Genomic DNA, 115,343 nt, shown 5'->3' on the forward strand with positions numbered 1-115,343 from the left:
CGCCACGGCTCTCTGGCCCGGGTGCGGCTTGGCGGCGAAGATGCGGTCGTCGAAGTGAGCGGGGTTGCCGCCGAGCACGTCGCTGCCCATCGCCGTCAGCGCCGCGCACAGGCGCGCCAGCCGCTGCGCGCGCGCGACCGCCAGGCAACCGAGCCCGACCATGACGCTGGTCCCGTTCATCAGCGCCAGGCTCTCCTTGGGCTGCAGCACCAGCGGCGGGATCCCGGCCTCGCGCAGCGCCTCGGCCGCGGGCGCGACCTGTCCCTTGAACCAGACCTCGCGCTCGCCGACCAGCGCCGCCACCACGTACGACAGCGGCGTCAGATCGCCGCTGGCCCCGACCGAGCCCTCGGCGGGGATCCGCGGCAGCAGACGGTGCCGCAGCAGATCGCACAGGCGCTCGAGCACCTCGACGCGCACCCCCGACCAGCCGCGCGCCAGCGCCACCAGCCGCACCGCCACCACCGCGGCGGCCTCGACCTCGTCGAGGATCCGCCCGGTGCCGCAGCCGTGGAAGCGCATCAGGTTGATCGGCATCGCCGCCACGTGCTCGTCGGGCACGCTCGTCTCGCACGAGTCGCCGAACCCGGTCGTGACCCCGTAGACGACCTCGCCCGCGGCCAGCCGGCGCGCCAGGTGGTCGGCGCCGCGGCCCAGCAGCACCCGGTACTCCGGGGCGTCGTCGAGCGCCGGGAAAGCTGTCCCTTCGGCCAGCTGAACCACGTCGTCGAGGCCGATCCCGCCGGGCCCCACGATGAGGACGCGCGCGCTACTCACTCTGCCCTCCAGAACTCGTAGAAGTTGAACCAGTTGAGCGGCGCGAGGCGGCAGTAGTGCTCGAGGCGTTCGGCGTAGCGCTGGACATGGGCGGCGGTGGCGGCCTCGCGGCGGCCTCTGGGGAGTTCTAATTGTTCGGCGAAGGGCTCGCAATAAAGATCGTAGCGGTCAGGCCCGTGGTAGAGCCCGAAAGTCAAATAGATCGGGCACTTTAGCAGCGCCGCCAGGGTGTAGGGCCCGGTCGGGAAGCGCGCCGGAGCGCCCAGGAACTCGGCCGTGCAGGTCTTCTCGTTGACCCCGACCCGGTCGCCGAGCACCGCCACCAGCTCGCCGCGCTCGATCGCCTCCTTGGCGGCCAGGATGTAGCTGGTGTCGCGCGGGTCGATCGGGATCACGCGCACGTCGAAGTCGGCCCCCACCGTGCGCAAGAAGTCGTTGATCATCTTCGCGTTCTGCCAGTACGCGAGGATGTGGATCGGCAGCCGCTTGTCGACGCTGCTGGCCCGCATCGCCTCGAACGAGCCGAGGTGGGCCCCGAGCAGCAGCGCCCCCTTGCCCTGCTGCTGCAGCGCCCGCAGGTGCTCGATGCCCGTGTGCGTGATGCGGAACCGCGACGTCTCGCCGCGGACCAGGAACACGCGGTCGAGGGCGCAGCGGGCGAACGTGTAGATGTGGCGCCAGCTGGCCCAAAAGCCGTGCGGCTGGCCGATCCGCCGCAGGTAGTCCTGCGAGGCCCGCCGCGCCGCCCCGGCGAACAGCGCGTAGTAGAAGGTGATCACCGCCAGCAGCACCCCCGCCCCGCGGCGGCCGAACACCCGGCAGAACAGCAGCGTCGCCTTGATCCCGAGCACCGTCCCGCGCTCGGGCCGGGTCATCCACGCCCGGTCGCCCTCGCCCGCGACGACGGCCGGAACGCCGCCCCCCGCGGACCCGTTCTGGTTGTCCTCCAGGACATGTCCCTTCGTACCTGCCTGCTCCGCCATGGCCGATCGAACCTGTCCTCTCGCGCAGCCCGATCAGCGGCCGGCCGGCAGCGCCGGGCGGCGCAGGCGGCGGTAGAGGTTGACCCACGGGCGCACCATCACCCGCTGGAACGACAGCCGGGTGTGCAGCCACGAGATCTTGACGTTGTCGCCGAACACGCGGAAGTGCGACACCCCGCCCTCGTCGCGGCCGATGTAACGGACCTTCGTCGGCAGATTGATCACCGGCACCCCGGCCCACACCAGGCGGACCGCGATCTCGATGTCGAAGTCCATGCGATCGCCGGTGCGCCCGAGCGCCAGCGCGGGCACCAGCGGGTACACACGGAAGCCGCACATCGGGTCGGTGATGACCCCGCGCCCGGCCTCGAAGTTGGTCCAGAACAGCGTGATCTTGCGGGCGATGAGCCGCCCCTTCGGCGCCGACGCGTCGTACACCGGCGCCCCGAGGATCAGCGCGTCCGGCCGCTCGTGCGCGGTGGCGAGGAATTGCGGGATGTCCCCCAGGTCATGTTGCCCGTCGGCGTCGACCTGCAGCGCGTGGGTGTAGCCGAGCTCGTGGGCGAACTGGAACCCGGTCTTGACCGCCGCCCCCTTGCCGCCGTTGTGCGGCCGTCGCCGCACGTGCGCCAGCCCCTCCGCCCCGATCGCCTCGACCGCGGCGCGGCCCTCCGGCCCCGAGCCGTCGTCGATGACGACCACGTCGGGCAGGTGCGCCTTGACCCGCAGCACCACGTCCCGCACCGTCCGCGGATTGTCGAAGGTCGGGATCAGCGCGCACGGCCGGAACGCCGCGGCCCCGGCTTCGCCTGTCCCCAGGGACACGTCCTGGCCCCCGTCCGCGCTCATGCCCGCCTCCCGGCGCGAGGCGCACCCAGCCCGCCGACCGTCGGCGACCGCTCTGTCCTCCCGGACATCTGGCAACGACCTGCGCCTTCGGCCATACGCACCGCCTCAGCCTCCGCGCGCCTCGTACTCGAGCGCCCCCGCCGTGACCACCTCGCCGGCCCGCGCCAGGGAGAAGCGGACGCTCGTCCCGCGGACCTCGAGCCGCAGCACCAGCGCGTCGCCCGGCGCGATCGGCCGGGTGAACTTCAGCCGCGTCGCCCGCCGCAGCGGCCCCAGCTCCGGCCGCAGCGCCGCCACCTGCGGCACCACCAGCGCGGTCAGCTGCGCCACCCCCGGCAGCACCGGCAGGGCGTCGAAGTGCCCGCGGAAGAACGCCAGGTCGACCGGCACCCCCACCTCGACCTCGTGCACCGACGACCCGCCCTCTTCGCGCAGCGTATGCCCGCGCAGCGCGAACGCCGACGCCCCCGGGCCACCTGTCCCCGCGGACATGTCCCGTGAGCCACTCAGCCCCGATCCCGCGCTCGGTGCGTCCGTCGCCGAACTTACGGACATGTCCCTCGGGCCACCCGCCGCGACTTCCTCTTCGCCCGCGAGCCCGAGCAGCGCGTGCAGCTTGCGCCGCGTCAGCTTGCCGCTCGGCTCGCGCGGCAGCGCCGGCACCACCTTGATCCGCCGCGGCACCACCACCTGGTCGAACCACGGCAACAGCGCCCGGCGCAGCTCGGCCACCAGCTCGCCGGCGTCGCGCCCGCCCTCGCGCGCGACCACGGCGGCCACCAGCTCGTGCCCGCGGGCGCCCGGCGACTCGACCGCCACCACCGCGGCGTCGGCCACCGCGGGCAGCGCCAGCAGCCGCTGCTCGACCTCGGCCACCGCCACTCGCTTGCCGGCGATCTTCACCACCCCGTCGAGCCGCCCGCGCAGGTGGAACCCGCCGCGCGCGTCGACCTCGACGCGATCCTCGCACGGGTACGGCACCGGCGCGTCCGGCGCCAAGAACGGCGAGCGCAGCAGCAGCCGGCCCTCGGCCGCCACCTCGACAGTCACTCCCGGCAGCGGCGTCCAGGCTGGCTCCGGGGACATGTCCCTTAAAACATCCTCGTGCCGCCGCCAGCCGATCCCGCCGGTCTCCGACGAGCCGTACACCTCGGTCACCTGCAGGCCCAGCTTCGTCAGCAGCTCGTCGGCGGTCGCCCGTGGCAACGGCGCGCCCGACGAGAACACCCGCGACAGCGGCGGCAGGTCGCCGCGCGTCAGCACCGTCAGGCCGCGCAGGTGCGCCGGCGTGCTGACCAGCACCGTCGCCGCCACCTGCCGCGCCGCCCGGGCCACCGTCTCGGCGTGCAGCGGCGTCTCGCGGGCGAACGCCGCCCCCGCGGCCAGCGGCGCCAGGATCCCGAACAGCAGCCCGTAGAGGTGGTACGGCGGCACCGTCGCCAGCGCCACCTCCCCGGCCCGCAGGGCGAACGTGGCCGCCAGCGCCTGCGCCTCGCCGAGCAGCTGCGCGGCCGTCTTGGCGCACGGCTGGTGGTCGCCGGTGCTGCCCGAGGTGTACACGACCGCCAGCCGGCGATCGGCCGCCAGCGCTTCGGGCCATGTCGGATCGGCCATGTCCCCTGAAACATGTTCCGAGAGCCACTCGCGGACGTCCTGCGCGTCGGCCAGGTCGGAGTCGTGCAGCAGCGCGACCACCGACGGCCGCCCGGCCAGCTCGCGCACGGCCGCCGGCTGGGCGTTGGGCGGCAGCGCGACCGCGTGGCCGCGCAGCCACGCCGCCAGGGTCGTCACCGCCAGGTGATAGCGGTCGCCGCACACCACCAGCACCTCGCTGCCCGGCGCCGGCGCCGGCAGCCGCGCCGCGATGCCCCTCGCGTCGCGCATGAGCTCGCCGGCCGTGCGCGCGCCGGCCTCGCCGACGGCGACGGGCGCCACGGGATCGGTGTGGACGAGCGGGACGAACGACTTCATGCGCGGAGCAGTCGGCGGAGCAGGCGGTCGGGCAGCGCGTCGCCGAAGCGACGGAAGGTCGCCTTGCGGACGACGTACTCGACGGTGAACATTACCCCGATCAGCAGGTAGGCCAAAAGTCCGGTGTAGAGCGTCCACCAGGCCACCGGGGCCCACAGCGCCAGGCCGGCGCTGACGAGCGCGTTGGCGACGAAGAAGCCGCACCAGATCCGGGTCCACGTCCGGCAGTACTCCGGCCCGCCGGGCGGCAGGTCGGGCTCCTGCAGGCGCGCGAACCGTTCGACCAGCGACACCGGCCCGCGCAGGCTGGCCGCGAAGTTGGCCAACAATCCCAGGTTGACCAGCACCGGCAGGGCCATGAACAGCCGCTGCTCGCCCGACAGCGCCGCCACCGCGAACAGCCCGAACAGCGACAGCGGCACCCGCAGCACCGGCCACAGGTCCTCGCGCCGGGCCTCGCGCAGGCGCAGCAGCAGCCCCGGCAGCAGCGCCGCCGCCAGCACCAGCGCCAACGTGCGCGGGCTCCAGCGCGTCATGCCGAGGTACACGACCAGCGGGTAGCCGCCGATCACCATCGACCGCAGCACCGCGGGCACCCACCTCGGGACCCCCGCGGCTCGCCGCGGCTCGCCGTTCGGGTCCGCCATGTCGGGCCTCAGCTCGCCGCCGGCGCGCGCTGTTCAGCGACGAAGCGGGCCAGGTTGGTCACGCTGGCGAAGATGTGCCGGTTCTGGGCGTCGTCGGCGCGGGTCTTGACGCCGTACTTCTTGCCGATGGCCATCGCCAGCTCGAGCACGTCGATCGAGTCGAGGCCCAGCCCCTCGACCAGCAGCGGCGCCTCTGGGTCGATGTCCTCGGGGGTCATGTCCTGCAGCATCAGGGCCTCGATGATGAGCTCCTTGATCTCGCGGACCAGGGCGTCGGGCGGGGCGGCATCTGTCATGGGGTCGGCGCATCCTACGGGGATCGCCCTGGAGACGACAAGCGGCGCCCATCATCCTCCGTGGACGCCCGAGCTGCGCGCTGCGGTCACCGACACCGCGCAAGCTCACATCTCCCCCTGGCTCTTGGTGCAGGCGACCTCGGCGGCCCTCGGTACGCTCGCCGCCGCATGACAAGCACCCAGCAACCGCGGATCGCCATCGTCACCGGCGGCGGCAACGGCATCGGCCGCGCCACCGCTCTCAAGTTCGCCGAGGCCGGCTACGGCGTGGCCGTGTGGGACCTGGCCGAACAGGCAGCCGAGGAGGTCGTGTCCGCGATCACCGCCGCCGGCGGCGTCGCCATCGCCCGCAAGGTCGACGTCAGCAAGCCCGAGGACTGCGTCGCCGGGGTCGCCGCCGTGCTCGAGCGGTTCGGCCGGATCGACGTCCTCATCAACAACGCCGGCGTCGTCCGCGACGGCCAGTTGGTCAAGGTCAAGGACGGTCAGGTGGTCGGACAGATGAGCGCCGACCAGTTCCAGTTCGTCCTCGATGTCTGCCTCAAGGGCGTGTTCAACTGCACCCAGGCGGTCGTGCCGACCATGATCGCCCAGAAGTACGGGCGAATCGTCAGCACCAGCTCGGTGGTCGCATTGTACGGCAACTTCGGCCAGACCAACTACGTCGCCGCCAAGGCCGGCGTCGTCGGCATGACGCGCGTATGGGCGCGCGAGCTCGGCCGCTACGGCATCACGGCGAACGCCGTCGCCCCGGGCTTCATCGCCACCGACATGGTCAAGAGCATCCCGGAGAAGGTTTATAACGCGCTGATCGAGCACACCCCGGTCGGCCGCGCCGGACAGCCCGACGACATCGCTCGCGCCTATCTCTTCCTGGCCGACGACAAGTCGAGCTTCATCAACGGCGCCATCTTGAGCGTCGACGGCGGCTCCGTCGTCGGCACCTGAACCGCTGCACGCGGTTCTGATCGGGCCTCACGGGCGGCGAACGGCGTCCGTGACGGCGCGCGCGGCGCTGAACAGCATCCGCCACGGCAGGCCCTCACCCTGCCCGCGCGGACCTCGGGCCGCGCGCGGCATTTTGCCCCTTCGTTGCAGCAGCAGCGCGAAAAGACTAGCGTAACGGGCGATGCACGACGACGGCGCGCGCTGGCTACCCAAGTTTCTCGCGGACAGCGGCTACCGCCACGCGATGTATACCCATCAGTGGACCGAGGTGTTGATCTGGCGCGACACGGAGCGGTGGCTCGGCCGCGGACCCGACCGCGACAGCGCCCTCGAAGATGCGCTGACGCAGATGTTCCCGTCAGCTGCCGCGCGTCAGCTCTTCGATCGCTTCCGCGACGGCCTCCAGGAGCCAGCCCGTCCGCAGGCGGCGCCACCCAGCGCCGCAGTATCCGCCGAAGTTATCCCCGCCCCGCCCGCACCGCCCGCCCCGCCCGAACCCGAGCTACCGCGCAGCCCGATCGTCGGCCGGATCCAGCTACCGACTTATCCCGCTGCTGCGGTCGCCGAGGCGCGCGAGACCCTGGAAGAGATCCTCAAGGACATCCAGGACATGCGACCCGACTTCGCGCTGATGTCGCCGCGCTATCAGAAGGTCTACATGCTGGCGTGGATCTCACGCGCGCGCAGCTTCGACGAGCAGTTCCAGGGCGAGCACAAGATCACCGTACTGGTGCGACGGATCGCCCACGAGCTGACGAACCTCAGCAAGACCTTGTGGCCCGGCTCGGTGCAGGCGCTGCAGATGAACGCGGTGCCCGCATGTGTGGTGACCGAGCTCGGGCTCAAGACGCTGCACGCGCCGAAGACCTGGGCCGAGGCGCACGAGTTCGTGCAGAACCATCGCGAGCGCGCGATGACCAGCGAGGTCCCGGTCGACGACTACGGCTGGGCCGACCGCCCGCGCAAGGCCCCGCCGGGCCAGCCCCGCGCCCTCCTGCGCGAGGCCCAGCGCGCCGTCGAAGCCATCGCCGGCAACGTCACCGATCCGCCGCCGCGCCACCTCACCACGCCGCCGGAGGAGCTGCCGAACGAGCAGCTCGACGCGCTCGTCAAGCACGCCCAGGCGCTGCGCGACATCCGTCGCTTCATCGCCGCCGAGGACCCCGAGACCTGGGGCGCCGTCATGGGCCGCCTGCGCTGGCTCGCGGGGCGCCTCGGCGAGCGCCTGCCGCAGCTGCGTCGCTGGCTCGACCCCGAGTTCATCCCGCCGCCCGAGCGCGCCAAGACCGGGCCCTCGGCCGATCAGGTGCGCCAGCAGCAAGCGACGGTGCGAGCCGAACGCGACGCCCTGGTCGCCGCTGACAGCTTCGACGACGAGGCCCTGCTCGCCTTCCTCGGCCGGGCCTTCGACGCCCACAACACGCCCGAGGTCGCCTCGCTGGTCCAGCCGATCCGCCCGCGCATCGACGCCCTGCGCCCCGACCTGTTCGAGGACCGCCGCATGCGTCGCCGCCTCACCGGCCTGCAGGACGTGATCAAGCGCGGAGAGCTCGGCGTGCTGCCGTCCGACAGCGACAGCGACCTCGAGGAAGAGACCGAAGACGTCGACGATCCGGGCGCGCACCTGGTCGCCCAGGTCCGGCCCAAGGTCGAGGGCAAGCGGGTCCTGTTCGTCAGCAACCGCGAAGACCCCGACCTCAAGTCGAAGCTCGAGGAGTCGCTCGGCCTCGACATCACCTGGTGCGACGGCAACGCCCGCAAGGTCCAGGCCCAGTGCGAGAGCATCTCGCGCCACAGCTACGACTACGTGCTGATCGCCACCGGCTTCCAGGCCCACAACATCGACGGCATCCTCGCCCGCGCCGCCCGGGCCAGCGCCATCCCGTACGTCCGCGTGTTCAAGGGCCGCCCCCTCGCGGTCGCCCGCGCCCTCGCCCGCAGCCTCGGCGTCGCCTCCGCCGCCTGAGCCGCTGGCTCCGAGGACATGTCCTCACGAACATGTCCTCGCGTACATGTCCTCGCAGACACGCGAGGCCGACGGTCGCGCCTCACGGCGCGCGTCCCATTGTCCAGGAGCTCATCCCAGCGCGAACGACCCGCCCGCGGTGCGACCCGGCCCGGCTGGGCCCGCTCGCGACCTGGAGCAGATCCGTGTGGTCCTCGCCACAAAGCTCCGGCGCCCGCGCGTCCTCGCGCATCGCTCCCGATCGACGCCAGCGCCTGCAGGCCAGGCGTTCCGCCACGTTCTCCGCCGCCATGTCAAGCTAGCTTGACATGACCGTCGTGTCGCGTATCTTTGACATCATGTCAAGCCGAGCTGTCACCGGGGAGGCGCGCCTGAGCACCTCGTTCGCGGAGAAGAGCGTCTGGATCCAGCTGATCGGCGTGGCCGTCGCGCTGGGCCTCTATTTCGTCGTCGCCGGCTGGATGCTGGCCCGCGGAATCACCATCCTGCCCGCCTTCGCCGGCGTGTTCGTGGTCGCCGTCGTTCTGCTGGTGACGATCCTCGTGGGCGGCCACCTCGTCGCCGCGCTCGTCGGCCGCCCCGAGCCGACCGACGTGCGCGACCGCGAGATCGAGGGTCGCGCAGAGAGCCGCACCGGCTGGATCCTCGCCACCGGCGTGATCGGGGCCATCGGCGCCCTCGTCGTCGCAGTCGAGCCGGTGTGGGTCGCGCACCTGTTGCTGCTGTCGCTGTACCTGGCGGAGCTCGCCCGCCTCGCGCTGCAGCTCGTCTACTACCGGCGCGGGATGTAGCCGTGGAGCCCGCACGCGGCAGCGTGAAGAACCGGATCCGCCAGCTCCGCTTCGAGCACGGCGAGATGACGCAGCAGGAGCTGGCCGAGCGGATCGGCGTCAGCCGCCAGACCGTCAACGCGATCGAGGGCGGCAAGTACGCCCCGTCGCTCGAGGTCGCCTTCCGGATCGCCCTCGTCTTCACAGTCCCGCTCGAGACCGTATTTCAGTTCGACCCCGACGCGAAGTGAGGGTCCCGCGCAACTGTCCCTTCGGACAGGCGCATCACTGGACCACGATCGTCACCTCGAACGGCGAGGCCTTGCGCGTGCCCGCGACCGTCCAGCGGTCGAGCGTGCGCAGCTGCGAGTACGCGCGCAGCAACGCCTCCATGTCGCCCACCTCTTGCCCGGCCACGGTGCGCACCAGGTCGCCATTTTTAAAACCCAGCAGCGCCAGCGGCGACTGGGAGCGGATCGCGAACAGCTTGAAGCCGACAGCCTTGCCGTCCTCGGTCACCGGCATGAGGCGCACCAGGCGGGCCATGTGTTCGGGCGCCGCCATGAGGGCATCGATCTCGCTGCGCTTCACCACGCAGGTCCCGTCGGCGCACGTCGGCGTCAGCGTCGCCTCGCCTGCGGGCGCGGCCTCGGGCGCTGCGTCGGTCGGCGGCGCCGGCGGGGCGCCGCCGGCCTCCAGCGGCGGAGACCGGCTGACCTCGCACAGCACCCGGTCGGCCCGCGCCTTCGCCAGCTCGGCGGTCAGCGACTCGATCCGCTGCCCCTGCTCCTTGACCAGCGCCGCAGTCGCCGCCAGCTCCTCCCGCATTGCCGCCAGCTCCCTCTCCTTCGCGGGGTCGCACCCGCCCAGCAGCAGCCCCAGCAGCATCCACGCCTCGATCCGTCGCCCCGGCATCGACGCCACTTCAACACGTCCGCCCCGGCCGCGACAAGCGCTACAGTCCCTGCGCGTGACCTTGCCCGCCGAGCCCCGCGAGCCGCTGCTCCTGGCCCTCCGCCGCGCCGACCCGCTCGCCTTCCGCCGCGAGGTGCGGGCGGTCCTGGCAGCCCAGTGCAGCGTGAGCGCCGGCGCCCGGGCCCTCGGCGTGCGCGAGGCGACCCTGCGCGACCTGCTGGCCGACGACGCCGAGCTGGCCCGCGGCCTCGACCTCGACGACTGGCCCTGAGGACAGGCTCAAATGAACATGACCGTAGAGGCATGTTCCATCGAGCATGTCCATGACACCATGTCGCACACGTGACATCGCCCCCGCCGCGTGCCAGACTCGCCGCGTGCTGCAGCCCGTCGTCATCAGCGAAGCCGAGCTCGACCGCCGCCACGGCACCTTCGCCCGGCTCGCCTCGGGCGGCCGCTACGGCTGCGCCTGCGCCGTCTACGACGGCGACGTCACGATCGACGGCGACGGCTGGCTGGACGACGAGCACTGGTCGCAGCTGCAGCTCGCCGCCGCCCCCGACGACATCGGCACCATCGTCGTCACCGGCAGCCTGACGGTGCGGGGCGACCTCTGCGTGTCCGACCGGCTGATGTGCGCCGTCGTCCTCGGCGACCTGGTCGCCCGCGAGCTCGCCATCTTCGAGACCGAGTTCTACGTCGGCGGCGACCTGCGGGTCGAACGCCTGCGCGACCGCGACGAGTACCTCACGGTCGCCGGCGCGCGCTCGGTCGCCCACCCCGACGTCGATCCCGACGAATGAACCTGTCCCGAGTGACATGTCCCCCAGGACATGTCACTCGCCGCCTGTCCCGCAGGACAGCCCCCGGCTCAGCCCTTGCGCCGGCGCGCCCGGACCACGCAGCGTGCCGCGCGCTGCGGGCGGAACAGCGTCCTCGCCAGCGCCCACACCCCCTCGGCGGTCACCGCCGCCACTCGCTGCGGGTACGCGAACGCCCGCGCGCGCGGCAGCCCGTAGACCTCGGACAGCGCCAGCAGCGACGCCATCCGGCTGCGGCGCTGCTGACCGAGCTCGAACTGACCGACCAGCCACGCCTTGGCGCGCTCGACCTCCGCCGCCGACGGCGGCTCTCGCACCGCGCGCTCGACCTCCGCCGCGATCGCGGCCATCGCCTTCGGCAGCTTGTCCTGGCTCGTCGACGCGTGGATCGCCACGTGGCCGGCGTCGACGCCCTCCACGCTGCTCATCGACACCTCGTACACCAGCCCCTGGACCTCGCGCAGCGCCGTGAACAGGCGCCCGGTCTGGCCGCCGAGCACCGCGCTGAGCACGTCGAGGGTCGGCTCGCGCTCGTCGCCGACGGCGATGCCCGGCCAGCCGAGGGCGATGTGGGCCTGCTCGCGGTCCTGGAAGATCTCGCGCTCGCGCGGCCCGGTCGGCGCCGCGAACTTCTTCGGCGCACCTGGCCCTTCAGACAGCCTGTCTCCGAGGCCAGCCTCGCGCAGCGCCGCCTCGACCTGGGCTGCCGCCGCCGCCACGTCGATGTCGCCGGCCAGGGCCAGCACCGCCTGCCCGATCGGGTAGTCGCGGCGCCACACCCCGCGCAGCTTGGCCGGCGTCAGCGCCCGCAGCCCGGCCGGCGTACCGCGGCCCGGGCGGCTGAACGGGTGCTCGCCGTACAGCAGCGCGTTCAGCCCGCGGCTGGCCACCGCGCCCGGATCGTCGACCTCGGCCGCCAGGTCCTGCAGCGCCACCCGCCGCTCCTCCTCGAGCTCGTCGGCCGCGAACTTCGGCGTGGTCGCGCAGTCGAGCGCGTGCCCGAGCACCGCCGGGAAGTGCCGGCTCAGGCACTCGAAGTGCAGGCCCAGGCTGTTGCGGCCGGCGAACCCGTCGAGCCCCGCGGCCATCCCGTCGATCGCCCGGCTCAGCGCCTCGCCGCCGGTGCGGGCGTTGCCGCGGGTGAGCAGCGCCGCGATCAGCGAGTTCGCGCCGGCCAGCGCCGCCGGCTCGCGCCGCAGCCCGCCCGGCCAGATCAGCCAGCCCGCCGCCACCGGCACCGCCGGCTCGACCCGCGCCAGCAGGCGCAGGCCGCACGCCAGCGTCACCGTCTCGATCCCGTCGCTGGCGCAGCGCGGCCTCACCCCGGCGCGCCCCGGCGTCGGCGCCGGCTTCAGCGCCTCGGCCACCGCGGCCTTGAGCGACCTGGCCGTTTGGACATCCACCTCCGCGCGCGGCAGCTCGAGGCTGACGCTCGCGCGCGCCGGGTCGAGCCAGCGCGCGCAGGCCGAGCGGACCGCCTCGGGCGTCAGCGCCGCCAGGGCCGCGTAGTACTCGCGCTCGCGGGCGAGGTCGCCGAACAGCGTCGCGCAGGCCCCGAGCGCGTGGGCCTGGCCCTGCACCGTCTCGCGCCGGTACACCAGGTCGCTCTCGAGGATCGCCTTGGCCCGCGCCAGCTCCTCGGCCGACACCGGCGCGTCCGCCAGCCGCCGCACCTGGGCCACCACCGCCGCCACCGCCGCCGCCGTCTGGTTCGCGGTCGTGCGCGCCGACACCATCACCGTCCCGCCGTGCCGCAGCGTGTCGCAGTGGGCCTGGATGTCCGAAACGACCTGTTCTTTGCGACGTGTCTCGGCGACCAGGCGCGACGACTCGCCGTTGCCGAGCACCACCGACGCCGCGTCGATCGCCGCCGCCTCGGCCGCGCCGGCCGCCGGCGCCGGCCAGGCCAGCAGCGCGTAGGTCTCCTGGACCTCGGCGCGGCGCAGCGTCACCCCCGGCTTCGGCGCCGGCTCGCCCGTCGACGCGCGCCCCTTGGCCGCCGGCAGCGCGCCGACGATCGCCCGTGCCACCTTGCGCAGCGCGGCCACGTCGACCGCGCCGACCGCCACCAGAGTCAGCCGCTCGCCGGCGTAGGCTCGTCGGTGGTACCCGCGCAGCCGCGCCGCCGAGTGCCCCGCGACCTCTTCCGCCAGGCCGAGCACCGGCCGCGCGTACGCGTGCGCCCCGTACACCCGCGACAGCGCCGCCTGCGTCACCCGCTGGCCCGGGTCGTCGTCGTACTGCTTGATCTCCTCGATCACCACCTCGCGCTCCTGCCCCAGAGTGGCCGGGTCGAGCGTCGGGAACAGCGTCGCGGTGGCCACCAGCGCCGCCGCCTCGGCCGCGCGGGCCGCCGGCGTCGTCACGTGGACCACCGTCTCGTCGTGGCTGGTGAACGCGTTGATGTCGCCGCCGAGCGCCTCGATCGCGCCCGCGAGATCGAACGCCTCCTCCGTCCGCCGCACCCCGGCCGCCGCCAGGCGCGCGCGGTTGCTCTTCGGGCCATGTCCCAAAGCACATGGCTTGAAGAGCATGTGCTCGAGCAGGTGGGCGCAGCCGTGCTCGTCCTCCCGCTCGGCCGCGGTGCCCGAGCCGACCCACAGCTGCACCGCCGCCGGCCCGGCCCCGGCCGGTCGCCCCGGCAGGATCAGCAGGCGGGCGCCGTTGGCCAGCCGCTCGTCGACGAGCGGCGCGAATTGAGTGGCGGCGCCGGGGAGATCGAGGCCGCGGGGCGAAGGGGGCGAGACGGGCAGATCGGGCACGGTAAAAGCTCGCCGCCCGCCGGTCGCGCGCGGCGCCTCCTCATACCGCGAGTCGCCGCCCCGCGCATCCTCGCCCGCGCCCGGCGCCGCCCCGCCACCGATTCGCGGCCCCGGGCCGCCAACGCTCGCGGAGCGCCGCCTCCGGGCCGCGGCCATGAACCGCGTCCCGCCCCGTCCTCCGCTCGCGGACCGCCGTCACCGCCCCTCCCTGTCGATCTCGTCACGCACCCCGCCGCGATCTCGACCGCGCTCGGCACCGTCGCACCACCGACGAGCCCGCTCGGCGATCTCGCCGCCGACGCCGGCTGTCGTCATTCCCGGCCGCTCCCTCCGCCTGCGCGCCCACGCCCGCGCCCGCAGGCCGGTGCGCCGCCCGTGTTCTGCGGTATGGTCCCGCCGTGCTCTCTCCGACGCTCGCGTTGCGCTGCCCGCATTGCCAGCACGCCCTCTCGCTCGCCGACCTCCGCGACGCCGCCGACTGCCCTGCGTGCCGCCAGTCCCACGGCTTGCCTCCGGCCGTCGCCGACGCCCTGGCCCTCTACGAGCGGGCGATCCAGCAAGCAGTCAGCGACCTGGTCCACAGCGCACCTGTCCCGAAGGTCAGCCCCGAACCCGAGGCCGAGGCCCCGCCGCCGAGCCCGCGGCTCCACGCGCGCCACCAGCCCGGCCCCTCGGCCCGGCTGCTCGCCGCTCCCGTCCCGCCGACCACCCTGCTCTCGATCGGCCCGGCCCCGCCGCCCGCAGTCCCGGCCCCCGTGCGACCTGTCCTGAGGGACAGCGCTGCTCCGCTCGACGCTCCCGAGCCCGGCGACACCTTGCAAGGCCCCCGCCCCGGTCGCTGGGCGGAAGCCCGACCCGGCACCCTGCCGGCCGAGCTGGCCGCGGGCCTGGGCGTCCACGGCCACGACGCCGCGCCGGAGCCGGCCCAGCTGTCCCTGCCCGTCGAAGCAACTGTCTCCGCGGACACGCGATTCCAACCTGTCCCCACGGACAGCCGGAACATCGACCCCAAGGACACGCGATCTCAACCTGTCCCCACGGACAGCCAGCACTTATCTGCCCCTTCGGACAGCCACATCACCGCCCGCCACACCTCCCCGCCACCTGTCCCTGCAGACAGCTCACCCGCCGCCCCGGCCCCGCTCACCGCGGTCGCTCCCGGCTTCGACCCCGCCGCGCTGTCCGGCCCCTTGCCCGCCCCGCGCGAGCAGGCACCTGGCCTCGGGGCCAGCCTCGCCCGCGACCCGGCCGCGCGGACGACCGCCAGCGACACCCTCCCCGGCGCCGCGTTGAACCCGTCGAACTCCTCGCTCCTGGCGATCCTCTCCAACCGCTCCGGCGCCAGCCTCAGCACGCCCTCCTCGACGGCGGGGCTCGCGGCTCCGCCCGGCGGTCTGGCCGAGGCGCCGCTGGTGGTCGCCGCGGTGCGCGAGCCCGCCGACCGCCCGCCGTCCCCCGCGACCCAGGAGCTGATCGCCGCAGTCCGCTCCTTCCTCCCCGATCGCCGCGACGTCGCCGGCCCCGAGCCCGAGGGGCGGATCCCCGCCAGCGCCCTCGCGGTCGCCCGCCGCGCCCTCCTGGCCCGCCACGCCGACGAGCGGCGCCAGCAGCAAGTCCACGACGGCGGCCTCGGTCTCCTGTTCGCCGCCATCGTCTGCGGCGGCCTGCTCCTGTTCGGCCTGTGGTACGTCGCCGCCCCGATCGCCGTCCTCGCCGTCCTCCTGCGTCTGCGCCGCGAGGAGCGCGGCGAGCGGTTCGGCGCCGAGGTCCAGCGCCTCGGCGACGCGCTCGGCGGCCAGCGCCTCCCCAGCTACGACGCCATCGCCGCGTGGTTCGATCGTCTGTGGCCCGCGCCCGTCAGCCCCGAGGCGATGTGGACCAGCCACCTGCACGGGGCGGTCCGCTGCGACGTGCACGGCTTCCCCGCGCTGGTCGACGTCCACCTGAACGAAAAGACAGCCGGCGGCGTCGTCTACCCGCCGCGGATCACCGCCTACCTCGCCGCCCTCTGGCCCAGCCGCGTGCCCTCTCTGCGCATCACCGCCACCGACCTCACCCCCGCCGCCCAGGCCCGGCTCGCGCGCCTGCGCAAGGCCGGCTACACCGTCGTCGCCGACGCCCACGGCGGCCTCATCATGCGCGCCAGCGAGTCGATCGCCCAGGCCGCGCGGGCGGACATCACCCGTCTGCCCGCGCTGCAGGTCCCGATCGGCGAGCTCGCCGACCTCGCCCGCGACCTCGGGGCCGAGCCCGTCCCCGCGCCCTAGCGCCGTGTCCGTCACGCGTGAACACGCGACCACGTCCGCCCGGTGTCCCCAGTGTGGGACCGGCGTGACCGTGCATCACACCGTCGCCCGCCGCGACGACGGGGTCCGTTGGTCCACCGCGATCCGCTGCCTCGCCTGCGGCCTCTCGCTCGAGTCGGACAGCAACGCCGGCGACTCGGCCGCGCGAGCCGCCGTGCTGGCCACCAACGGCTCGTGGATCGTCCGCCTCACCAGCCTCGGCCCGCGACCGATCCGCGTCCTGCGGGCCCTCCGCGACACTCTCGGCCTCTCGCCCGCCGTCGCCCGCACGCGCCTCGCCGCCCTCGCCCAGGGCACCCGCGTCGAGATGGAGGCGCTGCTGGCCAAGTTCGTCCGCGAGGGCGCCGAGGGCACCTGCGTCCGCGTCGAGCCGACCTCCGGCCCGCGCTGACCGACGACCCCGACCCTCCTCGCGCAGCGCCGCCGATGCATGGCCCATCCATCGCATCGAGGACCTCGCCCCCGTCCTCGCGTCGCGCGTGGAGACCTCCGCGCCTCGCTCCGCCGCGAGCGTTGCCGCGCCGCCGAATCGACGGCGCCTTTGGTTATGCTCGCAGCATGGGTTCGTTGCGAGACAAGGTCGCGCTGATCGTCGGCGGCAACTCGGGCATCGGCAAGGCGACCGCCTTCGCCTTCGCCGACGCCGGGGCCAGGATCGTGGTCGCCGCCCGTCGCCGGGCCGAGGGGCTCGACGTCGTCGAGCAGCTGCGCGCCCGCGGCACCCCTGCGATCTTCGTCCCCCTCGACGTCACCGTCGAGGACGACATCGTCGCCGGCGTCGCCGCCACCGTCGCCGAGTTCGGCCGCCTCGACTGCGCGGTCAACTCCGCCGGCATCTGCGAGGACTTCGGCCCCGTCACCGACGTCGACGGCGCCGCCTTCGATCGCATGATGGCCGTCAACGTCCGCGGCACCCTCCTCGGCATGAAGCACCAGCTGAAGCAGATGGTCGCGCAGGGCGGCGGCGGCAGCATCGTCAACGTCGCCTCGATCCTCTCCCACGTCGGCACGCCCACCGGTTCGGCCTACGTCGCCACCAAGCACGCCGTCCTCGGCATCACCCGCTCGGCCGCCCTCGGCCACGCCAAGCAGGGCATCCGCGTCAACTGCGTCGCCCCGACCGCCATCACCGGCACGCCGATGGTCGACAACGCCCTGGCGAACTTCCCCGCGGTCATGGAGCCCGTCATCTCCGCCATCCCGATGGGCCGCCCCGGCCGCGCCGACGAGGTCGGCCGCGCGATCGCCTGGCTCAGCAGCGACGACGCCGCCTTCATCTCCGGCCACTCCCTGGCGATCGACGGCGCCCAGCTCGCCATGTGAGCGCTGCGCATTATCTGTCCATTTGGGCATGTCCATTCAGACATGGCTCAAAAGACAGCAACGAACGTGAGGCCGGTTACGTGAGCATCGCGCGGGCGTTCGACTCTGTCTCTTCAAGAATGTCCTCCAGGACATGTCCTCTCGGGCATGTCCTCGACCCATCACCCCGGCCGCGCCTCACTTCGGCTGCAGCTCGCGGAGCCGCTCCTCCAGCTCCGCCTTCAGCTCCGGGTCCGTCGCCTTGGCGATCTGCTGCTCGATCAGCTTGACCTGGACCACCCGCAGCGCGTCCTCGGCCGGCACCGCGATGTCGGGTTGCACGCCCACCCCCTCCCAGTTCGTCTTCGAGACTGGGTTTATCGCCCGGCCCGTCGGCACGAACGCCCGGAAGTGGTCGCCGAGGCGGACCATGTCGCCCGGGTTCGCCCCGCCCCACGTCACCTCGCCGACGATCGTCGCCCGCTTCAGGTTCTTCAGGTTGTACGCGAACTCCTCCGCCGCCGACCCCGTGCGCGGGCTCGTCAGCACGTAGACCTCGCGGCCCACGTAGGACTCGCCCGGCACCGGCGACGTCCAGAACTGGCGCGTCTCGTTGGCTGGCCGGAAGTACAGGTCGTTCAGGTGGACCGGCTCGTCGAACAGATAGCTGCACAGGTACGCCACCATCTCCGGCGATCCGCCCCCGTTGCGGCGCAGGTCGACGATCAGCGCGTCGGTCTCCGCCAAAAACGCCATCGCCGCCGACGCCGCCTCGAACCCGCGGCCGGGGAACGCGAACCCGCGCACTTCCAGGTAGCCGATGTTGCCGGGCAGCCGCTCGACCTTCTCGAACCCCCCGTTCATGCGGCGCGAGAAGTCCTCGAAGCGAGCCAGCTCCTCGGCCGACGGCTTCCCCTCGGTCTGCTGCGGCGGCAGCGTCTCCTTGCTGAAGCGGACGTGGAAGTGCGCGTCGCGCAGCACCTCGTTGATGTCGTTCGTCAGCGTCGTCGCCAGCGCGTGGCCCGTCGTGATCTTGTCGTACTCGCCGCGCTTGCGGCGGGCGCGGATCACCTTGGCCACCTCGTTGGCCTTGGCCGGGAACACGTACTTCGCCGTCAGTTCGCGCGCCAGCGCCTCGACCGCCTCCTCGCGCTCCGCCGCGGTGATCGGCCCGTCCGGCCCTCTCGGCGGCGGCGCCTTCGGCACTGCCATCTGCGGCCCGCCGGAGCTCGGCGGCGTCGCGGCCGGACTGGCGACCGCCGCCTTCGCGCAGCCGATCGTGTGCAACGTGGATAGCGCCAACCAACCGAGGATCACTGTCGACAATCGCATCTTCGCCTCACCTCTTCGACTTCACTTCGCGCCGCGCGTCCGCGCCCGTGCCGGCGCCGGCTTGCCCCGCGCCGGCTTGCCCCGCGTCGGCTTCGCCCGTGCCGACCGCTTCGCCGCGCGTCGAGCCTCCGCCGCCGGCGCGACCACGCTCTTCAGCAGCAGCGCCGCCATGCGCCGGACCTCGACCTCGACCTTCGCCCGCTCGCCGAGCTCGGCGACGCTCAGGCTGAACGGCAGGAACGCATTGGTCGCCTTCACCAGAGTCGACGCAGTCGCCGCCGCGTCCTCGACCTCGAACCGCCCGCACGCCACGCCGGCCGCCAGCACCCCGGCCACCAGCGCCACCTCGCGCTCCATGTGAGCTGTCCTTCGGGCCATGTACCCCGGCCGCACCGCCTCGAACAGCTCGTCGAGGCTCTGGCGGTACGCGCTGACGCTGTCGAACCGCCGCAGCACCCGCTCGATCAGCACCGCGCGCAGCACCTCGGCCGGATCGCCGCCCCCGCTCGCCAGCGCCACCAGCCGCGCGTACGTCTGCGCCACCACCCGGTCGATCGACGACAGCCCGACCTCTTCCTTGCTCGGGAAGTACCATTTAGTTCGTAAACGTACGTTTAGACCGCATCTGGACCACGTTGCCAAGCTTTGCCTGACCTTTGCCAAGTCGAGAGGACCGGGCCTCCAGCGCGGCGATGGCTTGCTTGGCAAGCGCGAGCTTGTTCACATGGACATAATACAGCAGGGTCGTCTGAAGATCCGAGTGACGGGCAAGAGCCTGAAGCGCGTACGGGCTCTCGCCGGCCTCGGCCAGGTGGGTGAGCACGGAGTGACGGATCCGGTGCGGCCCGCGGACCTCCACACCGGCCCGGACCTGGATCTTGTTCACGATCCACGCCAGCGCTTGATCCGTGGTGTGAGCGCGCCGTCCCCTCTTGGGCAGGAAGACGAACTTCACGTCGGGCCGCGTCGCCAGAAGCTCCCGGAGAGCTTCCTTCAGACGGGACGTCAGCGGGATCGTCCCGACCTCGCCCTTAGGGCTGTCCTGGAAGACACAATGGGAGACGTTCCGCTGGATCGTCATGCCCACGTCCCAGTTGATGTCCGACCACTGGAGGCCGGCGCATTCACCAATGCGCATGGCGCCGTCCACCAGCAGCAACATCAGGACTCGCTCTTCCAGGTCCTCGGCCGCATCGATCTGCTGCTCAAGCTCCGCCTCGGTGTAAACGTCCACCTTCTTTTTCTCGGCCTTGGGCCACTTGAGCGACGGAATCGCATGCATGGCTGGGAGCTTCCCCCGCTCCTTCGCCCAGTTAAGGCAAGCGGTAAGTTTCTGCTCCGCCAGCTCGATTGAACTTCGGACGCATCCACGCTCCATCATCCGCGAGCGAAGGTTCGCAAGATGCTCTTTCGCGATTTGGTCCGCACGGACCTTGCCCAGCAACGGGCCGAGGTCTTTGCGGTAAATGCTACGGTATCCGGATTGAGTGGAAGCTTTCTGATGGCGAATGTGCTCGTTGTCGAAGTCGATCCACAATTCGGCCAGCTTGGGGACTCTTTTCTCAGGTTCTTTCTTGTCCTCCTTCTTCTTCTCCGTCGCGTCTGCCTTGGGCGCGCCTTTGCACGCTTCCAAGAACATCTCCATCCCACGTTCCTCCGGACCTTACTGTACTGCTGCATCATCTCGTCGGTCAGCCGTCGCTGGCATTCCAGGTGCTCGGCGAACATCATCGAGCCGAGTTTCAGGATGGCCGCCATGGGCGCGAGCACCGGCTCGGCGGGGCGGACATCGGGGCCGCCGGCGGGCGACGGACCAGCGCTGGACACGTTTTCGCCACCGAGCTGCCCGATCGTGCCATCGATCCAGAGCCGCTTGCCCGGATAGAGTCGAAGGAACAGCTCTACCGACTCCTGCAACTTGTCCTTTGGAACATGCACTTCAAGACACGCGCGATCCTGAGCGTCGAGCAACCTCACCCCATGCACGGCAGCAACCTCCGCCCGAACACTGGCACTCGCGAACGGGTGCGCAAGTGCCTAATTTCGACCACCAACGCCAGTTGGGTGTCGCTTGAGCATCTTCGAGCGGGACCGTGGAGACGCGGTTCATCGCAATTTTGTGTACGCATTCCTGTGTCGATCGATGGACAGCGCTGCGCCGATTGCTGCACGCATTGCTCCAGCAGAGCTGTACGCGTTGCTTGGCGCATCGCCGCTGGACGCTGTATACGTTGCAGTGCACAGTCACCTCGCGCGTGCTAGCCTGAGCCGTCGATGAGGGCGATGGCGTTTGACGAGCAAGGGGGGATGCGGGACGTGCTCGACATGTTCAAGCACTGGCACGAGTTCTGTCGTGCCACGGCCAAGGGCTTGGCGAGCACCCCGGATGACGAGCTCTTCGTAGTCCGGCAGCTCGGGCTCCCGAGCAGCCGGGTGCTCGCCGTCGTCGATCCCGAAACCCGGCACAGCCCGTCCCCTCGATCGCCCCCCTCACCACCGCCACCCTGGGCGGCATGTTGATAACCTTGCTCGTCTCCCTGTTCGCCCGGGCTTCCTGCGACTTCCAGCTCGCCGGCCCGGTCAGCGAGGCCAGCGAGGCCCCGAGGCTCGTGCAGGCCGCGCGCAGCGCTCCGTGATCATCGCCGGGCGCCTCGGCTCCCCAGGTCCGAAGCGGGCCACGAGCGCGGGGCGCCTCGCGTGCCAGGTCGGCGGTACATCGACCAGTGTGATGCGCGAGCGAGGTATGGACCTCGTCGTGATTACCCGGCGAGCGGCGCTTCCGACAGACTGCCGAAGCCCCGCTTCGCCGAGCTCGACGCCGAAAGTTCGGCCAGCGGGGCGCACGCCGGTGCGCGTGTCCTGGAAGCCAACCAGCCGACTGGAGCACATCCGTCACGTCCGCCCGCGGGCAGGAACTCCAGCGACGGGCAGTTCGCTCCGGTGGCCCCGGGGCGCCACGACCCCGGAACGGCGCCACGCGCGAGACAGCCAATCATGGGCCTCGCATCTCGGTGCGCAAGTACCACCGCCGCCACCGCCACGCATCGGCTGCAGCGGCACCAACGGCTCCCGCCCGTTTCCAGCGGCCCAATCGTGCGCAGGCGGGTTCACCGTCGACGAGGGGCCTCGACGTTGTACGCCCGCGGTCAGCGGCGCCGGCGCCGGCGCAGGCCCAGCAGCGCCAGCCACGGTAACGCCTGGGCCAGCGGGGCCGGGCCGTCCTCACCGACGACGCAACCACACCCGGCCGAGACGTTGGCCCCGGGCCCGGTGTCCGAGGCTTCGCCGGCCGACGTGCTGCCCTCGGTGGGGTCGGTCGAGGCGCCGGTGGTCGGCGCCTCTCCGCTCTCGTCCCCGTCGGTGGGGTCCTCGGAGGGGACGCACGAGCCGGCGTCGGGGATCCAGCGCGGAAACGGCGAGTTGGTGAGACCTGAGATCGAGATGTCGTCGATGTCCCAGCCGGGTGCGCTGTAGGCTCCGTTGGTGCCGACGCGGAAGCGAAGGCGCATCGTCAGCCCCGCGAGCTTCTTGCCGAGGTTCACGCTCCAAGGCTTGCGCGTCGGGTAGCCATAGCTCTCGCCGACGAAGGCGGGACGTCCGGTCAGCACATTGCCGTTGGCGCTGATCTCGCCGTTATAGCCGGCCTCTGGGAGGACCAGGTTGAGATCGTGCCAGTTCTCGCCGTCGTCGCTCGAAAGCTCGATCACGCCGCCGTCCCACGGATGATCGTTGATGAAGTCGAAGCTGAACGCATGCTCGAAGCTGAGCACGAAGTCCTCGTCCTTCGACACGACCAGCGGCGGCGAGACCAGGCTGACGTCGCTGTTCGTCGGGATGTCGGCGGCATGCCAGACGTGGCCGGGGCCGTTCCCCATGCGCGACCAGACCAGCTCGCCGAGCTCGCCCTCGACGGTCCACGGCGTCTCGTCGACCTCGACGTCGTCGCTCGTCGAGCTCGCCATCTGGCGGTCGGCATGGCCTTGACCGCGCAGCAGCAGTTGGCCGGGCGCCTCGCACCCCTCCGCCCCGTTGACCCGCAGCCGGAGCGCGATGGGCTGCGGCGCGGTCACCGTATCGGCGAGCGCGACCGTGATCTTCACCGTGGTCTTCTCCAGCGGCGCGAGCTCCGGCAACGCCACCGCGAGCCCGTCGGGAAACACCAGCGCCGGATCGAACTCCGCCACCTCGAGCTTCGATCCGGGCGGGAGCGGCACCATGCCGGCGTTGAACACCTCGACCTCGACCTGCCCGACCTCGCCGACGTCGAGCACGCCGTCGTGGTCGCACGACGCGAGGTCGTCGCTCAGCTTCGCGGTGAGCGGGACGCCCCGCCCCCGCACCTCGAAGTCCTCCTTCACGCCCTGGAAGGTCTCCGAGTAGCGCGGCGGCGAGACGGCGCAACTGCCCGCCCCGCGGCGCGCGAACGCGGCGGCGAACCTCGTCGCGTCCGCCGCGCTGGTCGCCGCGACGGCCATCAGCAGGGCGTCCCGCTGCTCGGTATGGGTCGCGTCCGGCGGCGCCAGCATCATCGCGGCGACCACGTAGTCGGACATCCGCCGCCGGACCTCGTCGAACGTGAGGTCGCCCTTGTGGGCCTCGTGCAGCGCGACGTAAGCCTCCCACAACATCGACGCCCACACCTCGCCGGCGTTGTGCTGCTGGCTGTTCGGGCTCGGCGACTTCTTGACCGGGTGGTCGTCCGGCAGCGGCTCGCCGTCGGCGATGTGGCGGAAGCTCAGGGCGTTTCGCGTCGGGTCGACCGAGTACGGCACGCGCCGAAAGCCGAAGTAGCCGGTCGAGTCGAGATTGGCGTACTGACCGATGACGAAGGCCCGGTCGAGGTCGTCGCCCTCGCGCAGGCTCATCAGCAGCGCGTTGAAGTCGCCCCACCCCTCGCTCTGGGCCCGGCCCGCCGCGCTGCCGGTGAAGGCGAGGCGGTAGTGGAGGAAGTGCCCCCACTCGTGCGCGACCAGCAAGTTGTCAAGGGCGCCGTCTCGATCCGGGCTCGGAGCGCCGGCGATGTGCACGGTCTGCTGGCCGAGTTGCAACGCCGCCTCGATCGCGTCACCCGCGGCCTTGCTCGTGCCGACGGCGGGGATCGACGGATCGACGATGTCCTCCGAGTCTTGGAGCTCGGGCGGGTTGAGGTCGTTGCTGGCGCTGACGAGGACGACTCCGACCGCCCCGGCGGCCTCGGCGGCGGCGACCTTGAACTCGTCGTCGCAGCCGCCGCGTTTGATCAGCGCGATCTGACCGCTCACGTCGTTCAGCGGCGGATCGCAGCCGTCGCCAGGGTTCACACCGCCGGCGTCGACGACCTGCACCATCGTCGCCGTCACGTCGAAGTTCTCCGGGCCGAAGCTCGCCGCCCGCGCATTGAACTGCTGGTTCAGCGGCGTCAGCTCGAGGTCCGCCAGCGCCGCCGGATCGAACAGCAAGATCTCCATCCGCGGCGAGGCGCCGTCGACCGGGGTCCCCATCCAGCCGTTGTTGCGCAGCCCGCTGAAGGTGCCCTCCTGCGCCTCGACGAGCATCGGGTCGCCCTCGGTCCCACCGCGCCCGAAGTTGTCGGCCTGCGCGTTGCCGGTCGCCTCGGTGAACCCGGACTCGTACCACCAGTCGTGCTGCCAATTGGCGACGTAGAACAGGTTGACGGCGACCGCCTTCCACTGCGTCTCATTCGCACGCGGGCCGAGGGCGGGGTCGTACACGTGATCGAACACGCCGGGCGAGGTCGCCGTGGCGCGGAGCCGATCCCCGGGCTCGGGATTGTCGCGGCTCGGATCGACGTAGGCGTCGACGTTGTTGCCCCGGGTCTCGGTCGCGGCCGGCGGCAGCCACGGGTCGGGCTCGCCGTCGGGGTTGGTGTTGAAGCCCTCCATCGTGATGAGCGCGGGCTCCGTGAACTTCGTCGGGCCCTTGCCCGGGACGCCCGTCGGGTGCGGGTTGTAGTCGATCGTCGGGCCGTCGAGCGGCCGCCCGTCTTTTCCGGGCTCGGCCCACGCCCGGTATTGATGGGAGTGGGCGGTCGCGTCGCGGCGGTATAGGAGCTGGCCGTCGTCGGCGGCGACGATGTATTGATAGAGGTCTTCCTGCCCGTCGAGCGAGGTCTGCAGCTCGACGAAGTGCCCCGGCACCAGCCTGTCGCCGAGCGGGAAGTAGACCGGCCGCACGCGCGCGGGCTCGCGGAATCGTAGCCGCCCGCCGGACGTGAGCGCGTAGTGACGCCATTCGGCCCGCGTCTCCCTCGCCGCGAGCGCGACCTCCCCGATGTCGCCGTGGAGGTCGCGCAGGGCGATGCCGATCGCACGCTCGGCGGACAGCGCGAAGGCCGGCGCCCGCCCGGGCAGCGCCGCCGGGTGTGGGGTCCCCGAGATCGCCACCAACCGGCGCGTGCGATCGAGCAGGAGCTTGATGTCGGCCTGGAACACGTCGACGCCGTCCACGGTCTGCCGCAGCGCGACGATGATCCCGCCGCGCCCGGTGTCGTGGGTGTACAGGTGACGCGCCGCCGCGAGAGCCGCCCGCGTGACGCCGTAGCTCGGCGCATGGCGCTCGAGATGCGACCGCGCGGCCGCCTCGAGCGACATCGACTGCGGCGATGGCTCGGCGAGCGGGGTCCACAACAGCGAGGGCGCGCCGCGCCCCGGCTCCCGCGCCACCGCGACCCCCGCGGCGACTGGCGCGGGTGGGGCCGGAGGGACAGACATCGCCGCATGGAGGTTCGGCAGATCGCGCGCTCGCGCGTCAGCGGAGAGGACGTAGAGGCAAGTCAGGGAAAGAGCAGGAAATAATAAGCGAATGGCCACCCAAACAAAGAGATGAGTAACGGCGTATTGGTTGATACACCCGCAGCGAGCTGCCGGTGATTTGTCGCACGCCCAATGCAACTACATCCCGGAGCGCTGGCAGTCCGGATACGCGGGGATGTAGGCCGGGCAATTTTGTTTCGTCGATTGCAGCGAGCGGAGCCCGACTCCTCACGTCGATGGCGGTGGCGCTCGCAACAGCGCACATCGCCGGCGGGCGACCGATGATACCGACGCGCGGCGAAGGCGGCACGCCGGCCGCGAGGTCCGCGAGTACGACCACAGGACCAGAACCGCGGTGATGAGCCCGAGCAGGCCGCGCATCAGACGAACCGTCGCCCACGCCGACGTGTCGCTCGTCGCGTCGGCCATGTCGCCGACGCTGACCATGAACGCGCTGAGACCCAGCGGGAGCGCGACCAGCCGCGCGCGCGGCCACGGCAGCGTCACCAGGAGACCGACCCACGCCACCATACGGATGCCCGACCCACGTGTTGAGCTGTTCAAGACCTCGCGAGACCCTCAGGCGGACAGGAGCAGGGGCGGGCGGTACGGGCGACAACGTGGGAACGAGCGCGGCCGGTCTCTCGGCAAGCGACGCACCGGCGGTGCTCAGGGCGCGGCGGTCGAGCCCCGCGCGCTCGCAGACGTAGACAGGCCCAGCGGCGCACGCCTACGATGCGCCCGATGAATCTCGACGTATCCGATGTATTGCAGCAGGCGCCCTTCGTCGTGCTCCGGATCGACGCCGACGCGCGCATTCTCGACTGGAACGACGAGGCCGGCGCGCTGCTCGGCCTCGACCCCGCGCGTGACCGCGGCCGGACGCTCGCTGAGCGGGTCCCCGTCGAGGGCGGCGACGTGGCGTGGCGCGGGCTGCTCGGCGCGGCGCGCGGCGCCCGGCGCACCTGGACCACCCGCCGCGACGATCGCACCTTCACGTGTACCTGGCTCGTGCAGCCGCTGCGCGACCCGACCGGCGCGCCCGCCGGCGCGATGCTCTACGGTCGTGACGTAAACGTCGAGACCGAGACCGAGCGGCGCATCCACCTCGAGCGTACCGCTCTGCGGGCGATTCTCGACAACCTCGCGCTCTCCGTCTGGATCATCGACCCGAAGGGCGACTACCTGTTCGCCGAAGGCAAGGGCCTCGCGCACTTCGGGCTCACGCCGGACATGCTCGCCGGCGGCAACATCCTCACGGCCTTCCCCGACAACCCGGCGACCGAGACGATCCGCGCCGGGCTCTCCGGACAGCACGCGCACTACCCCTCGGTCGAGGCGGGCTACGACTTCGAGAACTGGCAGATCCCCGTGCGCGCGCGCGGTGGCGAGGTCACCGCGCTCGTCGGCGTCACCCTCGACGTCACCGAGATGCGACGCAACGAGCGGGAGCTGCAGACCCGCCTCGAGCAGATCGAGCGTCAGCAACAGGCGATCCGCGAGCTCTCGACGCCGATCATCCAGGTCTGGGACCACGTCCTCACCCTGCCGATCATCGGTCTCGTCGACAGCGTGCGCACCGCAGAGATCATGGACAGTCTGCTGCAGGCGGTCGCGCGCTCCCGGGCGCGCTTCGCAATCCTCGACCTGACCGGGGTCGACGTCGTTGACACCGGCACCGCGAGCCACCTGCTCGGCCTGATCCGCGCGATCCGCCTGCTCGGCGCCGAGGGGATTCTGACGGGCATCCACCCGAACATTGCCCAGACCATCGTCGCGCTCGGCTTCGACCTCTCCGGCTTGGTCGTCCGCTCGACGCTGAGCGAGGCGCTCCGGTTCTGCATCGCGCAGATGCAACCGGGCCGCTGAGCGTCTGTTCCCCGCCCCATGTCCTGCGGCTCGGTGCATACGAAGATCCGCACCGACGCCGGGATCATCGTCGCCCCTTTAGCACGTCGAGCACGCGCCCGAGCACGTCGGCTTCGACATGGCCGCGGATCCGCAGCAACACGCGCCCCACCTCGATCTCGAGCACGCCGGCCTCGTTCGTCATCGAGGCGGCGACCTCCTGCGTCACCTCGACGAAGCCGGTGTCGCCCGAGCCCCGGCCGCGTGCATCGGTCTGTGCCGCGTGCAGAGACCATCGTCGCAGGGCACGAGGCACGGACACCGGGAGCGATGACGGTGAGGGTGGCGAGACGGGCGGCGAGGTCGGTGAAGCTGTTGGAGCGGCTGAAGTCGCGGCCTCGGGTGGAGCTGCAGCGGAAAGCGGAGGGGATGGACTACGTCTGCGGCTCGCATGCCGACACCGTGTTCCAAGTGCGACCGGACCCGCGCGGTTTACGGCGCTGCGGTCGACCCTTGGTGACTCGACGACGGGCTCAGGCGCCGACAAAAGCCCGGAGCGCCTACCTGGACGGCGTCGCCAGACCGCCGGCGAAGACGGCGGCGGCGAGGAAGAAGCACCCGAAGCTGGTCCACATCATGGGCTCGACGCGCAGGACGATTCCGCCGGCCATGGAGATCGGGCCACCTCCCACCAGGGCTACGAGGGTCCCGGACGCCCCGAGCAGCGCGCCGAGAACCACCAGGGCAATCCCGGCGAGGAAGTATGGTCTGGTGCGTTTCATGGCCGCCTCGTGGGGAGCAGGCGGAGACTACGCCTACCTCGCCCGCACCGCCAGACGAGGCTCGCTGACGGAGCCCGCCACGCCCGCATAGCTCGCCAGGAGCGGGTCTCCCTCCGCCCGCCGCCGCATGCGCGCGCGAACGTGCGGCCGCCGGTGTTGCTCGGCGCGAATGATCGCCGACACCTGCGCGACCGCCCAGCCGGGCCCCGCGCTCGGCATGCCGGTCGGTCCGCTGACGCTGTCCAGCCTCGCCGACGTCGACTGGTTCGTGCTCCCGGCCGACGCCAACGCCGTCGGCAAGTCCGTGCACGTGGTGACGGCTCCGGGCGACTCGGACACCGATACCCTGGTCGAGGTGTTCGGAGGCACCTCCCCAGGCGTCCGCACGGACGCCGGGTTCAAATCGCCCCTGGCCATTCGTCTTGGCCGGAGCCTCGGCGGCTCGGACCTCGCCGGCGGCGAATCGAAGGACTATGACCTTCGACGGGAGCCGGCATTCGACCCGGATGAGCCACCATTCACGAGGGTGGGATCACTTCGTCTCGAGGTCCTGCGCGCCGTCGCCGGTCTCGACGACGTCGCACGGGCTCGGCTCCGCCGCGTCGCTCTCGTAGCAAAGGCCCAGGACCTCGTCGTACACCATCTCGCTGACGGCGGTGGTCTCGTCGCCCGCGCAGGGGGTGCACCAGTTGCAGGCGTTGGGCGGCTCCTCCTGCAGGCAGATGGGGTCGCAGCACCTGGGCGCGGCGGACGCCGTGCCGACCCCGATCGCACCGAAAGACAGGACGAATGCCATCACCGCGAAAACATGAGCAGAACGCATGAGATACCTCCAGTGTTTGCGCCGAGTGCCCCGAACAATTCGAGGCATGCGACATGAATGACTTTCTCAGAACCCGAGCGAAAGTCAAGCTGCGATGAATCCCGTCGGCTGCAAATTGGTCGTCGCGAATCAGCCGGGACCGACCGGGCGAAAGGACGTTGTGGGCTCGGGAAACGGCGAGAGTTCGACCGCTCGCTGCTTTCTCCGCTGGAATCCACGGCCCGCGGAGAACATCCCGCCGTCGGCGTATTCGCCGAGACGATGGGCCTCGGCCGAATAGGCCGTCGGCCCGCTCGACCGCTCGCTGCTTTCTCCGCTGGAATTGGTGACTCCTGGAGAACAGGCGGTCCGCCGCCCACACAGTCCGCGCGGCGCCGGTGGGTCGTGCCGCCCTCGGCATTCACGCTGGGGAGGTCGAGGCGGCCGCGACGCGCTTCCGCGAGCCCGATGCACGGGTCATGTTCGCCTTTGCGCCGCGACGCCGCCGAGGACGACACTGCCTTCATTCAGGAGCGGGGCGGGCCCCCCGGCGGGGCAGCGGTCCTCGTCGGTGAGCGGACCGCGTTCCTGGACGCATTCCGCGATGATCGCCCGCGCGGGCGCCGGCGCGCTCACGGCCTGCGCAGCATCGCGATCGTCCAGCGGCCGGGGTACGCGTCGGCGCACAGATTCCCCTCGGTCGCGACCTCGATCGCCGTGGGCACCCACACTTGGTACTCGCCGACGTCGGCGTGCGAGCCGTCGTGCAGCACGACCGGCTCGCCGCCCGGAGTCGCGGCCGAGAACATGTAGCGCGCGAACTCGTACCCGCAGTCGTCGCTCTCGCTCGGGTCGCAGAACGCCTCGTCGCTGAATTGCAGCGGCGACCAGTCGTCCGCGTGCAGACTGCCATGACCTGTCCTGGCGAACAGGAGCACGCCGCCGTCGGCGCTGACGCGGATGCGATCGAGATCCGGCGGGCTCTGCTGATAGCTCTCGAGCATGACGACGAGCCCCGGGGTGAATGCGCCGAGGTCGGGCGCAGGGCCGGCGGACAGCGTGCCAGCCGTGGAAGCGGTGCCCGGGCTCTGGCCGACCGGATAATCCAACACGCAGGCCAGGAGGCAGCCGGCGGCGAGGAGAGCGGCGAGATTGATGGCAGGGCGGTTCTCCGCGGAGAGCGTCACGGGGTTACCCCTCTGTGGTATAGTTCTCCGAAGCTGCGCCCTTCCGTCACGAGCCAGGATCGCGGGTCGGCCCAATCAGAGCGGTGGCGTCACGAGTTATCGCGCGCACACGTAGTGCTCGAACTGCTGTACCAGCGCCGAGGTCGGGAACTCCACGACCAGGCGCTGCGCGACGGCCTCGGCCTCGGCTGCGCGGTTCAGCTGGCACAGCGCATCGACCCGCGCCGCCTCACGGGCGTCGACCAGGGCGCCGCGCGGGAATTCGCGGGCATGCGCGACCAGCAAGGCCAGCGCGACCGCAGCCGCGCCTTCGTCCAGGCGCCCGCGAGCCTGGTCGAGCAGCGACACCTCGGCGGACAGGCGATCGGGCTTCGCCGGCGGCGACGCTGCCGTCGCCCGCGGCACCGGCGGCGGTGGGTCTGCGCTCGGCTCGCTCCGGGCTGCGATTGCGCCTGTCTTCGGGGACAGGACCGTCTCGCCTCGCTCGGCCCCCCGCGCCGGTGGTGGAGGTCGTGGCCCGGCCCCGCGTTCGGTCGCGTGCATGGTCGCGCCCCCCGCGACGATCAGCGTCGCCGCCACCGCCGTCCGGGTCGTGGCCAGCGCTCCGAGGGTCCCCACCGCGCCGGTCTTGCCGAGCACCGGCCCCAGCAACACCCACGTGCGCTGCGCCCGTCCGGGCGGCGCAGCGTCCCGGCGGCGCATCTGTTCGGCCGACGCCGCCAGCTCCGCCTCACCCAGCCGCGCCTGCAGCTGCCCCCGCGCCAGCCGCAGCCGCGAGTAAACGGTGTTGACCGGCAACGCCAGCTCCGAGGCGACTTCCGGCCCGCTCATCCCCAGCAGCTCGGTCATCTCCCACACCGCGCGGAGCTCTCCGGCGAGCTGAGCCAGCGACTGCTCGAGCTGTTGGGCCGTGTCGAGCCGCTGGTGCGGGGCGTCGTGTGCCGCCGGCAACACCTCGGCGAGCGCCGCGACCCGTCGAGCTTGCCGGGCCGCGCCCCGCCGGTAGCGCCAGGCGATCCGCCGCGTGACCGCGAACAGCCACGCCCGCGGCGAGACCTCGTACCGCAGCTCGTCGAGCCGGCGATACGCCGTGATGAACACCTCCTGCACCACGTCATCCAGGACCACCGGCGGCACCCCGAAGCGGCGCGCCGCCGCCCATACGAAGTCGAACTCGCGCCGATAGAGCGCGTAAAACCGCGCGCGGCGCGGGTCGTCGTCGCGCCCAGGTTCGTGGTCGGTCGCCGGGACGTGCATGGCCTATTGCTCGATTCTCCGGGTTTCTCGGGTTCCGTCACCGCGGATCGCGAAAGCGTAGCTCCACGCCGACGAGCAACCGGCCGGAGATCAGGGACGAGTCGAACAGGGACACCCGCGATCCGGGGGCGACCACTACGAAGCCAGGCACGAAGATTCCAGCGACCCCCTCCAGCGCTACCCCGAGCCGAACCCGCGGGTGCACCACCACCGCCACCCCGGCCGAGGCCACGACCGCCAGCCACAGCCCGGTCATCCCCCGGGCTCCCGCCACATCCTGCGCGACTCCGCGGACCCCTCCCAGCTCCAGGCCGCCGCACAGCGGGATCTCGACCCGCTTCGTGCCCGGGCGTCCGCACCCGAGCACCGCGCCCATGGCCCCGAACGCCCGCAACGAGCCCTCTGGGCGATCTGTCCTGCGCGGCGCGAGGAACATGCCCCGGAATTCCAGCCGCGCGCGTCGCCACAGCAGGCCACCGACCAGCGCGACCGCGGCGGTCACGCCCGGGACCGCCCCGAGTTCAGGCCCTCCCTGGATCCTCATCAGCCCGCCCGGGCGCCTCCGCATGCGGCCGCTCGTCGTCGCCGACTGCCCGGAATCGTCCGCGGGGGCAGGCCCGGGCACGCGCATCTCGACTTCACCGTCGAGCCCCGGCGTCGCGGCCGGCGGCGGATCCGGCGTCGGGGGCGTCTCGCGGCTCGATTGCACCGATTCGCGACGGAGCGGCTCCGCGGCGTCGACGGGAGACGCTTCCGTCGTCGGCTCCGCGGGCGACACCGCCGTCGTTTCCCCCATTTCCACCTCGCCCTCGTCGATTTGCGGATCTGCGGGCGGCGCCGCGCCGCTCCCCTTCGCCTCGCGACGGGTGGCGGCCGTCGCCACCAGCAGCGCCGTCGCGTCGACGAGCGCCGCGCAGCGCTGAGACGTCAGCGTCCGCACCTGGCCGCGGCCCTGCGCCGAGATCTGGAGCGCGAGGCGAAAGCGCGGGGCTTCGGCGTGCGCCGTGACGCGGGCGTCGACCCGAACCTCGTCGACGAACCTCCGCCCGAGCCGGCGATCGATCGCCGCCAGCAACGCCTCGCGTCCCGGGCAGTCCCTCGGAGCTTCCCACACCAGCCGGCTCGGTGGCTCGGGGACCTGCGCGGCGAGAAACCCGGCAAGAACGAAGGAAACTGGCATCGTCGAGGAACGGAGAGCCTAACACTACCGGCACCCGCCGTCGGATGAGCGGCCCGCCCCGCGCAGCCGAGCCGACGCGCGCGCGAAGTTCCTGTCTTTTCTTTCACGCTCGCGCCGTGACGGACGAGCCTCGACGTGGAGAACAGGACAGGTGAAGGAGTGACCGGTGAGCCACCTCCGATCACACAGCCCGCCCCTCTGTCTGCTCGTCCTCGCCGCGGCCCTGCCGTCCGCGTGCGTCCTCGACTACCCGGTCGGAAACACCCCCCAATCCACGGCGACCGGCGAGACGGAGCCGACGAGCACGCCGACGACGGGCGGCACCGACACGGCCACGAATCCGACCCAGATGCCGACCGGCGGGCCGCTGATGTGCGCCGATTTCCTGTCCGACCAGGACTTCAACGAGATGGTGTCGATCACGATCACCAACGCCGGCGACACGCCGGTCTGGCTCGAGTCGGTCGGGTGCGCCAAGCTGCCGGCGCTGCAGATCACCGACGCGAAGGGGCTTGACCACTATTTCGTCGAGGGCGACTGCGCCGCGCCACTATGCGATGAGCTGCTGCAGGGTGTGTGCGAGCGCGGGTGCGAGGACTGCGGAGGGCTACCGAAACTGCGGCTCGATCCCGGCGCCCGCTTCGCGCTGAACTGGGCAGGGGCCGACGCGGAGGTCATGCAAATGCCCGCCGAATGCGCGCCGGGAGAGGGATGCGCGGGAGAGTGCGTGGCGGCGCGGACGCGGCCGGCGGGCGTCTACGACATCACCGTGACGGCGTTCCATGGCTGTCTCGGCGCCTGCGAGTGCGAGCCGCCGAGTCCCGGGAGCCACTGCAAGCTGACGGACGCGGTCGTGCTGAGCGAGCCGCAGACGCGGAGCGAGCCGCTGTCGTTCCCGGATACCGTGGACATCGAGATCTTGATCGGCGGTTGAAGGGGCGGGTTTGGAGAGGATGTCCAAATGGACAGGTCCGTATCCGGTCGCGCCGGGCCGCAGGAGCCGCGGCGCGATGTCTTGTCACTTCGCGGCTCGCCGCCGTGACGAACGAGCCTCCGGGTGGAGAAGAATCCAGTGAAGGAGCAACCCATGAGCCAAATTCGATCGCACAGCCCGCCCGCCCGTCTGCTCGTCCTCGCTGCGGCCTTGTCGTCCGCGTGCGTCCTTGACTACACGGTCGGAAACACCCCGCAATTGACGGCGACCGACGGCGCCGACGACGAGTCCAGCACCGCCGCGCCGGAGCCGGCGGTCTGCGGCGACGGCGTGGTCGGCGGCGACGAGGCATGCGACGACGCCAACGACGTCTCCGACGACGGCTGCGACCGCGATTGTCGGCAGACCGCGCTCGTCGAGTGGACGCGCAAGGATCATGGCGTCTTGTGGGGAATCATCGGCCTGGACGTCGCCGTCGATCCAGCGGGCCGCATCGTCGTCGTCGGAGAGGATAACAACATGGCGTTCGTCATGGTCCTCGATCCCTCGGGATCCCTCGTCTGGCGACGCGACGTACCGAACGGCGCGCGGCAGTTCACGACTTTCACGGGCGTGACCGTGGACGAGGAGGGGCGCATCTTCGCGGCCGGCGACGGGGGCGTCGCGGGCGCCGGTGCGCCGATCCTCCACGCATTCGGGCCCGAAGGCGCGACGCTGTGGACGTTCGAGGAGCCTCTGGCCGGCGTCGGCGACGGTATCCGGGCGCTCGCGCTCGGCGACGGCGGCCTGTATTCGGTCGGCAGCGAGCTGCAGGGCGACGACAGCCAGGACCTCGTCGTCCGTCGTCACGATCCCGCCACGGGCGCCGTCGCGTGGAAAGTCAACCACGGAGACGATGGGCGCATCGATGCCACCGGCGTCGCGGTCTCCGGGTCCGCGGTCGCTGCAGTGGGCTTCGTCGGTCGAGACGAAGACCTGTTCTGGCACTCTCTCGTGGTGGTCCTCGACCAGGACGGGGCCCCGCTGTGGAGCCAGGAGGAGGATGCTGGGGTGTGGTCCGGTGTCGCCGCGATCGGCGACGGAGACCTGTTGCTCGCGGGTCACGGCGACCACGACGATGACGGGCGCTACAGGGCCGCGCTGCGCCGCGTCGGTCCCGACGGCGCGGAGGTGTGGCGTTTCACCGGCGACGCGCCCGAAGAGGGGTTTGACGATGTCGTCGTCGGCGCCGACGAGACGATCGTCGCCGTCGGCACCAGCCGGATCGCCGACACCCAAGGCACGTACAGCTTCGCGCGTCACCTGACCGGAGACGGCATGCCGACGTGGATCTCTTACTTCTCCAAGAGCGACGCCCTCAGGGAGACAGCCAAGGGCGTCGATTTCGGGCCCGGCTTCGCCGTCGCCGCCGGTTACTGGGATGCGCCGGCAGACCCGGTGGAAGGCTCGCCGAGTCACATGTGGGTCCGTCGGTTCGCGGTCCATTGATAGGAGCGCCGTGCGGGTCGCCAGCGCGCCTGGCCGCCCGCGCGGGAGGCGAGCCCGACCTGGCGGCCCCCTCGCGGCGTCGCAGCCGACGAACGTCGTCTCGAGGCGTTCGCGAACCTCCGGCGTCATGTCGATGTCACTGTCCGTCTCAGTGTTCGCGTTCGTTGCTCTTCTCCCCAACCCGCCTGCCGTGCTGACGGCGCCGGCGGGTCACGCGGATTGCGAGCGCAGCCACTCCAGCCTGAGCTTGATGATTCGGCGCCGGAGCCCGTGACGAGTAATGCCCAGCAACTGGGCAGCGCCGATGATGGAGCCGCCGCGCTCGAGGGCCAGTTCGCAAAGCCGGCGCTTGGCGGCGAGGAGGTTGAGGCTGTCCAGGGGGATGCCGGGCGGCTCGGGGGGCGGCGTCTCGTCCATGCTCGTCGGACTCGCCTCACCGGCCTCCGATTCCCCTGACTTCTCGTGCGCGAACTCGCACTCGGCGTCAGCTTCGAGGATCGGCGCAGAGGGCAGGCCGAGACCGTGCCGCACCAGCTGGGCGAGCTGGTCCAGCGAGGCTCCCCGGTCGAGTTGCTCGCGGATCCAGCGGGCTCGCTCGATGGCCCATGGCGGCCACAGGTTCCTGCTGCCCTGGGCATGGCCGCCGCCGACGCGGCGCGGCTCGGGCATCAGTTCGCCGAGCACCCACTTGCGGACGACGGGGGAAGGCGCGCCTGCGGCCTCGACAATCTGCTCTTGGCTGGCGAATCTTCGGGGACCCTGCACGCATGAGCAGTGGTACGGGGGCGAGATTGCCCGCCAGATGCGCCGATGGCGCTGGGATGCGTGACATCGCGCGCCGTGCCGCGCTACCCTTCGAGGGTGCCGCGTCGTCTCGCCCTCGCCGCTGCAGTCGCCCTTGGCTGTGGGACCGACAACTCGCCGGCGTTCACGACGACGACGACGGGCGTCACGTCGGTCGCGCACACGTCGAGCAGCTCGGGCAGCACGACGACGTCGACCTCGACGACGAGCTCGACCGGCGGGACCGCCGAGGACAGCGCCGCGGCGAGCAACTCGGCGTCGACGTTCGACATGGCCCCGCCGCCGGACCTCGACGACCCGACGCCTGCGGGCTGCAAGGGCAAGATCGACTTCGTGTTCGTGATCTCGGCGCTCTTCACGATGGCCGGGGAGCAAGATCAACTCGTAGCGAGCTTCCCCGGCTTCCTTGATGTGTTGGAGACGAAGTTCGCCGGCTTCGACCGGCACATCATCAGCGTGAACACGGACGAGAAATGGCGGGGCCTCGGCTGCGAAGCAGCCGAGAACTGCGGGAACAAGGGCAACTGCGGCCCGAACGCCATGGACTACGTCTGCGGCTCGCACGCCGACACCGTGTTCAAGTGCGACCGGACCCGCGGCGCGGGTCTGCTCTACAACGCCGGCCCCTACGCCACCAACCACCCGTGCGAGCTCTACGGGGGGAACCGCTACATCATCGAGGGCGAGACCGATCCGGACGCGTTCGCTTGCATCGCACAGGTGGGCACCTTCGGCGACGATCCGCCGCTCGCCGACACCCTCGTCGCCGCGGTGTCCGACGAGCTCAACGGCCCGGGCGGTTGCAACGAGGGTTTTTTACGCGACGACGCCCTGCTCGTATTCGTCTTCATCATGGACAACGAGGACGACGAGTCGGTCCTGAGCGCGAAGAAGGTTCACGACGCGGTGGTGGCCGCCAAGGGTGGCGACGAGCACGCGGTCGTCGGACTCGCCATCATCGCGCAACCGCTGGAGGGCGAGCCCGTGCCCGGCTGCGTCTACGATGACGGCCTCTGGCCGATCCACCTGCGCGAAGTGATCAAGACCTTCGACTATCACCACGAAGGCAACATCTGCGCCGACAGCTACGACGGGTTCTTCAGCGAGGCGGCCGATCTCGTTCACGAGGCGTGCAACGCCTTCATCCCACAGTGAGCCACGCTCACTGGCGCACGAACGCCGCCCGGGCGTACCGCACGCCTCCGGACGTCAGCTCGCCGACCGCGAACACCTGATCCCAGGGGTCGACCGCAGCGCCGTAAACCGCGGACGGGTCCAGGCCCGACGAGAACTTGTGCTCGTACGTCAAACCCTTGCGCCCGAGCACGACGCCGCGGAGCGTACCCCCGTCCATCACGACTCCCACGGCGATCACCCCTCCGTGCGCGCTCACGGCGACCCCTGTCCCGTACGCGGCATCCCCGGCCGCCTCGGGCGACCACCAGATCCGGGCGCCGCTGGCGTCGTAGATCGCGATCTCGATCCGCTGCGACGTGCCGTCACCCGTCGCGCCGTAGCCGACGACAACCACGCCGTCCGGGTGTGCGGCTGCCCCGAGGTACATGCCTTGCCGCCATCCGCCGCTTGCCGCCTGCACGACCACTGGGTCGAGTCGCGCACCGGTCTCAAGGGCCAACGGCACGAGGATCCCGCGTGTCTCGTCCCACCAACCATTGTCGTGTTCGCCGGTGCTCGCGCCGACGACCCAGGCGACGCCGTCCTTGATCACCACGTCGAACGCGAGGTCGTCGAATTCGTGCAGGTTCAGTTGACCATTGGGTCCGTGGTCCCAGCCCTTCGCGCTCACGACCGCGACGCCCTCCGCGTTCATCCGCCAGATCTTGATGTCCGTGTCGCCGTAGCCCGAGCCGCCGAAGCCGACCGCGATACAGCCGCTCGCGTCGTCGCTGGCGATGCCCCGCACCGTCGTCCCGGCCTCGGTCGGCATCTCGACGCTCGTCTCGTGGCCTTCCGCGTCGAGCAAGAGGATCCGCGGCCGCCACTTGCTGTCCGCCTGGCGGACATTCATCGCGACCCAGATCTCGCCGTCCGGCGTCAGCGCGACCGCATCGACCGCGCCCTCGCGCGAGTCGAGCACAATCGTTCCCTCGGCCCAGACCTCCGCGCCGTCCTTGCCCCGCCGCTTCCGGATCGACGGGCGCGGCGCCCCGTCGACGACGACGGAACCGACCTCGATCGCGTCCCCCTCGGGCGTTGCGACGACGCGCCGCGAGGTCGAGCCGCTCGGCCCCAGCCTGGCCCACGCGAGATCGCCGGACGCCGGCGTGGCGACCTCGAACATCACCGGCGGCCACACGTGCGCGAGCGGCCCGCGCATGGCGGTCACTTCGAGCACGTGCGCGCCGTTGTCGATCGAGCCGAAGCACGGCGCGGCGCCGGTCCACACGCCGCCGCCCTGATCGGTGAACGGCTCCAGCTCGGCGCCGTCGAGGGTGGCCCTCACGAGGCTCGCGCCCTCGGTCGTCACCGTCACCGGCACCGAGCCGGCGAGGTGGACTTTCGCTGGCACGTCGACGCCGAGGATCCGCGGCGGGAGCAGCTCGGCGTCGCTGGCTGTGCTGCCGGCCTCACCCGTGCTCGTCGCGTCCGTCGTGTCCTCGGGCTCGCCGGTCGCCGGGCTCGGCTCGTCGCTCGAGTTCGCGGGGCCCGTCATCTCCGCCGCTCCCCCGTCGCTGCTCGCACCTGTCCCGGCGGTCATGTCGTTGGCGAGGAAGTCGGCCCACGACGGCGCGTGATCGACACAGGCGCCGAGCGCGAAGAACATGCAGAGGGACACAGCGCGACCGCGGAACATGGCGACCTCCGAGCGCAGGGGGGCTCAGAACGAGTATACGAAGCCGGTGCCGCCGGCGCGCGCTCTCGCGCGTGAGCCTGCGCGACTCGGCGCGAGCAGGACGGCAACGCTTGTAATTACGCTTACACATCCAACAGCGAGCAGGGCCGGCCATGTCGCATGGAGCCGGACATAGCGGTCATCGGCGTCGTGCGCCGCGGCCCGCTCGGCGGCCGTGTACTCGCGGCCCTGCGCGCCGTCGACGATGGCGGCGAGCTCGGCTTCCGCCTGATCGCGTCGCACGAGCGCGCCAGCCATGCCCCCGAGCAGGCCGAGGCCGACCCCGCCGAGCACGGAGGCAGCGATCACGCGGCCGCGCGGCCTCCACGGCGGTCTGTCCTTCGCGCCAGGTTCGGGCGTGCTGTCCTTCGAGCCAGGTTGTGGCGCCGGTCCTTCGGCTCGCGGCCCGGCCGTCCGCGTCGGCCCGGTCATCGGCGTCGGCGTCGGCTCGCTCGTCGGCGTCGGCTCGCTCGGCGGCGGCTCGCTCGTCGGCGTCGGCTCGCTCGGCGGCGAGGCACACTTCGCGCCGACCTTGCCCACCAGGGCCGCGTCGGTCGCTTCCAGTTCGACCCACGAGGCCCGCTCCTTCTCGCTGGCGAAGCCCCCTCGCGCAAGCAGGCCGCTTGCCACGTCGAGAGCCTCGCACAGGTGGGCGACGTCCCCCGTCGTCCGGTAGAGAGCGCGCAGGCTGTCGTGGACCCCGTAGAGCGCCGCGGGAGCGTGGACACCCGGAGCGGCGGCCCGCTCGCGGTGCAGCTTCAGCGCGAGCTCTAGCTTGCCCTCGTTGAAAGCCGCGACGGCCTCGGCCTCGGAGGGCGGCGGGGGGAGCATGGTCGACACCAGGACGAGGCGCAGCAACATGGGCTCTCCTACCGAGCGAAAAAGGTGTGTTGCCTCTGCCCCTTGGCGACGCGGAGGGCGAAGTGCTCCAGGGCCTCGCGGATACACCGCGTCTCCGGCGAGTCCGAGGCGACACCTCGAACGCTGGCCGGCTCGCCCGCGGCGATGGTCGTCAAGAGCGGTTCTGCGTCGATCTTCGCGCGCTTCAGGCAGGCCCGCGCGCGAGCCTCGGCCCGCCGCATGCGGGTCGCCCACGGCTCGGGCCGCGGCGGCTCGGTCGACTCGACGACCGCGCTCGCGGCCGCCGGCTCGACAACCCGCGACGGCTCAGCCGCGCGCGGCTCGACGGCCGCGCTCGCTACTGCAGGCTCGACGATCCGCGGCGGCTCGACGACGGGCGGTGCTACGACCCGCGGCGGCTCGGCGGTGGGCGACTCGACGACCGCGCTCGCCACCGCTGACTCGCCCGGCGCTGCCGCCCGCAGAAGCGCCACGGTCGCGCCGACGCCGAGGGCGAACGATGCGACCGAGGCCCCGAGGACAAACGGCAGCGACGATCGCTTCGCCGGCGCCGCGAGGCGCGACTGCACGATCTCGAGCGCCCGGACCAGCTCGGCCATGCTGCGGTGGCGCTCGGCCACACGCGAGACGCCGCGCCGAAGCTCGAGGACCAGCGGCCCGAGCTCGGGCGCGAACTCCTCCGCTCGGATCTCGCGGTGGCGGTACACCTCCGGCGCATACAAGCGCCGACCCGTGATCATCTCGTACAAGACCACGCAGACCGAGAAAACGTCCGTTCCGGGCGAGACCCTGCCCTCGTTGACCCACTGCGGGCACATGTACGCCGGATTGCCGATCCACTCGGTCTCCGCCGTTCGCCAGCGCTTGCCGACCGCGGTCGGATCGCGCAGGTGCGGCTGGTCGTAGTAGTCCGCGGTCAGAAGGGCCGCGCCGAAGTCGATCAGGCGTACGCGCTCGCCTTCGAGGATCACATTGTCCGGCTTCACGTCGCGATGGATCACCCCGGCGGCGTGAACCGCCGCCAGCACGCGGCCGAGGTCGATCGCCAGCGCAAGCGCTCGCGCGGGCGGTATCGTCGTCTCGCGGCGCAAGCGGCCGCGGATCGTCTCGCCCGAAATGATCTGCATGGCGAAGTAGGGCTCGCCCTCGGCGGTCTCTCCTATGTCGTAGATCGCCGGGACGCCCGGGTGCCCGATCGCCGCGAGCGCTCGGTATTCCCGCCGAAAGCGCTCCGTGAAGCTCGTGTCCGCATAACTCGGCTTGATCCGCTTGATCGCCACGTTGCGACAGGCCACGCGATCGTATGCGAGCTGAACGACGCCCATCCCGCCCACCCCGAGCGTTTGCAGCAGCGTGTAACGCTCGGCGAAGGGGCCGAGCGGCAGACCCGCCACTTCCGCCGCGGCCGGCTCGTCATCGTCGTCGCCGGCTCCCAAGTCGAGCGGCGGGCTCACGTCGAGCGGCGGATCGAGCAAGCCGAAGGCCGACTCCTGCGGAGCCCGACGAGTGACATCAGCCGGGTCGAGCGGCGGGAACGGGCTATCGGCGAGGACGGTCAAGGCGCGCTCTCCTGCTTCACATGGGGGGCGGCAGCGTGGAGTACAGCTTCTCGGGCTCCTGGGGCCCCTGCGACTTCAAGGGCGTATCGCCGGCGAGGTCGTCGCGATCCGGCCAGGCGACGAAGCCGTGCTCCACCGCCCTGGCCAGGCGATTCTGGCAGCTACAGGCATTGAGCGGATCGACGTGCTCGCAGACCGACTCCAACTCCGCGCGCAGATCTTGAAGGGCGCGCGTGTAGGCGACGTTCCCGCCGGTCGGCGTGCCGAAGATCGAGTTCGTCTCGTCGCGAGAGAACCCGAGGACCTCACGCAAGATGAAAGCGGCACGCGGCGCCGGGGCCAGGTTCATCAGGACGGTTGTCAGGCACTTGCGCTGTAGCTCGCGCTGAAGCACGTACAGCCGCCGCACGTCGCCGCGAATCAGCGGGTGTCCCATCCCGAGCTTTGTCGTCCCGTCGAACCGTCCGAGGCTCTCGTCGAGGTTGAACCCGTCGAACCGTTGGCGAGCGGAGAACAAGCGGATGAGCTGCCGGAGTCGCCCGAACAAGTCGGGGGCGGGCTGCTCGCGGATGGGTTCGCCCTGCGAGCGCTTCTGGCCAGGCCGCTTGTATTCGTGCTGACGCAAGCCGGGGCGCTTGTAGGCGCCGGGCGGGTGGCCCGGCAGCACGTCCGGAGCGTCCGGCTGGAGCATCGCCATGCCCGCCTCACGCGAGCCAGCCATCCAGGTTGCGAACAGCACCACGAGCGGGTGTTCGGCGGGCGGCCGCTGGGCGGGGGCCTCTTGTTGTGCGGCGGTGCCCGAGGATTCAGGGGTCGGGGTGGCCATCGACGTCCGATGTTGCAGCGGAAGCGCGCTTCCGTCCAGCCGGCCGGCCGGCCGGGGAGCGGACGCGCGCCCTGGCTCGGCCAGGATGGGCTATCCTCGGCCTATCATCGGTCTATCATCGGGTCAATGCCCGCTTGCGCGCCGCCGCGGCGCGCGCAACCGCTCGGCCGGGCAACTGTTCAGCGCTTCCTAAAAGTTCGCGGTCGAGGAGCCGGTCACATGTCCATCACGGGCCGGTCCCACGCTGCAGGCGGCGAGCGGGGCGCCCGAGGTCGACGCCGCCTACTCGGCCGGGCGCCAGAACCGCGGCGGCTCGGGGATCATCACGCTGGCGCACGCCTCGGACGGCCGCAGGACAGCTGCCGGCGCGCTCTCCCGGCACAAGCCTGAACCCTTGCGGCAGCGTCGACGCGTCCGGTACCGTCCGCGCGGTGTCCTTCCCCCTCACAACCGAGGAATTGGCGAAAATGGCCAACCTCACCGTGCCCACCATTCGGGAATGGCGAAAGCTCGGGCTCTTCGTCGGGATCAAGACGACGAAGAAGGGCGGAAGCGGTGGGGTGCGGATCTTGTGGGCGGCCTCGGCTGCGGACCGGGTGGCGGAGATCGTGAAACTCAAGGGCGAGGGGTGGGGAAACGACGCCCTGCGCGAGCATTTCGCAGCGAAGGCAAGAGCACAGGAGAGCGGTCAAACGGCCCCGTAGAGCGATCGCCGCGCGCGTCGAGTCGCGCTCGTCGCCCTGAACTCACCATCTGTCGCAAGCGTGAACATGCGGTTACAGCCTGGCATCTATCGCCATTACAAGGGAACCGAGTACCGAGTCTTCGGTGTCGCCCGACATTCCGAGACCGAAGAGCAGGTCGTCTTCTACCAGGCGCTCTACGGCGAACACGGCCTTTGGGTGCGGCCTTTGTCGATGTTCCTGGAGTCGGTCGAGATTGACGGCGAAAGCGTCCCGCGCTTTACCTTGGTCCAGCCCGAGAACGACCTGTTCGCGCCGCCGGGCTAGTGCCGCGACCGGGCCACTTCGAGCCGCCCTAGCGAGTTCTCCGCCACGCTGGCCAGCGAGCTGGTTCCGGCGCGGGTAGCCCGCCGCCTGCCACTGCAGGGCCCGCGCCTGAGCCGCCGCCGCGACGCCCTGGTCGACGACTCGGACACGCGCGGGGCGATGGGCCCGGAGCGGCCCGCCCCGGCGTCGTCGTCGACCCGCCGCAGGTCTCGCGCAGCGAGCTGGCGGGTGAGGCGCTGTCGATCCCTCGCCTGCGCTGGTGCTCGGCGAGACCGGCGTCGGCAAGGAGCGCGTCGCCGGCGAGCTGCACCGCCTCAGCGGCCGGCGGGGACCGCTGCTGTCGATCAACTGCAGTACAAATAGCCGCGGGCCCAATAGCAGCACGCATCCGCGCGGGTGGGGTCGGGCAGGTCGACTTGCGCAAGGCTTCGAGGGCCTCAGCGCGCTCGTGCAGCAGGCGCTGGGCAAGGATCCGCTGTCGGGGGCGTCGTACCTGTTCACGATTCGGCGGCGGACGACGGCGAAGGTGCTGCCCCGCCTGGCGATGAGCCGGCGAAGAAGAAGACGGGGCACGGATGTTCGCTACCACGGACAGGAACGTGAGACGCCCGGCGAAAGGGGAAAGGGGCGCTGATCATGGAGGGATATGGCCGGCAGCAGCGGCAATCAGACCGTCAAACGCAGGTCAGGGGCCTCCGGAAACCGCGGCCTCATGTCGAGCGAGGCGCATGGCGCGGACGAGAGCGAACCGCCAGCGGACGCTGACCACGACGTATTCGTGGCGGCCGACCGCAGGCGCGTGACCTGGCCACCGCTCGCACGACTGCCCGAAGCACCCACGTCGCTCGGTCTACCGCAGCGCGCGAGCGAGCGCGCAAGTCAGCGTGACGCCCCGGCCGGGCTCGCGGTCACCGAGGAGCACCTTGCACGCTCGTTCTAGCGGACGCGGACCGTATCGGCGACGATGACAACGTGTCGTTCAAGACGTTCAAGTGCGGTCGCGACCTCGATCGCCGCCTGCGATCGCCAGACCGGGCCACGGTGCTCGCGGCGCTGGACGAGGCCGAGCGCGCCCCCCACCCCGCGCTCGAGGATGCCGTGTGCAGCCACCTGCTCAGCGAAGACTTCGAGATCGGAGGTCGGGCTGCCGAGGTGCTCGGCGCGATTCACAGTGCGGGGAAGCGACCGGAGCAATGGCCGATCGATCTCGGCACGGATGGAGCCCCGAATCCATCGCTGCTACCTTCGATGCAGTCTGGGAGGAGGTGCAGGACGAGTTGGTCGCGGACGAACCGTCGTCGGCGCCGACGAGCATCGAAGCGATCGAGGTGGCCGTTCGCGAAAAGTTCGCGCCCGAGCGCACGAGCTTGCCACTCGACTACCGCCGTTACCTGGAGAGTTCGATGCAGCATGGCTGGATCAGCCGCAATGGCATGTTCCACCTGTCGGGCGCCGGCCTCCATCTCAATGGCTATCGCCCCGGCATCGTGATCGCCTGGTGGTACGACGATCACTTCGTGTTTCTGGATCCGAGGGAGCAAGAGAGCGCGCTACCCATCAAGTACTACAACATCGACGAAGACGAGGATCCGTACGGCGAGTACCCGAGCTTCAGCGTCTGGCTCCTCACCGAGATGCGACGGCGCAGGCCATAGCCGTCGCGGGCCGAGAACGCCCTCGGGGTACTGTAAGGTTTCAGCCCCTCGTCGCAGGCAGCGCTGCCAGCCGCTCGCCGCGTTGCTGTGACACGGCGATGAGGGGCACGGACTCGCAGCCCATCGGCGGCGAGCCGAAGCGCCTGGCGTCGAGGGTGAAGTCGATCGTCGCGCCGCTGCGCCGCGCCGTGCCGAAGTCGGCGGACGGGGCGCGGCGATCTGAGCGGCTAACGAGTACACCGTCGGGAACGCGTCGCCGTGCGCATCGATCACGTGGAACATCAAGCGGCTCGCCGACATGGCGGTGAAGCTGCGTCGGGTCAAGACGATCGAAGCTGCGTCGAGTACGGCAGGCCGTCCGAGACTGCACGTGTTCTTGCACAGGCCGTAGGCGAACCCGCCGTCACGCGCCGCGTCGATCGCCCGCGGGCCTGTGCCCGCGGGCGAATTCTTGGGGCAAGACGGCGACTCCTGGCTCGCGCAGCGCGGCGCGGGCGGTGAAGCGGAGGTACTGCTCGGGGTCGACGCCGCAGACGATGCACGTCTCGATCAGCGAGTACATGATCGCCGCGACATGCGTGCCGCGCACCGATCTCGACCCGTAGTGATTCTTGCGCCCGAGCACCATGCCCCGCAGCGCGCGATCGGTGCGGTTGTTGCTGAGCGGGATCAGCGGGTCGTCGAGAAAGGCCGTCAGGCCGGTCCAGTTGCCCAGCAGGTAGCCGGGCGCATCCGCGAGCGCGCTGCGCGGGAGCGCCGAGGACGCCCCAACGCCCCAGCGCGCCGAGGTCGCCCCATCGCCCGAGATCGCCGAGGTCGCCGAGGTTGCCGAGGTCCCCGCGGTCTCAAGACCAGACCGAGAGCCAGTACAACGAGGCGCCTCAGGTCGCCGAGGTCGCCGGGGTTATGCCGCCGCTCCAAGGCGCCAAAGCCCATGTAGCCGAGCCGGCGCGCTCTCTCTCTAAACCTGTCCTTAAGGCGGCTTGTGGGCCTTGCAGGTCTGGTGATTGTGTTCGTGGCCGGATGGCAAGCGGGGCGGCTCCGCGGCGGCGCGGGCGAGGACGAGTTAGCCACCACCGCGGATGCTCCTTTGGAGCCGGCCAAACTTGGAGGCGAGCCTCTGGTTTCGTCGGTCGTTCCGCCGCCAGTGCCGCCGGCGCCTTTGCCCGAAGCCCAGCCGGTCCCTCCGCAAGGAGATCGCTCGCCGATTCCAGCCGATAACCGACAAACGACGCCCCAAGCACCTATGAGAAAGGCTAAGGCCCGCCGCGCTCTCGACCTCGCGGACGAGGCTGAGGCGGTGATCCGACGCAACCTGCCAAGAGTACGTTCCTGCCAGGGGGCGCCGGACGTGATGGGCCTGCACTTGCGTCTGAAACCCGATACTCCCGCCGCTCTCGTTGCTATTGACGAGGAGGCGATCGATCCAGGGCTCAAGTGGCAAACGTGCGTTCGGCGGGTCGTTTCTCTGTTAAATTTCCCGGCGGTTTCGGAGCCGTCTGATATTCGTCTGCGGATCGAAATCTGATGATTTCGTGTCGAGCTACAGCCGCCTAGCCTTTGGAGGTCACTTCCACGCGAGGGCCGGCTCGTCGGAGAGACGCACGCGGACGATCTGCGCGCCGATCTCGTGCGGGCGGGCGGTGTCGACGTCGGGTTCACGCCGTGGGCTCGGGAGGGCGCCCTCTTCATCCATGCAACGCTAGAAAATGGTCGATCTTTTCTAATGTGGGTCTCTCCCCCAATGCCTCGTATCTGGGTCTTAGGAGGCGGAGCTCGGCGAGAGCTTCGTTTACAGCACCAAGCTCGGCGAGAATGATTGCCGCATTGTAGTGAGCATCAATCTCAACCCATTCGAAACCGAGGCGTTCCGCGTCAGAAGCCACTTTATCCGCAGGCGTCGCCGGCGACCAGGCAGCGGAGCACCCGCCATGCCCCACTTTGGGTCGCCGCTGGACGGCGCGAGGGCGCCGAGGTGCCGGTGCCCACCGCCGACCCGCCGCGCGGCGAGCTGTTCGCCGTCGCGCTGCACAACGCGGTCGAGGGCTGCGTGTCCGAGGCGTTCGCGGCGGCGCTCGCGGCTCACCAGGCGCGCCACGCCGGGAGCCCCGAGCTGCGCGCCGTGTTCGCCGCGATCGCGGCCGACGAGCTGCGCCACGGCCAGCTGGCCTGGGATCTTCACACATGGCTTTTCGGGCAGCTCCCGGCGGAGCAGCAGGCCGAGGTCCAGGCCGCGCAACTGCGGGCGTTGGCGATGCTGCCCCGCGAGACCTGCGAGACCGCGGCGACAGCTCCGGCCGAGCTCGGCTGGCCCTCGCCTGCCCGCGCGCGCGTGATGGCCGAAGGGTTCGCCCGCGAGGTAGCGGCCGCGGTGGGCGCGGCCGCCTGAGCGCGGCGAGAGCGACGCGGGTCGGCTCGGGGAAGGTGGCGAGGGCGGCATGCCGTCCTCGCTGGTGTCCGTCTCGGGATCGAGTCGCGCGCGGCGTTCAGCGGGTACTCCGACGAGCCAGATCGGACCGTGGTGCTCAGGTCGATCACGACGTCGGCCGGCAGGTTGCCGCGCTGGGTTTCTTTGCCGAACTGAAAGAGACCGTTGAGCCGCACGTAGTAGCCGCCGCGCCGGTCCCCCGGCCCGCGGCGGTACGCCTCGATCCTCGCCGTCGTCCGCCGGTCCCCGGCCTTGCGTGAGCGATTCAGTATGCAGGCCCATTGCTCCCTTGCGACGCTGAAATTTGGAACTGGGGTTGGCGGTGCTCGAGCGCAACCACCACGCGATCTGCGGTCGTGCGCGACGGTGCTGCGGGTGGTGCGTGAGGGTGGAGACCGACGCGGGTATGCGAACTCGCGCTCGGCCCGGCTTTGGAGTGAGGGATTTCGCCATGCAGGCCGCATTGCTCTCTTGTGGCAGTAAAATTAGACCTGGGTTTGAGGCGACCATTACCCCATTCGTGGCGAGTAGCTTAGGCTCGGCGCAATTTCGCGAATAGGTCGAGAGCGCGCAATAACGATACGGCTTGACCCGCGTCGGCATAACCGCCGATACTCCCTGGAGGTGGTGGTGTTGGACAAGCGCACGTCCGCACCTGCCATCGTGACGCAGAGGACACAGGAGAAAACATGAATTCGACGAATACGAACGGCAACGCGAGCGCGGGCGGCCAGTCGGCCGCAGAGGTCAACCCATTGACGGAAGTGGCAGCGCTGCGTGCGGGCTACGACAGCGTGAACGGCGACGGCAGGGTCACGAGCGCCGTCAGCGGAGGAACGGTGGAGCGTGGAGGTATCAGCGAGTCAAGAATCCGGGTCTGTTTGGACGTCGAGCAGGTGTGCCAGGCGCTTGGAATCAGCTGGTCGCTGGGAGCCAGCATCCCGGGGGTCGGCGGCGCGAGCCGGAAGTCCAAGTTCGTCAACTCGATCAAGATCACGACTTACAGCCTCACGATCGTGGTCTATTCCCAGCACGTCCAAAAGACAGAAACGCTGGCCGATGCCCGCCTGTCGCCCGGCGTCGAGCCGCCGCAGGGCGACGAGGCGCTCCGCCGGTTCTTCCAGGCCTACGGCGACTCCTTCATCACGTCGCTGACGACCGGCAGCGAGTATTACGCTGCGTACGTGCTCCATGCGCAAACCAAGGAGCAGCAACGCGGCCTCGAGGCCGGTCTGCAGGCCGAGGGCATCTACAACGGGGTGAAGTTCGAGGCCGCGCTGCAGGGTAAGCTGGACAAGTGCATCCAGTCGGTCAACGTGAACGTCACCTTCGATCAACAGGTCGCCGGCATCGCGAACCCCAGCTTGCCCACGCCCGACAAGATGATCCAGTACGCGATCGACTTCCCGTCGCTCGCGGTCACCGCGCCGGTGGTCCTCGGATACGAGTACGACGGCTACGAACACCTGCCCGAGATCACCACGTCCTTCGAGCCCATCGCGAAGAACCGGCGCTACTTCATCGGTGACAAGGCCGTGGGCGGCCTCACCGCCAAGGAAGCCCAGGTCCAGGGGCTCGACAATCAGCTCCTCTGGTTGCAGGAGACCTACAAGTTCTACGGTGGCTATGTCGACCCCAACGTCGACCGGGTAAAGGCCATGAGCGGCAAGGAGCTGAGCGCCATCCACGCGCAGAAGAGCGCGTATGCGCAGGATCCGATCCAGTCCTTCACGGAGCCTGCGCTGCCCTCGCTCAACGAGGGGACGCCGGAGCTCAGCCTTGCCGGGGGCACTTCGGAACAGAAGGGCAGCACCGGGGGGAACCCGTACGACGACGTGCCGTCTCCCCTGGACAACGTCCAAAAGCGCACGCGCATCACCCAAATCAAGATGAGGATGGGCGATCGCGTCGACAAGCTGAGCACGACCTACCTCGACCAGAACGGGGACACGGAGAAGGAACACGGGGGGACCGGCGGCAAGGAGGACCGCTCCATCAGGGTCGAGGCCGGGCAATTCGTCGTCCGGGTCACGGGCAAATACAACAAGAAGATGGACAAGATGACTTTCTTCCTCAGCAATGGCCAGAGCGTGACCGCGGGGGGCACCAGCGGGGACAAGGAGTTCGATCTGGCACCGCCGTCCGGCAATTTCGTGCTGGGCTTCCGGGGGAGGAGCGGCTCCGAGTACGACGCCATCCAGCTCGTCTACGCCCACTTCAACCCGGCCAAGTGGTCTAGATAACCGGCCGAGAGCATCGAACTCTCAGCGCGGGCGCCCTTCAGAACGGTGGGTCCCGCGCTTGGTTGCCTGCCCGCGCGGCGGCCACCAACCGGCCGAGTTGCTCCGCGCAGGCGACCTCGTGCGGCTTTAGCGCGAGAGACACGACCTCCGGAGCGTGCTGAATGTCTTTGCGATTTGCGCCCGCGCACCACACTCCTCGCGGCCAAGGCCGCCCGCTGGCGTCACCTTCGAGAACGTCCTCTACGAGGGCCGCGGCCCCGGTGGTTCGTGCTTCATCGTTGAGGGGCTGACCGACAACAAGAACTACACGCCGTGCTGGCGGCCGGCAGGCGCACGGCGCCGGGCGGCTACATTGGGGCCGAGGTCTCGACCGCATCCACGTCGATCGGGACGGCGCGCCGCCGCGATGTGGTCCTCACCGGCCGGCGTCCGGGCTCGCGCCCGACCACGGTCGGCGGCAGGGCGAGGCAGGCCACGATCTGCTGCCAGGTGCCGTCGCCGCACCACCGCTCGTACCAGCGCCACGTGGTCGTGGCTCTGCCGTGCTCGGCGGGGATATCGCTCCACTTCGCGCCAGCGTGCAGGACCCAGCGGATCCCGTCGACGGTGCGGCGGAGGTGGGTCCGCGTGGCTCGGCGGTCCCATCGGTTCGGCGGGTCGGAGAACGGTAAGCGTCCGGCGAGCTACGTCGTGACGAGAAGCCAGCCGAGGACCTACAAGGGGGCCTCGGAGGATGAATGTTGAAAGAGAGTGATGAAGATCGTGGTGATCAAGGCGCGGTCGTGCTGCAGCCCGAGCCGCCGGCGCGAGGGACGTTCGCGCTGCTGATCCCGAGCGACATGTCGTGGCAGGCGAGCTCGTTCGGCGGTGCGCTGCGGCTGGACTTCCGACCGATGCGGCCGAGAGACCGGGCGGCCCGAGCGCGGGCGAAGGTCAAGCCATGAGCACGGCGACGGAGGCGACGTGGCGCAAGCGGGTCGACGGCTGGATCGCCAGCGGTCAGACCTGCAAGGAGTACGCGGCGCGCATCCGGGTCAATCCGCACACGCTGGGTTGGTGGAAATGGCGTCTGCACGCGGCGCGGGCCGATGCACGTGCCCAGGGCACGGGCGAGGCCGGCTTCGTCGAGGTGACGGAGCAGGTCGCCGCCTCGCTGACGAGTGAGGCCGGAGTGCTCGAGCTCGAGGTCGGACGCGTGGTCCTCCGGATCCGCGGGCATGTCGGGGCCGACGTGCTCGGGAGCGTGCTCGACGTGTTGGAGGGGCGACGGTGATCCCGGCGTCGGTTCGGATCTTCGTATGCACCGAGCCGCAGGACATGCGGCGCGGGTTTGATGCGCTCGCGCTCACGGTGCGGCAGGTAATCGGCGAGGACCCGCGCGGCGGTGCAGTCTTCGTGTTCGCCAGTCGCAGGTCCGATCGCGTGAAGGTGCTGTGGTGGGACCACAACGGCTACTGCCTGATGTACAAGCGGCTGCATCGGGCGCTGTTCCGGGTACCGGCGGCGGACGAGCCGGCGCAGCGCTCGGTGGTCGTCGACCCGAAGGGCTTCGCGGAGCTGCTGCGGGGCGTCGAGCGAGCCCCGCACCGTGAGGGTCGAAATCGCACTTGACGTGAATGCTCAAAAGCGTACGTAGGAGGCGTGACGACGACGTCGCGGCCGGCGAGCATCATCTCGAGGATCTGCAGCGCGAGCTGTGGGTCGTCGCCGGCGGTGAAGCGCTCGGCCTTCTTGCCGACGACGATGCCCTTCTCGAGCAGCTTGCAGCGCTCGAGCAGCTCCATGTACAGCGTCTTGTACCGCTCGCGCTCGGCGGTCAGCTTGTCGATGGCGTCCGCATGCTCGCGCTCGGGGTCCAGATCGCCGAAGAATGGATCCACCTCATCGACGGCGACTTCGATGCGCCGTTGGAAGTCGATGAGTGGGGCGAGGTTCAAACACCTACGACCGCGACTAGCGATGCGATCATCGGCGTCGCCGTGCGTCGAGGCGGGGGCCGCTAAGTCGGTTGATGCCGCCAACTCCCCTCCACCGCCACCTCACTGCGGATCGAATTGGCGATGAAGCAAGCATCGTGAGCCGCGTGGTGCAGTTGCGCGACGGCGGCGTCGTCTGGCGCCGGGTCGCCCGCGAAGACCACCTCCGGGTGCAGCACAACGCGCGCGATCCAGGCCTTGCCCCCGGCGTTCTTTTCCATCAGACCGCGGGCCGTGTCGGTGTAGCACTCCACAGTGAAGCCCCTGGCAGCGGCCAGGCCAAGAAACCACAGCATGTGGCAGCTCGCGACCGAGGCGACGAAGGCTTCCTCGGGATCGACATGAGCGGGGTTCGAGAGGGGAACCCTGACGACTTCGGGCGAGCTGGAGGCCGGCACCACCGCGCCCCCGTCGAAGCGCCAGAGGTGCTCGCGGCTGTACTTGTTGTCGGTGAACTTGCTGCCCTGCCTGGACCATTCGATGGTTGCGCTGTGCGTGGACATCTTCGCCTCTCGGTCTCCAGGCCGGCATTGTAGACATACGGCGCCGGCATGTCCTCGCCCACGCAGTGGGGATGCTCCGCGGTCCGTCGGGCGCCACCCGATACGTTGCTGCGGCAATTGCTCGCCACCGCCGAGTCGGCAGTAAACGAGGCGCGCGCGGGCTGACAGGCCGCGAGCTGCGATTCGCGCCAGTGGTCCTCCAGCACGTCGAGAACGCGCCCGAGCACGTCGGCTTCGACGTGACCACGGATCCGGAGCACCACGCGCCCGACCTCGAGCTCGACGAGGACGCCGGTCGCGTCCGTGCAGAGGTAGGGCTGCGTGAAGGCATCGGCGAACATCGCCTCGATGAGCGGCTCGACGAGGTCGGCGAGCTGCTCGTGCCAGCCGCAGATCGTCGAGCGCGCGAGCTGGAGGCCGTCGCGGGCGTAGAGCGCCTCGAGGCGGTTCCCGGGCAGGTGGTCTTGCCAGCGATGGACGATCGTGTCGGCGAGGAGGCCGGGGCCGGCGAGGCCGCGCTCGATCGGCAGCTCCAGGCGCTCCGCGATCTGCACCGCTGGCGCCTCGGGTGCAGGCGAAGGAGCAATGCCAGCTCGGAGCCGGAGCTGGCCAAGCACGCGCTGTCGCTGATCAAGGCGCTCTTCAGGATCGAGCGCGCGCTGGCGACGGCGCCTCGCAAGAAGCGAGAGTCGGTCCGGCAGGCGAAGTCGAAACCCCTCGTCGACGCTTTCTTCCTCTGGTGCGACCAGCAGGCCGCGCTGGCCCTCGACGGCACGCCGCTGGCCAGAGCTCTCGGCTACGCCCGCAATCAGCGGATCGCCCTGCAGCGCTTCCTGGGCGACGGCCGCCTGCCCCTCGAGAACAACATCTCCGAGCGCAACCTCCGGCGCGAGGTCATCGGCCGCAAGAACTGGTTGTTCCTCGGCAGCGAGGAGGGCGCCCGCGCCAATACCCTCTTCGTGTCGCTCCTGGCGAGCTGCCAGCTTCACCGCATCGAGCCCTGGGCCTACATCCGCGACCTGCTGTGCCTGCTCCCGTCGTGGCCCCGACGCCGCGCCCTCGAGCTCGCCCCGGCCTTCTGGCACGAGACTCTGAAACAGGAGGACACTCAGCAGCGGCTCGCCACCAACGTCTTCCGCCGGGTGTCGCTCGGGATGCATACGATCGAGGTGTAGCCGAACGGCAGCTCAGGCGGGAACGCAGCTCGCCGGACGGATACGACCGGCGTCGGCACGGACGAGGAGCGCGGCGGAGAGGCGCACCTGGATCATCTCCGGGTGCGCCGGGCTGAGCTCGAGCTCGAGAACCTCGACCGCGCGCGCGAGCAAGCCTTCGCGCGTGGGGCCGGGGTCGGTGGCGACGGCGAGGTTCATCAAGGTATAGCCGACCTCGCGATGCTCTCGCCCGAGCGGATGGCCTCGGCCTCCGCGCCGCCGCGGTCGCCTGCGAGAGGCCGATGTAATTCCGAATGAAGATGAGCCCACAGCCCCGTGAGCTCTCTCCCCTGGCCCCACGTCCGTGCGAAACTTTTCGACACAAGGAGACAGACACATGACTGCCCATAACTCGAAGGGCCCAGCCCCAATTCAGGTCCCGGCGTCCGACAGCCCGCTCCAAGCAGGAGCCACCATCACCGGTGTTATCGTCAACATCGACCACCAATCACGTTGGGTCACCGTTCACGCTGGTCTGAAGTCTGAAGCACTTATCCCGATTGAGCAGTTCTACAACGATGCTGGCGAACTGACCATCAACGTTGGGGATGAAGTTCAGGTCGCTTTGGATTCGGTTGAAGATGGGTTCGGCGAGGTCTAGCTGATCGTGCGGCGCAAGTAGCGAGGCTCGCGGGGGCTGAAGCACGGCCGATGGGCCGAGACAAGCGCTGACGCGGGAATTTGCCGTGCCGGGGGCTGCCGTGGTCAACTCCACGGCATGCTCCTACCCGTGTCCTGGATCGACTTCGTCCTCGTCGGGTTCATCGCGCTCGACGCCGCGATCCAGTGGCGCCTGCTCTGCAGGCGCTCGGCATCAAGGCCGGCCGGCCTTCTTGACGGTCCGTTTCTCCGCTCGAGCTTGGGCCGATGTAATTTCGGATGAAGATGGATCCGATGCCGGTTGCGGTATGAAGGGAAGCGCGACAGACAGCAACACCTTCGTCGCTCTTGCGACGCCGGACCGATTGTCGCCCCCGCTCGAGCAATCACCCGAGCACCAAACATGACAATGCCCCAGCTCCCCGAGGGAAACCCCTATTCCGGTCGGCCGAAGCACTGCTTCTGGCAGCAGGCTGTGGCGGCCTGCGCGAACGACGGGGTCGATCCGGTCGTCGCCGTCCCCTTCCACATCACGCCCAAGGACCAAGTGGCCATGGCAGGGAGCTGCTTCGCTCAGCACCTCTCCCATCTTCTGGTTGCCGAGGGCTTCACACCCCTCTTCACCGAGCGCTTCATCGGCGCGCCCGGCACGCTGAACGAGGGCTACGGCGTCTTTCCCGCGCGCTTCGGCAATGTCTACACGGCGCGCCAGCTCCTCCAGCTCTTCGACCGCGCTTATGGCCTGTTCCGGCCGCAGGATCGCTGCTGGCCGGGGCCCCTCGGGTTCATCGATCCTTTCCGGCCACGCATCCAGGCCGGTGGCTTCCCCAGCCGGGAGACGCTGGAGGCCGACCGAGCGCGCCACTTCGCCGCCACGCGACGGATGTTCGAGCAGTCCGACGTCTTCGTCTTCACCCTCGGGCTCACCGAATACTGGGCGGCCGAGGACGGCGCCGTCTTTCCCCTCGCGCCCGGCGTGGTGAGCCCCGGCCTCGATCCGCCGGGTAGTGGGCCTTATCGCTTCGGCAACGCTGGCGTGGCCGAGGTGGTGCGTGACATTGAGGCCTTTCTCGGCAGGCTCCGCGAGGTGAACCGCCGCGTCCGTGTCGTGCTCACGGTCTCGCCCGTGCCGCTCCTGGCCACCTTCGAGGATCGGCACGTCCTGGTCTCCACGGTCGCTAGCAAGAGTATCCTGCGCGCCGCGGTCGACGAGATCTGCCGCGCCCATGATGATATCGCCTACTTTCCGTCCTTCGAAATCATCACTGGGCCGCAGTCGCGCGGGCGCTTCCACGGCCCCGATCTCCGCGAGGTGACGCCGGAGGGCGTGGGCTTCGTGCAGGCGGTCTTCCGCCGTCACTTCCTCGACCTCGGCGCGGGACAGGCGGAGGCCTCCGTCGTGCCGGCGCCTGCGCCAGAGGGTGACGCGTCCGATCCCGACCTCGCCGGGCGAGCACGCCGTTACGCCACGCTCGCCCGCGTGATCTGCGACGAGGAGGCCATCATCCACCCCGGTCCGGCCGGCGGAGCAACGCGAACATGATGCGTATCGCGGTATTCGGGATTTGCCAGGCGTACAGCTACGCGCACGCGCTCGCCCACCTGCTGCCCGACGCGGAGGTACAGGCATTCCAGGCCTCGCTGGTGCGGGGTGAGGGCCGGATCGCCGAGGTGGCCGACCTCCTGACCGGGTTCGACGCGGTGCTGACGCAGCGCTTCTCGGCTGATGAGATGGAGGCGCTGGCGACACCGGCGCTCCTCGCCCGCTGTCCGCGGATCGTCATGGTGCCGACTGTCGTCTTCACCGGCTACCAGCCCGACGTCGTCCTTCTACCCCACGAGGGGAAACTCCTCGCGTCACCCGTCGGATCGTATCACTCGGCGATCGCAGCCGCGGGCTTCTCGCTCGGGCTGCCCGAGTACGACGTCCAGAACCTGTTCAATCGGCTCGTCTACGCCCGGCTCGGCTACTTCGAGGAGTTTGTGCGGGCGCGCGACTTCCTGCTGGCCTCCATCACGGAGTGCGGCCTGCCGCTGGAGGCCGGCACGTTCGACGCCTGGCACCGCCGCGGCCCCTTCATGCTCACCATGAACCACCCGTGTATCTTCGTCTTCGCCACGCTGGCGCGGGCGGCGGCCATCCAGCTCGGGCTGCTGGACGCCGCGGTTCCGACGCCTGAGCTGCGATTCGACCCCCTAGCGATCGATACCATCTGGCCCGTCTATCCCGAGCTCGCCGAGGCTCTGGGCGTGCCGGGCGACCTCTTGTTCAAGCGCCAAACCGCGCTGACGCAGCCGATCGGCAACATGGCTTGCCTGCCACTGCCCGCCTTCCTCCGCGAGAGTTTTGCCATGTACCGCGACTATCCCGTGCAAGCGTTCGAGGCCGAGGACGTTATTCGCGTCCGCCGCGTGCTCGCGGGCTGAGTCTCACCATGACGACGAGCCCCAAGATGAACGTTCTGCTGGTCGCGCCTATCCTCGGTGGCGGGGTGGAAGCGGCGCTGGAAGTCCTGATCCGAGGCCTCGAGTCACGGGGGATCCAGTGCGGCGTCCATGCCACGAGCGGAGCCAGTGAGCGACTGGAGAAGCACTGCTCGCTGGGAGTACACCTTGGAGCATCGCGGCCTGTCGTGGTGGATCTGCTGCGAGGTCGCTACGACCTCGTCCACGCCACTTCCCTGTGCGTTCAATCCCCGACCATGGCGCGCCTGCTCCGCTGGGCGCACGCGCTGGTGCCCACGGTCTGCACAAGTCACGGGAGCGTGGAGATCGACGTCTCGTCCGTCCCTTTCGACGCCTTCACGGGGGTCTCGTCCAGCGCGGCAGCGGCTCTGCTTCTCCCGCCTGGAGAGACCGTGCACGTGGTGCTGAGCGGCCCGGACACGGAGCACTGCCAGCCCGGCCCGGCTAGCCCCTCGGCCCGGCCGAGGTTGCTCTGGGTCGGGCGCACGCTGGACAGCGACTGGCAGTCGAAGGATGTCCATGGCCTGCTTTATCTGGTCGCCGAAGGAGGGTTGCGTGGATTCGACGTGATCCTGCTCGACGCCGAGGACCGGAGAGAGGCCCTGGGTCTCTCGGACTGGCTGGCTGGTCGCGTCGACTACCGCGCCGGGCGGTACTCCAAGGCAGAGATGGCGGCGCTTTATCGTGAGACCGCCGCATCCGGCGGCGCGCTGCTCTCCACCTCGCGCGACGAAGGTCTACCCATGGTAATGTTGGAAGCGTGGGCTTGCGGCTGTCCTGTCATCGTCCCGCGCCGGGCCGGGTTCGATCTGGTTCAGGACGGCGTGAACGGCCTCGTCTTCGAGCGCTCGGAGTCGTTCGCAGGTATTCGTCGTTGCCTCGACGCCCTGCGAGATCCGGAGATGCGCGCGCGTATCGTGGCCCAGGGCCTCGCAACCATCGCGGGGACGTGCAATCCAACTGCGATGGTCAGCGGATACGAGCAGGTGTACCGGCGCCTCCTGGCGGAAGGCCGCCGCTCCCGGCTTCGCGCCGCCTGGCGCGACGTGCTGGCCCTCCCAGGCGAACTCCTTCGCGCCATCCCTCACGCGCGCTGGGCAGGGTGGGCCGTCAGCAAGCGCTGCAGCGCGATCCGCCCCTTCGCGCGGCCACGTGGGGCGGAACCGTCGCCGCGCCGCAGCGCGAGCGAGATCAAGCCCGAGGGATGACTTCATCGTCACTCGCCGAGCCGTCGCGCGCGCCCGCTAGGACACGACCGCGCCGCGTCCAGAGCGCCGGCTCGCAGCCCTCGCGCGTCAACCCCTCCCGCGTGCAGCGAGGCCGCCCTCGCCCTTGAGTTTCACGATTGGTTAATCCTTGCGCCGGATCCGAGAGTACGCCCGCGTCCCGCCGAGCACGGCCCGCGCGCCGGCCTCGAGCTGGATAGCCTCGGCCTCCGCGCCGCCGCGGTCGCCTGCGAGAGGCCGATGTAATTCCGAATGAAGATGAATCCGCCGCCGGCGGGAGTATCACCGTGCGCGGGACGACGGGTTGTCCCGCGCTCCCCCACACCGTGGCCAGCTCCAGCCAAAGAGCCCTTGCGCCCTCTGGCGCTCCGGCGGTACGGCGCCGCTTCTGCTACAGTCACTCCTGGGTCAAACGACCTCGGGGACCCACCACCACCATCACATCGCGCCGCGGTCACGCAACGTTCGAACCAGGCGGGCAACGCGCCTGCCAGCAAGGAAACAGACACATGACTGACGTTAACTCCAAGGGCCCGGCCCCAACTCAGGTCCCAGCGGACATGACGGAGAAGCCCCCCGAGACGACGGCCGAAGTCCCAGAGCAGATCAAGCCCGACACCGTCGTTGCCGACGCCCGCGACAAGCTGCTGGCAGCCATCGGCGCCGAAGCCCAGCACCTCGCGGAGAAGTCCGCCGGCCAGGCATCCACCGCCCTGGCGGAGCTCGCACACGCCTTTGCCCTGGTGACCAGCCCCAACCCCGCAGCCGCCGGCTTCACCGCTGGTCGGCGATATGTGGAGGAGCTCGCCCCGCCTAACGGTTCTCCCATTGGCGATGACTACATCGTCATCGACGTGCCCAGGCCGGTCATCACCTACTATCCCCGTACCTGAGGCCAGAACTGCGCCTGCGCAAGGCCGCGGCGGGCATGGCGAATCAGTCACCGCCCCAGAGCACGGGGCGGGATAAGAAGTCGCGGCCCCACTGGACTGCAGGTCGGGAACACCAACTACATGATCACCAAGGCCAAAGAACAGACCCGAGATCCGGGCCCGGAGCTGCGAGCCCGAGCCTGGTCATTCGGCGCGCAGCGCGTGACGGGAGGCATGGCGGGCGGCCTCGATCTGCACCGGCTCTGGGGAGCTGCCTTAGACGGTGGAGACGGACGCGCGCGCGCTCGCCGATGTACTTCCGAATGAAGATGAATCCGGCGCCGGTGGGAGTATCAGTGCTCCGGCAAGGTCCCGTGAGCGGCTCGATTCCCCCCTGGCCTCACGCCTGTGTGAAACTCGACACAAGGAGACAGACACATGACTGACGTTAACTCCAAGGGCCCGGCCCCAATTCAGGTCCCGGTGGCCGACAGCGCGATCCCGGAGGCCGAGGGCGGCCCTGCGGCACCCACCTCGAACGCCGTCGCCGACGCCCGCGACAAGCTTCTGGCAGCCATTGGCGCCGAAGCCCAGCTCGTTGCGGAGAAGTCCGCCGGGGATGCGTCCAAGCCGCTCGCGGAACTTGCCCGCGCCTTCAACAATGTGACCATCAAGAACATGATCACCGGTACGTCGCAAGCGGACGTCGCCCTGCTCGTGGTGCCTGCAGACCGGGGAGGATTCGAGGGCGCCTTCGCGCGTGAAACCCAAGTGAGGCTGTTGACGGCCATCGGCGGCGAAGCCCAGCACCTCGCGGAGAAGTCCGCCGGCCAGGCATCCACCGCCCTGGCGGAGCTCGCACACGCCTTTACGCTAGTAACCAGCCCCAGCCCCGCAGCCGCACGGATCGCGCTCGCGCCCGCAAGCGGCCTCACATTGATGAACGAAGTGGCGATCGACGGGAGTGTGACGGTCACGGTTAGATATCTCTGAGCGTTCGCCGGGGCGGCGTTCTTCGCGTCTGTCGCCCCCCGAAGGTCTTCGGCGACGGCGCAAAGATCGACATCCGCGACTGTGCGGACGTTCCTCGCCCCAGGCGAGCACCTCGTCAGCGCGCACCCCGGTCGGAGCGAGTTTGGCGCGGCTGGCGTATGCTTCGTAGATGAACGGACCATGGTGGCTCGCGCTCGCAGCCGGACTCTTCGCCTGCGGTCCACACCCGCCGCCGAACGACGGCATGACGGACACCGGTACTAGCGCGGTCTCCACCATGGTTGAGCCGTCCTCACGGCTCGATCACCCGCAGCCCGACATGCTCCCCCCGCTGGACTGCAACGCGCGGCCGGAGGTCGCTCCGGACACTTTCTGTGATTACATCTGGAACGGCTTCGACCCCGGAATTGTCTACGCTTGTTTAGATGGCGCCGACCCGGAACCCTGCCCGGACGCCAGTGCGCCTGAGATTTTGACGACTCTGGAAAGCTGCTTTCAGTGCTGGATCATCGACACTGTCGGGACGTGCGGGCCCGACCCCACCCGCGCGGATGCGTGCTGCTATTGGGCCCGCGGCTATTTGTACTGCCCGACCGGGTGACGACGGGCGGCGTGTCCGCAGTCCCGCGGGCAGGCTCACGCGGGCTCACGCGGGCACACCGCTCCGCTCGCCGTGCCCCGTCGTGACGGGCAGGTCGACTTGCGCAAGGGCTTCGAGGGCCTCAGCGCGCTCGTGCAGCAGGCGCTGGGCAAGGATCCGCTGTCGGGGGCGTTGTACCTGTTCACGATTCGGCGGCGGACGACGGCGAAGGTGCTGCCCCGCCTGGCGATGAGCCGGCGAAGAAGAAGACGGGGCACGGATGTTCGCTACCACGGACAGGAACGTGAGACGCCCGGCGAAAGGGGAAAGGGGCGCTCCGGAAACCGCGGCCTCATGTCGAGCGAGGCGCATGGCGCGGACGAGAGCGAACCGCCAGCGGACGCTGACCACGACGTATTCGTGGCGGCCGACCCTTCACCGTCGCTCTCACTCCCGCTGTCCGTGGCCGTCGTGGCTCGCCCGGCCTTACCTGATCGCCTACCTCGGTGACGAGGACCGAGCCGACCGCTACCTCGACCAAAAGCAGGCGCACTTCGCCTGCGTTGGCTATCCCCGCACACTCGAGGACCGGGCGCATGTTCTCTGCGACTCGGTCCTTCCGGTCGACGATACCTTCAGCAAACCCGGTATCCAGGGCAACCCTGCCGCAGCCAGGGAACACCATGCCGGCTGGAGCGCGGTGTTCGCCGGTGAACCTCCACCACCCGGGGCCGACCCGGCGTACTTCTTCGTGCACGAAGCCCTCGAGGCATGCCTGCCCCACGCATCCCCCGGCCTCGTCGAACGCCTCCGCAGTGGCTGGCAAGACGTCGCGGATGCCTTTCTTGACGAGGCCATCCACAAGACGAGCGAGGTCGGCGCTGTGCTCACCGGCGCAGGAGCGCCCGGCCGCCCCGCCTCGCCGAGCTGCTCGGCGCGCTCGCGCGGGTGATGGGCGACGGGGTGGTGCTGCGCGCGGTGACGACGCAGGGCACAGTCACCGCGAGCATGCCGCCGGCTGCGGTGGACAACCGGTTGCCACGCGCATCGCTGCCGCCGCTCGCGCGCCGCGAGGGGCGCGAGCTGTTCGACGTCCTGCGAGAGGCGTGGGCCCTCGCCACGCGGGGTGCTCTCGCAGATGGACCGATCGAGTGCAGCGCGCTCGCGCGGGACACCGGCACGCTGGCCGCCGGGCCGCACGAGCCGCCGCCTGTCCCGTGCGAGCCCTTCGTGCTCCCGCCCGATCCGGCGCTGACTGACGCGCTCGCGGACATCGACACGAGCAACGAGGCCGGGCTCGCGGCGGTGCTCGTCCATCCCGACCCGCGGGCACGCGTCGCGCTGATCGACGACTGGGGCGACGTGCTCGGCCACGCGCCGACGTGGGCGCGGCTGCTGGCCGATCCGTCCCCCGCCGTGCGCGCTGCCGCCGTGCGCTGCAGCGACTGCCCGCTGCCGATGCCAGCGAGCGAGCGTCACCCCGGCGTCCGTGCGTCGTCAGAACAGGCGCACCCGTGGGAACTGGCGATGCTCGCGGACCCTTCCGGAGTCCGCCGTGCGCGCCGCGGTCGCGAGGAATCTCAAGGCTCCGTCCCGCGTGCTCTGCGAGCTCGCGCGAGACCCGGTGGCCGAGGTCCGTCGCGCCGTGGCGTGGCCGCTCTGCCTGGCCGCGTTCTCGGGGTACCGCGGCGACGCGGCGGCCCGACGCGCCCTCGAGGCGCTGGCACGGGTGCGGCGGCCCGTCGTCGGTATTCGCTGGGTCCTTCACATCGGCGCCAGGAGGCGCAAGGTCCCGGCCGAGTACGGCCGGTCCACGACTGCATGGCGCTGGTATGAGCATTGGTGCGTCGACGGCACATGGCAGCGGCTTGCCGCCACACCCCGGCCCCGCCGACCCCGCGGCTGCGCGCGAGGTCGCAGCGCCCGTACACACCTCGCCGAAGTCGACGGGCTGAGCCGGGTGGGACGCGTCACGGTTGCCGCCAACGCCGGCCAGGAGGTGCTCACGCGGGCCGAGGCCGGCGCCTTCTCGCCGGCGATCGCCGCTGCGGCGCTGGCGCTCGGCACCATCGACCTCGAGCGTGGCCGCGGCGCCGAGCCGAGCGGCGATTGCACCCACCCGAACGCGCTCTCGAGTCGCTTCATGGACGCGTCGCGGCGCAGCTTGCAAAGCTCTCCCGGCATGCAACAGTCATCCGGCACCGCAGGTGCGGTCATGCCGAGGGCGCGCGACATCATAGCCCGTGCTGTCCTGGCGACGCCGAGCCCGCCGGACGAGACCGCCGAGCCCGGCCGTCATGCGGAAGAGCGCGGCGAGCGCTTTGCTCGTCTCGGATTCGCGCGATGACCTCGCCCCCTCCGTACACCATCACGGAGTCTCTCTCCCACGGCGGCAGAGCCGTTCTCTATCGCGCGATCAGGAACGCTGATGGCTGCGCGGTCGTCCTCAAGGTGCTCGATCCGCGGCGCCGCCGACCGCAGGACCTCGCGCAGCTCAAGCTCGAATACGAGATCGGAACGCGGCTCGCCTCCCCGGCCGTCGTCAGGCCGCTCGCCCTCGAGACGTACCAGGGCATGCCGGCCCTCGTCCTGGAAGACTTCGGCGGAGAGGCACTCGACGCCTCGCTCGGGGCACCGATGGCGGTGGACCGCTTTCTCTCGCTCGCGCTCGGCATCGCGGGGGCGGTCGCGGACGTTCACCGGCAGGGCGTCGTCCACAGGGACCTCAAGCCCGCCAACATCCTCGTCAACCCCGCGACGGGTGAGGTCAAGCTCGCCGACTTCGGGCTCGCGTCCCGCCTCCCGCGCGAGCATCAGCCCGTGTGCCTCATCGAGGGCTCGTTGCCCTACCTGTCGCCCGAACAGACGGGGCGAATGAACCGCGCGATCGACAACCGCGCCGATCTCTACTCTCTGGGCGTCACGTTCTATCAGATGCTCACCGGAGAGCTCCCCTTCGAGGCGAAGGATCCGGTGGAGTGGGTCCATTGTCACGTCGCCCGTGTTCCTCCGTCCCCTGCCGAGCTCGTCTCCGAAGTGCCCGAGCCCCTCGCGCGCGTCGTGCTGAAGCTCCTCGCCAAGATGCCCGAGGATCGCTACCAGAGCGCCGGCGGTCTCTCGGCCGATCTGGAGCGCTGTCGGATCCAGTGGCAGGCGTGCGGGCGGATCGAGCCGTTCCCGCTCGGTCGGGACGATGTTTCGGACCGCTTGCTGATCCCGCACAAGCTCTACGGGCGCGAGCGGGAGACCGCCGCGCTGCTGGCCGCTTTCGACGCCGTGGCCGCGACGGGCGCGCCGGCGCTGGTGACGGTGTCCGGCTATTCGGGGGTAGGCAAGAGCGCCCTGGTCAATGCCTTGCACAAACCGATCGTGGAGAAGCGGGGATATTTCATCGCCGGCAAGTTTGACCAGTACAAGCGCGACATTCCCTACGCCACGCTGGCCCAGGCCTTCGAGGGTCTGATCCGCCAGATCCTGGGCGAGAGCGAAGCGAGGATCGGGCAGTGGCGGGACGCTCTGCGCGAGGCGCTGGGCCCGAGCGGTCAGCTCATGGTGAACCTCGTCCCCGAGCTCGAGCTCGTCATCGGGCCACAGCCGGAGGTCGAGGAGCTGCCGCCCCAGGAGGCGCAGCACCGCTTTCAGATGGTGTTCCGGCGGCTCATTGGCGTCTTCGCCCGGGCCGCGCATCCGCTGGTGCTCTTCCTCGACGACCTGCAGTGGCTGGACGCGGGGACGCTGGCCCTGCTCGCCGATCTGGCGACCCACCCGGACGTGCATCACCTCCTCCTGGTCGGGGCCTACCGCGACAACGAGGTCGACCGCAGCCACCCGCTGATGCGCAGCCTGGAGGCGATCCGCGAGGCGGGCGGCATGGTGCGGGAGATCGTCCTGGCCCCGCTGGCGCGGGAAGACGTGGAGCGGCTCATCGCCGATGCGCTCCATGGTCCGCCCGAGCGGGCCCGGCCGCTCTCGCAACTGGTGTTCGAGAAGACCGGCGGCAATCCGTTCTTCACCATCCAGTTCCTGACGACCCTGGCCGAGGAGAAGCTATTGCGCTTCGACCCCGGTAGCGGGACCTGGACCTGGGATCTGCCGCGCATCCACGCCAAGGGCTACACGGACAACGTGGTGGACCTGATGCTGGGCAAGCTCGCCCGCCTGCCGGGGGACACGCAGGAGGCCCTGAAACAGTTCGCCTGTCTCGGAAACATCGTGGACTTCGGGACACTCGGCCTCGTGCTCGAGCGACCGGCGGAGGCGATCCACGCCGCCTTCTGGGCGGCCGTGCGGGCGGGCCTCGTCTTCCGGCAAGACGAAGGCTACATCTTTCTCCACGACCGAGTTCAGGAGGCGGCCTATTCGCTGATCCCTGAAGAGCTGCGCGCCGGGACCCACCTGCGCATCGGCCGAATCCTGGCTTCGAAGCTGACGCCTGACGAGATCGCCGAACAGATCTTCGATGTCGTCAATCAGCTCAATCGCGGCAGCGAGCTGGTCGGGTCGCAAGAGGAGCGGGAGCGGATCGCCGAGCTCAATCTGATGGCCGGCAAACGCGCCAGGAGGGCGACAGCCTATGCGTCGGCCTTGACCTACCTCGCCGCCGGCGCGGCGCTGCTCACCGAGGACCGCTGGGAGCGCCTGTACGGGCTCACCTTCGCGCTGGAGCTCCACCGGGCGGAATGCGAGTTCCTGACCGGCGCGCTGGAGGCGGCGGAGCAGCGGCTGGCGATGCTCTGGGGTCGGGCCGAAAGCGTCGTCGACCAGGCGGCCGTCACCTGCCTGCGCCTGGATGTGTATATGAACCTCGACCGGAGCGACCGCGCCGTCGCCGTCGCTCTCGATTACCTCCGACATATGGGCGTCGACTGGTCGCCGCATCCGACAGAAGAGGAAGCGCGACGCGAATACGAGCGGATCTGGTCCCAGCTCGGGGAGCGCACGATCGAGGAGCTCATCGACCTGCCCTTGATGACCGACCCGGCATCCCTCGCTACTCTGGATGTCCTGACCAAAGTCGCGTCGCCTGCGGTCCTCACGGATGTGAGGCTGTTCGCCCTGGTCGCCTGCAGGGCCGTGAATTTGAGCCTCGAGCACGGCAACAGCGATGGTTCGTGCCTCGCATATCCCAACGTCGGCATGGTCGCCGGGCCGCTCTTCAGTCACTCCGAGGCTGGATTCCGGTTCGGTCAGCTCGGCTACGAACTGGTCGAACGACGCGGGTTGAAGCGCTTCCAGGGCAGGACTTACATGGTCTTCGGAACCATGGTCATGCCGTGGATGAGGCCTGTGCGGGCTGGCCGTGACCTGGCGCGTCGCGCCTTCGAGGCGGCGAATGAGACCGGTGACCTCACGTTCGCCGCATGCAGCTGTTTCCAGCTGAACAGCATCAGGCTCACGGCAGGAGATCCGCTCGTCGAGGTGCAACGCGAAGCCGAGGATGGCCTGGAGTTCGCCCAGAAGGCGCGGTTCGGCTTCGCCGCGGACATCATCACCGCGCAGCTCCAGCTCGTCCGGACGCTGCGCGGCGCGACGCCGACATTCGGCTCCTTCGACGACGGGCAGTTCGACGAGCGGCGGTTCGAGCGCCATTTGGCGAACAATCCGGTGCTGGCGCAGGCCGAGTGCCGCTACTGGATCGAGAAGCTGCAGGCGCGCTTCTTCGCCGGCGATCATGGGGCCGCCGTCGCGGCAGCATCGAGGGCGCAGCAGTTGCTCTGGACATTGCCATCATTCATCGAGACGGCAGACTATCACTTTTACGGCGCGCTGTCTCACGCCGCCTCCTGCGATGCCACCGCGGCCAGCCAACGGCAGCAGCATGTCGAAGCTCTGGCCGCCCACCGCGAAGCGCTCGCGAGATGGGCTCGGGATTGCCCGGAGAATTTCGAGAACCGCGCTGCGTTGGTGGACGCCGAGCTCGCGCGCGTTTCGGGCCGCGACCTCGATGCCATGCGCCTCTACGAGCGGGCCATCCGCTCGGCCCACGACAACGGCTTCGTGCAGAACGAGGCGCTGGCCAACGAGCTGGCCGGCCGGTTCTATCTCGACCGCGGCCTCGACAAGAACGGCTTTGCCCATCTCCGCGACGCGCGCGCCTGTTATGCCCTGTGGGGGGCCGACGGCAAAGTGAAGCAGCTCGACCGGCAACATCCCCGGCTCTTCGAGCCCAGGACCTTCGCGCCCACCGCCACCGTCGCGGTTCGGCCCGTCGAGCTCGACCTCTACTCGGTGACCAAGGCCTCGCAGACCATCTCGAGCGAGATCGTCCTCGACAAGCTGGTGCGCACGCTGCTCGCTATCGTGCTCGAGCAGGGCGGCGCGCAGAGGGCTTGCCTCGTCCTGTGTCGCGACGAGAGCCTCTCGATCGAGGCGGAGGCGACCCTCGAACACAAGGGGTTGGTGACGACCGTCCTCGAGCCCGCGCCCGTGGATGGTTCCCAGCGCCTCCCTGCGTCCGTCGTCCACTATGCGCACCGGACGAAGGAACGCGTCATTTTGAGCGACGCCGCCGCCGACGCCGATAAGCTCGGCGGCGACGACTACTTCGCCCGGCACCGGCCCAAGTCGGTCCTCTGTATGCCGATCCTGCGGCAGGCCGAGGTGGTCGGGCTGCTCTACCTCGAGAACAACCTCCTCGCCGGCGCCTTCACGCCCGATCGGCTCGTCGCCCTCTCGCTCTGCGCCACGCAGGCGGCCATCTCGCTCGAGAACGCGTTGCTCCTCCAGCGCGCGGCCTTCCTGGCCGAGGCCGGGAAGATCCTGTCCGCGTCCCTCGATTACGAGCAGACGCTGGACCGCCTCGGACGGCTGTGCGTGCGATCGATCTGCGACTTTTGCCTGATCGACGTCGTGGAGGCCGGGGGGATCCAGCGCGTCTCCGGGGCACACAAGGATCCCGCGAAGGAGCGATTGATCGAGGAGCTCCAGCGGCGGTATCCCCCTCGCTGGGACTCGCCCCACCCGGCGGCCGTGGTCCTCAGGACGGGTGCGCCGCTCCTGTTCCCTCGGCTCCCCGACGAGCACATGCGAACGATCACCGTGGACGACGAGCACAAGAGGTTGCTCCGCGAGCTCGGGGCACAGAGCTCCATGATGGTGCCGCTCGTGGCGCGCGGGCAGACGCTCGGGGTGCTGAGCATCGTCTCGGCCGTGCCGGGCCGCTACGGGCGCGCCGATCTCGAGCTGGCGCAGGAAGCAGCGTGCCGCGCCGCGACCGCGATCGACAACGCACGTCTCTACCGCGCCTCTCAGGAGGCCGTCCGCGCACGGAGCGAGTTCCTCACCGTCGCTTCCCACGAGCTGAACACCCCGGTGACCTCGCTCATGCTCGCGCTCGAGTCCTTGCGCCGGGCGACGCTCTTGGGGCGGCCCATGGATCCGCAAACCGTCGACAGGCTGGTCGAGCTCGCCGGGCGGCAGGGAGCCCGACTGACCAGGCTCACCAACGATCTGCTCGACGTCTCGCGGATGGAGGCGGGGCCATTGCCGCTGGAGCTCACCGATGTCGACCTCGTCGCCCTCGTCCGCGAGGTGGCCGAGCGCTTCGAGATGGATCTTACGCGCGCCCGCTGCCCGGTGTCGATCGATAGCGGCGCTCCGGTCGTGGGGAGATGGGATCGCTCCCGTATCGACCGGGTCGTGACCAACCTGCTCTCCAATGCCATCAAGTTCGGGGCCGGCGAGCCCATCGAGCTCTTCGTCGGCGCGGAGGGCGGCGTGGCGCGGCTCGCGGTCCGGGACCACGGCATCGGCATCGCCCCGGAGCAGCGCGACCGGATCTTCGGGCGCTTCGAGCGTGCGGTGTCGGAGAAGCACTACGGGGGCCTGGGCCTCGGGCTGTACATCAGCCGCAGGCTCGTCGAGGCCCACGGCGGGTCGATCCGATGCGTCAGCCCCCCAGGCGCCGGGGCCACGTTCATCGTCGAGCTGCCGGTCTCCGTCGGCCGTGATAAGCCGTGATCGAGGCGAGCACCGGCTGCCGAGCAAATCGTCGGACCTCGCCCGGGGACGCGTCGAACGACCCGGCCCCGGGCGGCGCGTTCGAGTCGTCCGCGCACGCCGCGAGGACGTCGTCGGACGTCGCTCGGGAGCGGGCGACGTCCGCCTGGACTGGCCTGGGCATGCCCCTCCAAGATCATATGGGCGCTTTCGCGCAAGCTGGCTCAGCCGTGTCCGAGGGGCCTTGATCCAGTCGCAGAGGATCAAGACGTCATGGACCTGCTGTGACAGCATGAGCAAGACCATCCGCGAGGCGCTCGCAGCGACCGCGACCTGGGCGCCGAGGCGGCGCCTGCAAGCCCAGGCGCCTCCCGAAGACTCCTGGTGGGGCGACTCCGGGGGTGTGCGCTGCGCCGCCGCAGGGGGCGCCTCGTTCACGGTTCGGTACGGCGGCCCGGTCGAGTCGAGGAAACCGGCGTACCCCGAATGGGAGTAGCGGACCGCACAGGGTCGTTCGTTGTCCGCCAGAGTCCGCCTTCTCTCAGGCGGTGACGACGCTCCCCCGGCGAGCGCGCGAACCGCCTCGCAGCCACACGAGCCAGACGCGAGCCCGCGCGCAGCGGCTCAGTAGATTTCACGACCATGGACGACATGCTCCGTCATCAGCGCCCCATGGTCATGGCCAACATCATCACCGGCGCCACCGGCGTAGCCGCGACGGCCATCCCCTCGCGCTCCGTCGAGGCTTCGCGCGCGGCGGCGTCCATCGGCCTGCAATGTGCCCATCATTGGACCGGCGACGCCGCCCGAGCGACGGCGACCCGGGCCACAATGTCCCATCTCCTGCGAGCCACGATCCGGATCGGTGCAATTGGGCTTGCCGTCGACGCCACCGTCGGCGCGGTCAAGGGTCTGCTCGCCTACCAGCGCGGAGAGATGACCGGCGAACAAGCGTGTGCGCACGCGGCCGTCGAAGCCGGCACCCGCGTCGTATCGACCTCGGCTGGCGTACTCCTCGCGGCCTGCGCGGTCGCCCTCACTGGCGGTCTCGCTGCCCCCGTGCTCCTGACCATCGGGAAAGGCGGTGCAGCCGCCACGAGGCTCGGTCTACGCCGCCTGCTCGACGCGCGGAGCTCACGGTCACCCCAGGGAGCCTCTGCTGCGGTCGCTACCCCGGATCTACGCGTCGTCAACGACGGGTGAGCAGCACGCACAGCCAAACCTCGTCGCTGCGGCGCCCGGGCCGAGGTGAGGTGATGTCCAGCGTGCCGCCCCGTGGACATGTCTTATTATTCGCAGGCGACGCGCACGTCGACGACCTCGCCGGAGCGCTGCTGGCCGGCGGTGCGGTAGACGAAGCTGGCGCGCTCGAGGCCGCAGTTGCCGCGCGCATCGCACTCGCGGCGAGTGGTGAAGCCGAGGTCGATCTCGACGATCTCGAAGCTCGCGAGCGGCAGCATCTCCCACCCGCTCGAGCGACGGTCGGCGTCGTGGTCGGCCCACAGCATCAGCTCGCCCCAGTGCGCGTCCGCGGCGGTGATCTTGCCGTCGCGGTCGCTGTCGAGCTCGGCGAGGGCCTGGAAGCCGTTATGCACACCTGACCCGAAGGACAGGCGGGTGGCGGCGCCGAACAGCTCCTGGCCGCCGTCGATGCTGCCGTTGCCGTCGCGGTCGAGCGCGAGCCACGGGGTGGCGGCGGTCGGCCAGTCGGCGCGGGCGCAGCTGCCCGCGCCGCCGTGGATGTCGAAGTCGGCCGCCGAGGCGGAGGTCGGTGCGAACTCGATGGCGTCGCCGAAGCTCAGCACCAGCGGGGTGTTGCAGTCTTCCCAGTTCCACACGTGGCGGCCGGTCTCCTCGTCGACCATGCAGCCCATGTCGATGTCGAATTCTTCCTCGCCGAAGCCGCACGACTGGCTGTCGCCCGGCTTGCACTCGTCGGCCTCGCCGCACTCGCCCCAGCGCGTCTCGCCGGTGTCGGGGGTCGCCTCGTAAGCGACGCAGTGCTGGGTGCCGCCGTCACAGGCACGCGAGTCGCCCTCCTTGGCGCACGTCTCCGTCAGACAGGCGGTCCAGATGTGGCTGTACTGATCGAGCGACCAGACGCAGAACTCGAGGCCGGCGACGCCGCCGATCTGACACTCGCCAGACAGCTGGGACTGGTCGCAGATCTCGCCCGCACGGCCGAAGTCCGCCTTGGGCTCGGGCTCGGGCTCGCCTTCGTCCTCACTCTTGATCTCGCCCTCGCTGTCGCCCTCGCCTTCTTCGGCGCCCTCGCTGTCGGCCTCGCCGGCCGTGGAGTCGCCGTCGTTCGCGTGGTGACCCTCGACCTTCGAATCACAGGCCGGCAATGCGAGGAAGAGCGAGGACAAGGTGAGGAGGCGGGTCGTGGTCGTCATGCGGATGTCGCCTTAGCAGGGGCCGTGCCAAGCCGCCCAGGGGACGTGCAGGCGACGTGGACGCCGTTTGCAGCGCGGGTCGGAGAAGCCCCTGCGACGAGGCTGGAGCCCACCGGCGTCCTGGTCTGACGGGAGTGTCGTGCGCTCTCGCCGGGGCGAGCCACGCCAGCGACGGCCGGCGGGCGTCGGCCAGCATCGCGGCCGAGCGGGTCGAATCGCGGGCGCACATCTTCGAGGGAGCCGAGGCGAGCGGGCACCAGCGCTGGCGACTTCGGGATCTGCGCCCCCGCCGCGGACGGAGAGGCGGTCCCTCGCTGAGAGCGCGCAGGCGCCCTCGAGCACCTCGCTCCGGTGCAGGTGCGCCCCGCCCCATATTAAAAGCGCGGGCGCCAAAGCCCCCTGCAGCCGCGCGCAGCCTCGCCTTCATGCCCGAGCCCACCGCCTCCTCGCGTCATCTGACCACGCTCCTCGTGCTCGCCTACCTCGGCTTTGTCAGCCTCGGGCTGCCCGACGCGGTGCTCGGAGTGGCCTGGCCGTCGCTGCGCGCCGCCTTCTCGCTGCCTCAGGCGGCACTCGGCGCGCCGCTGGCCGCTCTGGCGGTCTCGTACTTCCTCTCGGGGCTGGCGGCCGGCAGCCTCATGCGCCGCGCGGGGATCGGCGCGCTCCTGGCAGGCAGCACCGCGATCGTCACGCTGGCGGTCGCGGGGTTCGCTTCGGCGCCGAGCTTCGGCGTCTTCCTCGCCGCGGCGTGCATCGGAGGCTTCGGCTCCGGCGCCATCGATGCCGCGCTCAACGCTTACGTCGCGCACAACTTCGGCGCGCGCCACATGACCTGGCTTCACGCGGCCTACAGCTTGGGCGCGGCGCTCGGGCCCGCCCTCATGACGGCAGTCCTCGCGCGCGAGGCGGGGTGGCGCACGGGATACGCGGTCCTCGCCGGGGCGCTCGGTGTGCTCGCGGTCGCCTTCATCCTCACCCGCCGGCGCTGGGACGAAGGCGCCGCCGCCACTGCCCCGGACGCCGCCACCTCCACCGCGAGCGCCGAGCAAGACGCCGGGCCTCACGTGCTGCGCCGCCCTCGCGTGTGGCTGCAGCTCGGGTTCTTCTTCCTGTACACGGGCCTCGAGATGTCTGCGGGTCAATGGGCCTTCACCGTGCTCACCGAGGCGCGGGGTCTCGACGAATCTCAGGCCGGTACCCAGGTCAGCCTCTACTGGGCGAGCCTGTTGGCGGGCCGCATCGTCCTCGGCTTCGTCGTCGAACGCGTGGGCCCGGTGCTCCTCGTGCGCCTCGCCACCGCGCTCGCCGTGCTCAGCGCGGCCGTGTTCGCTCTCCCCGGCCTGCCGCCGGTGGCGGCATTCACCGGCCTCGCGCTCCTCGGCTTCGCCCTGGCCCCCATGTACCCGGTTCTGATGGCCGAGACGCCGCGCCGCATGGGGTCGCACGCGGCCCACGCCGTGGGTTTTCAGGTGAGCGCCGCGACCGCGGGCATCGCCGCCATGCCCAGCCTCGCGGGCCTGCTCGGCCAACGGCTCGGGCTCGGCGCGATCCCGTGGTTCCTGGTGGGCACCGCCGTGGCGCTCGCGCTCCTGCACGAGACGCTCGTGGCGACCGTGGACCATCCAGGTCACCCTCGCTCATCGCCGCGATGAAGGCCAGGCGGCCGCAGCACGACACCGTGGGCGCGCTTCCTCGTGCCGCCCGCGCCCCAGTGCCGTCACCCTTTGCCAGGGCTTTGCCAGAACCGGCCACTTTGCCAGGGATGGATCGTAGCTGGTGGCGGGAAGTAGCCCTCGCAGCCGGTCAGCCGCTCATCGCTTCGGCGGCCTGTACCCCGACACGATCGTCCGCTTGCGCCCCTCGAGCTTGTCGAGCTGCGCCTCGAGCCCCTCGCGGCGGGCGTACGCGCGGGCCAAAATCAGCGCCACGTACTCGCCGAGCGAGTCGGCCGCGATCGTGGCCACCAGCGCCTGATCGTGGCGGAAGCGGATCACCGGCGCCGCGTTCGCCTCCGACTTCGCCCCCGTCGCCAGGAAGAACAGGTCGCCGGACGGATCGCTGCCGAGCGGGATGGCCTTCTTCGCCGGATCGAAGCCGCGCACGTCGTAGCGCCCGCGGCCGCTCGGCGGGTCGTCTGCCTCCTCCTCGTCGTCCTCGATCGTCCCCCTCATTTCGCGGAACAGCTGGCGCATGCGCGCCGGCGGCCCGAAGTCGCGCGATCCGAGCGCCGCGTGCGTCGCCAGCAATTGCCTCAATTCCTGCGGCAGCCGGGCGCTCACGTGATTCGCCAGCGCCTCGATCTCGCGCGCCCGCGCCGGTCCCTTCGCCGCCACCTCGGCCGGCGTCAGCTCCCACGCGGTCATCAGCGCCAGCGCCTCCGCCACCGTGTGCGGCAGCTGCTTCGGCAGCCTCGCCAGCACGATCCCCGGCGCCATCGCCTTCGGGATGAGCTTCGCCCGCAGCAGCAGCGCTCGCAGCCTGTCCGCCCCCGAGCCCGTGATCGTGGCAGTCGCCGCCACCAGCCGCGCCAGGGCCACCGGGGCCGCCGGCCCGCGGTTCGCCGGGAGCAGCGAGTTCCCGTCCGCCAGCACGCGGAACAGCAGCCACAGCCGCTCGTCGTTCCACTCGATCTTCATCAACCCGTCCGCGACCGCCTCGCCGTCCGCGTACGCCAGCAAGCGGCTCACCGCCTCGCCCGCCAGCTTGAACCCGACCTCGTTGTTCGGGTTGTACTCGCCGAGCGCTTCGATCGCCGCTCGCGTCGTCCGCCGCAGCCCGCTGTCCAGCAGCGCCACCAGCAGCGGGATCGCCGACAACCCCAGCGTCGCCGCCGGCCGGAAGCCGTGCGGCACCCCGAGAGTCTCCGGATGGGCCGCGATCGCCCGCAGGAACGGCCCCGCGAGCCCCTCCAGCGTCGACGATCGATCGGCCCCCTCGACCTCGAGGAACACGTCGAACGCCTTGAACGCCACGCTGCCGGGCCGCGGCCAGCCCTCGCGGCACGCCGGCGCCGCGGCCAGCGCCTCCAGCTCGCGCATCAGCGATCCAGCCGCCGCCGCGTCCCCGCCCGCGGCCGCCGTCGCCAACCCCGTCAATCGCGCCTCGAGCTCCGCGTACGTCCCGGTCTGCATCGCTGGACGCCAATGTAGCCCGACCCGGCCGTCCTCAGCCAGCGCAGCGCGATCGACGCGCCTTTGAGCCCGCAATCACCTGTCCCCAAAGCCATCTCCCTCGGCGCCGCCGGGCCGCGATTGGGCATACTCGTCCGACCGAGCATGTCGCGCTGCCTGTCCCTGGCCCTGGTCCTCGCCCTCGCCGCCCCGCCTGCGGCCGCCCACCCGCTGGCGCGCCCCCCCGGCCCGGGCGCCTGGCAGCCCGCCGGGCCCTCGGGACATGTCTCGGATGACATGCCCGAGAGGACACCCTCGCTGGCCCTCCCGTCGGCGGCCGCTCCGTCCTCCGCCGCCACCCACCTGTCCCCAGGGATATCCGCCCTGGCCGCGGCCCCGACCGTCCCGCCGCCCGCCTCTGCGCACCTGTCCCCAGAGACAGGCCTCCTGACCACGATCCCACCCGCCAACCTGGCCCTACGGACAGCCGTCACGCCATCGCCCGCCCCGCCCCTCGAAGACACGTCCTCGGGGACAGCCAATCCGGCCGCCCCCGGCGACATGTCCCCCGGGACAGCCGCCCCCGCCCCGCTCGATCCCTCCCCAAATGCCCCGGAAGACATGTCCTCCGGGACATCTCCGCCGCCCGTCCCCACCACCCCCGCCGCCGATCCCCCGCTCCCGCCCGCGCCGCCGGCCCTCCCGCCGCACCTCATGCGCCTGCGGCCGGCCGTCGACGTCCCCGTCATCGCCCTCGGCCTCGTCATGTGGCTCGGCACCGATCTCGCGGCTCGCGACATGCGCTGGTCCGGCTGTCAGACCTGCGACCGCAGCCACATCAACGGCCTCGATCGGCGCGTCCTCGGCAACGAGAGCCTCGCGGCCGCCCACGCCTCCGACGCCCTCCTCTACACCGCGATCGCCGCCCCGATCGTCGCCGACCTCGCCGACACCCTCGTCGCCGGCCGCCGCGCCCCCGGCTCCTACCGCCACGCCGCCGGCGGCTGGGCCCGCGACGTGGTCGTCCTGTTCGAGGTCCTCGCCGTCAACGTCGGCCTCAACAACCTCGTCAAGTACGCCGTGCGCCGCCCGCGGCCCTACAGCTACGAGCCCGAGAGCGACCTCGGAGACGTCCAGGCCGAGGAGGCGCGCCTGTCCTTTTATTCAGGTCACACCTCGACCGCCTTCGCCATGATGAGCGCCTGGGCCACCCTCTTCACCCTGCGTCACCCGCGGGCCCGCGCCGCCGTCCCGGCCTGGCTGGTCGCAGTCGGCCTCGCCGCCACCACCGGCGTCCTGCGCGTCGAGGCCGGCAAGCACTTCTGGACCGACGTCTTGTTCGGCTCCGTCGCCGGCACCGCCATCGGCGTCCTCGTCCCGCTGCTCCACCGCAACGATCGCGGCCGCCGCTTCTCCGCCGGCATGAGCCCCACCCCGCGCGGCGCCCTCGTCAGCCTCACCGGCCGCTTCTGACAGCAGCGGCCTCTGCCGTCGCAATCACAACACTGCGCGATCGACTGGCCGCATTCGCACGCGCGGTGGGGGCATCGGCCGCGTGCTAAGCTCCTCGCGCATGCTCGGCGACCGTCGACTCTCCCTCTTGTTCGCCTCGCTCCTCGCCGAGGTCACTGCGAGCGGGTGCGGAGCCGACGACCCCTGTACTTACGAACAAGTCACTGCGATTGGCGCCAACCGGCTCGCGCCCTACATCGAGGACGGCAACCTCACCCTCGCCGAGTGCCAGGTCCTGTGCCCCATGAATCCTGCGCCGCCGCCTTCCGCTGGCCCTGACGAGCCGAGCAGCACGAGCTCGAGCACCTCGACCACCGGCGACACCCCCAGCGACACCACCACCGACCCCACCTCGACGACCGCCGCGACCACCGGCGCCGTCGACGACGACGCCGCCCCGCGCACGTCCACCGTGCTCGGTTGCGCCGCCATTCCCGCCAGCAAGAGCGACATCCGCTGCCAGTACGAGACCTCCTGCAAGGGCGGTCGGCGCCCCGCCGGCCTCTGCTCCGAGGGTCGCAGCGGCGGCGACGATCCCATCGCGCGGTGGTTCGCCGAGGTCGCGCACCTCGAGGCCGCCAGCGTCCCCGCCTTCGAGCGCCTCGCCGCCGAACTCCGCGAGCACGACGCCCCCGCCGCTATGATCGCCGCGGCCCTCCGCGCAGCGGTCGACGAGGCCCGCCACGCTGACCTCCTCGGCGCGATCGCCATCCGCCTCGGCGGTCGCCCCAGCCCCGTCGAGCTCGCGCCCACGCACGGCCGTTCGCTCGTCGAGCTGGCGATCGAGAACGCAGTCGAGGGCTGCGTCGGCGAGACCTGGGCCGCCCTGCTCGCCGCCCATCAGGCGCGAGCCGCCGAGGACCCCGAGATCCGCGCCTGCATGATCGAAGTCGCCGCCGACGAGGCCGCCCACGCCGACCTCGCCTGGGCCATCGACGCCTGGATCGCCCCCCTCCTGACCGCCGACGAACGGACCCGCCTTCTCACAGCCCGCTCGCAGGCCGCCCGCGCCCTCCGCGATCCGCCCCCCCGCGACGAAGCCCTCGAACGGCGCGCCGGCCTGCCCGCACCCGACCTCGCGCGCCGCCTCTGGAAAACCCTCGACCGCGAACTCTGGTCCGCGGCCGCCTGAACCCGGCACGCCACCGAGCTCCAATCACCGAATCATGGCACCGCCCACGCGAGCCTCCGTCGCCGGAATCATCATCGTCGTCGCCCTGCCTCCGCGCGCGATGAGGCCTCACACGATCGTCTCCGGAAGACGCACGCAGCCCGAATCGTGAATCGCGTCTGTCGGCGGGCCAGCCCTGACCGTCGAATAGACGCTCCTGTCGTCGTCACGCCCCGGACCCGCGCGCCCATGCGCGAGCGATTTTTTTTCGACCGCGCGCTGCGACAACGGATCCGTCCGCCTGTCATGCCCGCAGGAGGCCGGATCACGCCAGCGTCGTGCTCGACCGCGGCCTCCGCCTGCGCCACGTCGCGAGCCTGCGCGGCCGTCGACTGCATCGAGCGATACACCTGCACCTCGCTGCCTGACCTGCCGGAACCCCGTCATCCTCATCGAGCACGAGCGACGAATCGCCCTGCCCGCTATCGCCATTCGTCATTCTGCGCTTGCCGATGCCCATTGCATGCAGCATCGCGTCAGCTCTCGTCGGCGCCCACCAGAATATCGGCGCATCGGGCATCCCGCGAGCACGATCGCCCCGATCCCCCATCACGACAATCACGGCACCGAAGCCGAGCACCGTCCCCGAAAACATCATCGTCATCTCTCGCCACCCGAGTTCCCCGAGTCCTCACACCAATCGTCTCCGACAGACGCACGCCGCCCGGTTCGTGAAATGGCGTCTGTTCGGCGGCCAGCCCTGGCCGTCGAACAGACGCCTCGCGCTCTCCGCCAGGCAGCCTCTGCATCGAAGCCCACGACGGCGTGCGGGCCTCTCACGGCTGCAGCCGTGCCAGGGGTCCGGGGAAGCGGCGGCCGCGAATTAGAGGCGAGATGGGCGCGAGGAACGAGTGTCCATCTCGCCGGTTAACTCGCGGCCGCCGCTTCCCCGGACCCCCCGCGAGGCGCAGTCGGCAATATGCTGACCGCCGAGCCCCCCGCGCAGAATCCCTCACCCATTCACGAGCGCGACAGCGCCCCGACGATCGGGCCTTCCGCCCCCAATCGCCGACCCTCCGTGTCCCGCCACGCGCGCGATCTTGCCCACGGTCACCTGTCCGCCCGCAAACCACACGCCAGGGCGGCCGTGGTACCTTGGGCGGCCCCGCTCGCGGCCCACGCCCATGCCCGAAACCGCCGTCGCGCCCAAGCGCCAGCCCTCGCCTCACGATCTGCCTTGCCCGCTGCCGCCCGTGGCTCATGGAGAGCCGCCCGAGCTCGGGGCGTTTCGCGCCAAGCCCAGCGACGACGCCTTCTTGAAGCTGCGACGGGCCTTCCGCGAGGCCGAGAACTGGAGCGCCCTCGCCACCTTGCTCGTCGTGCACGCTGCAGCGATCAGTGGCCCGCCGAAGGTCGCCGAGCTGTGCGTCCAGGCCTACGAGCTCTGGTACGACCGCGTCAAGGACAAGCCCCAGGCCGCCTACGCCCTCGTGCGCGCCCTCCAGGCCGAGCCGCACAACAGCCGCGCCTACGAGCAACTGCGCAAGGTCTACGGCGAGCTCGGCAGCCTCGACGAGCTTGCCACCTTGCTCAAGTTCCGCCTCGACCACCTGCGGCGGCACGATCGGGGCGCGGTCCCTGGCGCGCTCGTCGAGCTCGGCAAGGTCGACGAGCAGCGCTGTCAGGTCGACGAGGCCATCGCTTGCTACAGGGCCGCGCTCGAGATCAACCCCCAGGAGCGCGACGCCAGCGATCAGCTCATCCGGCTTCATCTCCAGGCTGGCGCCTGGCTGCGCGTCATCGATCTGATCAACGCCGAGCTCGCGCGCACCGACAACGTCCGCGAGCGCGACCGCTTCGCCGCCCTTCACCTCCGCCTCGCGCGGATCGAGGCCGAGCAGCTCGAGAACATCCCCTCCGCCGCGCTCCACCTGCAGGCCGCGCTCAAGGCCAACCCTGACGACGTCGCCGCCCTGCGGGCCTTCGGCGCCCTCTACCTCGGCAGCGGCAAGGCCAGCGACGAGGGCCTGCAGAAGGCCGCCGACGTGTTCTTCCGCGCCGCCAAGCTCGCGCGCAGCCAGGGCGACGACAAGATCGCCTACAGCCTGCTGCGCCGGGCCATGAGCCTGCGTCCCGACCATCACGAGGCCGGCAACGCCCTCGCCGAGCTGTTGATGGCGCAGGAGAAGTGGATGGAGCTCGACGACCTCTACGGGGCGTGGATCGGCTATGTCACCGAGGCCGACAGCTACGGCCTGTGGCTGTCGCGCGGCGAGCTGCTCGAGACTCGCCTCGCCCGCCGCGAGGAGGCCCGCGCCTGCTACGAGCAGGCCTCGCGGCTCGAGCGGCCCGGCGGCGACGCCTGGCTGCGCCTCGAGGCCTTGCTGGTCGAGCTCGGCGACAACCACGGCCTCGTCAGCCTGTACGAGCGCTGGTCCGAGCAGGACCCCGGCGGTCTGCCGACCGACAAGCTGCTGTGGGCCGCCCGCGTCGCCCGCGAGGACCTCGGCGACGAGGAGCGGGCCGCGGTCAGCTTCTACCGCGTGCTCGAGCGCGAGCCCTTCAATCACGAGGCCTTCGAGGGCTACAAGGAGCACTGGCGGCGCAAGAACAACTGGTCGCACCTCGCCGGCCTCATCCTCTACCAGGGCGACCAGGCCCTGCAGATGGGCGGCGGCCCGGACAGCCCGCTCGCTCGCTCCGAGTTCGCCGAGCACTTCGTCGAGCTGGCCGAGATCTACGAGCGCCGCCTCGGCGACCTCGCCGGCGCCCTCGACGCCTGGAACCGGCTCGCCCTCGCCTACCCCAACGACTGGCGCCCGCGCGACCAGATCGCCCGCATCGACAAGCGCGCGCGCATGCTCGACGCCAACCTCGCCACCCTCGAGGCCGAGCTGCAGCGCACCGTCGATCCGCAGCGCCGCTTCGAGGTGTTGCGCCGGCTGTCGCAGGCCCACCGCGAGCGCATGACCGACCCCCAGCGCACCATCGTCCTGCTGCAGGAGATGCTGGCGCTCGCGCCCGGCCACGAGGGGGCCCTGCGCGCGCTCGCCGAGATGTACGAACGGACAGGTGCTTACGACCAGGTCATCGACCTGCTGCGGCGCCAGCACGACGTCACCCGCAGCATCTCGCAGCGCGTGGTCCTGCTGCGGCGCATGGCCGAGCTGTGGCAGCACGAGCTGCACAGCCCGCGCGAGGCGCTGTGGGCCTGCGAGCAGATCCTCGGCTACAGCCCGTCGGACATGGACGCGGTCCACCGCATGCAGGGCTTGTGCGCCGAGCTCGGCGACGCCGGCGGCGAGTACGAGGCGCTGTCGCGCGAGCTCGGCCTCGTCGGAGACCCGGCCCAGCGCACCCGCATCATCCGGCGCATGGCCGATGTCGCCGACCGCAAGCTGCAGGACCCGCAGCGCTCGGCCCAGGCGTGGACGCAGCTGCAGGCCGGCGACCCGCACAACCTCGAGGTCACCGACAAGCTGATCGCCGCCTACGAGGCGCTCGGCAACCGCGAGGAGCTCGCCAACCTGCTCGGCAAGGCCGCCAGCTCGGCCCGCACCCCGCCGATCCGCCAGCTCGACTATCTCATGCGCCTGGGCCACGTCGCCGAGTCGTCGCTCGGCGACGCCGACCTGGCCTGCTCGGCCTTCGAGCGCGCGCTGCGGATCCACCGCGACCACCGCGGCGCCACCGAGGCGCTGACCCGCCTCTACCGCAACCTCGGCAGCTGGCACGGCCTGGCCGCCTCGCTCGGCACCCTGCAGGACATGGCCGACAGCGACGAGGAGGCGCTCGGCATCGGCTGGGAGCGCGCCGAGGTCCTGGCCGACCGGCTCGACAACCCGGCCGCCGCCATCCGCGTGCTCGAGCAGCTCAGCTCGAACGCCGCCGTCGGCAACCGCGACGTCGCCCTCAAGCTGCTCGAGCTGTACGAGCGCGCCGGCCAGTTCGACCGCCTGATCCGCCACGCCGAGATCCTCCTGCTCTCGGCGCTCGAGACCGACGAGCGGCGCGAGCTGTTCTCGCTGGTCGCCCGCACCTACGTCGTCAACCTCAACGCCCCGCACAAGGCCATCGCCGCCTTCCAGCGGTTCATGCGCGAGGAGCCCGACGACGGCGAGGGCCTCAAGATCCTCGGCGAGCTGCAGGCGCTGGCCGGCGACCACCAGGCCACCCTCGACACTCTCGGCAAGCGCCTCGAGAGCCTCACCGACGCCGCCCAGCAGGTCGTCACCCTCGAGCAGATGGCCGAGGTGTGCGAGTTCGGGCTCGGCCACGCCAAGCGGGCGCTCGCGCTGCTCGGGCGGGCCCTCGGCATCGCCCCCGGCAGCCGCGACCTCAAGCAGAAGATCGAGGCGTTCGCCGAGCGCCACGGCATGTACAAGGACCTGCTCGTCGTCTACGGCGAGCGCTTCACCGAGATGAGCGGCCGCGCGGAGAGCCGCGGCCAGATCGACCTGTGCCTCGGCGCCTCGGCCACCGCCGAGAAGAAGATCGGCGACCCCGACCTCGCCTTCGCCTGGGCCCGCAAGGCCTACTTCGTGGCCCTGCGCGCCGGCCTCGACGCCGGCACCGTGCTCGACCGCCTCGAGGGCCTGGCCCAGGCCCACGGCCTGTGGCCGCAGATGCTCGACGTCAGCGAGCAGGAGCTGGCCTTCCAGGAGAAGACCCCCAACTACGGCGACTACGGCACCATCGCCCTGTTGATGTCGGCCGCCGAGATCGCGCGCGAGCGCCTCGGCGACCCCGCGCGCGCGATCGGCTACCTGCAGCGCGCCTACAAGCTGCGCCCCGACGACGACGACCTCGGGCGCCAGATCGAGGCCCTCGGCGAGGCCCACCAGATGTGGCAGGCGCTGATCGACCTGCAGGAGCTCAAGCTCGGCCGCGCCAAGACCGGCCTCGGCCGCTTCGACGCCTGCGTCGCCATCGCCAAGATCTACGAGCGCCACCTCAACGATCACAAGCGCGCGTTCCAGTGGCTGCGGCGGGCCGAGACCGACCTGCGCCCCGCCGATCCCTCGCTCGCCGAGGAGGCCGCCGGCCTGATGACCGAGCTGGCCCAGCGCCACCAGCTCTGGCCCGAGCTCGCCGATCACCACCGCGGCCTCGCGCTCGCCAAGCTGCAGCGCAACGAACGCGGCGGCCTCAACCAGCTCAAGGACTCGGCGCGCATCGACTACGAGAAGCGCCAGGACCCGCTCGCGGCCCTGCGCACCCTGCGGCTCGGCGTCGCCTACGACCGCGACGGCACCGCGCTGATGCCCGCGATCGAGGCGATGGCCGCCAAGGTCGACGAGAAGCGCAGCCCCGACACCCCGCCGACCGGCGCGCTCACCCTGCTGTCGGTCACCCAGCAGATCATCGGCCAGACCGTCGACCCCGCGCTCAAGCTGTCGCTGCTCAAGCGCCGCGCCGAGCTGCGCGCCGGCCTCGGCGACACCGCCGGCGCCATCGCCGAGTGGCTGCGCGCCCTCTCGCTCCACCCCGGCAGCGAGGAGGCCCGCTTCGAGCTCGACCGCCTGGCCGAGCGCGACAACCTGTGGCACCTGCTCCTGCTCGCGCCCGCGAGCGAGCTGGCCTTCGGGACAGGCAAGGCCCAGCAGGGCAAGCTCCTGACCCAGATCGCCGAGCTCTACGAGAACTGCCTCGGCCGGCCCGAGTACGCGCTCAGGGCCCGGATCGCCGCCTGGAAGCTGCAGGGCGACCTGCCCCCCGAGACAGGTGAGCTCGGGCCCGTCCACAGCAAGATGTGGCACCTCGCCAGCCTGACCGGCACCTACACCGCCCCGCCGCCGGCCCGCGACCCGCTGCTGTGGCCGCAGATCGTCCCGCCCGAGCTGGCCGACCGCGACCAGTGGCGCAAGCTCGGCCTCGACCCCGACACGCTCGCCCCGCGCATGGCCGTCAAGGCCCGCAAGAAAGAGGAGTCGAGCGTGATGGAGCTCGACGACCTCGAGGAGGTGTCGCGCCCGACCGCCGAGATCCAGCTGTCCGAGCTCGAGCCGCTCGAGGAGCTGCGGCGCGGCGGTGGCAAGGAGGTCGTCGCCCGCCCGGGCAAGACCGTCCGCAGCGAGACGCACACCAACATCGTCGACCTCGCCGACCTCGAGCCCGTCGAGCTGTCGGCCACCGCGGTCAAGATCCGCGCCCCGCGGCCGGCCCGCGGCGAGACCGACATCGTCGACATCGCCGACCTCGAGGCCGTCGAGGCGTCCGGCTCGGTCAGCGTGCGCGCGGCCGGCCTGCCGCGCCAGGAGAGCGGCGTGTTCGACCTCGCCGACCTCGAGCCGATCGAGGACAGCCTGGTCGGCCCGGCGCCGAAGCGCCCCAGCGCCGAGGTCTCGGGCGTGCTCGACCTCGACGAGATGCTCGAGCTCGACGACGACGCCCCGCGCCCGGTCGCCCACAAGCGCTCGCTGCCGCGGCCCGCCGCCAAGCCGCTCAAGCCGACCCCGCCGCGCCCGCCGGGCGGCAAGCCGGTCGCCAAGGCCCCGCCGCCGGCCCGCCGCCCCGCCGCCCCGCCGCCGCCCTCGCGCCCGCCTGAGCCTGTCCCTGCGGCCAGCTTGCCGCCGCCGCCCCCGGTCGCCAGCCGCGAGCTGATCGACGCCGTCACCGCCGGCCTGCCGGCCCTGCCCGAGCTCGACGCCCCGGTCCTGCCCGGCCGCCCGTCCGCCAGCTCCGCCTGGCACGAGCTGGCCCACGCCTACGCCTCGGTCGTCCCCGCCAGCAAGTCCGAGCGCGCCGGCCTGCAGCGCCTGCTCGCTCGCCTGTGGGACGAGGGCGCCGGCATGCCCGACGCCGCGCTCGAGCGCTACGAGGAGGCCCTCGCGCTGGTGCCCGACGACGCGGTCGCGCTCTCGGGCCTCGTCCACATGGCCGAAAGGACAGCCGACCCGGAGCGCCTGATCGCCGCGCTGTCGCGCCTGCTGTCCGACCTCACCCTGCCCGAGCACATCGTCGCCTATCACCTGCGCCTCGCCGACCTGTACGAACAGACAGGTCAGCCCGAGCGCGCCGAGGAGCAGTACCGCGGCGTGCTCGCCGTCTCGGCGAAGCACCTGGGCGCGCTGCGCAGCCTGGCCGCGCTGCACGCCAAGACCGGCCGCGAGCGCGAGGCCGCCGAGGCCTCGGCGCGCCTCTACGACGTCGAGGCCGACGGCCTCCCGCTGGACGAGCGGATCCCCCGCGTCCTGCAGCTCGCGCGCGACCTCGCCTACCGCGCCGACCGCTCGCTCGAGGCCATCCGCCGCCTCGAGGCGCTGGTCAAGGAGACCCCCGAGACCGCCGACGTCCACGCCGAGCTGATCGAGATCCTCCAGCGCGAGGGCCTGTGGGTCCGCGCCGTCGAGGCCCTGCGCTCCGCCGCCGAGGTCGTGCCCAACCCCGACGCGCGCGTGCGCTGCCTGGCCCGCGCCGCCACCCTCACCGAGGAGCGCCTCGGCCAGCCGGCCGCCGCGATCGCCGGCTGGTCCGAGGTCCTCGACCACAACCCCGGCGACCCCGACGCCCTGGTGCGCCTGCAGAGCCTCTACCTGCGCACCGAGCAGTACGCCAAGCTGCTGCCGATCCTCGACCGCCGCCTGGCCCAGGTCGCGCCCGGCGACCGCGACGCCCGCATCGCCCTCCTCGTCGTCAAGGCCCGCGCCCTGCAAGAGGGCCAGGGCGACGAGGCCGCCGCGCAAGGGACCCTCGAGACCCTCGCCGCCGAGGCCCCCGAGAACGACGACGTCGTGCTCGGCCTGTCCCGCCTCTACCGCAAGGGCGGGCGCATGGATGACGGCGTCGAGATGCTGCGCCGGCGCCTGGCCGAGATCGTCAGCGACATGGAGGTCCGCGCCGAGCCGCTCGACGAGGAGCCGCTGCCGTTCGACATCCCCGAGCCGGTCTCGCCGGCGCTGGCGGCCCGCCGCGTGCGCATCGCCGAGGCCCTGGCGACCGCCCTGGCCGAAGAGGCAGGTGACCCCCGCGGCGCGCTCGAGACCCTCGACGAGGCGCTCGCCGCCGCCCCGCCGGAGGCCGCGCTCGGCCTGCAGCAGCGCCGCGTCGCCCTCGCGCGGACCCTCGGCGACGACCGGGCCCTCACCGTCAGCCTCGCCGCCGTCGGCGAGCCCGACGGCATCCTCGAGGCCGCCGCGATCGCCCGCGACCGCCTGCACGAGCCCGAGCTGGCCGCCCAGCTGTTCACCCGCGTCCTCGCCGAGCTGGCCCCCGGCGCCCCGCAGCGCAGCCGCCGGCTGTCGCAGGCGATCGAGGGCCTGGTCGGCCTGCGCCTGGCCGCCGGCGACCTCGACGGCGCCGACGCCCTGCTCGACGCCCAGCTGGCCCAGATCGACGACCCCGAGATCCGCGCCCGGATCCTCACCGAGAGCGGCCGCGCCCTGCTGCGCGGCGGCCAGGAGCTCGCGCGCGCCCGCCAGCGCTTCGAGGCCGCCCTCGCCGCCGACCCCGACTACGCGCCCGCGCGCCTGGCCCTCGGCGCGGCCCTCATCGACGCCGGCCTGCACGCCGAGGCCGAGGCCATCCTCGAGGCCGCGGTCGAGGCGTTCGGCCTCACCCGCGATCAGCCGCGCCTGGTCGAGGGCCTGCTGATGCTGGCGCACCTGTTCGAACAGACAGACCGCGCCAACGAGGCCTACCGCCGCCTCTCGATGGCCCTGCGCCACGTCCCCGACGACCTCGAGATCCGCGCCGCCATGGCCCACAACCGCGCCGCCGCCGGCCGCCACCGCGACGCAGTCGCCGCCCTCGAGCCGGTCGAGCAGCGCCTCGCCGCCGGCACCCCGGTCCCGCCCGAGCGCGCCCCCGTGGTCGCCGACCTGCTGATCCTCGCCGCCGAGTGCGACGCCAAGCAGAACGCCCCCGCCGAGCGCCTCGCCGCTCGCTACGCCCGCGCCCTCGAGCTGGCCCCGCGCCACCGCAAGGCCCGCGCGGCCCTGGCCCAGCTGGCCCAAGAGTCAGGCAGGCTGGTCGACGCCGCCGAGCACACCCTCGCCCTCGCCGACCTCGAGCAGGACCCCGAGGCCCGCGGCCGGGCCCTGCTCGCCGCCGGCATGCTGTTCCACGAGGCCGCAGGGGCCGCCGCCGAGACCGGCGAGGAGACCGTCGTCAGCGTCTCCGCGCAGAAGATCCTCGGCGCCGCCTTCGACGCCGTCCAGGCCGGCCTCGCCCTGATCCAGCACATCCCGCACCCGGTCCTCGACCGCCGCCAGCTCGAGGCCGCCTTCTGGACCGCCGTCTCGCGCAACGCCGGCATCGCCCTCGGCTGCCTCGACCGCCTGCTGCACCACCCCGACCTGCGCGACGCCAAGCGGGCCGGCTTCCTGCTCGAGGGCGTCAAGATCGCCCTCCAGCGCGGCGAACCCGGCGACCCCGAGCGCGCGCTCGGCTACGCCCGCGCCGCAGTCGAGCTGCTGCCCGACGCCGCCGCCCCGATCCACGGCCTCGTCGACGCCCTGCGGGCCGCTGGTACCGTCGACGAGATCGAGCCGGCGGTGCGCGCCTATCTGGCCAAGGACAGCGTCCAGAAGCCGCCTGGTGACCCACGCGAGGCCCGCGATCGCCAGCGCCTGCTGGTCCGCCTGGCCGACCTCGTGGTCCAGGCCGAGCCCTCGCCTGACCCGAAGGACAGCCGACCCGCGCAGGCGATCCGGCTGCTCGAGCGGGCCGCCGAGCTCGACCCGACCGGCCTCGGCCTGGCCCCGCGGCGCCAGCTCGCCCGGCTCTACGCCGACGAGAAGATCCAGGGCCCGCAGGTGCGCAGCAACTCCGACGCCCTGCTCCACCTCGACCCGCTCGACGAGGCCAGCCTGGCCGCGCTCGCCCGCCACTGCGCCGAGAACGGCGAGGAGGGCCGCGCCCACGCCATCCACCAGCTCTTGCGGATCGTCAGCCCCGGCCACGCCGAGGCCGGCGCCTTCCTCACCAGCCACGAGCTGCTGTCGGTGCGCAGCGGCAAGCTCGACCCCGCCACGGTCATCGACCCGGCCCCCGCCGACGCCGGCGTCGTCCCGGCTCTCACCGCGCTGTGGGAGGGCGCCGCCGAGCTGCTCGCCGAAGAGCTGCCGCGCCCGCAGTTCAGCGAGGCCGCCTGGATCGAGGCCGAGACCGACAAGGACACCCTCCTGTGGAAGGTCTGGACCGAGCTCGGCACGCAGATGCCGGCCCAGGGCGTGCGCCTCGCCGACGTCGAGCTGCTCCCCGACATGCGCGTCGAGGGCGGCTGGACCAGCGTCTCGTGCGTGCACCCGCCGGTGATCCTCGTCGGCCCGGCCGCCCGCGCCGAGACCACCGCCCCGCGGCTGCGCTTCGCCCTCGGGCGCGCGATGTTCTTCACCCGCCCCGCCGCGATCCTCGTCTCCGGCCTGCCGAAGCCGCTGTTCGCCGGCGTCCTCGCGGCCGCCCTGCAGGCCTTCCACCCGCGCCACACCCGGCGCGTGCGCGCCCGCGACGAGGCCGACCTGGCCACGCGGCTCGGCCAGACCCTCGCGCGCAAGCTGCCGATCCGCCTGGCCCGCCAGCTCAGCACCGGCTTCAAGGAGCGCGAGCAGGAGGGCTTCGACAGCCGCGACTGGCGCGCATGGGTCCAGCGCTCCGGCGACCGCGTCGGCCTGTGCCTGTCGCGCAACCTCGGCGCCGCCCTCGACATCCTCGGCCTGCCCCAAGAGCCAGGCGAACGCAGCGCCGCCCTCAAGGCCCGCGCGGCCTTCGACGCCGACCTGCGCGACCTCCTGGTCTTCGCAGTCAGCCCCGCCTACGTCGGGGCCCGCCGCGCCCTCGGCTTCGAGGTCAAGTCGCGCTGACGCGCCCCTGAGGCCGTCCTCGAGGCCGCGAGCCCGCCAGGGGCTCGCGGCCTCGTCGCATTCCCACGCCCCTGTCTTTTGATTCAGCTCGCCTCGCCTCGCGCCTCTTGCGGCCCCGGCTGAATCGTGGACAAATCCCTCGAACATGCCCACCGCGCCGCGTCTCCGGATCTCGCTGCAACTGAGCGTCACGGCCCTGGCCCTGCAGGCCTGCCTCGACCCCAACGCCAACACCGAGACCGAGTCGACCGCCACCGGCCCCGGCACCACCACCAGCGTCGACACCACCGGCGTCTCCCCGAGCGACCCGACCACGGGCGAACCGACCACGAGCGAGCCCGCCACCACCGCCGAGCCCGTGTGCGGCGACGGCTTCGTCGACGCCGACGAGCAGTGCGACCTCGGCCCCGACAACGCCGACGACGGCGCCTGCACCTCCGACTGTCGCAACGCCACGTGCGGCGACGGCCTCGTCGCCAAGGACGCCGAGGAGTGCGACCTCGGCCCCGACAACGCCGACGACGGCGCCTGTACCACCGCCTGCCTCCTGCCCGCCTGCGGTGACGGCGTCCTCAACGGCGACGAGGTCTGCGACGACGGCACCAACGACGGCACCTACGGCAGCTGCCTCGCCGACTGCAGCGCCGCCGCCCCCGGCTGCGGCGACGGCCAGGTCGATCCCGAGAACGAGGACTGCGAGGACGGCCCCGACTGCCTGCCCACCTGCCGGTACGCCCACAGCTGCCTCGAGTGGCTGGAGGCCACCCCCGAGGCCGTCAGCGGCGTCTTCAGCGTCCGCCGCGAAGGCATCATGGACCCGATCGACGTCTGGTGCGCCCTCGATCCGGCCGTCGACGGCGGCGGTTACACCTTCCTCAAGGTCGACGTCGCCGGCGGCATGAACCCCAACCCGGCCACCGCCGCCACCGCCGAGGCCGCCTGCGCCGACTGGGGCATGCAGCTGTTCGTCCCGCGCAGCCCGGCGCACCTCGGCGTCGCCTACGAGGTCGCCACCGGCGACAATCTCGAGCCGGTCGGGGGCGGCACGGTGAAGAGCGGCGCCGATTACCTGCAGATTTTGGGGATCTATCCAGTCACCGCGGGCGAGAGCTGCGTCGACGCGCCGCTCAACGGGCTCGACTGTCCCGAGTGGCGCGCCGGCGACGACCAGGCGTGGTTCGTCAGCGACGTCGCCGTCGGCAGCGGCGAGCCCGACGAGCTCGGGGCGTGCGAGGGCTGTTCGATGCTCTACCAGTGGAACCAGGACGGCAGCGTGAAGAGCTACAAGGCCCTGCCCCAGCCGGGCGGCTACAGCTTCCGCTTCCTGTGCGACACGGGCGATAAATTGCCCTGACGCGCCCCGCGGGTTTATGTCATTTTTTCGCCATGGCTCGCTTACCTCGCAAAATCGCGCTCCTGGCCCTCCTGGGGCTCGCGTCGGCCTGCATCATCGGCGGCGGCAACACCACGAACGACTCCGACTCCGACACCGGCGAGTTCGTGTGCGACGACCCCAACTCGTACCTCGACGGCGAGACCTGCTACTGCAACGACGGCTTCGAGTACTGCACCGACGACCCGAACGACCTGTCCTGCTGTCCGGTCGAGGACACCACCACGGTCTCGAGCGTCGGCACCACCACCGTCGAGCCGACCTCGACCAGCGAGCCGACCACCACCACCGGCCCGACCACCGAGTCGACCACGCTGCCGGAGACCAGCTCGACCACGACCACCACCGAGGCGACCGCGAGCACCACCGAGACCACTGACACCAGCGAGGGCACCACCACCGGCGGCGTCGAGTGCCAGGGCGAGCAGCCGCCGCCCGAGAACTGCCAGAACGGCCAGTTCTGGTGCACGATGACCGAGGCCTGCGGCCCCGAGGGCAGCCAGGTCTACCGCTGCGACGGCGCCACCTGGGTGCTCGAGCCCAACCTCGCCAAGGACAGCTGCAGCTTCGACGGCTACGACTTCGCCTACGGCTGCGTCGACACCGGCAAGACCGTCGAGTTCATCTGCGGCGACGGCCCCGGCACCGCCTGCGAGAACAGCGACCCCGCCAGCTGCGAGGACGACACCAACCTCAACACCTGCATCTACGGCAAGCTGTCGCAGTTCGACTGCTTCGTCCAGTGTACCGAGGTCGGCGACGCCATGATGGCCCTGTACGACCACGGCTTCTGCGGCGACGACATGGGCACCTCCGTCTGCCTCTGCTGCGACATGGGCGAGCCCGGCTGCCCCGTCTGACCTGTCCCACAGACCAGGTCCGCCCGCGCGACCGCCACCGCGGGCCGGACCTGTCCCACCGGCCAGGTCCGGCCGCCCCGGGCGGACGCGCGAACGGCTCCGTGGCCAGAACCTGCCCCATCGGCCAGGTCCGGCCGGACCGGCCGGACGACCGCGCCGCGAGCGAGCAGAGCCGCCCTCGCGCGGCTCCCGGCGGCCCGTTCGCCCGCCGTCCGACCAGCGTCGCGCCGCCGCCCCGGACCGGCTACCATCCCCGCGTGACTCGCCTCTACAACAAGCAGACCGGCGCCCTGATCGGACCTATCACCGACGACCAGCTGCGCGACCTCATCGATCTCCTCGTCGAGGAGAGCGCCGACGACCGCGACTACTACATCGACCGCGACACCCTCGATTACCTCGAGGAGAACCAGGTCGACGCCGAGCTGCTCGCCCTCCTGCGCAAGCACGTGCCCGAGGAGGGCGAGGGCATCGACATCGAGTGGCGCGACGAGCCCGCCTGAGCTCTTCGCATTGTCGATGCTCTCGCTGCCCGAGGCGACGCGAGCATCGACTTCGAGCGGCCCGACCCGCCGGCGTGACCCGGCCCCGAGCTGCTCGCAGAGCTGCCCTGAGGAGGGCGAGCGCATCGACTTCGGGTGGCGCGACCCGCCGGCGTGACCCGGGTCCGGACGCATCCCCTTCGCCGGCATCGGCGCCGAGTCTTCCCACGGCGCGCCTCCTCTCGACCCGTCCTCGCCACGGAAGCGATCGCTGCGCTCCACCTTCGTGGTCCTCGCCTCGCCCGCGTGAGGACCCGCCGCGCCTGCCGTCTTCTCGTCGCTATCGCGCGGCGGACTGCTCCGACCTGACGGCCGCGTAACGGTCCGCGCACGGACGCGCTGCATCTTTCCTCCGACGCTGCTCCGCGGGCGCGGCTTCGGCCGGATGGGTGGGCTCAGGGCGCACCTGCCCGCGGACGTCGCCTGCGGCGGCGCGAGTTGCCGGCCTTCGCTCGACTCTCGTACCCTGGCGAGCATGCTCGCTTACAGCTTCGCTTGTCGTTCGCTGGGTCTCGTGATGCTCGCCTCGGCCCTCGCCTGTGGTCGCACCGACACTGCAGTGCTCACGGACACCGGCACCGGCACCACCGACACTGACGGCACCACCACTGCAGGCAGCACCACCGGCCCCGACTTGCCGACCACCACCGCGCCGACTACCGAGACCGGCACGATCGGCGGCACCGAGACCGGCACCACCCTCGAGCCGACCACCGGGCCTGCCACCGACACCGCGATCACGAGCACCGACGGCACGGTCACCGACGGCACCATCACCGACGGCACCACCACCTCGACCACGACTTCGACCTCGACCACCACCACCACCGGCGAGACCGACAGCACCACCGGCCCGCCGCCGATCTGCGGCGACGGTCAGGTCGATCCGGGCGAGGAGTGCGACGACGGCGACCTCGTCGACCTCAACGCCTGCTCCAACGCCTGCATCGCCGCCGTGTGCGGCGACGGCATCGTCCAGGAGCTCGTGGGCGAGGAGTGCGACGACGGCAACGACATCGAGGGCGACGGCTGTTCGACCGGCTGTCGCCTCCCCGTCTGCGGCGACAGCATCGTCCAGATCACCGAGGAGTGCGACGACGGCAACCTCGACGACGGCGACGATTGCACCAACGCCTGCACCACCGCCGTGTGCGGCGACGGCGTCGTCCAGGTCGGCGTCGAGCCGTGCGACGACGGCAACGACCTCGACAACGACGACTGTCTGGTCGGCTGCATCCTCGCCGAGTGCGGCGACGGCATCGTCCACGACCTGCTCGAGGCCTGCGACGACGGCAACGACGTCAACGACGACACCTGCACCAACGAGTGCGCCCTCGCCACCTGCGGCGACGGCATCTTGCAGATGGACGAGGAGTGCGACGACGGCAACGCCCTCGACGACGACGCCTGCACCACCCTGTGCAAGCTCGCGGTGTGCGGCGACGGCTTCGTCCTCGCCGGCACCGAGGCCTGCGACGACGCCGGCAACAGCCCCGCCTGCGACAGCGACTGCACCCTCCCGCAGTGCGGCGACGCCCACCACAACCCGGCCAGCGGCGAGGCGTGCGACACCGGCGGCGACAGCCCCACGTGCGACAGCGACTGCACCCTCGCGGTGTGCGGCGACAAGACCGTCAACGGCGCCGCCGGCGAGACCTGCGACGCCGGCACCGAGACCGCCACCTGCGACGACGACTGCACCGCCGTCGTCTGCGGCGACGAGGTCCTCAACGAGAGCGCCGGCGAGGCCTGCGATCACGGCAGCCAGACCTCCACCTGCGACCTCGACTGCACCTTCGCCGCCTGCAACGACGGCGTCATCAACAGCGCCGCCGGCGAGAACTGCGAGGACGGCAACCTCGCCGAGGGTGACGGCTGCAGCTCGAAGTGCAAGGCGCACAAGGTCGTGTTCGCCACCAGCCAGGGCTTCGACGGCAACCTCGGCGGCCTCGCCGGCGCCGACATGAAGTGCCAGGCCGCCGCCCAGGCCGCCGGCCTCCCCGGCACCTACCGCGCCTGGCTGAGCGACGACACCGGCACCCCCGTCACCCGCTTCACCAAGTCGGCCATCCCCTACGCCCGCCGCGACGGCGTCCTCGTCGCCAACAACTGGGCCGACCTCATCGACGGCAACATCGCCGCCGCCATCAACCTCTCCGAGCTCAAGACCCCGCCCGGCTCCGACGCCAACGTCTGCGGCGGCGTCTCCCAGCTCACCTTCACCAACACGATCACCAACGGCACCATGTTCACGGACTTCACCGATTGCCAGAACTGGACCAGCAACGCCCCCGGCTTCACCGGCGGCGGCCAGTGGAACAAGGCCGACGGCCTGTGGACGCAATTCGTCTGCCAGCAATCGTGCGCCTGGAAGAAGCCGATCTACTGCTTCATGCAATAGGGCCTGGGCTTTGAGAATCGCGTGACTGCGCTCGCAGTTCGTCTGAGGCAGACATTCTGCCGACACACGAGAGCCCGCGAGTCCCCAGGACTCGCGGGCGTCGACCTGCGTCCGCAGCTTCGAGCAGGTGCAGCACGAGCGACATGGCCGCGCGAGCTCGATGAGCGCTGCGGCCCCCGACTCTCACCAGAAAATTTCGACTCCGCGTCGGGGGCAGCCGCTCATCGTCATGATCGCGGTGCCGCTGACGCCGCTCCTCTTCTTCCTCATGGTGTGGTTGCAGCTGCCCATGTGGACCCTGCTCCTCGCGGGGACCGTGTGGCCGCAACTGGTGTGCGGCCTCGTGGAACGGCGCATCCGTGGCGAGCTCCGTCTTCGAGCGCTCGACGCGGGTCTTCACGCGCTCGCGCCGTTACCCGCGGAGCCGCTGCGGTCGAGCGAGCTCGCGTTCATCCTGCTCGCCGGTCTCGGGGCCCTCGGAAGTACCCTCGCGGTCGCTGCGGCCTGGGGCGTAGGGCCGGCGCTCCTGACCGCGCTGGTCCTGGTGGTGGTCGAACGTCACTTCGTACGGCGACGCGACGTAGCAACCGCAGAAGCTCAATCGCGGCGCAACGACGCTTGCATCAGCCCGTGAGCCCGCCGCGCCGGCCTGCCCGCCGCGCGTCCGCGACTGAAAATGATAGGCTGCCCGGATGTCGCCCTCCCGTCGTCCGGGCCCCTGCACTCTCGCCGCGCTGGCCCTGTTCGCCTGCGGCCCGACCCCCGGCAGCGACCCGACCACCGACGCGAGCACGACGACCGCCACGAGCTCCACCGAGCCGTTCGTCGACACGACGACGACCGGCACACCGATGACCGGTGAGCCGACGACCAGCTCCGACACGACCGTCGCCACGACCGTCGACCCGACGACGACCGGCATCGACCCGGGCACCACGAGCGACACGACCACCACCACGACCAGCGACGGCTCGACCACCGCCGATGCCGACTGCACCGTCGTCGAGTTCACCGAGCCCGCGCTCGAGGCCGCAGTGCGCCTGGCCTACGGTCTACCGCCCGGACCGATCGCCGGCGACGCGCTGACCGGCCCGGGGGGGATCGTCGTCGCCAAGCTCCAGCATGGCCCGATCGCCGACCTCACCGGGCTGGAGTGTGCGACCGGGGTCGTGAGTCTGACCCTGGTGGGCCACGAGGCCTTGACCGACATCTCGCGGATCGCGGGGCTGACCAAGCTCGAGTGGCTCGAGCTCTCGGAGACCGCGGTCACCGACCTCTCGCCGCTGGCAGGGCTGACGGCCCTGAAGAATCTCTACCTCGGCAGCATCCCGGCGACTGACATCAGCCCGATCGCCGGTCTGTCCGCCCTCGAAGTTCTCAGCCTGCGAGCCTCGCCGAGCACCGACATCTCGCCCTTGCAGGGCCTCGCGGCGCTCAGGCGGCTCGACCTCGGCCATACCCTCCCCGTCGACCTCTCCCCCCTCACCGGCCTCGTCACCCTCGAGGAGCTCGACCTCGCCGAGTCCGAGGTCACCGACCTCGCGCCGCTCGCCGGCCTGCCGGCGCTCGTCCGGCTCGACCTGACCCACTCCGCGGTCACCGACCTCGGGCCGCTCGCCGGCGTGCCCAAGCTCGAGCGGCTGTTCATGGCCGACACCGAGGTCGCCGACCTGTCGCCCCTGACGGGCCTGCCGATCCTCTACCTCTACGCCCCGTCGTGTGCGATCACCGACCTGAGCCCGATCGCCAGCTTCCCGATCCCGGAAGTGATCGACCTCAGCGACAACATGATCGTCGAGGTCGACGCTCTCGCCGGCGTCGACTGGATGGTCCCCGAGAATACGTGCGCCATGCTCCTGCTGGCTGGCAATCCGCTGTCCGCCGAGGCCAAGCAGCAGCTCCCCGCCATGTGCGAGGCCACCGGTGTCAGCTTCGAGGCCGGCGTCCTGCAGTGCATCACCGACGCCTGCATCCCCCCGCCGCCCTGAGCTGCCGTCGAACCCGGCTGATCCGCTCAGCCCGCGGCGCCCTGTTGCAGCGCAGTGAACACCTTCGCACAGCGCAGCGTGGGAACCCCACGCAAGACGGAGGTGGGCGGCTCCACGTCGAACCGTTCCAGATCCGGCTCGCACACCACCGGCAAGCGGCGCCCAAATCGCGCACGACCGCACGTTCGTGCATCCGGCATTCGCGCTCGAGGCCGCCGAAAAAAATCTGCCCTCGCCTTTGCAACACTCGCCCGCGCGGTGGCATGCCGGCGGTGAACGATGACCCACTCCGGAGCGACCGCCGCTTTCGCGGACATGAATTGGCTGCAACGCCTGGCCGCCGCCCTCGCACGAGACGCCGACGACGCCGCCGACCTCGTGCAGGACACGCTCGTGACCGCATGGTCCCACCCGCCGGCCGACGACGGCCAGCCGCTGCGCCCGTGGCTGGCGACGGTCCTTCGCAACCGTTTCCGCATGCAGCTGCGCACGCAGGCGCGTCGCGAGCGGCGCGAGCAGGCTGGGGCGTCGACGAGGGCGATCGCCGCCGAGCCCGACCGGGAGTTGCTGCGCCTGGAGCTGCTCCGTGTGCTCCTCGCCGAGCTCGAGCGGCTCGCGCCCGAGGACCAGAAGATCATCGTCCGTAGGTTCTTCGAGGGTGAGAGCGCGGCCGAGATCGCCCGCGGGCTCGCCATTCCTGCGGCGACCGTCCGCTCGCGCCTCCACCGCTCGCTCCAGCGCCTGCGTGCTCGACTCGACGAGCAATTCGGCGGGCGTTCGGCCTGGTGTGTCGTGGTCCTGCCCGCGCCTCACGGCGCGTCGCTCCCGTCCGCGAGCCCAAGCAGCTCCATGAGCATCGCCGCGAAAGTCATTCTCGTGACGAGCCTCGGCATCGTCGGTGTGGCCGGCTGGCTCGCGCTCACGGAGCCATCCCCGGCGGGGCCTCCCTCCGCGGGACCGACTGCCTCGCAAACCGTCCTGCGGTCTCCGGTGGAGGGACCGGCGAGGACGCCGATCGACCCGCGCCGTGCAGACCGGGCGGCCATCTCCGGGCACGTGCGCGATCCCGAGGGCCACCCGGTGCCGGCTGCGACGGTGTGCGCGGCGTCGTCGTCGGAGACGCTCGGCGCGTCCGAGCGGCGCGCGAGGCCTTGCACGATCGCGGCGGCGGACGGCTCTTATCGCCTGGACGGCCTGCTGGCAGTGCCGCATCGGATCACCGCGAGCGCGCCGCATTTCATCCCGCGGGCGCACCGGAGCGGCTCCGGGGCCCTGGCGCGCGAGCTGGTGCCCCTGCGCTTCGGGCAGGAAGAGCGTGGCATCGACATCACCCTGCTGCCCGGCGGGGTGAAGCTCGTCGGCATCGTGCGCGACCTCGGCGGCGGAGAGGTCGATGGCGCGCTCCTCGAAGCGGGCGACGCGGCCGGGCGCTCGGGCGCGGACGGCAGCTTCTCGCTGTGGGTCCGCCCGGGCGAGGTGCTGGTGACGGCGACGGCGGAGGGCTATGCGGACGCGCAAACCTCCGGACGCGCACCGGGATTGACGCTCGAGATCCTCATGATTCCGGAGTCGGTGCTGCTCGGCCGGGTGGTGCGCGCCGACGACGGGTCGCCGGTCGCGGGCGCCGAGGTGAGCGCGCTCAACGGCGGCGGCTGGGGTCGCCAAGGACCGGCCTTCACCGACGCGTCCGGAAACTTCAGGATCGACGCGTTGCGACCCGGTGCCTACAAGGCGCGGGCGCTGCATGACGAGGGATATGGTGCTGCGGAGGCGCTGGTGGTGCTCGGCCTCGGTGAAACCTCCGCGCCGGTGGAGGTCCGCATGCACCCGGCTTTCCTGGTCGAAGGGACAGTCGTGGTCGCCGGCGGGGGCACGTGCGATCGCGGCTCGATCATCCTCTCGGACCCCCAAGGCCAGCGTCATGCGACTATCTCACCCGACGGCCGGGTGCGGGTCCCGGGGCTGCTGCCCGGGAGTTACAAGGTGGACGTCCGGTGCGAAGGGTTCGTGTCGGCGCCGAGCTACCCGCCCCTGGCGATCGCCGACCGCAGCCTCCGCGAGCTACGCTGGGAGGTCCGACCGGGCCAGGCGATTCGCGGTACGGTCGTCGCTACGACCAGGGATCCCGTCACTGCGATGACGGTGACGGTGAACCCGCAGGTCGACCCGAGCCGTTCGAATGCGCAGTCGACCAGCGGAATCGCAGAGGCCGACAACGCCGGACGGTTCGAGGTCAAAGGCCTGTTGCCGGGGCGCTATGCATTGCGCGTGTTCGCCGGAGATCCACCGCAGCTCCTCCAGGGGCCCGAAGTCGAGGTTCGTGACGGACATGACCTCGAAGACATCCGTATCGAGCTGCCGGCGGCCGGCGAGGTCCGTGGCGAGGTCCACGACGTCCACGGCCGCGCCATCCCCGGGGCGAGGGTCTTGCTGCGTGGGCCGACCTACGCGCAGACGACCAGCCTCGACGACGGGAGCTTCCGCCTCTCCGGCCTCGCTGCCGGCGCGTACCAGGCGAGCGTGAACAAGAGCTACCAGCCGCTGCGCATGCACGACGCCAAGGACGGCGAAGCGCCGCGCGTGGAGGTCGAGACCGGCGAGGCCGCTGTCCTCGACCTCGTCGTCGAGGCCCCGGACGGGAAGATCTCTGGACGGGTCGTGGATAGCGACGAGGCAGCGCAGGACGACGTCTTCGTCGAGGTCTTGCACGAGCCGGAGAGCGGCTCACCAGGGGCCACCTTGCGCGACATGCGGTGGAGCATGGACCGCGGCCTGCGGCCGCGGATGACCGACGTCGACGGAAGGTTCGAGTTTGGCGACCTGCCTGAAGGGACATATACGCTCGTGGCCCACCGGCGTGACGGCGGCGAGGGGATCGTCGAGCGGGTGGCCGTGGGCAGCGAGGTCGTCGTCAAGATAGCCGCGCCGGGCTCGCTGGTCGGGCGGGTACGCTTGCCCGGCGGCGGCGGACCAGAGCGATTCTCGGTGGAGCTCCGCGATGCGGCGACCGGCTACCAGGTACGCGACAGCTTCTTCCGCACCGACGGGACGTTCGCGTTCCCGCAGGTGCCTGCAGGTAATTTCGTGGTCGCAGTCGAGGCGCCGGAAGGCGCGGGCAAGGCCGAGGTCGCGCTGGCGACGGGCGAGCGCGGACAGGTCGAGGTCACGCTGGCGGGCCGCGTCACCGTCCGCGGCCGCGTGCTCGACCTCGACACCGGCGAGCCGGTGCCGGGAATGCGCGTGAAGTTCGGCGCGGAAGGGAGAGAGGCGTTCATCAGCTCGGCGGACCACGTCGACGAGCGCTCGGTGTCCGACGCGGACGGCCGATTCGAGGTCGCCGACGTGCCTGTCGGCCATGCGACGGTGATCGTCACCGCCAGGAGCTTCGGAGCGACGAGCGACCACGAGACTATCTGGACGCGTGTACGGATCTCGAACGGTAGCGTGGTCGAACTGGCGCCGCTCGAGGTGCCGCGAAGCCGGCTTCAGCCCGGCGACGAGGCCGGCGAGCTCGGCATGACGATGCGACGAGACGTTCCGACCGAGGGAGCGGAAGCGCGGCCGCCGACAATCGCGTTCGTGCAGCCTGGCGGCCCAGCCGCGCACGCCGGGCTGCGGGTCGGCGACGCGATCGTCGCGGTCGACGGACATGACGTCACCGGCGACCACGTGCATCGCTTCGATGCCCTGACACGGGTGCCCGTGGGGACCGAGCTCCGCCTCGAGCTCGAGCGTGGAGGCAGCGTCACGCTCACCGCCGCACGCCGATGAATCGCCGGGCTGACGCGACAGCGCCTTCACTCGAGCCGCCTGCCGCAAGAGGCTGCCTCAGCCCCAGGAGTCATGCAGCACCCGGTGACCGAACGCCTCGATGAGCGCCCGCATGCACTCAGTGCCGCCAAACGGCCCCGCATACGGGTCGAACTCGAGGCGCGCCGTCGTCGGCGAAATCCGACGGCAGCCCAGGATCTCGTACTCGCCGTTGCGGAACGCGTCGAGCATCGACCCGAAATCCCAGGGTGTCTCGAGGCCCGGGTCGTACGGTCGCTCCGAGGCCGGGGTCGCATCCCAGCGGCGACGGTACGCCGCCAAATCCGCCGCGGTCGGCCACCAGAAAAAGGCCCTCGCCTCGGCATCGAAGAAGCCGAGCCAGAAATCGTCGTCCGGCCACACGTCCTCCTGCTTGCTGAGGCGCAAGGCCTCGACGACCCCGACGAGGGGCGCCTAGCGGTCCTCGCGGACGACTTCGAACTCGAGGAAGAAGGCAGTCATCGACGCTCTGCGGAGGGCGGAGGATCACACGGCCCCGCCGGTCCCTCAACTGCGGCTTGCCGCTTCGGGCGTGAGACCGACGCGACACAGCTCAGCATCGCCAAGATGCTGAGTCACAGCTCGCCACTGTGCTCCCGAGGTGCAGGGGTCCACCTCGACGGCGATTCACTCGGCGCGGGGCTCGAGGTCGGGGTCGATCAGCGCGCGCACGTAGGCGTGGTAGTGCGTGGCGATCGCCGCCTCGAACCTGGCCTGAAGTTCAGGCGACATGCCGAACGGCCCGTCGGCCCAGAAGCTGAAGTCGGCGATGAAGTCGTCCTCGGAGCGGTCGTAGACGCGCCAGTCGATCGCGGGGAACGGCGGGAGGTTGTAGGACAGCGGGAACTCGAGCCACGCGCGCAGGCTGGTGCTGCTGGCGCTCGGCTCGTCGTCGTCGTCGTCGTCCGCGTCGCGCGGGTCGGTGTACACGACGTCGAGGCCGTTGCGATCGAGCAGCTCGCGCCAGAACCGGGCGACGATCCGGAACAGCGCCGCGTCGCCGTCGATCGGCATCACGTGGCCGTTCCACGGGTCGCTCATCAGGATCGTCTCGAACTCCCCGCCGGGCGGGCACAGCTCGATCCGGTCCTCCTGGAACGTCCCGGGCTCCGGGCGGTGGCACGGGCAGAACAGCACGGTCCAGCCGTCGAGCTCGAGCGCCGCGAGCAGCTGGTCGTCGACGCTCTCGCGCAGCGCGTCGGTCTCGGCCTCGTCGAGCAGCCGGACGCGCGTCGCGGCCGCGGCGAGCCGCTCCTCGCTCAGCCTCGCCCGCGGCGACGGAGGCGGCGCCGCGCCGGGCGGGCCCTCTGCGACCCATACCGCCAGCAGGCCCAACGGTTGCGACGCCCTCAGGAACCCGTTGAACATGAACACGACGTCGACCTCGACGTCCTCGCGGGCGAGGTACTCCTGCGCCGCGGCCCGCCACGCCGCGACGGCCGCGTGCGCCGCCGCTTCGTCAGTCGGCGCGGGGGCCAGGTAGTCCTCCACCGCGAGCGAGCCCACGAACACCTCGCGCTCGTGGATGTCGACCAACTCGCCGCCCTCGTGCGTGTCGACGCGCACCAGCCAGCGCAAGAGGCCGTACTGGGGCGCCTCGTCCTCGTGCCGGACCGACAACAGGTGCAGCGTGTGGCGCGTATCGCCGGCGACCGCCTCGGCGAGCGGACGCTCGCCGCCGATGCCGAGCAGCTCGAGCCCGCGGGTCAACAGCCACCCGGCTCGCCCGCCGACCTCCTCGGGGATCAGCGCCTGCACCAGCGCGTCGGCGATCGACTCGGGAGAGCGCGGGTGCGGAGCGGCGAGCGCCGAGCGCAGCGCCGCCTCGGCCCGCGCGCGCCAGTCCGGCGCGACCGGGAGGTCGTTGGCGATGTACGACGGCATGCGGGCCAGGCCGCGCGCCCGCTGCTCGACGCCGCCGCCGCTCCAGCGCATCACGACGTGCACCCTGCCCTCGCTGCCGCGCAGGTGCGGCCGCAGCCAGTCGACCTGCAGCGCCCGCGCGCCGTCGGCGACGCGCAGGCCGTCGAACACCCGGGCCTTCAGCGCCGCGCCGACGCTACCTGTCTCCAAGGACAGTTCGGCGAACTCGTCGCCGACGAGCGCAGCGAGCTCGGCCCGCAGCGCCGGGTCGGCCGCGTCGCCCGCCTCGGCGAGCGCGACGATCGCCAGCTCGGGGCCGCGAGGGAGGCACTGAGTGTGCCGCAATTCCTCGGCGAGCGCGTCGCGGTCGAGCATCGGCACGTTCGCCGGCGGCCACGCGACGTGCTGGTCTCGCGGCAGCGCGGCCGCCCGTGACAGCGCCTCGATCAGGGCGTCGGACCATTCGACGGAGCTCATCGCGCCGACTATAGCGAATCCGGGCGCCGATCCCCACGGCACGCCGCCTGAACGATGCACTTGCGGATCGCCGGCGCCTCCCCGTGGAAGACGCCGTCGGTCGCGGCCGACGTCTCGCCGCCGCCATGCCGGCCTGGGCGCCGACGCACCCGCGCGCCATCGTCTCCCGGTCCGCGCAGGGCGTCCCGGTGCGGCGTCGGGACGCCCGCGCCTCGTCATGGTGGTGAGATCGGCTTCCGCGTGCGTCGAGCGTGTTGACGAGGCGCGAGGGCTCGTCGAGGCTTCACCCGTGCTCCTCCGCGACGACGATCCCCGCGCGTCGATCCTCCTGACCTGGCTCGTGACGCGGCGGCTGCTCGCCCCGGTCGCGGCCGACATGCAGCGCGTCCGGGAAGTACGACTGCCCGCCGACGCCGAGCTCTGGATCTCGCGCTGGGACGGGCTCACCGACGATCTCGCCGCGCCGCCGGCAGCCGCCTTTCTCGTGGCGTTCCACGGCCGACCGCTCGAGGCAGTTCTGGCGCGCGAGTGCGGGAGCACCCGCCCTGAGCTCGCCACGCTCGACGTGGAGCGCTTCGAGCGTATCGCGCGCGCGATCGATCGCGCGTTCGCCACTGCACCTGCCGACGCGCCCCGGCCCCTCGATGTGTCGCTGCTCGCGGCGCCCGTACGCGCGACCCTCGAGGGCCTCGGGCTCGTCTGGGTCGCGCACGAGCACGCGTTCGTGCGCGCATCGGCGGAGCTCGTGCAGCGCGTGGAGGTCACCTCCTGGCGGCGCTCGCCTGCCGCGCCCGGACACTCTCTGCGAGCGAGCGCGAGCGTGCGAGCCCCACGCCTCGATCGGCTGCGTGACGCGCTCACACGCGAGGGCGTGACCTTCGACGCGACCCTCCTCGTGTCACCTCTGCTCGGGCGCTCCGGCCCCACGCACGAGCTCACGTCCACGCGACGCATCGACGCCCTCGTCGCACCGCTCTCGCACGAGCTGGAGGGGCTCGCGCGCTGGGTCGTCACTTTCGACTCACCCGTGAAAGTCCTCGCCGCCTTCGCCATCGACGATCCCGCCTGGTGGTCGACGTGGGTGCCGGGCAGCGACGCCGCATGGCCGGAGCGACGCGCCCTGCTCTCGGTGCTCCACGGAGGCGTGAGCCCCGCGGACGCGCTCGCGTCGGCCGACGCGATCTACGTGCGGCTCGGGCGGACGGCGCTTCGCCGGCGTCACGATCTCGAACGACTCCGACGCTTGCTCGAGCATGCGACGCGACACGATGCCCTCGCAGAGGCGGCCGCCCCGCCATCGCCTCGCCGGGTGCGTCACGCCAAGTTCGGCACCGGCACCGTACGCGCCGAGCGAGAGGGCAAGCTCGTGATCGCGTTCGACGACGGCGTCGAGCGCGTCCTGCTCCCGCGCTTCTGCTCACCCGAGTGAGTCCGCCGGGCTGCGAGCGCAGGCTGAAAGCGCGTCGCCATGACGATGGACACACCGAGGGTCCGAGTGGCCTGACCCGTGCAAGACGGCGAGACCATGATCGACGGCGTGCAGAAGATGCGCCTCGTGAAGCAGGGCAGCTGACCCTGCGACGACCGGCGGGCCGGCGCGCGCTTCGCTTCGAGCTCGGACGCGCTACGCGACCGGCAGCGCCTCGTCCCCGCCCGCCTTCACGCCTCTTCGCCGGGGGCGGGTCGTGCGTCGCTCGACGGCTTCGCCGCGGAGGCTGCGTCCGCGCTGAAACACGAACACCCTGCCGAAAACGCCGATGGCGACGGTCGCGTCCCCGGTGGTCGCCGAGACGAGGAGGTAATCTCCGTGGATGAGCACTGGATCGCTCAATGAGGCGGCCGCGCGCAGCGCCGTCAAATGCTGCGTCCGGTCCGGCTTCGTGAGCAGGGCCAACATCACCAGCGCCATCACTGCCGACTTGTCGAGCCAGCGAGGGCGGGCCCGGTGCCGCGCGCGCAACGCGAACCAGAGCAGCGCCAGGAAGGCGACAAAGACCGGAATGACGACCGCCTGCTTCATGAGAGGGCTGATCGCGCCTCCCGTCAGCGCAGCGCTGATCAGGGTCGGAACGGACTGTGAGTCCAACAGGTTGGGTAGCATCGGGATCGTCTTCCGCGATCGCTCCTGCGATCTGCGGAATGGCGGCCCGACCACTCCAGAACCTGTGACGGACCTCCCGCCACACCCTACGCGGATACGCACCCGCGTAGTCCGTAGGTACCGCACCAAGGCTCAGCATGCAAGCGGCTTTGCGACTCACACGAGCCAAGCGCCCCTGGCGCCCCGCCCAGGCCCCACTCGCTGGATTGGATTACCCGAATGTCATCTTCGGATCGAGGCCGTGGCGCTCGCGCAGGCGGCTCCACGGCCCCACGTCGTCGCTCGCGGCGCCGCTCCGCGCCCCCGGGGCCCGCGCCGGCCGCGAGGCATCGCCGGCCGCCCCTGTCAGGCGGCGCAGCCCCCGCGGCCCCTGGGATAGCCTTGCGGACCGCAGGATCGGGGCCTGGAGCTCATCGAGGACCTCGGCACGCCGGCGCCCCCGCGGCCTCGACGGACCCTCCAGGGACGAACGCGAGGTCATTGTTCCCCGCGCGGCTCGAAGAGCGCTCGCGGCTGCGGTGGACCGGCCGCGAGCCCTCGGCGCAGGCGTCCGGGCACGGCCTGCTCTGCGGAATCATGGCTCGAGCGAGCCCGGGACCACGCACGCGCCGAGCGTCGCGAATGACGGGTCCTCCTCCATCCACACCGGAAAATCATCGCAGCTCGCGGCCGGGTCGCTGCAATCCGGCGCCGCGAGGTCACACCATTCGCTGCAGCAGCGCTCCTCGGCGCAGCCGGGCACGTGCTCGGCGGGGAGGCACAGCTTGCCCTGCCCACATTGATCATAGTCGCAGTCGGCGCCGAGCGGCAGCTCGCCCGGCGGGACCTCCCAGCAGAAGTTCGTCCCGTACAGGAACGCCGGGTAAAAGAGGCACTGCAGATCGGCCGGGCACGTCTCCGGCGCCTGCGGGTTGCACTCGAAGTGCAGGCAGGCGTGCGGGAAGATCGAGCCGTTCTCGGTCGCGTACTGCGTGCCCGGGAAATCGCTGCAATCCTGGCTCCCGGGCTTCGGATACGGCGCGCAGAAGCCGTGGTCCGTGACCCCGAACGCCTCGAGGCAGAACGACTCGGGGCCGCAATCGTCGCTGACATTGAGCCAGATCCCGTTCGGCAGCGAGCACGCCGCGAACGGTGCGCCGTCGCCGACGACGTCGACGCAGCGCGCGTGGTCGCGGCGGCGCATCTCGCCCGGCGTCGCGTACCACACGCATTTCTGCCCGGCCGGACAGTCCTGCGCCATCGGGTCGCACTGCGGGATCTCTGGGCCCATGTCCGGGGGGCACACGAATTCGCACCCCGTCGTCGCGCTGCCCTCGCCGGGCTCGCTCGCGCTGGCGCTGCCGGTATTCGAGGTGCCGGACGCCTCCTCGGTCGTGCCGACCCCGGTCGTGATGCCGTCCGTGACGCCGCTGCCGGGGCCCGAGCTCGTCCATTCGCCGGAGCTCGACATGCCCTCGGTGCCGCCTGCTGTCTCGCTCGCTCCCGGGTTGTCGCCGGTGCTCGCATCGGTGGCGGTGAGCAGGTCTTTATAAATGGAGCAGGCCGGCGCGACGATCGACACGGCGAGCGTCACGCACGAGAGGAGGCGAACTTGGCTTGCGGTCATGTCCCTGCTTCTCCGCCACGTCGGGGTTTCTGTTGCGCGTCCGCAGGATTTTTTTCGCCGCAGGAATCACCGGCCGACGCAGGTGGAGTCGAGCTGCGCGCGCACGCGCTGACGCGCCGGCTCCGACATGCCCGCTGCGACCGCGCGGGCCTCGTCCGCGCGCCCGAGCTCGCACAGCGCGCGCACCCGCGTCAGCGACCGCGCCTCCGCCAGCGGACTCTGCGAGAAGCTGCGCTCGTGGCGATCGAGCTCGGCGAGGGCGGTCGTCGCGTCGCCGGCCTGCAACGCGGCCACTGCGGTCGCCAGAAGCCCCGCGCCGAGCTCGTCGGGAGCATCCATCCTCTGCGACAGCATCGCCTCGAACCGACTGCCGGGCGGCGGCGGCGGCAACACGATCGGCGCGCTCGTGTTCGCCGATGAGGCCACGCGCGAAGCAGTCGGGCCGCTCGCGCCCGCCGGGGCGGCATCCGGCGCCTCGGCCGGCGAGCGGAGGACCACCGGCAGCGCGACCGCGGCCGCGACCACCAGCACGCCGATGCTGCCCTTCGCCTTGACGAGCCCCGCCACCAGCCACCCGCTCGCGCCGGCCGGCTCTCCCAGGCGCGGCAGCAGCACCAGCCACGCGCGCTGCGTCACCGCCGGGTCGGGCGCCGGCTCTCGCGCGGCGTCGGCGAGCAGCGCCCGCTCGAACAGGCTCCGCGTCGCCCGCAGCCGCGTGTACACCGTGTCCAGCGGCACCCCCAGCCGCGCCGCGATCTCGGGCCCCGTCAGGCCGTGCAGCTCGCCCAGCACGAACACCTCGCGCCGGTCCGCGCCGAGCTGGTCGAAAAAGCGCCGCAGGAACCGCTCGGCCTCGACGCGCATCCACGGCCGCTCCTCGACCGCGCCGACGGCCACCTCGCACCACGCCGCGAGCTTGCGCTGGCGGCGACCGTGCGCGCGGCGGTAGCGAAAGGCGACGCGCCGGGCGATGCCGACCAGCCACGGCTCGGCCGCCCGCGCCGCGTCGAACTCGGCCCGCCGGCGGTAGAGCACCACGAACACGTCCTGCACCGCGTCGTCGACCGCCGCTGCCGGCACCCCGAGGCGCGCGATCACGCTGCGCACCAGGCCGTGGGACGCCCGGTACAGCCGGCCGAAGCTCGCCATGTCCTCGAGGCCGCGCGAAACCGGGCGAAATTCCGCTGCAGGCTGGTCCGTCACGGGCCCTTCTTCTCCGGCCGCCCGCTCTTCTGGGGTCCCAGGGCGATCGTCAGGCCGACCGACCCCCGCACCCCGTAGCGCCCCTCCGGCGCCAGCAGCACGCCGCCGATCGCGTAAGTGGTCGCGACCGGCGCCGCGAACCCGTCGACCGCCACGTGGACCCCGACCTGCGGCGAGAACCACCCGTCGAGCGCCCCGCCCAGCGCGAATGCGAGCCACGGACCGCCGGCTCGGCGCTCCGGCACCAGCCCGACGCTCGTGGCCCGGCTGCCGCCTGCCTCGACCGCGCCGCACACCGCCAGCTCGAGCGACCCACCGAGGAACCGCGGGCACGCGCGCAGCACCCCGGCCGCCATGCGGAGCGTCCCGCCGCGGCCCGAGCCGTCGCCGAGCGCGAGCCCCTGCCCCGGCAACACCAGCGCGCCGCCCTCGACCCGCACCCGATCGAACATCCACCCGGCCGTCACCGCGAGGCCGAAGTCGCCGCGTGGAAACGCCCCGTACCCCGCGACCGCCACCAGCCGCGCCACCGGGCCCTGCCGTCGCACCCGTCGCGGCTGCGGGCGTGGAGCGGCCGGCGCGACCGCCTCGGCTGCCGCGGGCTCGATCCGAGCGGGCACCGGCGCCGCCATCGCCTCGCCCTCCGGGACGCTCGCCGCCGCGACCTCGGGCACGAGCGCCGGCGGCTCCGCAGTCATCGCCGGCGGCTCCGCAGTCCCCGGCGGCTCCGCCTCCGTCAAAATCGCTACAGGCGGCGCGTCCGCGCTCGGCACCACCAGGCGCTTCGACGCCGCCAGCGGCTCTGCGAGCACTGCCACCAGCACGACCGTCGCCTGTGCCAACATTTCGCAATCCTCGGCGACCAGGTCGCGCTCGAGACTGCCACCATTCCAGCGCAGCCGCAGCGACAGGCGAAATCGATCGACCGTCGCGCCGCTGTCGATCACGCGCGCCCGCGCCTCGAGCACCAGCGGCTGCTCCCCGAGCAGCGGCTTCATTCGCCGCAGCAGCGTCGCGCGATCGGGGCACGCGCTCGCCGGCGCATCCCACGACAATCGCACCCCCGTCGTCGCTGTCTCGCCCGCCGCAGTCACCGGCGCGGCCGCGACGGCGATCCCGAGGCCCGCGGTCCGCCACGACTGCCCGGTGCTCTTCGTCCCGCGCACGGCGAAGCGACGTTACCCCCTCCCGCCCGACGGGGAAAGGCCATCGCCACTATCCCGCGAGCTCTGCCACGAGCCGCCTCGCCTCCTCGCGCACGCTGGCCTCCGGATCGTCGAGGAACCGCCGCATCCTCTCGAGGCAATCGGCAGGGCGCCGCTGAAACACAGCCTGAAGCACCGCCAGGCGGATGTTGTCTGCTTCGTCGCGGCGAAACGACCAGAGCAGCTCCAGGGCGCCCGGGTGCGGGTTGGCGCCGAGCCCGAGCACGACCTCGTACGAGCGATACGCCGGCGAGACGAGCGCCTGGCCGAGGGCCTGCAGCGCTTCGTCGGTCCCGTGGCGACACAATCGCTTCAGCGCCACGAAGGGCCGCTCCCCGGGGCCTTGCAGCAGCCGCACGTAGTGCGAGACCACGCGGCCGTCTTCGACGGTGGCGAGCGCCTGCTCCGCCTCGCGCCAGACCGTGTCGTCCGCGGACAGCGTCCGGTGTCCCAGCTCGTCGATGACCGAGCCCAGCGCCGCGCGATCGGGCGGCTGGACCGCGAGCGTCGTCGCGACCTGGACGCCGATCTCCGCTGCCGGTCTTCGCAGGCTCTCCGCGGACCACGGCTCTTCCGCGCATCGCAGCTGCTTGGCGATCTCGATCCTGTGCGCCCCGGCGGCCTCGAAGCGGACCCAGTGCGCGAGCAACAGCCGCCTCCGGAACGGCTTGTCGACCGACAGACGCCGGCCGCCGACCACGCCTCCCAGCTGGGGCCCTGCGTCGCGGATCGGGAGGCTGCGCCCGCGCTCGACGTCGATCGCCGCCACTGCGTAGCTCTCGGGCCGGCCCAGGCGGTTGCGGTAGTCGCCGCCCTCGATCAGGATGAGCGGCTCGCCCGCGACGAGCCGCACCTCGAAGGTCAGATAGAGCGGCTCGTCCTGTCGAAGCGTCCGCCGATCGGGCGCGACAGACACGGCGAGCTCGCGCGCACGCACGTCCACGTGAACCGCCGACTCGGTGGGCGTCATGCCCCGAGGATGTCAGATTCGTCGGACGCCCGCCATCCAGGTGGATCGTCGCGCTCTATCCGTGTTCTGCGGTCCGGCGAAAGAGTCACGCAGGTGCATGCAATGGCTCGTTCGAGAGAGTTCGACGCGGCGCTGTCGATCCTCGACCGTGGATGGGCCCGCTCGGTCCAGGCGCTGCCGTACGCATTGACGGGGCGAGCGTTCTCGCTCAAACTGCCGCTGCCCGGGCCCAGGACCATCCCCACGGAGGGCGAGGCTCCGCAACAGCCCGGGCGAGGGAGGATCGCATGATCACGCTCTACGGCTTCGGCCGGGTCCATCGAAAGGTCATCGGCGAGACGCGCGACCTGCGGGTGCAGTGGGCGCTCGAGGAGCTCGGGCTGCCCTACCGTGTCCATCCGCTCGATCACACCGGCGGCGAGTTCAACGGCCCGGCGTTCGCGGCGATCAGCCCGTTCCATCAGGCCCCGGTGATCGACGACGACGGCGTCGTCATCGCCGAGACGGGCGCCATCCTGCTCTACCTGGCGGAGAAGGCCGGCGCGCTGCCGGCCGACGCCGTCGCTCGGGCCGCGGTGAACCAGTGGTGCTTCGCCGCGCTCACCACGGTCGAGCCGCCGGTCGCCATGATTCAGCTGTCCGACGCCGGCGGCCTGCCGAGCACCGTCGAACAGAGGGCCGCGCTGGTCCGCTGGTCCCACCGCGTGCTCGACGGGATCGAGCGCCGGCTCGACGGACGGACCTGGATCGCCGCCGACGACTTCACAGTCGCCGACATCCTCCTCACGTGCGTCCTGCGCGAGATCCGTCGGACCGACCTCCTCGCCGACTACCCGCGGCTGCGGGCCTATTTCGATCGGACCCAGGCGCGCCCCGCCTGGCAGCGGACGCTCGAGCGCTACGCCGAGCGGCTCGGCGTGACCGTCGCGGACATCCGCTGATCACGAGCGGGCGCAGCCGCGAAGGCGTGGTGGTTCAGGCGCAGCAGCCTTCGAGGCGTTCCGCCGCGAGCTCGGCGTCCTGACAAACACCCGACGGTGTGCATCCCATCACCAAGGGCACCCCGTCGATTTCGCAGACACACGTCGCCTGGTCGCATACCAGGCGCCGTTTTTGGGGCGCCTCGAGGCACTCCTGGTTGAAGGCGCAGCCGTCGGCCGGCACGTCTTCGCCGAACTCCTGCGAGATCTCGCAGCTCTCGTCCCCGCAGATCGTCGCCTTTGCGAAATCCTTCCAACACGGCGACGTGCCCGCTTCGAGCGACTCGCAACTATCGATCCAGAAGCACTCCAGGGTCAGTTTCCACTGTTGAGAGCACTTGGCCTCGGTCGGCGTGCACGGACAGCCATTGAAGGCGTCGCCGAGACCGCACGCCACCAGTCGGTCACAGACCGCCTGGCACAGTCTCTCCCCCTCCCCCATGGTCGTCGACGTGCTGCTGTCGGTCGTCGTCGGTTCCAACCCGATCGTCGTCGTCGTCGTACCCGGGCCGAGAGTCGCGTCGGTCGTGCTCGACACGCCCGGACCGCCCGACGCGGTCGAGGCGTCCGTCGCGGAATCCTCGTCCTGCGGGTCGCCGTTTTTCTGCTCGCAGCCGAGCATCGCCATCGCTACCACGAGGACCGCTCGCCCCATACGGCAAGGGTAGCACGCCGCGGCCTCGTCCATGGCGCTGGTCCGGCCTGCATGCGCGACGAGCTTTGGCGAGCCGGCGAGGCCGTCCTCAGGTCGCGCTCCGACGGAGCGTGCCCGTCGCCCCTCGCCGCCGCGCCCGCAGGAACTCCACCAGCGCGCGCAGCTTCGGCGGCACCTGCGTGCGGCTCGGGTAATACAAGAACAGCCCCGGGAACGGCGGGCAGTACGTCGTCAGCACCCGGACCAGGCGCTTCTCGGCCAGCGCCTCCGTCACCGAGTTCTCGAGCAGGTACGCCAGCCCGACCCCGTCGAGGGCCGCGCGCACCATCACGTCGTACTCGTTCGTGACCAGCCGACCTTCGACCGCCAGGCTGATGTCGCGACCCTTCTCGGTGAACTCCCAGCGGTACACCGCCCCGCTGGAGACCCGGCGGTAGTTGATGCATTCGTGCTCGAGCAGCTCGCGCGGGTGCTTCGGCTTCGGGTGCGTGGCGAAGTACGCCGGCGAGCCGACCACCGCCGAGCGCATGTCGCCCGTCAGGCGGACCGCCACGACGTCCTTGTCGAGCATCTCGCCGATCCGGACGCCCGCGTCGAAGCCCTGCGCGACGATGTCGGCGAACCCGTCGTCGGTCGTGATCTCGAGGCGGATCTCCGGGTGCGCCGCCAGGAACGGGGCCAGGATCGGCTCCAGCACCCAGCGGCTGGCCACCCGCGGCACGTTCAGGCGCAGCGTCCCGGTCGGCCGCCCGCGCACCTGATCCAGCGCTTCGAACGCCGCCTCGACCCCGGCCATCGCCGGCCGCAGCTGGCCGACGAAGCGCTCCCCCGCCTCGGTCAGCCCGACGCTCCGGGTCGTGCGCTGCAGCAGCCGCACCCCCACGCGCTCCTCGAGCGCGCGGACGCTCTGGCTCACCGCCGACGGGGTCACGCGCAGCTCCGCCGCCGCGGCCGTGAAGCTGCGCTTGTCTGCCACCACCAGCAACGCCGTCAGGCCCGAGAGATCGTGCATCGCCGTCACTTGTTAGCAGAACTAAAAAGCGAGCGGCAATTCGCGCGCTTCTCCGCCGCGGCGCGGGCGCCTAGCTTCTTCCGCCAGGAGACCGCCATGAGCACCCGCCCCGCCCCCACCGCCGAGACCGCCAAGGTCTGGTTCGTCACCGGTTCGTCCTCCGGCTTCGGCCGCGCCCTCGTCGAGGAGGTCCTCGCCCGCGGCGACAGCGTCGTCGCCACCGCGCGCCGACCCGACGCCCTCGCCGACCTGGCCGCCCGCGCCCCCGATCGCGTCCAGCTCGCCGAGCTCGACGTCACCCGCCCCGAGCAGGTGCGCGCCGCAGTCACCGCCGCCCTGGCCCGCTTCGGCCGCATCGACGTCCTCGTCAACAACGCGGGCTTTAGCATCCTCGGCGCGCTCGAAGAGACCGACGACGACGCGCTGCGGGCGACGATGGAGCTGATGTTCTTCGCCGCGATCGGCACCACCCGCGAGGTCCTGCCGCACATGCGCGCGCGCCGGAGCGGCACGATCGTCCAGATCACCAGCGTCGGCGGCATCACCACCGCGCCCGGGTTCGGGGCCTACTGCGCGGCCAAGCACGCGCTCGAGGCAGCGTCCGAGAGCCTCGCCGCCGAGCTCGAGCCGCACGGCGTCCGCGTCCTCGTGGTCGAGCCGGGCGCCTTCCGCACCGCCCTGTTCGGCCCCGCCTTCCGCCACATGCCGGCCATGGACGCCTACGCCGCCACCGTCGGGGCGATGCGCTCGTGGGTGACGCAGACCCACGGCGAACAGGGCGGCGACCCGGCCAAGGCCGCGCGCGCGATCGTCGACGTGGTCGGCCGCTCCGCCGTCCCGCTGCGCCTCCCCCTCGGCGGCGACGCTGTCGACCAGATCCGCGCCAAGCTGGCCAAGATCGCCGCAGACGTCGACCACGCCGAAGCGCTGGCCCGCGCCACCGACTTCGATCCGCAGACCTGAGCCGCCGGCCCAGCGCTCACCGACCGCAGCGGTTCGCGAGCACCTCGACCGCTCCGAAGCGACCGCCGCGCCACGACCCCGTCATTGCGCGGACGGCGTCGCATCAGTCGCCGCGGTTCGCTAGCGGCCGCGCCCGCGTGCGACCGCATGCACCACGCACCTGCTCGTGCTGCATCACGCGCGTAGAGCCCTCGCCCGCGGTTTGCCGCTCATTCGCCCTGCCGGGTCCGAAGCCCGTCCGATCGTTCGCGCGCACGGCCGGCAAATCGGTGAGCCGCCGCGATCCGCTCGCGCGACTGCAGCATCATGATTCGCCCTCACCACCGCCAACCGCGCCACCTGCTCGGCGCCGTGCTCCTCGTCCTCGGCGCTTGCAAGCCCGCCGAGCTCGACCCCTTCGACACCGACGGCGCCACCGACCCCGGCGGCACCGTCGACCCCGGCGGCACCGTCGACCCCGGCACCACGAGCACCGACACCGGCCCCGCCGAATCGACCTCCGGCGTGAGCACGACCGCCGACCTGACCACCACCGACACCACCGGCGACGAGCCGCTGCCGAGCTGCGAGGGTCCGGTCACCGACTGCAAGCTGGACCTGGATCGCGACGGCGTGATGTTCCACTGCGACAACGCCCCCGATCACTTCAACCCTGACCAGTCGGACGTCGACGGTGACGGCTTCGGCGACGTCGCCGATCTGTGCCCGACCCTCCCGGTCGGCGAGCCCAAGGCCGACAGCGACAAGGACGGCATCGGCAACGCCTGCGACCTGTGCGTGAAGGCGGCCGCGCACTACAACGACACCGACGCGCCGATCTCCGAGCGCATGAAGGTGCGCAACATCCCGAGCACCGCCGACAGCGATCGCGACGGCATCGGCGACGCCTGCGACAACTGCGTGCGCACCCCCAATTGCCAGGACTACGGCGAGGGCCTCGATCCATACGAGCTCGGCGACCCGATCGCGTTCGACGGCGACGACTGCCAGATCGACGCCGACAAGGATCTCGTCGGCGACGCCTGCGCCGGCACCATGCTGCCGGGCGCTGCCGGCCCGGTCGGCTTCGGCCTCGACGACGACTTCGACCAGGACGGCCTGCGCAACGGGGACGACGGCTGCCCGCGCCAGCCCGTGGCGCTGCAGGCGTGCGACGACGACGCCGACTGCCCGGCCGCCAGCAAGTGCGTCCAGGGCCAGTGCGGCCACGCCGACTTCGACGGAGACGACATCGGCGACATCTGCGACACCTGCCCCTACGTCGGCAACCCGCAGCAAGTGCAGATGGGCCATGCGGAGGAGAACGACCAGGACGGCGACTTCGTCGGCTTCAACTGCGAGACCACGCTGGACGCCGACCTCACCCCCGACCCGCGCCGGATCGGCTTCTACGACCTCAGCGCCAACGGCTATTGCTGCGTCCGCCTCCACCCCGCCGGCACCACTCTCGATCCCGACGGCGACACGGTGCCGCTGCCCGCCAAAGTCCTCAACCAACCAGGCGTCGTCCAACTCCCGCCCGGCTGCGCGCAGGAGGGCCAGCCGCTGAACGGCACCGTCGACCTCGCCACCTTGTGGGCCAGCTTCTGCCTCATGCCGCAATCGGACCAGGACTTCGACGGCCTCGGCGACGTGGTCGACCTGTGCCCCTTCTCGTTCGACCCCGCCAACACCGTCTACGTCGACGACGAGAACATGCAATGGGAGAACTACGGCGAGTTCTGCCTCGGGGAGTACAGCCCGGAGCACCTCGACCCGGCGATGATGTGCCTCCCGGGCACCTGATCGACGAGCCCGCCGCGGCGCGGACGACCGGGCCGCGGCGTCGACCGCCGCTCGGCAAAAATGCCTTTACCGCGACCCGGACCGGGAGCCTCGGCGCGGTATGATGAATGGACGGATTCCGACGACACCGCAGCCCTCTCGGCGCCGGGCCCGCGAATCGCCGCAACGCAAAACGACGCGGCGCGCCTGCAGGTCACGGGACCTGCAGACGCGCCGAATCGCATCGCAGAGCGGCGCGGAGCGCCCACATTCGTCACAGGTTGCTGTTGTTTTCGGCCTTGTAGCCCAGCTTGCGCTCGATCTCTTCGCGGCGCTCCCCCGAGCGCTCCTGAATGATCCCGCACAGCTTGTCGGCGTTGCCTTCGGCCTTGAGGAAATCGTCGTCGGTCAGGTTCCCCCAGAACTGCTTCGCCTTGCCCTTGAGCTGCTCCCACTTCCCCTGGATCTGATCGCGGTTCATGGTCGGTTTCTCCGCCCACCAGTTTGATCGCGGTTGCACCGCGCGCTCGCCCGACTAGCGCCAGCAAACGGCGCCAGGCGCTCGTCACGGCCCTTGTCATGCCGTCGATTTCGGCGGCGCGTTCGCCATTCCCACCGTTCGCGCGCACGACGCAGCCCGATCGTACGAATCACGGGCGCAGCGGACTCGGCCGTGTGAACCGCCTCCGCCTCGGCCTCGGCGCCGTTCTGCCGGGGATGCGGGCGTGGAGACGGGGGTATCGCCTGGCCCGCAGGGGAGACACCGATCGTCGCAGCGCCCTTTCATACGCGTCATGCGAAACATCACCCGCCCTGCCGCGCTCGGCCTCCCTGCGCGTCCCGCCACGAATCATGCTTCGTGCGAATGATATACCCTCACGGGCTGCGGCGGCCGGACCGGCCACGCGCTCGTCGGAGGTTCGCCGCGCAGCGGCCATCGGCCGGCGGGGCGCCTCGGACACCGCGGACACTAAGGAGCATCGGGTGAACCTCAGCAGGGACGAGCAGCGCACGTCGCTCACCAAGCGGCTCACAGTCGCGATCGCCACGCCGATCGCCCTCCTGTTGCTGCTCGGCGTCGTCCTCGGCCGGCAGATCCTCCTGATGGCCGACGACGCCGCCTGGGTCAACCACAGCAACGAGGTCCTCTCGCAGGCCAACGCGACGATGCTCGAGATCGTCGATCAGGAGACCGCGCTGCGCGGCTACCTACTGACCGGCGATCGTCAGTACCTGGGCCCGTTCGAGCGGGCGCACCCGGACGGCAAGTTCGAGCGCCTGCACGAGCTCATCGCCGACAGCGCCGCGCAGCAGGCCCAGTTCGATCAGGCCCACCAGCACTACCGCGAGTGGTACGCCACCTGCGAGGCCGCGCTGAGCGGCCACGACCTCGACCAGGCGCGCAGCCCCGCCGCCATGCTCGCGCGCAAGGCCCGGATGGACGACATCCGCGACGCGATGACCGTGGCCACCGACATCGAGAAGGACCTGCTGGTCGCGCGCGCCGTCGCCTCGGAGCGCTCGACCGCGATCGCCCGGTCCGCCTTCGTCGCGCTGCTCGCCGGCGTCGCCCTCCTGCTCGCGTTCCTCTCGCGCCGTCAGCTCGCCTCGATCGCCAGCACCTTCGGCACCGCCCTCGACGCCGAGCAGCAGGCCCGCGCCGCGCTCGAGGCCGAGGCCTGGATCCGCGAGGGTCACACGCGCGTCGCCGAGGTCGTGCAGGGCGAGAAGAGCACCGTGCAGGTCGGCCACGACTGCCTGGCCGCGCTCGCCGCCCACGCTGGCGCCGACGTCGGCGCCTTCTTCGTGCGCGACGGCGGCGACTGGGTGCGGCGCGTCGGCCTCGCGCTCGACTCGCGAGCCGCCGGGCCGGAGACCTTCGCCGCCGGCGAGGGCGTCATCGGCCGCGCCGCCGCCGGCGGCCAGGTCGTCGAGCTGCGCGACGCCGACGAGCTGCCCCTGCGCACCGGCACCAGCGAACGCTTCCCCGCCCACGTGCTCGTCCTGCCCGCGCGGGTCGACGGCGTCACCATCGCAGTGCTCGAGCTCGGCTTCCTGCGCCCGGCCGAGCCGCGCGTGCGCGCCCTGCTCGAGCGGATCGGCGAGACGGTCGCGCTCGCGGTCCGCAGCTCCGAGCAGAAGGAGCGGCTCGCCGCCCTGCTCGAGGAGACCCAGCGCCAGGCCGAGGAGCTGCAGACCCAGCAAGAAGAGCTGCGGGTGCAGAACGAGGAGCTCGAGCAGCAGACCCGCGCGCTCGAGGAGTCGCGGGCGCGCCTCGGCAATCAGCAGGCCGAGCTCGAGCAGATCAACGCCCACCTCGAGGAGCAGACGCAGGCGCTGCAGGCCGAGCGCGACACCCTCACGCAGGCGCAGATCCAGCTCAAGCGGACCTCCGCCTTCAAGTCCGAGTTCCTCGCCAACATGTCGCACGAGCTGCGCACCCCGCTCAACAGCTCGCTGATCTTGGCCCGGCTGCTGGCCGACAACCGCCAGGGCAACCTCGACGCCGAGCAGGTCAAGTTCGCCGAGACCATCTACTCCGCCGGCAACGACCTCCTCACCCTCATCAACGACATCCTCGACCTGTCGAAGATCGAGGCCGGCATGCTCGACGTCCGGCCCGAGACCATCTCGCTGGCGCGGCTCACCGATCAGCTGACGACGACCTTCCGCCCGGTCGCCCGCGACCGGCGGCTCGCGCTCGACCTCGACGTCCAGCGCGACGTCCCGGGCGCCCTCCAGACCGATCCGACGCGGCTGTCGCAGATCCTGCGCAACCTGCTGTCGAACGCGCTCAAGTTCACCGAGCAGGGCGGCGTCAAGCTCACGGTGCGCGCCGCCGGGGCCGGCGCGGTCGCCTTCGACGTCACCGACACCGGCATCGGCATCCCGCCCGATCAGCAGGAGCTGATCTTCGAAGCGTTCCGCCAGGCCGACGGCACGACCAACCGCAAGTACGGCGGCACCGGCCTCGGTCTTTCGATCTCACGCGACCTGGCGCGCCTGCTCGGCGGCGAGCTCACCGTCGCCAGCGTCGTCGGCCGCGGCAGCACCTTCACCCTCACCATCCCCGCGCAGCTCGTCGCCCCCGGTTCGGCCGCGGCGCCGACCCTCGCGCCGCTCCCGAGCCCGACGC

Annotated in this window: 90 protein-coding genes and 2 pseudogenes (2 of these 92 only partly in view); 52 read left to right on the plus strand and 40 right to left on the minus strand. The window is 71.2% G+C overall.

The window, feature by feature from the left end; translation table 11 throughout:
• From OV090_RS30670 to OV090_RS30695, 6 genes are all read right to left on the minus strand, one after another.
• Nucleotides 1–777: the 5' portion of an aromatic amino acid ammonia-lyase gene (locus tag OV090_RS30670; protein WP_267708198.1), read on the minus strand. It extends 753 nt beyond the left edge of the window; the window shows 777 of its 1,530 coding nt (coding positions 1–777); it begins with the start codon at nucleotides 775–777; its stop codon lies off the left edge, out of view.
• Nucleotides 774–1,760: a hypothetical protein gene (locus OV090_RS30675; protein ID WP_267708199.1), complete on the minus strand. Its 987-nt coding sequence runs from the start codon at nucleotides 1,758–1,760 to the stop codon at nucleotides 774–776. Before OV090_RS30675 ends, OV090_RS30670 begins: the two co-directional genes overlap by 4 nt.
• Before the next feature lie 33 nt (nucleotides 1,761–1,793).
• Nucleotides 1,794–2,609: a glycosyltransferase family 2 protein gene (locus OV090_RS30680; RefSeq protein WP_267708200.1), complete on the minus strand. Its 816-nt coding sequence runs from the start codon at nucleotides 2,607–2,609 to the stop codon at nucleotides 1,794–1,796.
• A 105-nt stretch (nucleotides 2,610–2,714) separates the two neighbouring features.
• Complete coding sequence (locus OV090_RS30685; protein ID WP_267708201.1) at nucleotides 2,715–4,580, minus strand: AMP-binding protein; 1,866 nt, start codon at nucleotides 4,578–4,580, stop codon at nucleotides 2,715–2,717.
• Nucleotides 4,577–5,227, minus strand: a complete 651-nt coding sequence (locus OV090_RS30690; protein WP_267708202.1) for a hypothetical protein — start codon at nucleotides 5,225–5,227, stop codon at nucleotides 4,577–4,579. The genes OV090_RS30685 and OV090_RS30690 overlap by 4 nt, the downstream gene beginning before the upstream one ends.
• A gap of 8 nt (nucleotides 5,228–5,235) precedes the next feature.
• Nucleotides 5,236–5,523 (minus strand): phosphopantetheine-binding protein, encoded by a 288-nt coding sequence (locus OV090_RS30695; protein ID WP_267708203.1) that lies wholly within the window; start codon nucleotides 5,521–5,523, stop codon nucleotides 5,236–5,238.
• Between the two features lie 168 nt (nucleotides 5,524–5,691).
• On the opposite strand from OV090_RS30695, the gene fabG reads away from it, so the two are divergent.
• From fabG to OV090_RS30715, 4 genes are all read left to right on the plus strand, one after another.
• Nucleotides 5,692–6,471, plus strand: a complete 780-nt coding sequence (gene fabG, locus OV090_RS30700; protein ID WP_267708204.1) for a 3-oxoacyl-ACP reductase FabG — start codon at nucleotides 5,692–5,694, stop codon at nucleotides 6,469–6,471.
• A 181-nt stretch (nucleotides 6,472–6,652) separates the two neighbouring features.
• Nucleotides 6,653–8,437, plus strand: coding sequence for a hypothetical protein (locus OV090_RS30705; protein WP_267708205.1), 1,785 nt, complete (start codon nucleotides 6,653–6,655; stop codon nucleotides 8,435–8,437).
• A gap of 338 nt (nucleotides 8,438–8,775) precedes the next feature.
• A complete protein-coding gene (locus OV090_RS30710) occupies nucleotides 8,776–9,228 on the plus strand; it encodes a hypothetical protein (RefSeq protein WP_267708206.1) in 453 nt (150 codons plus the stop codon).
• Between the two features lie 2 nt (nucleotides 9,229–9,230).
• On the plus strand, nucleotides 9,231–9,458 hold the full coding sequence (locus OV090_RS30715) for a helix-turn-helix transcriptional regulator (RefSeq protein ID WP_267708207.1): 228 nt from the start codon (nucleotides 9,231–9,233) through the stop codon (nucleotides 9,456–9,458).
• 34 nt (nucleotides 9,459–9,492) lie between these two features.
• Here the strand turns inward: OV090_RS30715 and OV090_RS30720 are convergent, their stop codons facing one another.
• A complete protein-coding gene (locus OV090_RS30720; RefSeq protein WP_267708208.1) occupies nucleotides 9,493–10,122 on the minus strand; it encodes a hypothetical protein in 630 nt (209 codons plus the stop codon).
• A gap of 55 nt (nucleotides 10,123–10,177) precedes the next feature.
• Here OV090_RS30720 and OV090_RS30725 point away from each other — a divergent pair, with 55 nt between their 5' ends.
• Both OV090_RS30725 and OV090_RS30730 read left to right on the plus strand, forming a co-directional pair.
• Entirely contained in the window at nucleotides 10,178–10,393 is a 216-nt protein-coding gene (locus OV090_RS30725; RefSeq protein ID WP_267708209.1) for a hypothetical protein, read from the plus strand.
• 106 nt (nucleotides 10,394–10,499) lie between these two features.
• Nucleotides 10,500–10,925 (plus strand): hypothetical protein, encoded by a 426-nt coding sequence (locus tag OV090_RS30730; protein ID WP_267708210.1) that lies wholly within the window; start codon nucleotides 10,500–10,502, stop codon nucleotides 10,923–10,925.
• A gap of 68 nt (nucleotides 10,926–10,993) precedes the next feature.
• Here the strand turns inward: OV090_RS30730 and OV090_RS30735 are convergent, their stop codons facing one another.
• Complete coding sequence (locus tag OV090_RS30735; protein WP_267708211.1) at nucleotides 10,994–13,705, minus strand: pitrilysin family protein; 2,712 nt, start codon at nucleotides 13,703–13,705, stop codon at nucleotides 10,994–10,996.
• A gap of 398 nt (nucleotides 13,706–14,103) precedes the next feature.
• Between OV090_RS30735 and OV090_RS30740 the strand changes: the two genes are divergently transcribed.
• The 3 genes from OV090_RS30740 to OV090_RS30750 all read left to right on the plus strand — a co-directional run bounded on the left by OV090_RS30740 (nucleotide 14,104) and on the right by OV090_RS30750 (nucleotide 17,334).
• Nucleotides 14,104–15,972, plus strand: a complete 1,869-nt coding sequence (locus OV090_RS30740; protein ID WP_267708212.1) for a hypothetical protein — start codon at nucleotides 14,104–14,106, stop codon at nucleotides 15,970–15,972.
• Between the two features lie 70 nt (nucleotides 15,973–16,042).
• The gene (locus tag OV090_RS30745; RefSeq protein WP_267708213.1) at nucleotides 16,043–16,402 is read left to right on the plus strand and encodes a hypothetical protein; all 360 of its coding nucleotides are present in this window, start codon (nucleotides 16,043–16,045) and stop codon (nucleotides 16,400–16,402) included.
• A 167-nt stretch (nucleotides 16,403–16,569) separates the two neighbouring features.
• Nucleotides 16,570–17,334, plus strand: coding sequence for a glucose 1-dehydrogenase (locus OV090_RS30750; RefSeq protein ID WP_267708214.1), 765 nt, complete (start codon nucleotides 16,570–16,572; stop codon nucleotides 17,332–17,334).
• 177 nt (nucleotides 17,335–17,511) lie between these two features.
• Here OV090_RS30750 and OV090_RS30755 read toward each other — a convergent pair whose 3' ends face one another.
• The 3 genes from OV090_RS30755 to OV090_RS30765 are packed head-to-tail and all read right to left on the minus strand — an operon-like array spanning nucleotide 17,512 to nucleotide 20,290.
• Nucleotides 17,512–18,645 carry a S41 family peptidase gene (locus tag OV090_RS30755; protein ID WP_267708215.1) on the minus strand — a complete coding sequence of 378 codons (1,134 nt, stop codon included), beginning with the start codon at nucleotides 18,643–18,645 and terminating at the stop codon, nucleotides 17,512–17,514.
• A gap of 21 nt (nucleotides 18,646–18,666) precedes the next feature.
• Nucleotides 18,667–19,188: a hypothetical protein gene (locus tag OV090_RS30760; RefSeq protein ID WP_267708216.1), complete on the minus strand. Its 522-nt coding sequence runs from the start codon at nucleotides 19,186–19,188 to the stop codon at nucleotides 18,667–18,669.
• A gap of 52 nt (nucleotides 19,189–19,240) precedes the next feature.
• The gene (locus OV090_RS30765; RefSeq protein WP_267708217.1) at nucleotides 19,241–20,290 is read right to left on the minus strand and encodes a tyrosine-type recombinase/integrase; all 1,050 of its coding nucleotides are present in this window, start codon (nucleotides 20,288–20,290) and stop codon (nucleotides 19,241–19,243) included.
• Nucleotides 20,291–21,158: 868 nt separating this feature from the next.
• Here OV090_RS30765 and OV090_RS30770 point away from each other — a divergent pair.
• Nucleotides 21,159–21,281: a hypothetical protein gene (locus OV090_RS30770; RefSeq protein WP_267708218.1), complete on the plus strand. Its 123-nt coding sequence runs from the start codon at nucleotides 21,159–21,161 to the stop codon at nucleotides 21,279–21,281.
• Nucleotides 21,282–21,791: 510 nt separating this feature from the next.
• On the opposite strand, the gene OV090_RS30775 is transcribed toward OV090_RS30770, so the two are convergent.
• Nucleotides 21,792–25,355, minus strand: a complete 3,564-nt coding sequence (locus OV090_RS30775) for a M36 family metallopeptidase (protein ID WP_267708219.1) — start codon at nucleotides 25,353–25,355, stop codon at nucleotides 21,792–21,794.
• Between the two features lie 786 nt (nucleotides 25,356–26,141).
• On the opposite strand from OV090_RS30775, the gene OV090_RS30780 reads away from it, so the two are divergent.
• Nucleotides 26,142–27,266 carry a PAS domain-containing protein gene (locus OV090_RS30780; protein ID WP_267708220.1) on the plus strand — a complete coding sequence of 375 codons (1,125 nt, stop codon included), beginning with the start codon at nucleotides 26,142–26,144 and terminating at the stop codon, nucleotides 27,264–27,266.
• A gap of 64 nt (nucleotides 27,267–27,330) precedes the next feature.
• Here OV090_RS30780 and OV090_RS30785 read toward each other — a convergent pair whose 3' ends face one another.
• The 6 genes from OV090_RS30785 to OV090_RS30810 form a co-directional block, all read right to left on the minus strand.
• Nucleotides 27,331–27,561 carry a hypothetical protein gene (locus OV090_RS30785; protein ID WP_267708221.1) on the minus strand — a complete coding sequence of 77 codons (231 nt, stop codon included), beginning with the start codon at nucleotides 27,559–27,561 and terminating at the stop codon, nucleotides 27,331–27,333.
• 244 nt (nucleotides 27,562–27,805) lie between these two features.
• Nucleotides 27,806–28,027, minus strand: a complete 222-nt coding sequence (locus OV090_RS30790; RefSeq protein ID WP_267708222.1) for a hypothetical protein — start codon at nucleotides 28,025–28,027, stop codon at nucleotides 27,806–27,808.
• A 532-nt stretch (nucleotides 28,028–28,559) separates the two neighbouring features.
• Nucleotides 28,560–28,823 carry a hypothetical protein gene (locus OV090_RS30795; protein WP_267708223.1) on the minus strand — a complete coding sequence of 88 codons (264 nt, stop codon included), beginning with the start codon at nucleotides 28,821–28,823 and terminating at the stop codon, nucleotides 28,560–28,562.
• 638 nt (nucleotides 28,824–29,461) lie between these two features.
• Complete coding sequence (locus OV090_RS30800; RefSeq protein WP_267708224.1) at nucleotides 29,462–30,016, minus strand: hypothetical protein; 555 nt, start codon at nucleotides 30,014–30,016, stop codon at nucleotides 29,462–29,464.
• 96 nt (nucleotides 30,017–30,112) lie between these two features.
• The gene (locus OV090_RS30805; RefSeq protein ID WP_267708225.1) at nucleotides 30,113–31,273 is read right to left on the minus strand and encodes a sigma-70 family RNA polymerase sigma factor; all 1,161 of its coding nucleotides are present in this window, start codon (nucleotides 31,271–31,273) and stop codon (nucleotides 30,113–30,115) included.
• A gap of 37 nt (nucleotides 31,274–31,310) precedes the next feature.
• Nucleotides 31,311–32,348, minus strand: coding sequence for a hypothetical protein (locus OV090_RS30810; RefSeq protein WP_267708226.1), 1,038 nt, complete (start codon nucleotides 32,346–32,348; stop codon nucleotides 31,311–31,313).
• A gap of 454 nt (nucleotides 32,349–32,802) precedes the next feature.
• Between OV090_RS30810 and OV090_RS30815 the strand changes: the two genes are divergently transcribed.
• A complete protein-coding gene (locus tag OV090_RS30815; protein WP_267708227.1) occupies nucleotides 32,803–33,387 on the plus strand; it encodes a hypothetical protein in 585 nt (194 codons plus the stop codon).
• A 330-nt stretch (nucleotides 33,388–33,717) separates the two neighbouring features.
• A complete protein-coding gene (locus OV090_RS30820) occupies nucleotides 33,718–34,875 on the plus strand; it encodes a hypothetical protein (protein WP_267708228.1) in 1,158 nt (385 codons plus the stop codon).
• A gap of 210 nt (nucleotides 34,876–35,085) precedes the next feature.
• On the opposite strand, the gene OV090_RS30825 is transcribed toward OV090_RS30820, so the two are convergent.
• Entirely contained in the window at nucleotides 35,086–35,640 is a 555-nt protein-coding gene (locus tag OV090_RS30825; RefSeq protein WP_267708229.1) for a hypothetical protein, read from the minus strand.
• Between the two features lie 96 nt (nucleotides 35,641–35,736).
• Here OV090_RS30825 and OV090_RS30830 point away from each other — a divergent pair, with 96 nt between their 5' ends.
• Entirely contained in the window at nucleotides 35,737–36,834 is a 1,098-nt protein-coding gene (locus tag OV090_RS30830) for a hypothetical protein (protein ID WP_267708230.1), read from the plus strand.
• A 7-nt stretch (nucleotides 36,835–36,841) separates the two neighbouring features.
• On the opposite strand, the gene OV090_RS30835 is transcribed toward OV090_RS30830, so the two are convergent.
• From OV090_RS30835 to OV090_RS30850, 4 genes are read right to left on the minus strand one after another with little or no spacing between them, the layout of a single operon-like run.
• Nucleotides 36,842–38,464: a hypothetical protein gene (locus OV090_RS30835; protein WP_267708231.1), complete on the minus strand. Its 1,623-nt coding sequence runs from the start codon at nucleotides 38,462–38,464 to the stop codon at nucleotides 36,842–36,844.
• A gap of 54 nt (nucleotides 38,465–38,518) precedes the next feature.
• Complete coding sequence (locus OV090_RS30840; RefSeq protein WP_267708232.1) at nucleotides 38,519–39,394, minus strand: hypothetical protein; 876 nt, start codon at nucleotides 39,392–39,394, stop codon at nucleotides 38,519–38,521.
• An 8-nt stretch (nucleotides 39,395–39,402) separates the two neighbouring features.
• Nucleotides 39,403–40,953, minus strand: a complete 1,551-nt coding sequence (locus OV090_RS30845) for a serine/threonine-protein kinase (protein WP_267708233.1) — start codon at nucleotides 40,951–40,953, stop codon at nucleotides 39,403–39,405.
• Between the two features lie 16 nt (nucleotides 40,954–40,969).
• Nucleotides 40,970–41,779: a hypothetical protein gene (locus OV090_RS30850; RefSeq protein ID WP_267708234.1), complete on the minus strand. Its 810-nt coding sequence runs from the start codon at nucleotides 41,777–41,779 to the stop codon at nucleotides 40,970–40,972.
• Between the two features lie 431 nt (nucleotides 41,780–42,210).
• Between OV090_RS30850 and OV090_RS30855 the strand changes: the two genes are divergently transcribed.
• From OV090_RS30855 to tnpB (OV090_RS30870), 3 genes are all read left to right on the plus strand, one after another.
• On the plus strand, nucleotides 42,211–42,483 hold the full coding sequence (locus OV090_RS30855; protein ID WP_267708235.1) for a MerR family transcriptional regulator: 273 nt from the start codon (nucleotides 42,211–42,213) through the stop codon (nucleotides 42,481–42,483).
• Nucleotides 42,484–42,549: 66 nt separating this feature from the next.
• On the plus strand, nucleotides 42,550–42,789 hold the full coding sequence (locus OV090_RS30860; protein ID WP_267712101.1) for a DUF1653 domain-containing protein: 240 nt from the start codon (nucleotides 42,550–42,552) through the stop codon (nucleotides 42,787–42,789).
• Between the two features lie 259 nt (nucleotides 42,790–43,048).
• Nucleotides 43,049–43,423, plus strand: a complete 375-nt coding sequence (tnpB, locus tag OV090_RS30870; RefSeq protein WP_346660407.1) for an IS66 family insertion sequence element accessory protein TnpB — start codon at nucleotides 43,049–43,051, stop codon at nucleotides 43,421–43,423.
• A 302-nt stretch (nucleotides 43,424–43,725) separates the two neighbouring features.
• On the opposite strand, the gene OV090_RS30875 is transcribed toward tnpB (OV090_RS30870), so the two are convergent.
• The gene (locus OV090_RS30875; RefSeq protein WP_267708236.1) at nucleotides 43,726–43,959 is read right to left on the minus strand and encodes a hypothetical protein; all 234 of its coding nucleotides are present in this window, start codon (nucleotides 43,957–43,959) and stop codon (nucleotides 43,726–43,728) included.
• A 23-nt stretch (nucleotides 43,960–43,982) separates the two neighbouring features.
• Here OV090_RS30875 and OV090_RS30880 point away from each other — a divergent pair, with 23 nt between their 5' ends.
• Nucleotides 43,983–44,444 carry a hypothetical protein gene (locus OV090_RS30880; protein WP_267708237.1) on the plus strand — a complete coding sequence of 154 codons (462 nt, stop codon included), beginning with the start codon at nucleotides 43,983–43,985 and terminating at the stop codon, nucleotides 44,442–44,444.
• A gap of 403 nt (nucleotides 44,445–44,847) precedes the next feature.
• Here the strand turns inward: OV090_RS30880 and OV090_RS30885 are convergent, their stop codons facing one another.
• Together OV090_RS30885 and OV090_RS30890 are read right to left on the minus strand one after the other, a co-directional pair.
• Nucleotides 44,848–45,252: a transposase gene (locus OV090_RS30885; RefSeq protein WP_267712103.1), complete on the minus strand. Its 405-nt coding sequence runs from the start codon at nucleotides 45,250–45,252 to the stop codon at nucleotides 44,848–44,850.
• Nucleotides 45,253–46,011: 759 nt separating this feature from the next.
• Entirely contained in the window at nucleotides 46,012–46,140 is a 129-nt protein-coding gene (locus tag OV090_RS30890; RefSeq protein WP_267708238.1) for a hypothetical protein, read from the minus strand.
• A gap of 285 nt (nucleotides 46,141–46,425) precedes the next feature.
• Between OV090_RS30890 and OV090_RS30895 the strand changes: the two genes are divergently transcribed.
• The 5 genes from OV090_RS30895 to OV090_RS30915 all read left to right on the plus strand — a co-directional run bounded on the left by OV090_RS30895 (nucleotide 46,426) and on the right by OV090_RS30915 (nucleotide 51,118).
• Nucleotides 46,426–46,833, plus strand: a complete 408-nt coding sequence (locus OV090_RS30895) for a hypothetical protein (protein ID WP_267708239.1) — start codon at nucleotides 46,426–46,428, stop codon at nucleotides 46,831–46,833.
• Between the two features lie 728 nt (nucleotides 46,834–47,561).
• The gene (locus OV090_RS30900; protein WP_267708240.1) at nucleotides 47,562–49,115 is read left to right on the plus strand and encodes a jacalin-like lectin; all 1,554 of its coding nucleotides are present in this window, start codon (nucleotides 47,562–47,564) and stop codon (nucleotides 49,113–49,115) included.
• Nucleotides 49,116–50,055: 940 nt separating this feature from the next.
• Nucleotides 50,056–50,388, plus strand: a complete 333-nt coding sequence (locus tag OV090_RS30905) for a hypothetical protein (protein ID WP_267708241.1) — start codon at nucleotides 50,056–50,058, stop codon at nucleotides 50,386–50,388.
• On the plus strand, nucleotides 50,385–50,726 hold the full coding sequence (gene tnpB, locus OV090_RS30910; RefSeq protein ID WP_267708242.1) for an IS66 family insertion sequence element accessory protein TnpB: 342 nt from the start codon (nucleotides 50,385–50,387) through the stop codon (nucleotides 50,724–50,726). Before OV090_RS30905 ends, tnpB (OV090_RS30910) begins: the two co-directional genes overlap by 4 nt.
• A gap of 5 nt (nucleotides 50,727–50,731) precedes the next feature.
• Nucleotides 50,732–51,118 (plus strand): hypothetical protein, encoded by a 387-nt coding sequence (locus OV090_RS30915; RefSeq protein ID WP_267708243.1) that lies wholly within the window; start codon nucleotides 50,732–50,734, stop codon nucleotides 51,116–51,118.
• Here OV090_RS30915 and OV090_RS30920 read toward each other — a convergent pair.
• Nucleotides 51,115–51,594: an OsmC family protein gene (locus OV090_RS30920; protein WP_267708244.1), complete on the minus strand. Its 480-nt coding sequence runs from the start codon at nucleotides 51,592–51,594 to the stop codon at nucleotides 51,115–51,117. The two genes, OV090_RS30915 and OV090_RS30920, sit on opposite strands and share 4 nt — an antisense overlap.
• A 191-nt stretch (nucleotides 51,595–51,785) precedes the next feature.
• Here OV090_RS30920 and OV090_RS30925 point away from each other — a divergent pair, with 191 nt between their 5' ends.
• The gene (locus OV090_RS30925) at nucleotides 51,786–52,769 is read left to right on the plus strand and encodes a transposase (protein WP_267708245.1); all 984 of its coding nucleotides are present in this window, start codon (nucleotides 51,786–51,788) and stop codon (nucleotides 52,767–52,769) included.
• Between the two features lie 12 nt (nucleotides 52,770–52,781).
• Here OV090_RS30925 and OV090_RS30930 read toward each other — a convergent pair whose 3' ends face one another.
• Nucleotides 52,782–52,967 (minus strand): hypothetical protein, encoded by a 186-nt coding sequence (locus OV090_RS30930; RefSeq protein ID WP_267708246.1) that lies wholly within the window; start codon nucleotides 52,965–52,967, stop codon nucleotides 52,782–52,784.
• A 178-nt stretch (nucleotides 52,968–53,145) separates the two neighbouring features.
• Between OV090_RS30930 and OV090_RS30935 the strand changes: the two are divergent.
• The 12 genes and pseudogenes from OV090_RS30935 to OV090_RS30985 all read left to right on the plus strand — a co-directional run.
• A pseudogene (locus OV090_RS30935) lies at nucleotides 53,146–53,403 on the plus strand (S1 RNA-binding domain-containing protein); the annotation flags it as partial.
• Nucleotides 53,404–53,817: 414 nt separating this feature from the next.
• Nucleotides 53,818–54,951, plus strand: coding sequence for a GSCFA domain-containing protein (locus tag OV090_RS30940; protein ID WP_267708248.1), 1,134 nt, complete (start codon nucleotides 53,818–53,820; stop codon nucleotides 54,949–54,951).
• On the plus strand, nucleotides 54,948–55,835 hold the full coding sequence (locus tag OV090_RS30945) for a WcbI family polysaccharide biosynthesis putative acetyltransferase (protein WP_267708249.1): 888 nt from the start codon (nucleotides 54,948–54,950) through the stop codon (nucleotides 55,833–55,835). Before OV090_RS30940 ends, OV090_RS30945 begins: the two co-directional genes overlap by 4 nt.
• A gap of 8 nt (nucleotides 55,836–55,843) precedes the next feature.
• A complete protein-coding gene (locus OV090_RS30950) occupies nucleotides 55,844–57,082 on the plus strand; it encodes a glycosyltransferase family 4 protein (protein WP_267708250.1) in 1,239 nt (412 codons plus the stop codon).
• Between the two features lie 578 nt (nucleotides 57,083–57,660).
• Complete coding sequence (locus OV090_RS30955) at nucleotides 57,661–57,993, plus strand: hypothetical protein (protein ID WP_267708251.1); 333 nt, start codon at nucleotides 57,661–57,663, stop codon at nucleotides 57,991–57,993.
• A gap of 417 nt (nucleotides 57,994–58,410) precedes the next feature.
• Nucleotides 58,411–58,965 (plus strand): hypothetical protein, encoded by a 555-nt coding sequence (locus tag OV090_RS30960; protein WP_267708252.1) that lies wholly within the window; start codon nucleotides 58,411–58,413, stop codon nucleotides 58,963–58,965.
• A gap of 169 nt (nucleotides 58,966–59,134) precedes the next feature.
• Nucleotides 59,135–59,566: a hypothetical protein gene (locus OV090_RS30965; RefSeq protein WP_267708253.1), complete on the plus strand. Its 432-nt coding sequence runs from the start codon at nucleotides 59,135–59,137 to the stop codon at nucleotides 59,564–59,566.
• A gap of 72 nt (nucleotides 59,567–59,638) precedes the next feature.
• Nucleotides 59,639–59,770, plus strand: a pseudogene (gene tnpB / locus OV090_RS51050) (IS66 family insertion sequence element accessory protein TnpB); the annotation flags it as partial.
• Between the two features lie 145 nt (nucleotides 59,771–59,915).
• On the plus strand, nucleotides 59,916–60,497 hold the full coding sequence (locus OV090_RS30970; RefSeq protein ID WP_267708254.1) for a terpene synthase family protein: 582 nt from the start codon (nucleotides 59,916–59,918) through the stop codon (nucleotides 60,495–60,497).
• Between the two features lie 603 nt (nucleotides 60,498–61,100).
• Nucleotides 61,101–61,892, plus strand: coding sequence for a transposase (locus OV090_RS30975; protein WP_267708255.1), 792 nt, complete (start codon nucleotides 61,101–61,103; stop codon nucleotides 61,890–61,892).
• On the plus strand, nucleotides 61,889–67,504 hold the full coding sequence (locus tag OV090_RS30980; protein WP_267708256.1) for an AAA family ATPase: 5,616 nt from the start codon (nucleotides 61,889–61,891) through the stop codon (nucleotides 67,502–67,504). The genes OV090_RS30975 and OV090_RS30980 overlap by 4 nt, the downstream gene beginning before the upstream one ends.
• Nucleotides 67,505–68,125: 621 nt before the next feature.
• Nucleotides 68,126–68,686, plus strand: coding sequence for a hypothetical protein (locus OV090_RS30985; protein WP_267708257.1), 561 nt, complete (start codon nucleotides 68,126–68,128; stop codon nucleotides 68,684–68,686).
• Between the two features lie 86 nt (nucleotides 68,687–68,772).
• On the opposite strand, the gene OV090_RS30990 is transcribed toward OV090_RS30985, so the two are convergent.
• On the minus strand, nucleotides 68,773–69,879 hold the full coding sequence (locus OV090_RS30990) for a hypothetical protein (RefSeq protein WP_267708258.1): 1,107 nt from the start codon (nucleotides 69,877–69,879) through the stop codon (nucleotides 68,773–68,775).
• A gap of 425 nt (nucleotides 69,880–70,304) precedes the next feature.
• Here OV090_RS30990 and OV090_RS30995 point away from each other — a divergent pair, with 425 nt between their 5' ends.
• Nucleotides 70,305–71,531, plus strand: a complete 1,227-nt coding sequence (locus OV090_RS30995) for an MFS transporter (RefSeq protein ID WP_267708259.1) — start codon at nucleotides 70,305–70,307, stop codon at nucleotides 71,529–71,531.
• Between the two features lie 159 nt (nucleotides 71,532–71,690).
• On the opposite strand, the gene OV090_RS31000 is transcribed toward OV090_RS30995, so the two are convergent.
• Complete coding sequence (locus OV090_RS31000; protein ID WP_267708260.1) at nucleotides 71,691–73,010, minus strand: hypothetical protein; 1,320 nt, start codon at nucleotides 73,008–73,010, stop codon at nucleotides 71,691–71,693.
• A gap of 144 nt (nucleotides 73,011–73,154) precedes the next feature.
• Between OV090_RS31000 and OV090_RS31005 the strand changes: the two genes are divergently transcribed.
• From OV090_RS31005 to OV090_RS31050, 10 genes are all read left to right on the plus strand, one after another.
• Nucleotides 73,155–74,462 (plus strand): phosphatase PAP2 family protein, encoded by a 1,308-nt coding sequence (locus OV090_RS31005; protein WP_267708261.1) that lies wholly within the window; start codon nucleotides 73,155–73,157, stop codon nucleotides 74,460–74,462.
• 100 nt (nucleotides 74,463–74,562) lie between these two features.
• Nucleotides 74,563–75,633 carry a ferritin-like domain-containing protein gene (locus OV090_RS31010; protein WP_267708262.1) on the plus strand — a complete coding sequence of 357 codons (1,071 nt, stop codon included), beginning with the start codon at nucleotides 74,563–74,565 and terminating at the stop codon, nucleotides 75,631–75,633.
• 1,232 nt (nucleotides 75,634–76,865) lie between these two features.
• Nucleotides 76,866–86,414: a tetratricopeptide repeat protein gene (locus OV090_RS31015; protein WP_267708263.1), complete on the plus strand. Its 9,549-nt coding sequence runs from the start codon at nucleotides 76,866–76,868 to the stop codon at nucleotides 86,412–86,414.
• Nucleotides 86,415–86,559: 145 nt separating this feature from the next.
• Nucleotides 86,560–87,768: a hypothetical protein gene (locus OV090_RS31020; protein ID WP_267708264.1), complete on the plus strand. Its 1,209-nt coding sequence runs from the start codon at nucleotides 86,560–86,562 to the stop codon at nucleotides 87,766–87,768.
• 32 nt (nucleotides 87,769–87,800) lie between these two features.
• Nucleotides 87,801–88,667: a hypothetical protein gene (locus tag OV090_RS31025; protein WP_267708265.1), complete on the plus strand. Its 867-nt coding sequence runs from the start codon at nucleotides 87,801–87,803 to the stop codon at nucleotides 88,665–88,667.
• 257 nt (nucleotides 88,668–88,924) lie between these two features.
• Nucleotides 88,925–89,170, plus strand: a complete 246-nt coding sequence (locus OV090_RS31030) for a hypothetical protein (protein WP_267708266.1) — start codon at nucleotides 88,925–88,927, stop codon at nucleotides 89,168–89,170.
• 514 nt (nucleotides 89,171–89,684) lie between these two features.
• Nucleotides 89,685–91,610 (plus strand): DUF4215 domain-containing protein, encoded by a 1,926-nt coding sequence (locus OV090_RS31035; protein WP_267708267.1) that lies wholly within the window; start codon nucleotides 89,685–89,687, stop codon nucleotides 91,608–91,610.
• 229 nt (nucleotides 91,611–91,839) lie between these two features.
• A complete protein-coding gene (locus OV090_RS31040; RefSeq protein WP_267708268.1) occupies nucleotides 91,840–92,244 on the plus strand; it encodes a hypothetical protein in 405 nt (134 codons plus the stop codon).
• A gap of 58 nt (nucleotides 92,245–92,302) precedes the next feature.
• Nucleotides 92,303–93,598, plus strand: coding sequence for a leucine-rich repeat domain-containing protein (locus tag OV090_RS31045; RefSeq protein ID WP_267708269.1), 1,296 nt, complete (start codon nucleotides 92,303–92,305; stop codon nucleotides 93,596–93,598).
• Nucleotides 93,599–93,913: 315 nt separating this feature from the next.
• On the plus strand, nucleotides 93,914–97,369 hold the full coding sequence (locus OV090_RS31050) for a sigma-70 family RNA polymerase sigma factor (protein WP_267708270.1): 3,456 nt from the start codon (nucleotides 93,914–93,916) through the stop codon (nucleotides 97,367–97,369).
• A gap of 57 nt (nucleotides 97,370–97,426) precedes the next feature.
• Here the strand turns inward: OV090_RS31050 and OV090_RS31055 are convergent, their stop codons facing one another.
• Both OV090_RS31055 and OV090_RS31060 read right to left on the minus strand, forming a co-directional pair.
• Nucleotides 97,427–97,795, minus strand: coding sequence for a hypothetical protein (locus OV090_RS31055; protein WP_267708271.1), 369 nt, complete (start codon nucleotides 97,793–97,795; stop codon nucleotides 97,427–97,429).
• A 240-nt stretch (nucleotides 97,796–98,035) separates the two neighbouring features.
• Nucleotides 98,036–99,646 carry a hypothetical protein gene (locus tag OV090_RS31060; protein ID WP_267708272.1) on the minus strand — a complete coding sequence of 537 codons (1,611 nt, stop codon included), beginning with the start codon at nucleotides 99,644–99,646 and terminating at the stop codon, nucleotides 98,036–98,038.
• Here OV090_RS31060 and OV090_RS31065 point away from each other — a divergent pair.
• Entirely contained in the window at nucleotides 99,606–101,177 is a 1,572-nt protein-coding gene (locus OV090_RS31065; RefSeq protein ID WP_267708273.1) for a hypothetical protein, read from the plus strand. The two genes, OV090_RS31060 and OV090_RS31065, sit on opposite strands and share 41 nt — an antisense overlap.
• A gap of 195 nt (nucleotides 101,178–101,372) precedes the next feature.
• Here the strand turns inward: OV090_RS31065 and OV090_RS31070 are convergent, their stop codons facing one another.
• The 5 genes from OV090_RS31070 to OV090_RS31090 form a co-directional block, all read right to left on the minus strand.
• Nucleotides 101,373–101,768 carry a hypothetical protein gene (locus OV090_RS31070; protein WP_267708274.1) on the minus strand — a complete coding sequence of 132 codons (396 nt, stop codon included), beginning with the start codon at nucleotides 101,766–101,768 and terminating at the stop codon, nucleotides 101,373–101,375.
• Between the two features lie 655 nt (nucleotides 101,769–102,423).
• Nucleotides 102,424–103,455 (minus strand): hypothetical protein, encoded by a 1,032-nt coding sequence (locus OV090_RS31075; protein WP_267708275.1) that lies wholly within the window; start codon nucleotides 103,453–103,455, stop codon nucleotides 102,424–102,426.
• Between the two features lie 66 nt (nucleotides 103,456–103,521).
• On the minus strand, nucleotides 103,522–104,604 hold the full coding sequence (locus OV090_RS31080; RefSeq protein WP_267708276.1) for a sigma-70 family RNA polymerase sigma factor: 1,083 nt from the start codon (nucleotides 104,602–104,604) through the stop codon (nucleotides 103,522–103,524).
• 50 nt (nucleotides 104,605–104,654) lie between these two features.
• Nucleotides 104,655–105,824: a hypothetical protein gene (locus OV090_RS31085; RefSeq protein WP_267708277.1), complete on the minus strand. Its 1,170-nt coding sequence runs from the start codon at nucleotides 105,822–105,824 to the stop codon at nucleotides 104,655–104,657.
• 49 nt (nucleotides 105,825–105,873) lie between these two features.
• The gene (locus tag OV090_RS31090) at nucleotides 105,874–106,833 is read right to left on the minus strand and encodes a hypothetical protein (protein WP_267708278.1); all 960 of its coding nucleotides are present in this window, start codon (nucleotides 106,831–106,833) and stop codon (nucleotides 105,874–105,876) included.
• A gap of 287 nt (nucleotides 106,834–107,120) precedes the next feature.
• Here OV090_RS31090 and OV090_RS31095 point away from each other — a divergent pair, with 287 nt between their 5' ends.
• Nucleotides 107,121–107,774 carry a glutathione S-transferase family protein gene (locus OV090_RS31095; RefSeq protein ID WP_267708279.1) on the plus strand — a complete coding sequence of 218 codons (654 nt, stop codon included), beginning with the start codon at nucleotides 107,121–107,123 and terminating at the stop codon, nucleotides 107,772–107,774.
• 34 nt (nucleotides 107,775–107,808) lie between these two features.
• Here OV090_RS31095 and OV090_RS31100 read toward each other — a convergent pair whose 3' ends face one another.
• Nucleotides 107,809–108,441 (minus strand): hypothetical protein, encoded by a 633-nt coding sequence (locus tag OV090_RS31100; protein ID WP_267708280.1) that lies wholly within the window; start codon nucleotides 108,439–108,441, stop codon nucleotides 107,809–107,811.
• Nucleotides 108,442–108,556: 115 nt separating this feature from the next.
• Nucleotides 108,557–109,480 (minus strand): LysR family transcriptional regulator, encoded by a 924-nt coding sequence (locus OV090_RS31105; protein WP_267708281.1) that lies wholly within the window; start codon nucleotides 109,478–109,480, stop codon nucleotides 108,557–108,559.
• 96 nt (nucleotides 109,481–109,576) lie between these two features.
• Here OV090_RS31105 and OV090_RS31110 point away from each other — a divergent pair, with 96 nt between their 5' ends.
• Together OV090_RS31110 and OV090_RS31115 are read left to right on the plus strand one after the other, a co-directional pair.
• Complete coding sequence (locus OV090_RS31110; protein ID WP_267708282.1) at nucleotides 109,577–110,443, plus strand: SDR family NAD(P)-dependent oxidoreductase; 867 nt, start codon at nucleotides 109,577–109,579, stop codon at nucleotides 110,441–110,443.
• A 306-nt stretch (nucleotides 110,444–110,749) separates the two neighbouring features.
• The gene (locus OV090_RS31115) at nucleotides 110,750–112,228 is read left to right on the plus strand and encodes a thrombospondin type 3 repeat-containing protein (RefSeq protein ID WP_267708283.1); all 1,479 of its coding nucleotides are present in this window, start codon (nucleotides 110,750–110,752) and stop codon (nucleotides 112,226–112,228) included.
• 253 nt (nucleotides 112,229–112,481) lie between these two features.
• Here OV090_RS31115 and OV090_RS31120 read toward each other — a convergent pair whose 3' ends face one another.
• A complete protein-coding gene (locus tag OV090_RS31120) occupies nucleotides 112,482–112,688 on the minus strand; it encodes a CsbD family protein (RefSeq protein ID WP_267708284.1) in 207 nt (68 codons plus the stop codon).
• Between the two features lie 503 nt (nucleotides 112,689–113,191).
• On the opposite strand from OV090_RS31120, the gene OV090_RS31125 reads away from it, so the two are divergent.
• Nucleotides 113,192–115,343, plus strand: partial view of a response regulator gene (locus OV090_RS31125; RefSeq protein ID WP_267708285.1) — the 5' portion only. 1,232 nt of this gene lie beyond the right edge of the window; 2,152 of the gene's 3,384 nt are visible here — the first part of the coding sequence; the start codon lies at nucleotides 113,192–113,194; the stop codon falls past the right edge of the window.

The sequence above is a fragment of the Nannocystis sp. RBIL2 genome, from assembly GCF_026626745.1.
Taxonomy (GTDB): Bacteria; Myxococcota_A; Polyangia; order Nannocystales; family Nannocystaceae; genus Nannocystis.

What these genes read in the sequence shown, in the direction of transcription:
- OV090_RS30980 (WP_267708256.1), top strand. Translation starts at nt 61,889, where the DNA reads ATGACCTCGCCCCCTCCGTACACCATCACGGAGTCTCTCTCCCACGGC.
- OV090_RS31100 (WP_267708280.1), bottom strand. Translation starts at nt 108,441, where the DNA reads ATGGCGATGCTCGGCTGCGAGCAGAAAAACGGCGACCCGCAGGACGAG.
- OV090_RS31025 (WP_267708265.1), top strand. Translation starts at nt 87,801, where the DNA reads ATGGCTCGCTTACCTCGCAAAATCGCGCTCCTGGCCCTCCTGGGGCTC.
- OV090_RS31095 (WP_267708279.1), top strand. Translation starts at nt 107,121, where the DNA reads ATGATCACGCTCTACGGCTTCGGCCGGGTCCATCGAAAGGTCATCGGC.
- OV090_RS31035 (WP_267708267.1), top strand. Translation starts at nt 89,685, where the DNA reads ATGCTCGCTTACAGCTTCGCTTGTCGTTCGCTGGGTCTCGTGATGCTC.
- OV090_RS30720 (WP_267708208.1), bottom strand. Translation starts at nt 10,122, where the DNA reads ATGCCGGGGCGACGGATCGAGGCGTGGATGCTGCTGGGGCTGCTGCTG.
- OV090_RS31070 (WP_267708274.1), bottom strand. Translation starts at nt 101,768, where the DNA reads ATGAAGCAGGCGGTCGTCATTCCGGTCTTTGTCGCCTTCCTGGCGCTG.
- OV090_RS30920 (WP_267708244.1), bottom strand. Translation starts at nt 51,594, where the DNA reads ATGTCCACGCACAGCGCAACCATCGAATGGTCCAGGCAGGGCAGCAAG.
- OV090_RS30985 (WP_267708257.1), top strand. Translation starts at nt 68,126, where the DNA reads ATGGACGACATGCTCCGTCATCAGCGCCCCATGGTCATGGCCAACATC.
- OV090_RS30710 (WP_267708206.1), top strand. Translation starts at nt 8,776, where the DNA reads ATGTCAAGCCGAGCTGTCACCGGGGAGGCGCGCCTGAGCACCTCGTTC.
- OV090_RS30965 (WP_267708253.1), top strand. Translation starts at nt 59,135, where the DNA reads ATGAACGGACCATGGTGGCTCGCGCTCGCAGCCGGACTCTTCGCCTGC.
- OV090_RS30880 (WP_267708237.1), top strand. Translation starts at nt 43,983, where the DNA reads ATGGCCGATCGATCTCGGCACGGATGGAGCCCCGAATCCATCGCTGCT.
- OV090_RS30690 (WP_267708202.1), bottom strand. Translation starts at nt 5,227, where the DNA reads ATGGCGGACCCGAACGGCGAGCCGCGGCGAGCCGCGGGGGTCCCGAGG.
- fabG (WP_267708204.1), top strand. Translation starts at nt 5,692, where the DNA reads ATGACAAGCACCCAGCAACCGCGGATCGCCATCGTCACCGGCGGCGGC.
- OV090_RS31075 (WP_267708275.1), bottom strand. Translation starts at nt 103,455, where the DNA reads ATGACCGCAAGCCAAGTTCGCCTCCTCTCGTGCGTGACGCTCGCCGTG.
- OV090_RS31115 (WP_267708283.1), top strand. Translation starts at nt 110,750, where the DNA reads ATGATTCGCCCTCACCACCGCCAACCGCGCCACCTGCTCGGCGCCGTG.
- OV090_RS31090 (WP_267708278.1), bottom strand. Translation starts at nt 106,833, where the DNA reads ATGACGCCCACCGAGTCGGCGGTTCACGTGGACGTGCGTGCGCGCGAG.
- OV090_RS30860 (WP_267712101.1), top strand. Translation starts at nt 42,550, where the DNA reads ATGCGGTTACAGCCTGGCATCTATCGCCATTACAAGGGAACCGAGTAC.
- OV090_RS31020 (WP_267708264.1), top strand. Translation starts at nt 86,560, where the DNA reads ATGCCCACCGCGCCGCGTCTCCGGATCTCGCTGCAACTGAGCGTCACG.
- OV090_RS31120 (WP_267708284.1), bottom strand. Translation starts at nt 112,688, where the DNA reads ATGAACCGCGATCAGATCCAGGGGAAGTGGGAGCAGCTCAAGGGCAAG.
- OV090_RS30930 (WP_267708246.1), bottom strand. Translation starts at nt 52,967, where the DNA reads ATGAACCTCGCCGTCGCCACCGACCCCGGCCCCACGCGCGAAGGCTTG.
- OV090_RS30780 (WP_267708220.1), top strand. Translation starts at nt 26,142, where the DNA reads ATGAATCTCGACGTATCCGATGTATTGCAGCAGGCGCCCTTCGTCGTG.
- OV090_RS30990 (WP_267708258.1), bottom strand. Translation starts at nt 69,879, where the DNA reads ATGACGACCACGACCCGCCTCCTCACCTTGTCCTCGCTCTTCCTCGCA.
- OV090_RS31045 (WP_267708269.1), top strand. Translation starts at nt 92,303, where the DNA reads ATGTCGCCCTCCCGTCGTCCGGGCCCCTGCACTCTCGCCGCGCTGGCC.
- OV090_RS31005 (WP_267708261.1), top strand. Translation starts at nt 73,155, where the DNA reads ATGTCGCGCTGCCTGTCCCTGGCCCTGGTCCTCGCCCTCGCCGCCCCG.
- OV090_RS30840 (WP_267708232.1), bottom strand. Translation starts at nt 39,394, where the DNA reads ATGTTGCTGCGCCTCGTCCTGGTGTCGACCATGCTCCCCCCGCCGCCC.
- OV090_RS31110 (WP_267708282.1), top strand. Translation starts at nt 109,577, where the DNA reads ATGAGCACCCGCCCCGCCCCCACCGCCGAGACCGCCAAGGTCTGGTTC.
- OV090_RS30805 (WP_267708225.1), bottom strand. Translation starts at nt 31,273, where the DNA reads ATGCACGTCCCGGCGACCGACCACGAACCTGGGCGCGACGACGACCCG.
- OV090_RS30675 (WP_267708199.1), bottom strand. Translation starts at nt 1,760, where the DNA reads ATGGCGGAGCAGGCAGGTACGAAGGGACATGTCCTGGAGGACAACCAG.
- OV090_RS30905 (WP_267708241.1), top strand. Translation starts at nt 50,056, where the DNA reads ATGAGCACGGCGACGGAGGCGACGTGGCGCAAGCGGGTCGACGGCTGG.
- OV090_RS30850 (WP_267708234.1), bottom strand. Translation starts at nt 41,779, where the DNA reads ATGGCCACCCCGACCCCTGAATCCTCGGGCACCGCCGCACAACAAGAG.
- OV090_RS30705 (WP_267708205.1), top strand. Translation starts at nt 6,653, where the DNA reads ATGCACGACGACGGCGCGCGCTGGCTACCCAAGTTTCTCGCGGACAGC.
- OV090_RS30775 (WP_267708219.1), bottom strand. Translation starts at nt 25,355, where the DNA reads ATGTCTGTCCCTCCGGCCCCACCCGCGCCAGTCGCCGCGGGGGTCGCG.
- OV090_RS30955 (WP_267708251.1), top strand. Translation starts at nt 57,661, where the DNA reads ATGACGGAGAAGCCCCCCGAGACGACGGCCGAAGTCCCAGAGCAGATC.
- OV090_RS30685 (WP_267708201.1), bottom strand. Translation starts at nt 4,580, where the DNA reads ATGAAGTCGTTCGTCCCGCTCGTCCACACCGATCCCGTGGCGCCCGTC.
- OV090_RS30970 (WP_267708254.1), top strand. Translation starts at nt 59,916, where the DNA reads ATGGCGCGGACGAGAGCGAACCGCCAGCGGACGCTGACCACGACGTAT.
- OV090_RS30790 (WP_267708222.1), bottom strand. Translation starts at nt 28,027, where the DNA reads ATGAAACGCACCAGACCATACTTCCTCGCCGGGATTGCCCTGGTGGTT.
- OV090_RS30750 (WP_267708214.1), top strand. Translation starts at nt 16,570, where the DNA reads ATGGGTTCGTTGCGAGACAAGGTCGCGCTGATCGTCGGCGGCAACTCG.
- OV090_RS30695 (WP_267708203.1), bottom strand. Translation starts at nt 5,523, where the DNA reads ATGACAGATGCCGCCCCGCCCGACGCCCTGGTCCGCGAGATCAAGGAG.
- OV090_RS30945 (WP_267708249.1), top strand. Translation starts at nt 54,948, where the DNA reads ATGATGCGTATCGCGGTATTCGGGATTTGCCAGGCGTACAGCTACGCG.
- OV090_RS31060 (WP_267708272.1), bottom strand. Translation starts at nt 99,646, where the DNA reads ATGCTCGACCGCGACGCGCTCGCCGAGGAATTGCGGCACACTCAGTGC.
- OV090_RS30680 (WP_267708200.1), bottom strand. Translation starts at nt 2,609, where the DNA reads ATGAGCGCGGACGGGGGCCAGGACGTGTCCCTGGGGACAGGCGAAGCC.
- OV090_RS30950 (WP_267708250.1), top strand. Translation starts at nt 55,844, where the DNA reads ATGACGACGAGCCCCAAGATGAACGTTCTGCTGGTCGCGCCTATCCTC.
- OV090_RS30755 (WP_267708215.1), bottom strand. Translation starts at nt 18,645, where the DNA reads ATGCGATTGTCGACAGTGATCCTCGGTTGGTTGGCGCTATCCACGTTG.
- OV090_RS31105 (WP_267708281.1), bottom strand. Translation starts at nt 109,480, where the DNA reads ATGCACGATCTCTCGGGCCTGACGGCGTTGCTGGTGGTGGCAGACAAG.
- OV090_RS30765 (WP_267708217.1), bottom strand. Translation starts at nt 20,290, where the DNA reads ATGGAGATGTTCTTGGAAGCGTGCAAAGGCGCGCCCAAGGCAGACGCG.
- OV090_RS30900 (WP_267708240.1), top strand. Translation starts at nt 47,562, where the DNA reads ATGAATTCGACGAATACGAACGGCAACGCGAGCGCGGGCGGCCAGTCG.
- OV090_RS30995 (WP_267708259.1), top strand. Translation starts at nt 70,305, where the DNA reads ATGCCCGAGCCCACCGCCTCCTCGCGTCATCTGACCACGCTCCTCGTG.
- OV090_RS31040 (WP_267708268.1), top strand. Translation starts at nt 91,840, where the DNA reads ATGATCGCGGTGCCGCTGACGCCGCTCCTCTTCTTCCTCATGGTGTGG.
- OV090_RS30770 (WP_267708218.1), top strand. Translation starts at nt 21,159, where the DNA reads ATGTTGATAACCTTGCTCGTCTCCCTGTTCGCCCGGGCTTCCTGCGAC.
- OV090_RS30940 (WP_267708248.1), top strand. Translation starts at nt 53,818, where the DNA reads ATGCCCCAGCTCCCCGAGGGAAACCCCTATTCCGGTCGGCCGAAGCAC.
- OV090_RS31010 (WP_267708262.1), top strand. Translation starts at nt 74,563, where the DNA reads ATGCTCGGCGACCGTCGACTCTCCCTCTTGTTCGCCTCGCTCCTCGCC.
- OV090_RS31050 (WP_267708270.1), top strand. Translation starts at nt 93,914, where the DNA reads ATGAATTGGCTGCAACGCCTGGCCGCCGCCCTCGCACGAGACGCCGAC.
- OV090_RS30890 (WP_267708238.1), bottom strand. Translation starts at nt 46,140, where the DNA reads ATGGATGAAGAGGGCGCCCTCCCGAGCCCACGGCGTGAACCCGACGTC.
- OV090_RS31000 (WP_267708260.1), bottom strand. Translation starts at nt 73,010, where the DNA reads ATGCAGACCGGGACGTACGCGGAGCTCGAGGCGCGATTGACGGGGTTG.
- OV090_RS30835 (WP_267708231.1), bottom strand. Translation starts at nt 38,464, where the DNA reads ATGTTCTTCGCGCTCGGCGCCTGTGTCGATCACGCGCCGTCGTGGGCC.
- OV090_RS31080 (WP_267708276.1), bottom strand. Translation starts at nt 104,604, where the DNA reads ATGGCGAGCTTCGGCCGGCTGTACCGGGCGTCCCACGGCCTGGTGCGC.
- OV090_RS30915 (WP_267708243.1), top strand. Translation starts at nt 50,732, where the DNA reads ATGCTCAAAAGCGTACGTAGGAGGCGTGACGACGACGTCGCGGCCGGC.
- OV090_RS30960 (WP_267708252.1), top strand. Translation starts at nt 58,411, where the DNA reads ATGACTGACGTTAACTCCAAGGGCCCGGCCCCAATTCAGGTCCCGGTG.
- OV090_RS30815 (WP_267708227.1), top strand. Translation starts at nt 32,803, where the DNA reads ATGCCGACCGGCGGGCCGCTGATGTGCGCCGATTTCCTGTCCGACCAG.
- OV090_RS30795 (WP_267708223.1), bottom strand. Translation starts at nt 28,823, where the DNA reads ATGGCATTCGTCCTGTCTTTCGGTGCGATCGGGGTCGGCACGGCGTCC.